This window comes from Paenibacillus lautus (assembly GCF_050482385.1).
GTDB classification, from domain to species: Bacteria; Bacillota; Bacilli; order Paenibacillales; family Paenibacillaceae; genus Paenibacillus_AQ; species Paenibacillus_AQ lautus_B.
The window spans coordinates 115,343-230,685 of sequence record NZ_JBCNHV010000013.1 but is presented as its reverse complement, the minus strand read 5'-3'; the positions used below and the strand labels follow the sequence as shown (position 1 = coordinate 230,685).

At 50.5% G+C, this 115,343-nt stretch carries 104 protein-coding genes, 2 pseudogenes and 1 other annotated feature (2 of these 107 running past the window's edge); of the genes and pseudogenes, 37 read left to right on the top strand and 69 right to left on the bottom strand.

What is annotated here, in order from left to right; all coding sequences use genetic code 11:
* The 12 genes from ABEW73_RS17640 to uxaC form a co-directional block, all read right to left on the bottom strand.
* A protein-coding gene (locus tag ABEW73_RS17640) for a nitrite reductase (RefSeq protein WP_430166647.1) crosses the window boundary here: on the bottom strand, nucleotides 1-360 show its 5' portion. The gene continues 282 nt to the left of window position 1, outside the view; only the first 360 of its 642 coding nucleotides appear in the window; its start codon is at nucleotides 358-360; the stop codon falls past the left edge of the window.
* Between the two features lie 87 nt (nucleotides 361-447).
* A complete protein-coding gene (locus tag ABEW73_RS17635; protein WP_430166646.1) occupies nucleotides 448-2,880 on the bottom strand; it encodes a heavy metal translocating P-type ATPase in 2,433 nt (810 codons plus the stop codon).
* A 36-nt stretch (nucleotides 2,881-2,916) separates the two neighbouring features.
* Nucleotides 2,917-3,117: a cation transporter gene (locus tag ABEW73_RS17630; protein ID WP_430166644.1), complete on the bottom strand. Its 201-nt coding sequence runs from the start codon at nucleotides 3,115-3,117 to the stop codon at nucleotides 2,917-2,919.
* Nucleotides 3,118-3,404: 287 nt separating this feature from the next.
* Nucleotides 3,405-3,728: a metal-sensitive transcriptional regulator gene (locus ABEW73_RS17625; protein WP_326094932.1), complete on the bottom strand. Its 324-nt coding sequence runs from the start codon at nucleotides 3,726-3,728 to the stop codon at nucleotides 3,405-3,407.
* 248 nt (nucleotides 3,729-3,976) lie between these two features.
* Nucleotides 3,977-6,064: an alpha-glucuronidase family glycosyl hydrolase gene (locus ABEW73_RS17620; protein WP_430166642.1), complete on the bottom strand. Its 2,088-nt coding sequence runs from the start codon at nucleotides 6,062-6,064 to the stop codon at nucleotides 3,977-3,979.
* Nucleotides 6,065-6,262: 198 nt separating this feature from the next.
* Complete coding sequence (locus tag ABEW73_RS17615) at nucleotides 6,263-7,279, bottom strand: endo-1,4-beta-xylanase (RefSeq protein ID WP_430166641.1); 1,017 nt, start codon at nucleotides 7,277-7,279, stop codon at nucleotides 6,263-6,265.
* Between the two features lie 164 nt (nucleotides 7,280-7,443).
* Nucleotides 7,444-8,379 carry a carbohydrate ABC transporter permease gene (locus ABEW73_RS17610; RefSeq protein ID WP_430166639.1) on the bottom strand — a complete coding sequence of 312 codons (936 nt, stop codon included), beginning with the start codon at nucleotides 8,377-8,379 and terminating at the stop codon, nucleotides 7,444-7,446.
* Nucleotides 8,380-8,431: 52 nt separating this feature from the next.
* Nucleotides 8,432-9,295 carry an ABC transporter permease gene (locus tag ABEW73_RS17605; RefSeq protein ID WP_430166902.1) on the bottom strand — a complete coding sequence of 288 codons (864 nt, stop codon included), beginning with the start codon at nucleotides 9,293-9,295 and terminating at the stop codon, nucleotides 8,432-8,434.
* Nucleotides 9,296-9,580: 285 nt separating this feature from the next.
* Complete coding sequence (locus tag ABEW73_RS17600; protein WP_430166637.1) at nucleotides 9,581-11,269, bottom strand: ABC transporter substrate-binding protein; 1,689 nt, start codon at nucleotides 11,267-11,269, stop codon at nucleotides 9,581-9,583.
* A 234-nt stretch (nucleotides 11,270-11,503) separates the two neighbouring features.
* A complete protein-coding gene (locus ABEW73_RS17595) occupies nucleotides 11,504-13,246 on the bottom strand; it encodes a sensor histidine kinase (RefSeq protein WP_430166635.1) in 1,743 nt (580 codons plus the stop codon).
* Nucleotides 13,243-14,859, bottom strand: coding sequence for a response regulator transcription factor (locus tag ABEW73_RS17590; protein WP_430166633.1), 1,617 nt, complete (start codon nucleotides 14,857-14,859; stop codon nucleotides 13,243-13,245). Before ABEW73_RS17590 ends, ABEW73_RS17595 begins: the two co-directional genes overlap by 4 nt.
* A gap of 113 nt (nucleotides 14,860-14,972) precedes the next feature.
* Nucleotides 14,973-16,376, bottom strand: a complete 1,404-nt coding sequence (uxaC, locus tag ABEW73_RS17585; protein WP_430166631.1) for a glucuronate isomerase — start codon at nucleotides 16,374-16,376, stop codon at nucleotides 14,973-14,975.
* 86 nt (nucleotides 16,377-16,462) lie between these two features.
* On the opposite strand from uxaC, the gene ABEW73_RS17580 reads away from it, so the two are divergent.
* From ABEW73_RS17580 to ABEW73_RS17570, 3 genes are all read left to right on the top strand, one after another.
* The gene (locus tag ABEW73_RS17580) at nucleotides 16,463-17,140 is read left to right on the top strand and encodes a GntR family transcriptional regulator (RefSeq protein ID WP_098749386.1); all 678 of its coding nucleotides are present in this window, start codon (nucleotides 16,463-16,465) and stop codon (nucleotides 17,138-17,140) included.
* Between the two features lie 123 nt (nucleotides 17,141-17,263).
* Entirely contained in the window at nucleotides 17,264-18,361 is a 1,098-nt protein-coding gene (gene uxuA, locus ABEW73_RS17575; protein WP_430166629.1) for a mannonate dehydratase, read from the top strand.
* Nucleotides 18,358-19,293 carry an SDR family oxidoreductase gene (locus ABEW73_RS17570; protein ID WP_430166627.1) on the top strand — a complete coding sequence of 312 codons (936 nt, stop codon included), beginning with the start codon at nucleotides 18,358-18,360 and terminating at the stop codon, nucleotides 19,291-19,293. Before uxuA ends, ABEW73_RS17570 begins: the two co-directional genes overlap by 4 nt.
* 78 nt (nucleotides 19,294-19,371) lie before the next feature.
* Here the strand turns inward: ABEW73_RS17570 and sigJ are convergent, their stop codons facing one another.
* The 6 genes from sigJ to ABEW73_RS17540 form a co-directional block, all read right to left on the bottom strand.
* Nucleotides 19,372-20,244, bottom strand: coding sequence for an RNA polymerase sigma factor SigJ (sigJ, locus tag ABEW73_RS17565; RefSeq protein ID WP_430166625.1), 873 nt, complete (start codon nucleotides 20,242-20,244; stop codon nucleotides 19,372-19,374).
* Entirely contained in the window at nucleotides 20,222-21,523 is a 1,302-nt protein-coding gene (locus ABEW73_RS17560; protein ID WP_430166623.1) for a phytoene desaturase family protein, read from the bottom strand. The genes sigJ and ABEW73_RS17560 overlap by 23 nt, the downstream gene beginning before the upstream one ends.
* Before the next feature lie 190 nt (nucleotides 21,524-21,713).
* Nucleotides 21,714-23,030, bottom strand: coding sequence for a 6-phospho-beta-glucosidase (locus tag ABEW73_RS17555; RefSeq protein ID WP_430166621.1), 1,317 nt, complete (start codon nucleotides 23,028-23,030; stop codon nucleotides 21,714-21,716).
* Nucleotides 23,031-23,095: 65 nt separating this feature from the next.
* Nucleotides 23,096-24,079, bottom strand: a complete 984-nt coding sequence (locus ABEW73_RS17550; protein WP_430166619.1) for an N-acetylglucosamine kinase — start codon at nucleotides 24,077-24,079, stop codon at nucleotides 23,096-23,098.
* Nucleotides 24,080-24,188: 109 nt separating this feature from the next.
* Nucleotides 24,189-25,085, bottom strand: coding sequence for a helix-turn-helix domain-containing protein (locus tag ABEW73_RS17545; protein WP_430166617.1), 897 nt, complete (start codon nucleotides 25,083-25,085; stop codon nucleotides 24,189-24,191).
* Between the two features lie 238 nt (nucleotides 25,086-25,323).
* The gene (locus tag ABEW73_RS17540) at nucleotides 25,324-26,400 is read right to left on the bottom strand and encodes a branched-chain amino acid aminotransferase (RefSeq protein WP_430166615.1); all 1,077 of its coding nucleotides are present in this window, start codon (nucleotides 26,398-26,400) and stop codon (nucleotides 25,324-25,326) included.
* A 122-nt stretch (nucleotides 26,401-26,522) separates the two neighbouring features.
* Between ABEW73_RS17540 and ABEW73_RS17535 the strand changes: the two genes are divergently transcribed.
* Nucleotides 26,523-27,413, top strand: coding sequence for a LysR family transcriptional regulator (locus tag ABEW73_RS17535; protein WP_076323798.1), 891 nt, complete (start codon nucleotides 26,523-26,525; stop codon nucleotides 27,411-27,413).
* 61 nt (nucleotides 27,414-27,474) lie between these two features.
* Here ABEW73_RS17535 and ABEW73_RS17530 read toward each other — a convergent pair whose 3' ends face one another.
* The 7 genes and pseudogenes from ABEW73_RS17530 to ABEW73_RS17500 all read right to left on the bottom strand — a co-directional run bounded on the left by ABEW73_RS17530 (nucleotide 27,475) and on the right by ABEW73_RS17500 (nucleotide 34,280).
* Nucleotides 27,475-28,293: a GNAT family N-acetyltransferase gene (locus ABEW73_RS17530; RefSeq protein ID WP_215161275.1), complete on the bottom strand. Its 819-nt coding sequence runs from the start codon at nucleotides 28,291-28,293 to the stop codon at nucleotides 27,475-27,477.
* 379 nt (nucleotides 28,294-28,672) lie between these two features.
* Nucleotides 28,673-29,209, bottom strand: coding sequence for a GNAT family N-acetyltransferase (locus ABEW73_RS17525; protein WP_076323796.1), 537 nt, complete (start codon nucleotides 29,207-29,209; stop codon nucleotides 28,673-28,675).
* 317 nt (nucleotides 29,210-29,526) lie between these two features.
* Nucleotides 29,527-30,440 (bottom strand): annotated as a pseudogene (gene mphI / locus ABEW73_RS17520) (macrolide 2'-phosphotransferase MphI).
* Between the two features lie 508 nt (nucleotides 30,441-30,948).
* Nucleotides 30,949-31,239, bottom strand: coding sequence for a DUF6509 family protein (locus ABEW73_RS17515; RefSeq protein ID WP_076323794.1), 291 nt, complete (start codon nucleotides 31,237-31,239; stop codon nucleotides 30,949-30,951).
* 101 nt (nucleotides 31,240-31,340) lie between these two features.
* Entirely contained in the window at nucleotides 31,341-31,811 is a 471-nt protein-coding gene (locus tag ABEW73_RS17510; RefSeq protein ID WP_430166613.1) for a DUF3052 domain-containing protein, read from the bottom strand.
* Between the two features lie 148 nt (nucleotides 31,812-31,959).
* A complete protein-coding gene (gene rlmN, locus ABEW73_RS17505; protein WP_430166611.1) occupies nucleotides 31,960-33,021 on the bottom strand; it encodes a 23S rRNA (adenine(2503)-C(2))-methyltransferase RlmN in 1,062 nt (353 codons plus the stop codon).
* A 299-nt stretch (nucleotides 33,022-33,320) separates the two neighbouring features.
* Nucleotides 33,321-34,280, bottom strand: coding sequence for a metallophosphoesterase family protein (locus ABEW73_RS17500; RefSeq protein WP_430166900.1), 960 nt, complete (start codon nucleotides 34,278-34,280; stop codon nucleotides 33,321-33,323).
* 191 nt (nucleotides 34,281-34,471) lie between these two features.
* Between ABEW73_RS17500 and ABEW73_RS17495 the strand changes: the two genes are divergently transcribed.
* The 3 genes from ABEW73_RS17495 to ABEW73_RS17485 all read left to right on the top strand — a co-directional run bounded on the left by ABEW73_RS17495 (nucleotide 34,472) and on the right by ABEW73_RS17485 (nucleotide 37,005).
* The gene (locus tag ABEW73_RS17495; protein WP_430166609.1) at nucleotides 34,472-35,245 is read left to right on the top strand and encodes a DeoR/GlpR family DNA-binding transcription regulator; all 774 of its coding nucleotides are present in this window, start codon (nucleotides 34,472-34,474) and stop codon (nucleotides 35,243-35,245) included.
* Nucleotides 35,245-36,096: an SMR family transporter gene (locus tag ABEW73_RS17490; protein ID WP_430166607.1), complete on the top strand. Its 852-nt coding sequence runs from the start codon at nucleotides 35,245-35,247 to the stop codon at nucleotides 36,094-36,096. The genes ABEW73_RS17495 and ABEW73_RS17490 overlap by 1 nt, the downstream gene beginning before the upstream one ends.
* Before the next feature lie 105 nt (nucleotides 36,097-36,201).
* Nucleotides 36,202-37,005 (top strand): alkaline phosphatase family protein, encoded by an 804-nt coding sequence (locus ABEW73_RS17485; protein ID WP_430166605.1) that lies wholly within the window; start codon nucleotides 36,202-36,204, stop codon nucleotides 37,003-37,005.
* Between the two features lie 40 nt (nucleotides 37,006-37,045).
* Here the strand turns inward: ABEW73_RS17485 and ABEW73_RS17480 are convergent, their stop codons facing one another.
* The 4 genes from ABEW73_RS17480 to ABEW73_RS17465 all read right to left on the bottom strand — a co-directional run bounded on the left by ABEW73_RS17480 (nucleotide 37,046) and on the right by ABEW73_RS17465 (nucleotide 41,037).
* Nucleotides 37,046-37,576: a cysteine hydrolase family protein gene (locus ABEW73_RS17480; protein ID WP_430166603.1), complete on the bottom strand. Its 531-nt coding sequence runs from the start codon at nucleotides 37,574-37,576 to the stop codon at nucleotides 37,046-37,048.
* 239 nt (nucleotides 37,577-37,815) lie between these two features.
* Nucleotides 37,816-38,769 carry an L-lactate dehydrogenase gene (locus tag ABEW73_RS17475; protein ID WP_430166601.1) on the bottom strand — a complete coding sequence of 318 codons (954 nt, stop codon included), beginning with the start codon at nucleotides 38,767-38,769 and terminating at the stop codon, nucleotides 37,816-37,818.
* Between the two features lie 8 nt (nucleotides 38,770-38,777).
* Complete coding sequence (locus ABEW73_RS17470) at nucleotides 38,778-40,331, bottom strand: L-lactate permease (protein ID WP_430166599.1); 1,554 nt, start codon at nucleotides 40,329-40,331, stop codon at nucleotides 38,778-38,780.
* A gap of 226 nt (nucleotides 40,332-40,557) precedes the next feature.
* Nucleotides 40,558-41,037 carry a MarR family winged helix-turn-helix transcriptional regulator gene (locus ABEW73_RS17465; protein WP_430166597.1) on the bottom strand — a complete coding sequence of 160 codons (480 nt, stop codon included), beginning with the start codon at nucleotides 41,035-41,037 and terminating at the stop codon, nucleotides 40,558-40,560.
* Between the two features lie 354 nt (nucleotides 41,038-41,391).
* Here ABEW73_RS17465 and ABEW73_RS17460 point away from each other — a divergent pair, with 354 nt between their 5' ends.
* Together ABEW73_RS17460 and ABEW73_RS17455 are read left to right on the top strand one after the other, a co-directional pair.
* Entirely contained in the window at nucleotides 41,392-42,486 is a 1,095-nt protein-coding gene (locus tag ABEW73_RS17460; RefSeq protein ID WP_430166595.1) for a GntR family transcriptional regulator, read from the top strand.
* 34 nt (nucleotides 42,487-42,520) lie between these two features.
* Nucleotides 42,521-44,713 carry a GH92 family glycosyl hydrolase gene (locus ABEW73_RS17455; protein ID WP_430166593.1) on the top strand — a complete coding sequence of 731 codons (2,193 nt, stop codon included), beginning with the start codon at nucleotides 42,521-42,523 and terminating at the stop codon, nucleotides 44,711-44,713.
* Nucleotides 44,714-44,878: 165 nt separating this feature from the next.
* On the opposite strand, the gene ABEW73_RS17450 is transcribed toward ABEW73_RS17455, so the two are convergent.
* On the bottom strand, nucleotides 44,879-46,294 hold the full coding sequence (locus tag ABEW73_RS17450; protein ID WP_430166591.1) for a hypothetical protein: 1,416 nt from the start codon (nucleotides 46,292-46,294) through the stop codon (nucleotides 44,879-44,881).
* 189 nt (nucleotides 46,295-46,483) lie between these two features.
* On the opposite strand from ABEW73_RS17450, the gene ABEW73_RS17445 reads away from it, so the two are divergent.
* From ABEW73_RS17445 to ABEW73_RS17420, 6 genes are all read left to right on the top strand, one after another.
* Nucleotides 46,484-47,026, top strand: a complete 543-nt coding sequence (locus ABEW73_RS17445) for a hypothetical protein (RefSeq protein WP_430166589.1) — start codon at nucleotides 46,484-46,486, stop codon at nucleotides 47,024-47,026.
* A gap of 40 nt (nucleotides 47,027-47,066) precedes the next feature.
* On the top strand, nucleotides 47,067-47,768 hold the full coding sequence (locus ABEW73_RS17440; RefSeq protein WP_430166588.1) for a response regulator transcription factor: 702 nt from the start codon (nucleotides 47,067-47,069) through the stop codon (nucleotides 47,766-47,768).
* Nucleotides 47,765-48,775, top strand: a complete 1,011-nt coding sequence (locus ABEW73_RS17435; protein ID WP_430166586.1) for a sensor histidine kinase — start codon at nucleotides 47,765-47,767, stop codon at nucleotides 48,773-48,775. The genes ABEW73_RS17440 and ABEW73_RS17435 overlap by 4 nt, the downstream gene beginning before the upstream one ends.
* 372 nt (nucleotides 48,776-49,147) lie before the next feature.
* Entirely contained in the window at nucleotides 49,148-49,918 is a 771-nt protein-coding gene (locus ABEW73_RS17430; RefSeq protein ID WP_430166584.1) for an ABC transporter ATP-binding protein, read from the top strand.
* Complete coding sequence (locus tag ABEW73_RS17425) at nucleotides 49,893-51,821, top strand: FtsX-like permease family protein (protein WP_430166582.1); 1,929 nt, start codon at nucleotides 49,893-49,895, stop codon at nucleotides 51,819-51,821. The genes ABEW73_RS17430 and ABEW73_RS17425 overlap by 26 nt, the downstream gene beginning before the upstream one ends.
* A 2-nt stretch (nucleotides 51,822-51,823) precedes the next feature.
* Nucleotides 51,824-52,912 (top strand): DUF418 domain-containing protein, encoded by a 1,089-nt coding sequence (locus ABEW73_RS17420; RefSeq protein ID WP_430166580.1) that lies wholly within the window; start codon nucleotides 51,824-51,826, stop codon nucleotides 52,910-52,912.
* 157 nt (nucleotides 52,913-53,069) lie between these two features.
* On the opposite strand, the gene ABEW73_RS17415 is transcribed toward ABEW73_RS17420, so the two are convergent.
* Complete coding sequence (locus tag ABEW73_RS17415; RefSeq protein ID WP_430166578.1) at nucleotides 53,070-54,425, bottom strand: PLP-dependent aminotransferase family protein; 1,356 nt, start codon at nucleotides 54,423-54,425, stop codon at nucleotides 53,070-53,072.
* Nucleotides 54,426-54,554: 129 nt separating this feature from the next.
* Here ABEW73_RS17415 and ABEW73_RS17410 point away from each other — a divergent pair, with 129 nt between their 5' ends.
* Nucleotides 54,555-55,796 (top strand): MFS transporter, encoded by a 1,242-nt coding sequence (locus tag ABEW73_RS17410; RefSeq protein WP_430166576.1) that lies wholly within the window; start codon nucleotides 54,555-54,557, stop codon nucleotides 55,794-55,796.
* Nucleotides 55,797-55,909: 113 nt separating this feature from the next.
* Here the strand turns inward: ABEW73_RS17410 and ABEW73_RS17405 are convergent, their stop codons facing one another.
* The gene (locus ABEW73_RS17405; protein WP_430166574.1) at nucleotides 55,910-56,716 is read right to left on the bottom strand and encodes a phosphotransferase family protein; all 807 of its coding nucleotides are present in this window, start codon (nucleotides 56,714-56,716) and stop codon (nucleotides 55,910-55,912) included.
* A gap of 406 nt (nucleotides 56,717-57,122) precedes the next feature.
* Between ABEW73_RS17405 and ABEW73_RS17400 the strand changes: the two genes are divergently transcribed.
* Entirely contained in the window at nucleotides 57,123-57,953 is an 831-nt protein-coding gene (locus ABEW73_RS17400; RefSeq protein WP_430166572.1) for a MerR family transcriptional regulator, read from the top strand.
* Nucleotides 57,954-58,144: 191 nt separating this feature from the next.
* Entirely contained in the window at nucleotides 58,145-58,909 is a 765-nt protein-coding gene (locus ABEW73_RS17395; RefSeq protein ID WP_430166570.1) for an SDR family oxidoreductase, read from the top strand.
* Nucleotides 58,910-59,139: 230 nt separating this feature from the next.
* On the opposite strand, the gene ABEW73_RS17390 is transcribed toward ABEW73_RS17395, so the two are convergent.
* Nucleotides 59,140-60,720: a sigma-70 family RNA polymerase sigma factor gene (locus ABEW73_RS17390; RefSeq protein WP_430166568.1), complete on the bottom strand. Its 1,581-nt coding sequence runs from the start codon at nucleotides 60,718-60,720 to the stop codon at nucleotides 59,140-59,142.
* A gap of 175 nt (nucleotides 60,721-60,895) precedes the next feature.
* Nucleotides 60,896-61,173: a binding site (T-box leader), on the top strand.
* 48 nt (nucleotides 61,174-61,221) lie between these two features.
* On the opposite strand from ABEW73_RS17390, the gene trpS reads away from it, so the two are divergent.
* The gene (gene trpS / locus ABEW73_RS17385) at nucleotides 61,222-62,205 is read left to right on the top strand and encodes a tryptophan--tRNA ligase (RefSeq protein WP_430166566.1); all 984 of its coding nucleotides are present in this window, start codon (nucleotides 61,222-61,224) and stop codon (nucleotides 62,203-62,205) included.
* Nucleotides 62,206-62,415: 210 nt separating this feature from the next.
* On the opposite strand, the gene ABEW73_RS17380 is transcribed toward trpS, so the two are convergent.
* The 8 genes from ABEW73_RS17380 to ABEW73_RS17345 form a co-directional block, all read right to left on the bottom strand.
* The gene (locus ABEW73_RS17380) at nucleotides 62,416-62,658 is read right to left on the bottom strand and encodes a hypothetical protein (RefSeq protein WP_430166564.1); all 243 of its coding nucleotides are present in this window, start codon (nucleotides 62,656-62,658) and stop codon (nucleotides 62,416-62,418) included.
* Nucleotides 62,636-63,127, bottom strand: a complete 492-nt coding sequence (locus ABEW73_RS17375; RefSeq protein WP_430166563.1) for an MFS transporter — start codon at nucleotides 63,125-63,127, stop codon at nucleotides 62,636-62,638. Before ABEW73_RS17375 ends, ABEW73_RS17380 begins: the two co-directional genes overlap by 23 nt.
* Before the next feature lie 231 nt (nucleotides 63,128-63,358).
* Nucleotides 63,359-64,510 (bottom strand): ABC transporter permease, encoded by a 1,152-nt coding sequence (locus tag ABEW73_RS17370; RefSeq protein WP_430166561.1) that lies wholly within the window; start codon nucleotides 64,508-64,510, stop codon nucleotides 63,359-63,361.
* A complete protein-coding gene (locus ABEW73_RS17365; protein WP_430166559.1) occupies nucleotides 64,510-65,634 on the bottom strand; it encodes an ABC transporter permease in 1,125 nt (374 codons plus the stop codon). Before ABEW73_RS17365 ends, ABEW73_RS17370 begins: the two co-directional genes overlap by 1 nt.
* Before the next feature lie 28 nt (nucleotides 65,635-65,662).
* The gene (locus ABEW73_RS17360) at nucleotides 65,663-66,598 is read right to left on the bottom strand and encodes an ATP-binding cassette domain-containing protein (RefSeq protein ID WP_430166557.1); all 936 of its coding nucleotides are present in this window, start codon (nucleotides 66,596-66,598) and stop codon (nucleotides 65,663-65,665) included.
* 212 nt (nucleotides 66,599-66,810) lie between these two features.
* The gene (locus ABEW73_RS17355; RefSeq protein WP_430166555.1) at nucleotides 66,811-67,935 is read right to left on the bottom strand and encodes a sensor histidine kinase; all 1,125 of its coding nucleotides are present in this window, start codon (nucleotides 67,933-67,935) and stop codon (nucleotides 66,811-66,813) included.
* Nucleotides 67,932-68,576: a response regulator gene (locus ABEW73_RS17350; protein ID WP_430166553.1), complete on the bottom strand. Its 645-nt coding sequence runs from the start codon at nucleotides 68,574-68,576 to the stop codon at nucleotides 67,932-67,934. Before ABEW73_RS17350 ends, ABEW73_RS17355 begins: the two co-directional genes overlap by 4 nt.
* A gap of 195 nt (nucleotides 68,577-68,771) precedes the next feature.
* Nucleotides 68,772-69,116 (bottom strand): hypothetical protein, encoded by a 345-nt coding sequence (locus ABEW73_RS17345; RefSeq protein WP_430166551.1) that lies wholly within the window; start codon nucleotides 69,114-69,116, stop codon nucleotides 68,772-68,774.
* A 96-nt stretch (nucleotides 69,117-69,212) separates the two neighbouring features.
* Between ABEW73_RS17345 and ABEW73_RS17340 the strand changes: the two genes are divergently transcribed.
* Nucleotides 69,213-69,566 carry a TetR-like C-terminal domain-containing protein gene (locus ABEW73_RS17340; protein ID WP_430166549.1) on the top strand — a complete coding sequence of 118 codons (354 nt, stop codon included), beginning with the start codon at nucleotides 69,213-69,215 and terminating at the stop codon, nucleotides 69,564-69,566.
* A 79-nt stretch (nucleotides 69,567-69,645) separates the two neighbouring features.
* Here the strand turns inward: ABEW73_RS17340 and ABEW73_RS17335 are convergent, their stop codons facing one another.
* Nucleotides 69,646-70,695, bottom strand: coding sequence for an NAD(P)/FAD-dependent oxidoreductase (locus tag ABEW73_RS17335; RefSeq protein WP_430166547.1), 1,050 nt, complete (start codon nucleotides 70,693-70,695; stop codon nucleotides 69,646-69,648).
* 323 nt (nucleotides 70,696-71,018) lie between these two features.
* Between ABEW73_RS17335 and ABEW73_RS17330 the strand changes: the two genes are divergently transcribed.
* From ABEW73_RS17330 to ABEW73_RS17315, 4 genes are all read left to right on the top strand, one after another.
* A complete protein-coding gene (locus ABEW73_RS17330) occupies nucleotides 71,019-71,891 on the top strand; it encodes an ABC transporter ATP-binding protein (RefSeq protein ID WP_430166546.1) in 873 nt (290 codons plus the stop codon).
* Nucleotides 71,815-72,792 carry an iron-hydroxamate ABC transporter substrate-binding protein gene (locus ABEW73_RS17325; protein WP_430166545.1) on the top strand — a complete coding sequence of 326 codons (978 nt, stop codon included), beginning with the start codon at nucleotides 71,815-71,817 and terminating at the stop codon, nucleotides 72,790-72,792. Before ABEW73_RS17330 ends, ABEW73_RS17325 begins: the two co-directional genes overlap by 77 nt.
* 68 nt (nucleotides 72,793-72,860) lie before the next feature.
* Nucleotides 72,861-73,871, top strand: coding sequence for a FecCD family ABC transporter permease (locus ABEW73_RS17320; protein WP_430166544.1), 1,011 nt, complete (start codon nucleotides 72,861-72,863; stop codon nucleotides 73,869-73,871).
* Nucleotides 73,868-74,878, top strand: coding sequence for a FecCD family ABC transporter permease (locus ABEW73_RS17315; RefSeq protein ID WP_339268837.1), 1,011 nt, complete (start codon nucleotides 73,868-73,870; stop codon nucleotides 74,876-74,878). The genes ABEW73_RS17320 and ABEW73_RS17315 overlap by 4 nt, the downstream gene beginning before the upstream one ends.
* Nucleotides 74,879-75,077: 199 nt before the next feature.
* Here ABEW73_RS17315 and ABEW73_RS17310 read toward each other — a convergent pair whose 3' ends face one another.
* The 6 genes from ABEW73_RS17310 to ABEW73_RS17285 form a co-directional block, all read right to left on the bottom strand.
* Nucleotides 75,078-76,628, bottom strand: coding sequence for a BCCT family transporter (locus ABEW73_RS17310; RefSeq protein ID WP_430166541.1), 1,551 nt, complete (start codon nucleotides 76,626-76,628; stop codon nucleotides 75,078-75,080).
* A 221-nt stretch (nucleotides 76,629-76,849) separates the two neighbouring features.
* Complete coding sequence (locus ABEW73_RS17305) at nucleotides 76,850-77,827, bottom strand: ring-cleaving dioxygenase (RefSeq protein WP_430166539.1); 978 nt, start codon at nucleotides 77,825-77,827, stop codon at nucleotides 76,850-76,852.
* A 229-nt stretch (nucleotides 77,828-78,056) separates the two neighbouring features.
* The gene (gene def, locus ABEW73_RS17300) at nucleotides 78,057-78,575 is read right to left on the bottom strand and encodes a peptide deformylase (RefSeq protein WP_430166538.1); all 519 of its coding nucleotides are present in this window, start codon (nucleotides 78,573-78,575) and stop codon (nucleotides 78,057-78,059) included.
* 4 nt (nucleotides 78,576-78,579) lie between these two features.
* A complete protein-coding gene (locus tag ABEW73_RS17295; RefSeq protein WP_430166536.1) occupies nucleotides 78,580-78,822 on the bottom strand; it encodes a helix-turn-helix domain-containing protein in 243 nt (80 codons plus the stop codon).
* Between the two features lie 119 nt (nucleotides 78,823-78,941).
* The gene (locus tag ABEW73_RS17290) at nucleotides 78,942-79,895 is read right to left on the bottom strand and encodes a DMT family transporter (protein WP_430166534.1); all 954 of its coding nucleotides are present in this window, start codon (nucleotides 79,893-79,895) and stop codon (nucleotides 78,942-78,944) included.
* Nucleotides 79,896-80,163: 268 nt separating this feature from the next.
* Complete coding sequence (locus ABEW73_RS17285; RefSeq protein ID WP_430166533.1) at nucleotides 80,164-81,675, bottom strand: copper amine oxidase N-terminal domain-containing protein; 1,512 nt, start codon at nucleotides 81,673-81,675, stop codon at nucleotides 80,164-80,166.
* Between the two features lie 257 nt (nucleotides 81,676-81,932).
* Here ABEW73_RS17285 and ABEW73_RS17280 point away from each other — a divergent pair, with 257 nt between their 5' ends.
* The 4 genes from ABEW73_RS17280 to ABEW73_RS17265 all read left to right on the top strand — a co-directional run bounded on the left by ABEW73_RS17280 (nucleotide 81,933) and on the right by ABEW73_RS17265 (nucleotide 86,423).
* On the top strand, nucleotides 81,933-82,622 hold the full coding sequence (locus tag ABEW73_RS17280) for a response regulator (protein WP_430166531.1): 690 nt from the start codon (nucleotides 81,933-81,935) through the stop codon (nucleotides 82,620-82,622).
* Complete coding sequence (locus ABEW73_RS17275) at nucleotides 82,619-83,623, top strand: sensor histidine kinase (protein ID WP_430166529.1); 1,005 nt, start codon at nucleotides 82,619-82,621, stop codon at nucleotides 83,621-83,623. Before ABEW73_RS17280 ends, ABEW73_RS17275 begins: the two co-directional genes overlap by 4 nt.
* Nucleotides 83,624-83,722: 99 nt before the next feature.
* Complete coding sequence (locus ABEW73_RS17270) at nucleotides 83,723-84,484, top strand: ABC transporter ATP-binding protein (RefSeq protein WP_009591195.1); 762 nt, start codon at nucleotides 83,723-83,725, stop codon at nucleotides 84,482-84,484.
* On the top strand, nucleotides 84,474-86,423 hold the full coding sequence (locus ABEW73_RS17265) for an FtsX-like permease family protein (RefSeq protein WP_430166527.1): 1,950 nt from the start codon (nucleotides 84,474-84,476) through the stop codon (nucleotides 86,421-86,423). The genes ABEW73_RS17270 and ABEW73_RS17265 overlap by 11 nt, the downstream gene beginning before the upstream one ends.
* Nucleotides 86,424-86,565: 142 nt before the next feature.
* Here ABEW73_RS17265 and ABEW73_RS17260 read toward each other — a convergent pair whose 3' ends face one another.
* The 6 genes and pseudogenes from ABEW73_RS17260 to ABEW73_RS17235 all read right to left on the bottom strand — a co-directional run bounded on the left by ABEW73_RS17260 (nucleotide 86,566) and on the right by ABEW73_RS17235 (nucleotide 92,661).
* Nucleotides 86,566-87,051, bottom strand: a complete 486-nt coding sequence (locus ABEW73_RS17260; protein WP_430166525.1) for a DinB family protein — start codon at nucleotides 87,049-87,051, stop codon at nucleotides 86,566-86,568.
* Nucleotides 87,052-87,188: 137 nt separating this feature from the next.
* Nucleotides 87,189-87,590, bottom strand: coding sequence for a hypothetical protein (locus ABEW73_RS17255; protein ID WP_430166523.1), 402 nt, complete (start codon nucleotides 87,588-87,590; stop codon nucleotides 87,189-87,191).
* Nucleotides 87,591-87,753: 163 nt separating this feature from the next.
* Nucleotides 87,754-89,126, bottom strand: a pseudogene (locus ABEW73_RS17250) (UDP-N-acetylmuramoyl-tripeptide--D-alanyl-D-alanine ligase).
* A 26-nt stretch (nucleotides 89,127-89,152) separates the two neighbouring features.
* On the bottom strand, nucleotides 89,153-90,484 hold the full coding sequence (locus tag ABEW73_RS17245; RefSeq protein WP_430166521.1) for a D-arabinono-1,4-lactone oxidase: 1,332 nt from the start codon (nucleotides 90,482-90,484) through the stop codon (nucleotides 89,153-89,155).
* Nucleotides 90,481-91,668, bottom strand: coding sequence for an amino acid deaminase/aldolase (locus tag ABEW73_RS17240; protein ID WP_430166519.1), 1,188 nt, complete (start codon nucleotides 91,666-91,668; stop codon nucleotides 90,481-90,483). Before ABEW73_RS17240 ends, ABEW73_RS17245 begins: the two co-directional genes overlap by 4 nt.
* Before the next feature lie 219 nt (nucleotides 91,669-91,887).
* The gene (locus tag ABEW73_RS17235) at nucleotides 91,888-92,661 is read right to left on the bottom strand and encodes an HAD-IIB family hydrolase (protein WP_430166517.1); all 774 of its coding nucleotides are present in this window, start codon (nucleotides 92,659-92,661) and stop codon (nucleotides 91,888-91,890) included.
* A 101-nt stretch (nucleotides 92,662-92,762) separates the two neighbouring features.
* Here ABEW73_RS17235 and ABEW73_RS17230 point away from each other — a divergent pair, with 101 nt between their 5' ends.
* From ABEW73_RS17230 to ABEW73_RS17220, 3 genes are all read left to right on the top strand, one after another.
* The gene (locus tag ABEW73_RS17230) at nucleotides 92,763-93,461 is read left to right on the top strand and encodes a Crp/Fnr family transcriptional regulator (protein ID WP_430166515.1); all 699 of its coding nucleotides are present in this window, start codon (nucleotides 92,763-92,765) and stop codon (nucleotides 93,459-93,461) included.
* Nucleotides 93,462-93,541: 80 nt separating this feature from the next.
* Nucleotides 93,542-94,030 carry an RNA polymerase sigma factor gene (locus ABEW73_RS17225; RefSeq protein ID WP_430166513.1) on the top strand — a complete coding sequence of 163 codons (489 nt, stop codon included), beginning with the start codon at nucleotides 93,542-93,544 and terminating at the stop codon, nucleotides 94,028-94,030.
* A complete protein-coding gene (locus ABEW73_RS17220) occupies nucleotides 94,027-94,770 on the top strand; it encodes a zf-HC2 domain-containing protein (RefSeq protein WP_430166511.1) in 744 nt (247 codons plus the stop codon). Before ABEW73_RS17225 ends, ABEW73_RS17220 begins: the two co-directional genes overlap by 4 nt.
* A gap of 19 nt (nucleotides 94,771-94,789) precedes the next feature.
* Here ABEW73_RS17220 and ABEW73_RS17215 read toward each other — a convergent pair whose 3' ends face one another.
* The 5 genes from ABEW73_RS17215 to ABEW73_RS17195 all read right to left on the bottom strand — a co-directional run bounded on the left by ABEW73_RS17215 (nucleotide 94,790) and on the right by ABEW73_RS17195 (nucleotide 98,150).
* Nucleotides 94,790-95,224, bottom strand: a complete 435-nt coding sequence (locus ABEW73_RS17215; protein WP_430166509.1) for a hypothetical protein — start codon at nucleotides 95,222-95,224, stop codon at nucleotides 94,790-94,792.
* A gap of 105 nt (nucleotides 95,225-95,329) precedes the next feature.
* Nucleotides 95,330-96,391, bottom strand: a complete 1,062-nt coding sequence (locus ABEW73_RS17210) for an LLM class flavin-dependent oxidoreductase (protein ID WP_379413332.1) — start codon at nucleotides 96,389-96,391, stop codon at nucleotides 95,330-95,332.
* Between the two features lie 265 nt (nucleotides 96,392-96,656).
* Entirely contained in the window at nucleotides 96,657-97,166 is a 510-nt protein-coding gene (locus ABEW73_RS17205) for an SRPBCC domain-containing protein (protein ID WP_430166507.1), read from the bottom strand.
* A gap of 25 nt (nucleotides 97,167-97,191) precedes the next feature.
* A complete protein-coding gene (locus ABEW73_RS17200) occupies nucleotides 97,192-97,527 on the bottom strand; it encodes an ArsR/SmtB family transcription factor (protein WP_430166505.1) in 336 nt (111 codons plus the stop codon).
* 266 nt (nucleotides 97,528-97,793) lie between these two features.
* Entirely contained in the window at nucleotides 97,794-98,150 is a 357-nt protein-coding gene (locus tag ABEW73_RS17195) for a nucleotide excision repair endonuclease (RefSeq protein WP_430166503.1), read from the bottom strand.
* Nucleotides 98,151-98,311: 161 nt separating this feature from the next.
* Between ABEW73_RS17195 and ABEW73_RS17190 the strand changes: the two genes are divergently transcribed.
* Together ABEW73_RS17190 and ABEW73_RS17185 are read left to right on the top strand one after the other, a co-directional pair.
* Nucleotides 98,312-98,623 (top strand): hypothetical protein, encoded by a 312-nt coding sequence (locus tag ABEW73_RS17190; RefSeq protein WP_430166501.1) that lies wholly within the window; start codon nucleotides 98,312-98,314, stop codon nucleotides 98,621-98,623.
* Nucleotides 98,624-99,290: 667 nt separating this feature from the next.
* On the top strand, nucleotides 99,291-100,496 hold the full coding sequence (locus ABEW73_RS17185) for an MFS transporter (protein WP_076323725.1): 1,206 nt from the start codon (nucleotides 99,291-99,293) through the stop codon (nucleotides 100,494-100,496).
* A 126-nt stretch (nucleotides 100,497-100,622) separates the two neighbouring features.
* Here the strand turns inward: ABEW73_RS17185 and greA are convergent, their stop codons facing one another.
* The 6 genes from greA to ABEW73_RS17155 form a co-directional block, all read right to left on the bottom strand.
* On the bottom strand, nucleotides 100,623-101,099 hold the full coding sequence (gene greA, locus ABEW73_RS17180) for a transcription elongation factor GreA (protein ID WP_076323724.1): 477 nt from the start codon (nucleotides 101,097-101,099) through the stop codon (nucleotides 100,623-100,625).
* A gap of 419 nt (nucleotides 101,100-101,518) precedes the next feature.
* Nucleotides 101,519-102,688 carry a mannitol-1-phosphate 5-dehydrogenase gene (locus ABEW73_RS17175; RefSeq protein ID WP_430166499.1) on the bottom strand — a complete coding sequence of 390 codons (1,170 nt, stop codon included), beginning with the start codon at nucleotides 102,686-102,688 and terminating at the stop codon, nucleotides 101,519-101,521.
* Nucleotides 102,685-103,125 (bottom strand): PTS sugar transporter subunit IIA, encoded by a 441-nt coding sequence (locus ABEW73_RS17170; RefSeq protein WP_071220559.1) that lies wholly within the window; start codon nucleotides 103,123-103,125, stop codon nucleotides 102,685-102,687. Before ABEW73_RS17170 ends, ABEW73_RS17175 begins: the two co-directional genes overlap by 4 nt.
* A 16-nt stretch (nucleotides 103,126-103,141) precedes the next feature.
* Entirely contained in the window at nucleotides 103,142-105,211 is a 2,070-nt protein-coding gene (locus tag ABEW73_RS17165; RefSeq protein WP_430166497.1) for a BglG family transcription antiterminator, read from the bottom strand.
* 74 nt (nucleotides 105,212-105,285) lie between these two features.
* Nucleotides 105,286-106,719 (bottom strand): PTS mannitol transporter subunit IICB, encoded by a 1,434-nt coding sequence (locus ABEW73_RS17160; protein ID WP_430166495.1) that lies wholly within the window; start codon nucleotides 106,717-106,719, stop codon nucleotides 105,286-105,288.
* A gap of 365 nt (nucleotides 106,720-107,084) precedes the next feature.
* Complete coding sequence (locus ABEW73_RS17155; protein WP_076323719.1) at nucleotides 107,085-107,774, bottom strand: FHA domain-containing protein; 690 nt, start codon at nucleotides 107,772-107,774, stop codon at nucleotides 107,085-107,087.
* Nucleotides 107,775-107,976: 202 nt separating this feature from the next.
* Between ABEW73_RS17155 and ABEW73_RS17150 the strand changes: the two genes are divergently transcribed.
* From ABEW73_RS17150 to ABEW73_RS17135, 4 genes are all read left to right on the top strand, one after another.
* On the top strand, nucleotides 107,977-108,963 hold the full coding sequence (locus ABEW73_RS17150) for a glycerophosphodiester phosphodiesterase family protein (protein WP_430166493.1): 987 nt from the start codon (nucleotides 107,977-107,979) through the stop codon (nucleotides 108,961-108,963).
* A gap of 224 nt (nucleotides 108,964-109,187) precedes the next feature.
* Nucleotides 109,188-109,928, top strand: coding sequence for a hypothetical protein (locus tag ABEW73_RS17145; RefSeq protein ID WP_430166491.1), 741 nt, complete (start codon nucleotides 109,188-109,190; stop codon nucleotides 109,926-109,928).
* 37 nt (nucleotides 109,929-109,965) lie between these two features.
* Entirely contained in the window at nucleotides 109,966-111,246 is a 1,281-nt protein-coding gene (locus ABEW73_RS17140; protein WP_430166489.1) for a polysaccharide deacetylase family protein, read from the top strand.
* A gap of 274 nt (nucleotides 111,247-111,520) precedes the next feature.
* Nucleotides 111,521-112,633 carry a glycosyl hydrolase family 8 gene (locus tag ABEW73_RS17135; RefSeq protein WP_430166487.1) on the top strand — a complete coding sequence of 371 codons (1,113 nt, stop codon included), beginning with the start codon at nucleotides 111,521-111,523 and terminating at the stop codon, nucleotides 112,631-112,633.
* A 28-nt stretch (nucleotides 112,634-112,661) separates the two neighbouring features.
* Here the strand turns inward: ABEW73_RS17135 and ABEW73_RS17130 are convergent, their stop codons facing one another.
* The 4 genes from ABEW73_RS17130 to ABEW73_RS17115 form a co-directional block, all read right to left on the bottom strand.
* The gene (locus ABEW73_RS17130) at nucleotides 112,662-113,375 is read right to left on the bottom strand and encodes a sulfite exporter TauE/SafE family protein (protein WP_430166485.1); all 714 of its coding nucleotides are present in this window, start codon (nucleotides 113,373-113,375) and stop codon (nucleotides 112,662-112,664) included.
* Nucleotides 113,376-113,599: 224 nt separating this feature from the next.
* A complete protein-coding gene (locus ABEW73_RS17125; protein ID WP_430166483.1) occupies nucleotides 113,600-113,941 on the bottom strand; it encodes a zinc ribbon domain-containing protein YjdM in 342 nt (113 codons plus the stop codon).
* A 327-nt stretch (nucleotides 113,942-114,268) separates the two neighbouring features.
* Entirely contained in the window at nucleotides 114,269-114,769 is a 501-nt protein-coding gene (locus ABEW73_RS17120) for a cupin domain-containing protein (protein WP_430166481.1), read from the bottom strand.
* Between the two features lie 100 nt (nucleotides 114,770-114,869).
* A protein-coding gene (locus ABEW73_RS17115) for an EVE domain-containing protein (RefSeq protein WP_430166898.1) crosses the window boundary here: on the bottom strand, nucleotides 114,870-115,343 show its 3' portion. 33 nt of this gene lie beyond the right edge of the window; only the last 474 of its 507 coding nucleotides appear in the window; its start codon lies beyond the right edge, outside the window; its stop codon occupies nucleotides 114,870-114,872.

Sequence of the window (115,343 nt, the reverse complement as noted above, 5' to 3'; positions counted from 1 at the left end):
GAGCGCGCAGCCTGCGTAACCGATCTTTAGCGGATTGGGTACAGGATGATCGGCGATCGCTTCATCCAGCATCTTCGCAACGTCCAGTCCCGAATCTTCCGCCCCCCGGCAAAAGTTGCAGGTGATCAGGCTCTTGGAGACAAAGCCGGCAGGATGAACCTGAAGTCCGGCGGCTTCCAGCTTCGCCTTTGCTTCTTCCACCCGCTCTGCATCCATCTCCACGTAGAGCTGTTTAAAGGTAGTCATCTCAATGCGGGCATCCTCGCCCACGATAGAGCCCAATACGGATAGCTGATCCGGGCGGAACAGCGTTCCGCCCACTTCAAAACCGGGTGTCACTGCGAATTTTTGCGTTGCCAATGTCTGCACCCCCATCAAGTCGCCCTAATCATCTTTTCCTTATCAGGTTGATCCATACTCTATATATGAACGGTCAGTCTGCTTTCGTTATACCTTCATCCGCTGCAAGCGAAGGGCATTCAGCACGACTGATACGGAGCTCAGTGCCATGGCGGCCCCGGCCACCCAAGGTGCCAGGAGCCCGATGGCGGCAATCGGAATGCCGAGCGAGTTATAACCCAGCGCCCAGAACAGGTTTTGACGAATGTTGCTCATCGTCTTGCGGCTCATGTAGATGGCATCCGGAATGCTGTTCAGGTCGCCCTTCATCAGCGTTACGTCAGCGGCTTCCATGGCCACATCCGTACCTGTGCCGATGGCCATGCCGATATCGGCAACCGCAAGGGCTGGTGCATCGTTAATACCGTCACCAACCATGGCGACCTTCTTGCCCTGCTGCTGGAGCTTCTTCACTTCATCCGCTTTGCCTTCGGGCAGTACCTCGGCACGTACATGGTCGATGCCAACCTGCTTCGCGATGGCCTGTGCCGTGCGTTCATTGTCACCGGTAATCATAATGACCTCGATGCCCATTTCTTTCAATCTCGCTACGGCAGCACGGGACGTCTCCTTGATCGTATCCGCCACAGCCACAAGACCCGCATATTGACCGTCTACCGCTGTAAGCATGGCAGTCTTGCCTTCGGTTTCAAGTTCCGACATTCTGCCGAGGATCGAATCAATCGATACGCTATGCTGTGCCATCAGCTTGCGTGTGCCTACCAGCACCTCATGTCCTTCCACGCTGGCACGGATGCCGTAGCCTGGAATGGCTTCAAAATGCTCCGTGGCCGGAAGCTGTGTTCCTTTTGCCTCAATCCCGGCCACAATCGCTTCAGCAAGCGGATGCTCGGAACTCTTCTCAGCAGATCCGACCAGACGAAGGAACAGCTCTTGATCAAAGTTATGAACTTCCACATCGGTCAACTCGGGTTTACCTTTCGTGACTGTGCCTGTTTTATCCAGAATAATTGTATTGATTTTATGGGTAGACTCCAGATGCTCTCCGCCCTTGAACAGAACGCCCAGTTCTGCAGCGCGGCCCGAACCCGCCATGATCGAGGTCGGTGTAGCCAGACCCAGCGCACACGGACAAGCAATAACCAGAATCGCAATGGCAATTTCTAGTGATTGGGAAAAATTACCTGGTTCTACCCAGAAGTACCATACGAGGAAGGCAACAATCGCAATGCCGACCACGATCGGAACGAAAATGCCGGAGATAACATCAGCTACCCGCTGAATCGGAGCCTTGGAGCCTTGTGCTTCCTCAACCACCTTGATAATTTGGGCTAGAGCGGTCTCTTTACCCACTTTCGTCGCTTCAAGCATCAAGCGTCCGTTTTTGTTTATGGTGGCACCGATCACAGCATCGCCCGCTTTTTTCTCAACCGGAATACTCTCACCTGTCAGCATCGACTCATCTACTGCCGACGTGCCTTCGACTACTTTACCGTCCACCGGGATTTTCTCACCCGGCTTTACCAATACGAGATCACCCACCAGGACCTGTTCCACCGGGATGGTCATCTCCTGACCGTCACGAACGACCAGCGCCGTTTTGGCTTGAAGACCCATCAGGGTTTTGATGGCCTCTGAGGTACGGCCTTTGGCCAGGGATTCAAACAGTTTCCCCATAATGACCAGCGTGATCAGCACCGCACTTGTTTCATAGTACATTTCGGGCCCATGGTGTACATTTGCTCCGGCAACGGCCCAATCGATCGTTAAATACAGGCTGTAGAAATAAGCTGCCGACGTACCGAGTGCGACCAGAACGTCCATATTGGCGCTTTTGTTGCGGAGAGCCTTATAGGCTCCCACATAGAACTGTTTTCCGATAAAAAACTGTACCGGCGTTGCCAGGATCAGCTGGAACCAAGGGTTCATGAACAGATCCGGCATCCAGATCCAGGAGGTGAAGGAGAAATGGCTCACCATGGCCCAGAGCAGCGGCAGCGACAGAATCGCCGACAGGAGCAGCTTCCGCTTTTGCTTGGTGATGGCCTCCTTGCGGTGACCTTCCTGATCAAGCGTCTCCTGTTTGGAAACCGCCTGATACCCAAGCTTCTCCACACGCTGTTGAATATCGCTAAGGCTTACCTCTGCGGGATTGAATTCCACCCGGGCCGTTTCCAGTGCAAAATTGACGTTGGCCTGATTAACACCTGGCATCTTGCTTACCACTTTCTCGATTTTCGAAGCACAGGCTGCGCAGTACATGCCAATCAGCTGCAGGTCCACGGTTTCCTTTGCTGTTCCGTAACCCAGCTTTTCAATTTTCTCTTCCATCTGCTGGACGGAAACCACATTCGGATCAAATGTAACCGACGCTTTTTCCAGCGCAAAATTCACATTCGCTTCCTGGACGCCCTCCATTTTGCTAAGACCCTTCTCAATCCGATTCGCACAGGCGGCACATGTCATACCCGTTAACTGCAGCGATGTTTTCTTCTGTTCCATTGTTGCTTCTGCTCCCATCTTCTCCTCACCCCTCTTCATCCTCGTGCCGTTTGATTAAACTACGTTATATCCTTGTTCCTCGATAATTTCTTTGATTTTATCCAAGTTGACTTTGCCTGCGTCATATTTGACGGAGACCGTGCCTGCCTTCAAATCCACATGTCCCTCGATGCTCTCATTCTTTAAAGCTCCCTCAATGGAATTCACGCAATGCATGCAAGACATACCTTCTACTTTTATTGTTACCTGTTCCATGTTCAATCTCTCCTTTGGTTTATGAATGATTTGAGCAGCCCTTCTAAAAGCATGCCCGGCATAAGTTTAAACTTGTTGTTCCTGTTTCTTGATGTTAGTATACCCCCCTACCCTATATTTAGTCAATGGGTATTCTCACTTTTTTTAAAAAAATATGTTCTCGCTATGATTTAACCGCATAACCGTGCGGTATTCTTCACCCTGAATAAATACTTACTGCCACCTTTAGAAGGTGGCAGCTCCATGGATACTCGTCATAACCAGACCGTCTCCAGCCCGGAATTCCATTATTTCATTAACTTGTTCATGGTTGTTAGCAACTCGGTGATAACCTCGTCATCGCCCTCCTGCAGGCGCTCCACCACACAGCTCTTCATATGATGCTCAAGCAGCAATTTGCTGACGCCGTTCAAGGCCGACTGAATTGAGGAGATCTGGTTTAATACATCGTCACAGTACGTATCCTTCTCAATTAAGCCCTTCACGCCGCGAATCTGTCCTTCAATCCGGTTCAACCGGCTCACGAGGTTGCTTTTCGTTTTGTCGGAATGATGGCTCTTCCGTTCACTAGTTACTGCGCATGCATCATGTACATGTTTTTCGATTGTCATATCCATTCCCCCCTTGATCACGTTACTTCATCTTATTCTAACCCTATTCTTAGTATATCATATAGCCCCCCACCCTATAAAGCCCAGCTTATGGAATGAAATTTTCTGACCCAGCCGGAGTGTCATCAAAAGTACTTCCTCACAATAAGGCTCAGCCATTGTAAGCATCCAGCTATAAAAAAGATGCCCATCAGATTCACAGCCTGATGGGGCACCCCTCTATATTTAGCATTCCGTTATAAATGAACTTAATAAATCGTCCGCCCCTGTTCATCCGGCACGCCGGATTTACGGTAAAAGTACGTATTGATCACATCCCGCCAATGCTTCGCATGCGCAGCCTGATCAGTCAGCCGCTCCTTCACTTGAATGAAACGCTCCGGATCGACCATCCCTGCCAGCGAGGTCCAGGCCTCAAGCAGTCCAGCCGCTGCTTGCGCCCCGTCAAAATGTGCATCATAGATATGCTGAATCACTGTTTTACCGGATTTCAGCACATAGGAATACGGCACATGATGGAAGAACAGCAGCAACTCGTCAGGACAATCTCCCAGCGAATCATATCGAGCCCTATTCGGCCCGAAATACTGCGCGGTATAGCCTGTGCCCGTCGCTACCGTGCGGTCGACGCCCATCCCGTCCCGATCGGCGAAATGGTACGTGCCCCACCTTGAATATTCATAGCCGTCCACATCCGGACCGTAATGCGTATGCGGCGTAATCATCCAGCCCACCCCGAGCGGGGCAGTGTAGCTTTCATAGATCGGCCACGATTGCATAAGCATGCCGCACACCGTGTTGACCACCATATCATCATTGCCGAAGGTTAGCCTCGTCCATTCTTCCGCAATCCCCTCGGAGGACAATTCCGGATCCCAGCTCAGGCGTCCGAAGCCATACAGATTCGCCTGTGCCAAGGTGTGGCCCGTCCAGTTCTCATCGCTTCCGATGTTGGAAACGGCGGCGATCCCGCTGTATTTCATGCCGTGCAGGGAACCATTCACGATCTTCTTCACCTCGGACCCCGACCCATTCGCATAGGTATCGAAATCCAGCACCTCTTTCCACTGCGGCACCAAATAGCATACGTGACGCTGCTGTCCGGTATATTCCTGGGCGACCTGGAACTCGAGCACTTGATTGGTCTCTTTCATGCTGCCGAACAGCGGTGACACCGGCTCCCGCACTTGAAAATCCATCGGCCCATTCTTAATCTGCAGCAGCACATTGTCCTTAAACCTGCCGTCCAGCAGGGTGAAATGATCATAGGCTGCCCGTGCCCGGTCTGTGCTGCGGTCGCGCCAATCCTGCATGCAGTTGTAGACGAAGCAGCGCCAGATGACGAGCCCGCCATGCGGCTCCAAGGCTTCAGCCAGCATATTAGCGCCATCGGCATGGTCCCTGCCATAGGCAAACGGGCCGGGACGATGCTCCGAATCCGCCTTTACCAGGAAGCCGCCGAAGTCCGGAATATGATCGTAAATCTCATTCGCCGTGCTCTTCCACCACTGCCGAACCTCTTCGTTCAGCGGATCGGAGGTCGATACGCCCCCGATATGCAGCGGAGCCGCAAAGTTAATGCTCAAGTACAATGTAATGCCATATTCCCGGAAAATATCGGCGATCTTCGCAATCGTCGGCAAATATTCCGCAGTAATGAACTTCGTCTCGATCTCGTGCACATTGACATTATTAATGGAGATGGCATTCATGCCCACGGAAGCCAACAGGCGGGCGTAATCTCTCACGCGATCCAGATTTTCGGCAAACCGTCCATTTTCGTAAAAAATCGAGTTGCCCGAGTACCCGCGTTCCACCGAGCCGTCGGCATTATCCCATTGATTGATCATCCGAAGTCCGTTCACTGGCTGCTCGGTCACGTTCAGTCCGGTTAACGGTTGGTGGGAGGCCAGCAATCTCAATAAATGAAACACCCCATATAATATGCCTTTACCGGATCCACCAATCAGTACCAGCTTTTCCTGCTGCCCTTGGATTGAATGCTCCAGCTGAAAGCCTTCTGCGCCTAGCTGGGCCACCATCCGGCCCCTATCCCCGCCTGAGCCGACCCCATCCAAATCCCCCATGCCAGTTTCGACTGATGACGAAATGCGCACCTCAAAATAGGATGAAGCCCGCACCTCGGACGTGATGACCGGTACAATACCCAGCATGGATTGGCACGCCCGCTTCAGTTCCTCAATGGCGGTGTTCGCAGCCCGCGACTGCTGCAGGTCCGCTACAATCGTGCCGAGCAGCCTGCTGTATCCGGAGGCAAGCTCGCGGTCCTTAATGGGCGCATACTGCAGCCACGCTTTATATAAAGTGCTCTTCAATGTCAGTTCCTCCTTCTTTGGCCAAAAGTCAGTGCCATCTCTTCGGATTGCCGTTGTCTAAACCCCGGCTTCCCGTCAGGATCAAAATACAAGTTGCCGGCCACAAGGACCGGCTACATGACAAGCTGATGACTGCCTTAACCGCTTATATTGCTTCGTATTTGATTGGGATGGAGGCTTGATCCGCGCCATGACGGATTACACTTTGACCGCACGCTCCACCAACCGGTGAAACGCCGGTTTCGGCTGATGCCGTTCATCGAACAGAAAGGGCCAATTCTTACGCCCCCGTACCGGGAAATCATCCAGCCAAGTGTAATCGTCGGCTGCGCCCCAGAAGGTAACGGACGTAATATGATCCCGGTACTCCTTCAGAATGCCGAACATCGCCTCGTACCGCTTGGCTTGAGCCTCCAGAAGTTCTTCCGGCGCTTCGGTCAGATCCTTCCGCTTGTCGTCAAACCGGAACAGCGACACATCGAGCTCCGTGAGCTGAAGCTGCAGGCCGAGCGATGCATACTTCTCGATCGCGGCGCGGATATCGTCAAGACCCGGATCGTACAGATTCCAGTGCGCCTGCAATCCTACGCCGTGGATCGGCGTTCCTTGATCCAGCAACGACTTGACCAGCGTATGGATTTTGTCCCGCTTGTTCGGATGGGACTCATTGTAATCGTTATAGAACAACAGCGCGGACGAATCGGCTTCATGAGCATACTCGAATGCCTTGGAGATAAACTCCGGACCGGCAATGTCCAGCCACTTGGATGGACGAAGCAGTTCCGCGCCTTCATCCGCGATCACCTCGTTGACGACGTCCCAGGCGTAAATGTCGTCCTTGTACCGCTTTAAGACCGTATCCGTATGCGATTTCAACCGAGCGTACAGCGTAGATTTATCCACCAGGCCCCCGTTCTTGTCCTCGAACAGCCAATCGGTTGTTTGGTTATGCCACACCAGCGTATGGCCGCGCATCTTCATCCCATGCTTGCGGGCGAAGGTGACGAGCCGGTCCGCATCCTCGAACGTATATGTATCCTCCGCCGGATGCACACTGACAAACTTCATTTCATTTTCCGCCGTGATGCTGTTGAAATGATAGGATAGCAATTCCTCCTGTGTTTCGATCGTCTGCGGGTTTACGGCCGCTCCAATGAGAAAGTCATCCGCGAACATTTCCTTCAGCCTGGGTTCACTTCGTTGCGTGTTGTGCACATCCAATTCCTCCTTGAATTAGAGATACTAATAAGATTGATGGTTTATGATCGTGATGCAACCTGCATCTCGGTTGGTCGACAGTCATCCAGCATGCCGCGGACCATGCACCGTGCGCACAGGGAGCAGTGCGCACGGTGCACATCTTTAGCGGCTCCCGCAGCTTAACCTTTCACCCCGCCAAGGGTCATCCCTTGCACGAAATATTTTTGCAGGAAGGGGTACACCAGAATGATCGGCACGCTGGCCACAATGGTCATCGTTGCCCGAATGGAGGTCGGCGTGACCTGATTTGCGCCACTCTCGGAGCTTGCAAACTGGCTTGCGTAATCGTTGGCCGAGTTCAGCGAGGAATTCGAATTCTGGAGTATTTTCATCAGTTCATACTGCAGGGTGCTAAGCTCGCTGTATGAAGAGTTGTACAAGAATACGTCAAACCAGGAGTTCCACTGGGATACCGCCGTAAACAGCGATACCGTAGCAAGCACGGGCACGCATAGCGGAAGCACGATTTTCATGAAAGTCGTGAATTCACCGGCGCCGTCGATCCGGGCCGATTCCAGAATTCCCTCAGGCAGTCCTTCAATAAAGGAACGGATGACGATCACGTTAAACACGCCGATCAGGCCCGGAATAATGTACACCGAGAAGGTGCCCAGCATGCCCAATTCGCGAATCAGCAGGAAGTTCGGAATCAAACCGCCGCTGAAATACATGGTTAAGATGAAAGCAATCGATACTAATTTGCGCAGCACATATTCCGGACGGCTGATCGTATAGGCAACCATGGCACAGCAGAATACCGAGGTAATCGTACCGATCAACGTACGCAGAACCGAGATGAAGGTAGCGTGAAATATCGTGGCTTCGTTAAATACATATTTATAATTCTCCCACGTGAAATCCCGCGGCCATAAATAAATGCCGCCTTTCACCGAATCCGTCGCATTGTTGAAGGATACCGCGAGCGTATTGATGAACGGGTATAGCGTGATAATCATGAGACAGATCATAAACACCATGTTAAAGGTATCGAATAACCGGTCCGCGGGAGACTTGAACCGGGCATGAGCCCGTGGTGAATCTGAAATCTTCGCCATATGAATCCTCCTGTACGTTTTCTGATAGAGAACGGTCCTCGCCAGCTTTCGCTTAGAACAATCGATCTTCGCCCAGTCTCTTCGCGATATGGTTGGCCGCGAACAAGAGTATGAAGCTGACGACCGTCTTGAACATACCGGCTGCAATCGAGAGCGAGAAGTTGCCCATCTGAATACCGTATTTCAGCACGAAAATATCCAGGTTCTCGGAATAATCCACGTTCATGCCGTTGCCAAGCAAATATTGCGGTTCAAAACCGGATTCGAGCAGGTTGCCGATATTCATAATCAACAGGATGATGAATACCGGTTTCAGACCCGGCAAGGTGATGTTCCAGATCCGTTGAAAGCGTCCGGCGCCATCGATTTCCGCCGCCTCGTACTGCGAGGGATCGATCATCGTCATGGCAGCCAAATATATAATGGTGTTCCAGCCGACATTCTTCCATACTTCCGAAACACCGAGTATTCCCCAGAAATATTCCCCTTCTCCAAGCCATAGAATCGGTTCCTTAATGATCCCGAACCACATGAGGAGTTCATTGATAATCCCGCCGTCTGCGGACAGGGCTGTCGAAATAATACTCGCAGCCACAACCCAAGAGATGAAGTGGGGCAAATAACTGATCGTCTGCACGACTCGTTTAAACATCAAATTACGCAGCTCATTGAGCAGAATCGCTAACACAATTGCCGTCACAAAACCTAAGACGAGGTTGATAAAACTCATGGCGAGCGTGTTGCGCATGACCCGGAGGAAGTGTTCGTCCTGAAACAGGAAGGTAAAATGCTGCAAACCTACCCATTCCTGATCGAAAATCTTCTTGGCCGGTTTAAAATCCTGGAACGCGATGGTCCAGCCCCATAAAGGCATGTACTTAAAGACAAACAACCATATCAAAAAAGGAATCGACATGAAGACCAGCGCCTTCTGTTGCAGCAGCTTCTGGAAGAAGCCTTTTTCGCCTGTTGGCGGTTTATTGTTTAATCCAGTATCGTTTTTCCGTTGTTTATTGAAGAAACCTTTCGATACCGTTGGCGTTTCGCGCAACGCCTTAGTCTCTGCAGGTCCAATCGGGTTCGCCTTATCCACGGTTTCTTCTCCTTCCTATCCAGCCCATACAATTATGCTGTTATAGAAGAGTAGGGACGGATACAACCATTTTGTGTGGTCCGCCCCTGATCGCCTCTCCTTCATCTATTATTGTCCCTGGGCATTTGCGATTTTCTTAGCTACTTCCTCGGTGATCAGATCCTCATATCCCTTCACATCCAGCTTGCTGAACTCGCCCACGTATTCATTCCAGATGCCGTCAAACTGCGCAGGGTTTGCAAGAACCAGTTTCGGGAAGTATTTACGCTGCAAATCGCTTTTCTTCTGCGTGAAGATTTGAGCCGGTGAGCCTTGGTCAATCGGAATGCTCCAAGCCGGGTACCATGGACGGTCATCCGGTGCAGCAAACAATTGCGAGAAGGAATCGATGTCGTATGCCTCCAGCAGTTTCTTGTCCGGTTCGGAGTAGGACATTTTGGCAACCTCAGGCTGGCGTCCTGCACCCACGGAATTACCGTCAGGAAGCGTAGAACCGTTGCCGTAACGAGGCCAGTTGTATTCAAAGTACTTGAAGCCGAACGACTCGCGGAAGGCTTCCGTATTGGTCTGTGCAATCTGCTCTTCCGTACGGTAGAAGCGGCCATTCTCATCGACGGAATACGTCTCGTCCTTAATGCCCCAGTTCGATAGAATCTGGTTCTCGTCCGTAAGCAGGTTGTTGAAATACTTCACAATGCGCTCCGGATCCTTCGCGCTGACGGAGATCCCTACACCGCGGTTGTTAACAAAGGATGGTGGATCCAGATATTGATCCTTGGTATTCTCATCGTATACAATCGGCAGCGCCATATATTCGAGATCGTCGTTACCCGATTTATTGGCTGTTTCGCGCAGGTTGTTCATCGCTTGGCCTACCTGCCATCTATAGTCGAAGAAGCCGAGCACCTTACCGGAAGTCAGTTTGGCAAGGTATTGATCATAGTTGTCCACGAAAGAGGATTTATCGAACAGGCCTTCCGCATTCAGTTTGTTCAGCTCCTGCAGGTAACGTTTCGTAATGTCATCGTCCGCGTAATCGTTCGCTACGTGGGTTTCCATGTCGATGATGATCCCGCCATCGTTCGGATAGCCGGCCAAGTGCATCGGGGCATTGGTCAAGGCAAAAAATTTATCCTGCGTCGTCAGTGCCAGGTATCCGGTCAAGCCTTCCTCCGGATGTTTCTTCACGTAGTCGCGAATGAGGCCCAGGTACTCGTCGAACGTCTTGATCTTCGGGTAACCCGCTTCCTTCAGGACGCGGCGTTGAACCCAGAATGCTCCTTGCTCGATATTGGGAGCCGACGTGTACTCGCCTACAACCGCGCTCAGCGGCAGGAAGTAAATGTTGCCGTCCTCGGCCTTCATGAGGTTGTAATACGGCTCGTACACGCGCTTGATGTTGGGGCCGTACTTATCGATCAGGTCATTGAGCGGAATGAAGGCACCAGCCCCGACCAGCTTATCGATTGAGCTCCCCGGTACAATCACATCGGGATAATCATTACTGGCAATGAAAGTTCCCACCTTGGTGTTCTCGTCTCCTACCAAATGCTCCATTTTAAAGTTCACGCCGGTTTGGTCCTCGAAAATTTTACCGATGGTGGTCTCGTTCGTATTTTTGTCTTTACCTGCTGAGGAATTAAAATAGGTGAAGGTGACCTTCTCTTCTTTCTTCTCGCCTTCGCCGCTAGCAGCCGGCGTGGTATCCGCCGCATTATCTTTTTTGCCGCCGCAAGCTGCTAGAAGAGATACCATCATGACCACGGTCAGACAGCTCAGCCAAAATTTCTTGTTCATGCTCTTGACCTACCCCTTTCGGTCTCGTTAATTTGTAAGCACTTTCATTATAAGAGAGCCCATAAGCGATTTTCACCCGTCAATCTTTAGGTGATACTTAAAAAACTATAGAACTGTATCCTTCGACATAAAAAATGGCTGCTCGGCAGCAATCGCCCCACCTCTTCTACCGATAAACAAACAAATCCTGCTATAGCCACTCCGAACCGGAATGCCAAGCAGGATTTGCCGCCGTTAGGTTTCGATGGGGATGGACAGCCTTACCCGGGTGCCTTGTCCAGGCGAGCTGTCGATTTCAAACTGGAACCGGCTTCCGTAGTACAGCTTCAACCGGTAGATCACGTTCTGGATGCCGATTCGCTCGCCCATCTCGTCCTCGGTATCCAGATAGCGATAGATGCGTTCTACCTGCTCTGCGGACATGCCCGCCCCGTTATCTTGAATGTTGCAGATAAGGGCTTGTCCCTCGCGTGCAATATGAACCTCAATGCGCCCCCCATGCTTGAGCGGCTCAATGCCATGAATGCTGGCATTCTCCACAAAAGTGACGATGGCCATCTTCGGTATTTGCAAATGGCCCTCTTCTGCGGGGGCGTGAACCGAGTAATCAATTTTGTCGCCAAACCGGTATCTCTGAATTTCAAGAAAACAATGAATAAACTCCACTTCCTCCTTGAGCGTCACCATGTCTTTTTTCCAAACTAAGGAGTTGCGGAAGATCTTGGCCATATTATGAATGATTTTTGCCGTCTCATCCTCATCCTTCATCAGGCTGCGCATGCGGATCGTCTCCAGGGCATTAAAGAGGAAGTGCGGATTAATCTGGCTCTGAAGCGCATTCAATTGCGCGTGCCGCCGCTGCAGCTCCAAATTCTTCTTCTGGATATCCGCCACGTACACGTCATTGATCAGACTCTTGAGCTGCAAGGTCATTCGGTTGAATTCACCCGTCAGCTGACCGATCTCGTCACGTGCCTCAGCCTCTTGGATGGTGTCGTAATTCTGGTTCTTAACCTTCTTCATATGTTTGAGAATCCGTACAAGTCGTACGTTAAGGGAACGGCTGATCCAAACAATCACCAGGGTCGGGAGCAGGAAGTTCAAGCAGGTCAGTACAATGACAAACCGCAAGGACTGATGCACGTCGCGGAGCACCACATCCTCCGGCGTCACCGCCATGATCGTCCAGGGATTTAGATTGTTGGTTGTGAACGTATCGGTGTGAAACTCCAGAAACTTGTCACCATGCGCAACGCTGCTGTATGGCACGGAACCCTGTATGACATCAACCTTCGGATCCGTGGTGTATTCGATATTTCCGGCGCCGCTCAGCAGGTACACTTTGCCCTGCACATTCAGATTGCTCATGATCTGCCGAATCGAGGGCATCCGCATATCAATCTTGAGATACTTGGTATGGTCATCCTGGGAGCTGAAATAATTCATGCTCCGGATGATGCTGAAGCTGTCCAATTGACCGTTCTTGCCCGTACGCATCACAATCGGCTGGGTTACGTTCTTGCCCGCAATTGCCTTGTACCAAGCCTCTTCCTTCACCTGGTCATCGATATAATTGATGCCCCCGGAATACAGCAGGGTCGGATTGTCCACATACACCGTAATCTCGCTAACCGAATTGTATACGGCACTGCCCGAATTCAAAATGCGACGGAGATAGGTATCATAGGCCTCGATATAATCGGCCGGATGATCGTACACCTTCTCCACGATCTCGTTCAATTGAATATCCGTGTAGAAGACGGAGGATATCTCCAGCGCGTCCTCGACTTCACGGCGGAATTCATTCTTCATCTGCTCAAGCGCCACCGTTATATCCTGGATCCGCTGCTCCCTCACGCTGCCGGATGTCACGTTGTAGAAGATGAGGTTGGTGACCAGGATGGGCAAAAATACGGCCAGAAAATACATCAACAGCATCTTGTCCCGCAGACGGACATTATTTAGGCTTGGCTTCATCGATCCGCCCTTTCGGACGCGGCCTCCTTCATCAAGCGGCTCCGGTACTCGCTTGGCGTCATTCGCTCCGTCTTCTCGAATTGCGTGACGAAATAGTCCGGGTTGCCGAAGCCGACCCGTTCCGCCACCTCATAGATGCGCAGATCCGTCTGGCGCAGCAATCGCTTCGCTTCGTTCACGCGCAGCTGGAGCAAGAAATCATTAAAGTACATGCCATACGCTTTTTTGAACAGCTGTCCCAGATAAACCGGGTTCATATAGAACTTCCCTGCGATGCCCTTCAGGCTGATATTTTCATGATAATGTGCCTCGATGTAAGCCCGGATCTTCTGAATTCCGCCCTTGTGCTGCTCCTTGCGAAGCTGCCCGATATAGTTCGCGCTCTCCATCGCGAATTCCGTGAACAGCCGCTTCAGACCCTGAAGCGACAAGTTGCGGTCATGCCATTCGGTCATCGGCTCCAGACTGGATAGCCGGCTCTGATCTCCGTCCATGCTTCCGAGCACCCGAACCACACCCAGCACGCACTGGTTGATCGCCGTCTTCACGGCCTCGGGAGCATACAGCTTCTCCCGGAAGGATTCGAACAGCAAACGAATCGTCACTTCCAGCTTCTCAAAATGCAGCTCCTCGATCTGCTCCAGAAGCTGTTGGTAAAGACCTTCTTCCAGCCCAATGTAGTGAAGGGCATGCTGGGAGGCCTCCTCATGGATCACAATGCCGCTCTCATCATAAATGTACTTGTACAGGAGTGATTCTTTGGCCGTTTCGTAAGCCTCCTGAATGTGGGACAGCTGCAAAACCGGTTGACCAAAGTAAACAAAGACTCGTTCGTCGCCCGAATCGGCAAGCGATTGCTGAATGCGTCTGGCAAATCCCCGCTGACACCCTTGGAACGAGTGCAGGATGCTGTCCGGGACGATAATGCCGATTCGATTGCGGTGCTCATGCAGGTAGAAGGAGAAGGACTCTTCTCCATTCGAGATCGCAAGGAGAGCCGCTTCCACCCTGTCCTTGAATGCTGCTCTGCCACCGTCATTGTCGTTCGCCGCCGAAGCCAGCGGGTGGTCATTCCGCTCGACAAAGACGTAGAACAGACGCTCCTCCGGCTGGAGCTCAAGGCGTTGCTCCCATTCCTGAAGCAGCGCCTCATCGGCTTCCCCGATAATAAGCGATTCCATCAAGGCTCCGGACAACAGCCTATCTTCTCTCAAGCGAGCCTTACGGTCTGACGCCAGCCGTTCACTGACCCGAACGAGCGCATGGCTGAATTCCGTCTCGTCAATCGGTTTCAGAATGAAATCATGCACGCCATAGCGGACAGCCTGCTGTGCATAATTGAAATCATCGTATCCGCTTACAATAATGAAATACGGCTTCACGATGCCCTTCGTGACGACATGCCTGATCAGTTCGATTCCATCCAGCACCGGCATTCGGATATCGGTGATGACCACATCCGGCCGAAGCCGTTCTATCAGTTCCAGCGCATCTTCCCCGTTGTCCGCCTCATCCACAATTTGAAAGCCGCAGGCTTCCCAATCAATCAGCTTCAGGAGCCCTTTGCGCGTAAACACCTCGTCATCCACCAATATCGCCCGGTTCCATTGCACGGTATGTCTCCCCTCGCCTGTTCATGCACATCTTCCTGTTACAGATCTTCCTTCCGTTCATTAGCAAACGCTTTCATATAGTAAGTCTATTGTTCATGCTCCGCACGGAATTGTCAATGGATTTGGAAATAGCGCTCTGCATTACGGTAGCAAATGTCCTGGATAATGGCACCGATATATTCATAATCGGCGGGCAATTCCCCTTCCTTGATCCAATCGCCGAACAGGCGGCACAGTACTCTGCGGAAATATTCATGCCTCGGGAACGACATAAAGCTCCTGGAATCGGTCAGCATGCCCACAAAGGTGCTGATCAGCCCCATGGAAGACAACGCGGTGAGCTGCTTTAGCATCCCTTCCTTCTGATCGTGGAACCACCAAGCGGAACCAAGCTGAAGCTTTCCTTCGACGCCAGCCGACTGGAAATTCCCGATCGTGGTGGCAATCATCTCGTAATGGGAAGAGTACAGGCTGTATACGATGGTTTTCGGAAGCTGATCGTTCCTGTCCAGCCTGCTCAGAAAGCCGTTCAGGCTTTTCGCCAGATGGAAATCAAGAATCGAGTCATACCCGCTGTCCTTGCCGATCTTCGCGAACATGCGCGCATTATTGTTCCGAATCGCCCCAATATGCAGTTGCATGGTCCAGCCCTTGGCGTGATACATTTCCCCAAGCTTGAGCAGAGTGTAGGTGCGATATTTCCGTTCCTCAAGCGGTGTGATGCTGCCCCCGCTAGTCGCTTTGCCGTAAATGTCAGCAGCCTCTTGTTCATCGGCTTGCTCGTAAGGAAACGCGCCAAAGCCGTGATCTGACAGGCGGCAGCCATGATCGTGAAAATATTGAATCCGTTCTTGCAGTGCATTCAGCAGCCCTTGATAAGTATCCACAGCTAAACTGGCCGTCGTTCCCAGTGTCTGTGCATAGGAAGTAAAGTCGGGGTGCGTGAGATCGAGGACCCGATCGGGCCGGAATGCGGGGGCAACGAAGGTGGACAGCTCCCCATGATCGCGAATGGCGCGATGAAACTCCAGCGAATCAACGGGATCATCTGTCGTGCAGGCCACTTTGACCTTGAATTTCTCCAGAATTCCGCCTGCCCGTAAGGCAGGAGCCTTCAGTTGCTCATTGCAAGCATCCCAGATCTCCTTGGCATTATCCGCGGTCAATCGCTCTTGAATCCCGAAATAACGGGTCAGCTCCAGATGAGTCCAGTGATAGAGCGGATTGCCCACCAATCGCGGAACGCATTCCGCCCAAGCCGTAAACTTCGCTTCGGCACTTGCGCTGCCGGTAATCAGCTCTTCGTCCACGCCTAGCCACCGCATCGCCCTCCACTTGTAGTGATCCCCCTCGAGCCATAGCTCCGTCAGGTTATCAAACTGCCGGTTGATGGCAATATCCTCCGGACTTAAATGATTGTGGTAATCGAATATCGGCATCCCTTCCGCATAATCATAAAAGAGTTTCTTCGCGCTGTTGCTGTTTAGGAGCAGATTTTCCGTGTCCAAACGGCCCATGTGATCGCCTCCGATTCTTATTTCGATTTTCAGTTCCATACTACCATACAAGTATGGTAGTATGGAATACATTAGGAGGTGATGCCGTGGTAGAATCTTTGCGATTACAGCCAGGATCGGCCGGAAATATCGTGTACTCTCGGCTTAAGCAGCAGATTGTCAGTCTGGAGCTGCCGCCGGGAACGGCTCTATCCGAGAAGGAGGTTTCCCTTTCCTTCGAGGTCAGCCGGACGCCAGTACGGGAAAGCTTTGTCCGTTTGGCCCAGGAGGACCTTGTGGTTGTGCTTCCCCAGCGCGGTACACGCGTCTCGCTCATCGATTCGGAGCTGGTCGAGGAAGCGCGCTTCATGCGTGAACAGCTGGAGAAGGCCGTGGTCCGGCTTGCCTGCGAAAGCTTTCCCGAGGATAAACTCGCCGAGCTGGAGCAAAATCTGTCCGAGCAAAGCGAGAGCATCGAGAAGCATGACGGCAAGCACATGTTTGAGCTGGATGAGGCCTTTCACCGTATTTTGTTCGAAGGCTGCCGCAAGGTCGGCACATGGAATGTGCTGCAGCAGATGAACGCTCATCTAAACCGGAGCCGGATGTTATGGTTGTCCGCCGATCCGAATTGGACCAACCTGTACGAGCAGCATCGGGAGATCGCGGACGCGATTGCACGCCATGACGCCGATCATGCCGAACGAGAAATGCAGGCGCATCTGAGCCTGATCATCTCCAATCTGGCCGTGCTGAAAGAGAAGCATCCCGATTATTTTAAATAAGCCTATGCCAATGGATAGACTTTAACCGACTCGCAGGCTTCCATCTTGGCAGTGCACTCGTAACTTGCAAAATTCCCAGCAGCTTTGCGTTAACTCCTTAAACTTGTAAAGGCGGTGAAGAAAATGCGCATGGTATTCAGGTGGTTTGGTGAGGACAACGATACGGTCTCACTGGATCAGATTAGACAAATCCCCGGCGTGGAGGGCATCGTATGGGCACTTCACGATATTCCTGTCGGCGAGGAATGGCCGATGGAGCGGATTGAAGAAGTCGTGGGCCAGGCGAAAGCGTACGGCCTTCATATTGACGTCGTGGAAAGCGTGAATGTGCATGAAGATATCAAGCTTGGGCTCCCCTCGCGGGATCAGTACATAGCCAACTACATCCGGACGATTGAGAAATTGGGCCAGGTCGGCGTCAAAGTCATCTGCTACAATTTCATGCCGGTATTTGACTGGGCTAGAACCGATCTTCATAAGCAGTCTGCCGATGGATCGACGGCTCTCTTCTTTGAGAAAGCCAAAATCCACGGCACTGACCCGATGGAGCTGGTTCAGACGATCAACCGGAACAGCACGCTTACGATGCCTGGCTGGGAGCCGGAGCGTTTGGCCCATCTAACCTCCCTGTTCGAAGCATACCGCGGCGTTACCGAGGATGATCTGTGGCGCAACCTCGAATATTTCTTAAGCGCCGTCATCCCGGCTGCCGAGAAGAACGGCATTCGAATGGCCATTCACCCGGACGATCCGCCTTGGCCGATCTTCGGTCTGCCGCGGGTCATTACCAGTCAGGACAATCTGCGGAGATTCCTCAAGCTGTATGATAGCCCGGCGAACAGCTTGACCCTGTGCAGCGGCTCGCTTGGCGCCAATCCGGACAATGACATCGTCTCCATGATCCATGAGTTCCACGACCGGATTCCGTTCACGCATATCCGGAACGTACGCGTCTACGAGAACGGTGATTTCATCGAAACGTCCCACCGTACCGAGGACGGTACCGTCGATATTTCAGGCATCGTGCAAGCTTATCATGATAACGGTTTCACTGGATATGTAAGGCCCGATCACGGGCGGCATATTTGGGGTGAGCAGTGCCGTCCGGGTTACGGTCTGTATGACCGCGCCTTGGGCATTATGTATCTCTGGGGACTGTGGGACGCTTACAGTCGGGAGCGTGCAGGAAGCGCAGCTCAGCTGAAGGAGGCCTTTCAATGAGTGAGGCAAATATCTATGCAGCGAATTCATCTGAAACTGGACCAAGCGGAGCTTCTCATGAATCCACGCCGCAAGTGACGCCAGCCCTTCCTATCCATCCATCATTAAACGGGAAGACGGTTGTCATTACGGGCGGCTCCGGGGTGCTGTGCCGGGCAATGGCTCTGGAGTTGGGCCGGCAAGGTGCCAAGGTCGCCGTCTTGAATCGTACGGCCGAGAAAGGGCAGCAGGTGGCGGATGAGATTACGGCTGCCGGCGGTACAGCGATTGCCGTTTCCTGCGATGTAACGGATGTGGAAAGCGTCCGGCAAGCCGAGAAGGCTGTGCGCGAGTCTTACGGACCCTGCGATATCCTTATTAACGGAGCCGGCGGCAACCGGAAAGACGCGAATACAACTAATGAGATTTTCCGTCCGGAGGATGTGGGGCAGCCCGATCTGACAACCTTCTTCGGTCTAAGTGTGCCTGGCTTCCGCAGCGTATTCGATTTGAACTTCATCGGCACGCTCATACCGACGCAAATCTTTGCGGAAGGAATGCTGGGGCGTCCCGGGGCCGTCGTGCTGAATATCTCGTCCATGAGCGCACCGAGCCCGATGACCAAGGTTCCGGCTTATAGTGCAGCCAAAGCGGCCATCAACAACTTTACGCAGTGGCTGTCCGTGCATCTCGCGGAATCGGGCATCCGCGTGAACGCGATTGCGCCTGGCTTCTTCCTGACCGAGCAGAACCGTAATCTGCTAACCCATAGTGACGGTTCATTAACCGAGCGCTCTCATAAAATCATTTCCCATACCCCCATGAGACGGTTTGGCGTGCCGGAGGATCTGCTCGGCACCCTGCTCTGGCTTGTGGATGACCAGACCTCCGGGTTCGTCACCGGAACGGTGATTCCCGTAGACGGCGGCTTCATGGCTTATTCCGGCGTATAACGGATGGTTCCCTTAACCTGATACAGCAGCAGGGCCGACTTAAGATCCTCTGATCTTAGACCGGCCCTGCTTTTTGTATTACGGTAACTGTATATGTCTGAGCTTATCCGGATTACCCACGCTATAAATCGTTTCGATCCGCTCGTTCTTAAAAGCAAAAGAATAAATAAATTGGACACCGTGATCTAACTCGATCCGCATTCCCGGCAGACCATTGACGGTAAGATAAGAGTACACATATTTCCCTTCATACATTTTAAGCAGGTTCAAATGCAATTGGATCACTTTATGGACTCCAACCACAGGAATTTGCGCCGCTCTGACTTTACCGCCGCCATCCGAGTAGAACACAACATTCTCGTTTAACAGCAACAGCAGCTTATTCGTGTTCCCCTGTAAAAGGGAGTCTACAAATTCCTTGATTTGCTCCTCCGCCACCGAGATCGATGGACTCTGATCAGGAACAAAATGAATGCTGCCCTTAGCACGGCGGAAGATTTGACGACAATTGGCGCTGCTTTTTCCCAGAATTTCAGCTATTTCATCATAGGAATAATGGAAAATCTCACGAAGAAGGAACACGGCTCTTTCCACCGCGTTGAGCTGCTGAAGGAGCAGCAGGTACGCTGTAGAGATGGACTCTTGCTGCTCTACGATATGAGATGGGTCCGTCTCTGACGCCATATTTTCGATCAGGGGTTCTGGCAGCCAAGGGCCGACGTACAGTTCACGTTTTTTGGCAGAAGAGCGCAGCAGATCCAAACAACGATTCGTTACGATTTTGTACAGAAACGCTCTCTCATTGCGAATATCCTCCGGGTAGGGCAATTGGTTATAACTGATGAAAGCCTCCTGCACGATATCTTCCGCATCCATCACACTTCCCAGCATTCGGTAAGCTAACGAGAAAAGAGCGGATCGATAGGTTTTATACAATGACTCTGTGCTCATCATTCGGGATCCTTGCCTCACTTTCAAGCGAGAGTATATGCTGTACAGCCCGCTTGGCGCTTGCGGTTGCAGCATCAACCAAGAGTTCGCCATGCGCTGCCCATTCTCCCGCTACATATAACCCGATGATTTCCGGGACGGCTGGACCCGGGTTCTCTTGGCGGTTCACATGCATAAAATCGTGGCAGACCGTGATGTTAGGAAGGTATTGTTTCTCAACGAGCTCGTTGCGCCAACCCGGCTGCACCAAGTCTAAGGTTTCTTCTAATTCCTGCAAATCCCTTCTTGCATCCTTCTCCTTGCCCTGATACTTCAGCAAGGTTATGACTTGTGCGCCATCTTCACTGAGGTAAGCCGCCCGAGATTGATTCGAGAGAAAGACGGTTTGATCGAGGCCGTACACAAACTGCTGCTTCGGTTCCGGAAGACGACGCAGGGCTACATCCAAGCAAGCCGCTGTCACTTCGACCGCCTGCTCCTTCCAAGTATGAAGGGCAGTTTCTTCTGCATGAGGCACTAGTTCGTGAGCAACAGCTGGCGGTGTGGTAAGGATAATATGGTTTGCTTCTATTTTCATGCCATCTCCGCATAGGACATGCCGTACCCTTCCCTCGTGATGATCAACTGAAATCACTTTATTCTTCGTTACGATTTGAACTCCCTGCTCGAGAGCCTTTTGTTTTAATTCATCGACCATGGCTCCCCAGCCCCGATCCAGATACAGCACCCCCTTCAGCGCGTGCTTAAGCTGCTGCAGTACGGGACCGGCAGCCTGCAGGTCAGGGGCTACCACATAACTCGCTGTACGCAATAGCGAATAAAATAAATTTCGTACCATGGGATCCTGCACGTTACCTTCAATCCATTCGCGTAAACTCATGTTGTCGTACAGCTGCGTATCCAGTTTACCTAATTTCGCAAGCCAGGCACCGAGCTCCATCTTGCCCTTCCAGGTTAATAGTGGGGTAGTGAATAGGGATTTCACGCCCATGGGTAACGGACTTAGTTTCCCTTTCCATATCCCGTACCCGTCAATTGAAGGTTGGCCTCCCGCCAATTGGAGCCCTAATTCGCGAAAGGTTGAAAGGGCATCTCCATGGTATAAGGCATGCCCGCCCAGATTGAAGTAGGCTCCCTTCTTCTTATGGGTCATGGCCCGACCACCTAAACGTTCCTGCTTCTCAACAAGTATCGTTTGCTTCCCGGCTCTTGCCACATAGATTGCGGCTGTTAAACCGGCTACGCCTCCACCTACAACAGCTACGTCATATTTTAGCATCCGTCATCATCCCTTTCGGTTTTATACGGGTATGACGGGCGAGGATACCCAGATGTGACAGGAATGAAGATCTAATCCGAAAATTTATATCATCCATGATTTCGGAACTCCTACCATAAAGCCCCTCTTCAATACGAAGAGGGGCTTTATGGCTCTATATCATAATCGCACGTTTGAAATTCATGCCGGTTTACTGCACGGTCTCCGGCTTAAAAAAAGCAGGCAAGTACTTTTTGTTCGCTTCCAGCATTTCGTCGAGCAGCTGCTTCGCTACACTTACGGAAGGCACCAGCGGATGGTGAACCAGCGCTTGCAGCGCAATTCCGCGATCACCGGTAATGGCCGCTTCAATCGTCAATTGTTCATATACTTTCACCGCATGCATCAGTCCTTTTACATGGGAGGGAACGTTCTGCGGTGTAAGCGGAATCGGCCCTTGGCCTGTTACCACGCAGTTGATCTCGATGCTGGCATCCGCAGGCAGGAAATCATAGATATTGCCGTTTGCGACATTCAATGTCTGGATATCATGGCGGTCATTGTAGATGGACGTCATCAGGTTGACTGCCGCTTCGGAGTAATAAGCGCCGCCCCGCTGCTCAAGCTGCTTCGGCTTCACGGTCAAGTTCTCATCCTTGTAGAGCTCAAACAGCTCTTGCTCTACCCGGCTGACAACGTCCGCTCGGGTTCCGTCCTTCTCCATCGATGCCTTCATATCTGCAAACATCGTATCGGTCATGTAAAAATATTTAAGGTAATATGTCGGAATCGCTCCAAGCGAGCGGATAAAGTCCGCATCCCATCCGAAGGTTGGCACGTTCTTCGCCGTATACGACTTGCCGCCATCCAGCAGCTCCGGCATCTTCTCCTCCCCGTTGACGATCGCCGACGTCACCCAGTGAAGATGGTTAATTCCGACAAACTCGGCCAGAACATCCTTCTCCGACACGCCGTACTCGGCCGCCAGGAACTTCTGAAAGTTAATCGGCGAGTTGCACAGACCAACGGATTTCACCTTACTGTGCTTCGCAACCGCCTCGGTAACAATGCCCGCCGGATTCGTGAAGTTCAGCATCCACGCATTCGGTGCCAGTTCCTCGATATCACGGCAAATGTCCAGAATCACCGGAACCGTGCGCAGCGCCTTCAGCATGCCCCCCGGGCCCGTCGTCTCCTGACCGATAACGCCGTGCATAATCGGAATATGCTCGTCCTGTTTACGCGCCGCGAGCAAGCCGACACGCATCTGGGTCGTCACAAAATCGGCACCCGCAATCGCCTGTCTGCGATCCAGCGTCAGGTGAACCTCTATCGGCAGGCCGGACTCCTTGACCATGCGTTTGGCTAGATTGCCTACAATCTCCAGCTTATGCTTGCCCTCTTCAATATCAACAAACCATAGTTCTCGAATCGGCATTTGCTCATAATTGCGAATGAAACCTTCAACAATTTCCGGGGTATAGGAGGAACCTCCCCCGATGACCGCTATCTTCAATCCTGCTGCCACATTAATCGCCTCCAAGGTATGATATCAATCCGTATCTATCAGGTTCTATTCCAACGATAAACTGATCAGGCTGTAGTTACCTGCTCAAACGTAAATGCTTTTAGTTTGGCCTCCGCCTGTGCATCAATGGCATGACCGTCGGCATCCATCGCGCAGAGAAGCGCGCCGGAAACCGGATCGGATGTCAGTCTTACACAGCTCGCATGTGGTGCCCGGACCGCAACAATCCGTTCGATCGCATCCGTCAGGATCGAGCTGTTCGGCCTGTTCAGCACACTGCCGATATAAACAATGTCAAAGGCTTCATCCGTCATGTCCAGCCGCCGGATCAGCGTACATACCGCATTAGCCAGCTCTTCGCCTTCATTCTCAAGAATTCGGGTTGCCACCTCGTCACCTGCTTCAGCGGCCTGGAACAGCGTCTTCACCAGGCTTGGCGGAACCTTTGTCTTACCGTAGAGGACATCCTCATACATCGGTTCTACGGACGTGTATCCCATCTGCTCCAGTACGAGCGATGTCAATAAGGTTGCCTGTCCCCGCTCATCCCAGGCCCGAATAACTGCCCGGAAAGCCAGCGTGGCAAATCCCGAACCGCCCGCGTATCCATCTCCATACAAGAAACCGAATCCGCCATACTGCAGCTCTTCTCCCGTACGGTTGCGGGCTGCGCTGTTGAAGCCTGTACCGCAGATCAATGCGGCGCCATACGAACGGCTGGTTCCAGCCCTCATCCCGATAATGGTATCGCACGCGATATCATGCTTAGGATAACCGAGAGCCCCGATCATCGGACGAAGGATCTCGTAATCAGCTTCCCGATCCGCTCCGGCCAAGCCAAAATAAGCATAATTGATATTTTCTTTGGCAACTCCAGCCTCTTGAAGAGCCGCATTACAGGCTTCTTCAATATTACGGGCCGCATGTTCACGGTGAATCTGGTGATTGCCGTTCCCAGACGCTCCCTTGCCAAGAATGTTCCCTTGCTCATCGCAGATCACAGCGTGTGTCTTACTACCGCCGGCATCTACACCCAGATACAAACTCATGCACTTCACTCCTACCCGCCATACAGCGGCGTCATGTGGTGGTATATATTTAAGATACCGCTTCCACTGACATCCATCTACTGTTATACGATCGAGGAGTGATACTATCTTACTGTTTCTTGGTTTTTGTAGTGGAGGGGATTACAGGACTGCCTGCATAAGCACGCTCCCGAATTTCGCTTGGCGATGCGCCGACATGCTGCTTGAACAGACGATTGAAATTAGACAGATTCCGAAATCCGCAGGATTCCGCAATCTCGATAATCTTCTGGTCCGTCGTCTCTAGCAAGTGCACGGCATGCGTCAAGCGCAGCTGAATCAGATAATGGTGCGGTGAAGTGCCGACCGCCTGCTGGAACAGAGCGCTGAACCGGGAAGGGCTCAGATGCGTTAAATCCGACAGCTCCTGCAGCGTCCAGCTGTAGTCCAGATCAAGCTCCATCGTACGCAGGACTTCTTTTAAAGCATGCATTCCCCTACCCTTGATCGGCCTGTTCGCTTGAATCGGAGTCGACAGATGGCGGTTCGCCAAACTCAGGAAACGAATGAGATCCGAACGGATCAGGCTCATATAAGCGGTACCTCGGGCTTCATACTCTTCCATCATACGCCCCAGCAGCTGAGCCAATTCATCGTGCACGGGGGACTGCCTGTCCATGTTTCCGAGCGAACGGAAAGGAGCCATCAGATCCGGATCGAACTTGAGGTCGATGGATAGCAGCGAAGGCTCGAACATAATGACATCCATCACCAGGTTCTCGGTCTCATACGCTCGGTGAAGATCATTGCTGTTGATGAAAATAATATCCCCCTGCTGAAACTGGAGCTTCATCCCGTTGATTAGAATAAATCCGGTCCCGCTCTGAATATAGTTGAGCTCCAAAGCATGATGCCAATGCAGGCGCTGGGCTCCGGCGAATATGCCGTGCGTGGTCGACGCGGTAAAAGGAAAGGCCGCGTTCGTAAAATCTATAGCATCAGGAACAACACTCTGCGGACGATTCACTAAAAAAGCACCTCCATGCGTTCGTACATCAACGTGTCAACAACAATTTACCCTCATCGTAACATGAGCGCTTATCTTAAGAAAAACGTCTATTGATGTTTTTCTCAGAAGACAGATAGCATTAAGCGGAAGTTTTGCTTGCGAGATAAAGAGGATACACCTGAAGTCTATACTTTCTAATCTCTATAAAAAAAGGACCCTACCTCAGTATGCCTGAGGCAGGGTCCTTAAAGGTTCATTAAGATAATGCAAGCTCCACCGTCCAGCCGAACGGATCCTCAACCGTTCCGAGCTGGATGCCTGTGATGGCATCGTATACGCGTTTGGAGAGTTCGCCCGTTGCTCCCTCACCAATCTTCAATTGCTCATCCTGCCATTCCAGAGAACCAATCGGTGAAATTACCGCTGCCGTGCCGGTGCCAAAAGCTTCGGTCAACAAGCCGCTGCGGTGGGCCTCCACGATTTCATCAATGGAGATGGCCCGTTCTTCTAACGGGATATTCCAATGCTGAAGCAGCTGGATGACCGAGTTCCGGGTAACGCCATCCAGGATGCTGCCATTCAGCGCCGGGGTTACGACCGTATCGCCCAGCTTGAAGAACACGTTCATGCTGCCGACTTCCTCGATGTATTTGCGATGTACGCCATCGAGCCACAGCACCTGCGAGTATCCCTTAAGCGTTGCTTCATCCTGCGCCTTCAAACCTGCCGCGTAGTTGCCAGCCGTCTTGGCATTGCCCACGCCGCCGGCTACGGCACGCACGTATTTCGGCTCCACATAAATGCTGACCGGATTGATGCCTTCTGCATAATACGAACCGACCACCGACAGGATAATCATGAACTTGTATTGCAGTGAAGGAGCTACGCCAAGTACGGGCTCGGTTGCGATCACAAACGGACGGATATAGAGCGATGTGCCCGGCTCTGAAGGAATCCAGTCGCGGTCCACGAGCACCAGCTGCTTGAGCGCTTCCATAACAAGTTCCTCGTCCAATGCCGGAATGCTCAGGCGCTGGTTGGACAGGTTCAGCCGCTGAATATTTTTGCTCGGGCGGAACATGAGAATTCGCTCATCTTCCGTCAAGTAAGCCTTCAGGCCTTCAAATACGGTCTGCCCGTAGTGAAATACCTTGGCGGCAGGGTCCAGTTCGATCGACTGATACGGAACGACGCGCGGATCGTGCCAGCCTTGACTAGCATCATAATCGAGAATAAACATGTGGTCCGTAAATACCGTGCCGAAAGCCTGTTTGTAGTGGCTCGGCTTTGTCTTCGGGGTGGTCGTTAACTCCACGGGTATCGCGTAAGTCATGTGCACACATCTCCTTATTTTGTAAACGTTATTAGTTGAATCATATCAATCAATACCCTATATTAAAAATATCTGATTTATAGGGATACCATACCTTAAAGGTATGGAGAGGGGGTATGAAGATGGACATTCGACAGCTACGATATTTCCTGACGATTGCGCAGGAAGGACAGATCACGCGTGCAGCAAAACAGCTCAATATGGAGCAGCCTCCATTAAGCCGTCAGCTGAAACTGATGGAGGAAGAGCTCGGCGTTCTGCTGTTTGAACGCAGCGGCAAGCAGCTTCAGCTCACACACGCAGGCGAGCTGCTGCAGAACCGAGCCGCATCCCTGCTGAACCAGTTCAATGAAACGCTAACCGAGGTGAAGGAGATCCACGCTGGAATCCGCGGCATGCTCTCCATCGGCGCCGTCGTCTCCTGTATTTCGCTCTTGCCCCAGCGCATCCAGATCTTCCGGCAGCAATATCCCGAGGTCACCTTCAAGATTCGGGAAGGCGATCACTCCCTGCTGGCGGATCAACTCGACAAGCGTAATATTGAGCTGGCAGTGACCCGGCTCCCTTTCGAATCCAGCTTCGGGCCTGAGCGTTATGCCGTTCGGCCTCTGCCCTCCGACCCGTTCGTCGCGGTCCTTCCAAGCAGCTGGGAAAGTGTATCCTCCCATTCGGAAATCTCGATGCGCGAGCTGGCGGAATATCCGTTCTTGTCCTTAAAAACCGATCAGACGATCGGGATGCATGAGCGGGTCATCCAAGAATTTAAGCGCGGCGAACTTGAACCGCATGTCATTTGCGAATGCTCCAGCGTTGCCATTATCGTTGCTCTGGTAGCTGAAGGCATCGGTGCCACCATTTTACCCGAGTCGGTGATGTCCTCATTTGCGATTCCCAACATCCGGACACTGTCCATTACGAGCGCTGATTTCCAGTCCGACGTGGGCATTGTCTGGCTGAGGGATCATGTACTATCCAATCGGGCCCGGCATTTCTTAGCTACCTTTATAGAATAACATTTGTTGATGCCCCTCGTCTTCCCCGGCTTTGTCCAAGCCGTGCCACTTTATGGATTCACTATTCATTGTTAACAAACTTGAAGTCGCGAATCGTTCCGCACCGGATAAACCCGATATTTTGGTACAATCGATTGGAGTCCGGGTTGACCTGATCGGCATACAGCATGGGTACCAAACCGTCCTGCAGCAGACGAAGTCCAAGGTCTGCAACCAGGGCGCTGGCATACCCTTTTTTCCGTTCAGCCCTCGGCGTGTATACTGCGTTTATGCGACCGTGCCTTGGCGAACGGTGTGCAAGATTAGCCATCGAGACCGCTTTGTCGCCAGCTATCCATAAATACAACCCGCCCTGCTGAATGAGTCGCTGCGCTGTCTCGACTTGGCTTGCCGCATTCGCGCGGACCCCATAAGCATCCTCCGAAAATCCAACCAGAAACCGGGCCACCTGCTGCGTATCTTCTTCAGCGGCCTGCCTGATCGCGCCCTCGACAAAATGAGGAGGCTCCACAGCGGGGGCATGATAAGACTCCATCGTCATATGATGACGGTAGGTCCCTTGACGCTCCTCTGCATAACAACGTGCAAACTGCTCTGCCACACCCGGCTCCCCGGTCACCCCAGGCAGGGTCACCGCTTCAAGCTCGCTTACCAGCTCTTGGAGCAGGTGCTGCCGCTTATCCCCGGAAACCTCCCGGGAAATCCATAACCACGCGTTCCCCCGGGGAGACTGCGCAAAGATCATCCGTCCATCCGGCGATTTCAGCCCCATGTTCTGCGGTGACCCAGCAAGGAGATGAATCAGATTGTATGACACCTCATCCTGAATAAAATCTTCCTGGTACAGCACCTCGTCCTGAGGCATCAATTTCGCAAGCATACGTACACTCCTCTCTTTTCCATGGTCTAAATGAACACAAAAAAGCCCCGTCCCTTGTAGGGACGGAGCCTTGTCTCCGCGTTACCACCCTGATTCGCACCGGTCAAGCCGGTACGCACTCTCGTCATCATCCATCAATGATGCCCCATGGTAACGGCAGGGAATACCGGATACGCCTCAAGTTATAAACGATCGGCGGATCTGCTCCGAGGTGACGGCCATTCATCGCAGCTGACTGCTTCGCACCACCCAGCAGTTCTCTGATTCAGCTTCCACTTGCGACCCTGGCATCCTCATCCTAGCATTTTCGAAAAATTTAACTCAGTTTACTCCCGGCAGCATCCAGCTGTCAAGCCCGATTCCACACATGAAGAAATGCTTATTTGTTATTAAAACGGAAGACCAGCATATCCCCTTTTTCCGGATGGACGCCTTCATGCTCCGTATATCTTCCGCCCGTGTACGTGTTCAACGTCTTGCGCCAAAAAATCTGGGTACTCATATTGCGCTCGGTCGGATTCGTTTGTAGCTCCCATGCACCTTGGAACTGATCGAACACAAGCTCAGCCGCTCGTTGGGCTACACCTTGTCTTCGAAAAGTCCGAAGCACAAAAAAATCATTCAAGTAGTACTGAATATTCGGCGATGGAATGTACGGGGTGGTCGCCACCAGGGCCAACCCTGCCGCGATACCATCTACAGAGATCAGATAAGGAAAAAGAACCGATGGCTGCTCCCACCACATATCGAGCTGCTTGCTCTGCTCGCTTAAGGTCGGCACATCCTCTTTTTCAAATACACCGAACCGGTTAGGACGGACCCCCCATATCTCAGCAATGTCATGCAAGTACAGTGGATATATGTTATGCAGAATAAATGACTGTTCCTTCGGGCATAAACGTACCTCAATATTCACGGTCAATTCCCTCCCTAAATGAATGATGTATGTAAGTTTAGTATGTCTAGGATAACATATTTACCCTTCCAAGAGGTTTACAGGTATGTAAATTGCGTTACGAATGTAGTAAAAATCCGTTAACCTTACTTCTTATTTCACCATGATTTCATTATATGTCCTACAGCTCATCCAAAATAATGTTGAATTCTGTTAATTTATATCATGCAAAGAGCCAACCGAATGTATGCATCGGTTGGCTTATAGTTTTCTAAAGAGCTGTATTCAGTGGGTTTGCAGTCTCACCAAACAGCATAAAATTCCTTGCCGCCAATCTCCTAGTTCGAGGAAGCCTCCTCCGTCAATCCTAGGGCATTCCGCGCCATTGTCATATACTCTTCCTGACCTGTCAGGAGGGCGAACTGGGCAATCAGCACGGGATACGCGGCGTGCAGCTCGACAATATGATCGAACATGCGCGGCCACACCTTACCCCCGGCTTGTTCATACCGATCCAACAGGACGCGGAGATTATGCTCGCCATAAATGGCGTAGTATAACACGAAGTCTTTGGCGGGACTTGCTACCTCCGACTCCGTCCAGTCTAAGAGTCCGGTAACCTGCACGCGCTGATCAATCAGGATATGAGGAGGATGAAGATCGCATAGGAATCCTCCTCCAGCCATTTCTGCCATCTCTCCCACAGCGCATCGGAGACGCCCAGACGGCTCTTGACGTCTTCCATATTACGCGCCGTCTCTTCACGAACCTCTTGGGGACTCTTCACCCGCAGACCTGCTGCTCGCGCCGCATCATGATCAATGCCATGCAAGGAAACCAGCGTCTCAGCCAATGAGCGGACAAATCCGTCACCCGGATTCTCATGATCCATATTCCATGCATAGCCTTCAGAGCTGACGGATGCGGCAGGCTCCCCACTAAGCAGCGGGTAGGCGATGAGCTCCGGCGTATAAATCCGCCAATCTGGTACATCAACTGGAAGATAGGATGCGATCAGCTTCAGGACCCGGGCTTCGTTATCAGCCCTTTCCAGCACATCCGATCGTCTCGGTTTACGCAGAATCCACCGTGCTCCGGTCCCTGCTTCCTCTGCGAATCCAACAAGGAAATCCATGCCGGATTCATTCATTTCAATTCCCTCCGGATTCAAATTCACCCCGTGTTTTCCGGCAATCTCCAGCATCTCTTGTATAACTTGTATATATTCATCATTGTGTTTTGCTATTGTCATAAGGAATCAATCCCCTTCCATATTTCATTGCATCATGGCCATCATAACAACAAAAAAAGCACAGGCATCGAGCTGCCTGTGCTGGGTAACCGGAACGGGTCTTAGCTGTCCACCGTTCCTGGAATGCCTACTCGAAATACACATTCAAATAGAACAGGAAGGTGAAAACACCGTTATCCCGCAAATGAATAGACGTATATTTCTATAGACATATCATAAAAATGAGTTACGTAAAAAAGACGGACCCATCCCGATTACCCTGCATCTGTGCAGGTCTCTTTAGCGCTATTTCATTAGCCGCGAAAAGATCTCAATCGGGAATAATCCAACATACGTAACCCTCCGTTCGTTATAAGTTGTGTTTAACTTTATCAAAGCCATCCGTACTTTGCAAGACCTGTTTCGGCAATATTTCCACTTTCCATTGAAGAAGCTGCGATCCTTAATGGCTCAGCACAGCATGACCAAGTCGCCCCACAAGTGCCTGTTTCACATCGTCCGACTCTGTTTACGCTTCCTGCAAATGCTCTTTGCAAAAAGCCATGAGTTCTTCCTCTTCCTCGGGCTCCATATCGAAGTCCAGGTACTGGTCCGTTGTCCGCTCATAAAAGTCGTACTTTACAATGCGCGAACGCTCCTCATCATCCAGATAAATCACTCTCAAATAGACGCCATGCTCCGAATAAAGCTCATCATCCTCCGGCACGTCCAAATCACATACAAACTCAAAGCGTTTGCCTGTCAGGATTCCAAAAGGATCCTTCACCAATTCAACGCTGTATTCTTTGATTGTCAGCATATTCCCATCCTTCCTATCACTCTACTCATTATACACAACAGTGCATTTTGGGGCCGGGCAGCCCATATCAAATACCCGATCTACCGTATGAACGCCTACCTTTATTTATCGTCCTCTTGACCGGTCCGATCCTTCCCCTTCGCGGTTGCTGCGAACGTTCTGGTCATAGACTTGATCAACTCTACTTTACGGTAGCGCATGGCCGACCAATCCTCATCGATAGCGATTTGCCGAACGGGCTCATAGCCTTCTTCAGCAAGAATGCCCGTAATGCTCTCCCGGCTGCAATCGGAGTTCCTGTAGGTCTTGGACGACTTCTTGGGGTAACACAGCCACAGCAGACCGTTGTCAGCCACGGAGCTGGCTGCGATCTTGGCTAACTGCTGCAATTCGTCATTGCTTGTCCCGAAGGCTTGCACAAAATCGTACGGTACTTGCTTAGGCTCCGTATGGACATCCCCTTGCAGGGAGTTGATGACCTCATGATAGGCCTGTGGTGCGTTTAGCATCAGAACCGGCTGGCCGAGGTCTTTGAATTGAAGCTTTTTGACGGTTGGATGTGTCTCCAGCATGTTTAAGTTCATTCCTCTCGATTCGATTGTAATATAAAGCACTTCGGACACCTTATTAAGAAGAGCATACCCATATGAGTGGGTACGCTCTTTCAACTGGCCAATCCATACGGTGGAAAAATCCCCCTGAGATTGCGCGTTATTCTTGTTACTGCGCTTTCTTAATCTGCTTGCTGCGCAGCTGTCCGCAGGCCGCATCGATGTCGGTTCCATGCTCCAGACGAACGCTGCAACTGATGCCTTGTTTTTTCAAGGTATCGTAAAAAGAGGTGATCGATTCTTTCGTGCTGCGCTGATACTGGCTGTGCTCATCCACTGGGTTGTACGGAATGAGGTTCACATTCGCCAGATTGCGTCGCTCGCCAACAAGCTCTGCCAGCTCGAGCGCATGCTCCGGCTGATCGTTTACATCTTTCAACAGAATGTACTCCAGCGTGATGCGACGATTCGTTTTTTCCAGATAATAATCAATCGCTGCCATTAGCTTATCGATCGGAATCGCTTTGTTAATCTTCATAATGCGGGTCCGGATCTCATCATTCGGCGCATGCAGGGAGATGGCCAGATTCACACCTAGATCGCTGTCCGCGAACTCGACGATTTTGTTAGCCAGCCCGCTGGTTGATACCGTAATATGACGGGGACCGATGGCAAGCCCCTTATGATCCTTGATCACGCGAATGAAATCCGACATGTTCTCATAATTATCAAACGGCTCCCCGATCCCCATCACTACGAGATGGCTGACCCGCTCGCTTTTACCTTTTTGATCCAAGTGAAGCTGAACCTGCATGACCTGCTCCACAATTTCCGCTGCGGACAAATCCCGGCTTTTCTTCAGCAATCCGCTGGCGCAGAAGCTGCAGCCGATGTTGCAGCCGACCTGCGTGGTCACACAGACCGACAAACCGAATTTATGCCGCATCAATACGGTCTCAATCAGGTTGCCATCCACCAGCTTGAACAGGAACTTAACCGTTCCGTCCAGAGATTCCTGCTTGGTATGCTCCTCCAAGGTCAGAATCGTATAATGCTCCGCGAGCAGCTGCAAGCACTCCGGATGCACATCCGTCATATCGGAAAAAGCGGTGACCCGCTTCCGATACAGCCACTCCCATACCTGTGTTGCCCGAAACTTTTTATGTCCACGCTCGCCAAGCCAAGCTATCAACTGATCTAATGTTAATCCATAAATGGATGGTTTATTCATTGATTGGTCCTCTTTCTATTCATAGTCCACTCCTTATTGTCCCAAAATTCTGAAGCGAACACAAGGGGAGTTATAGGCAATTCATGCTTCTTGTACGTAAATAGTATTGAAATATCCAATAAATACCTTTACTTTATCATTGACTGACTAAATCAATACGCTCCCCAAGGCGGAGCTGCTGCTTCGGATGCTTACGAACGGATAAGGATAATAATACAAACCAAACACGCCTCCCATGAAACCACCCGGATCACGTCCGTACATTTCATAAGAGGTGTGTTTTTTACTATTGTCGTATATCAGAGGGGTACCCCGGGTTCATGCTTCTCCTGCTCCCGTATTTGCGAGCCGTCGCTCAGCGTAATCCAAGTATCGAACTGCCGCTGTCCTTCATGCAGGCGAATAACCCTCGCACCACGGAGCATGCCTTCCCGGCCATATGTACCATAACCGGTAGCTCTGCCGTAACAGAGACGGATGCCGTGCAATTCACCCCAGTAATCATTGATATGATCATGTCCGGCGAACGTGCCCATCACATCGCCCCGCTCCAGCATGGCCGCGAACAGTCCGGTATTCACTTCGGGACAGCACACTCTCTCGAACTTGCTCCCGTAGCACGTTTTCCGCTCCCAGACCTCTTGGTACTCCGGTAAAGGAATATGGAAAAAAGCCAATGCGGGCAGCGGATTTCCTTGATGCTTGGCGCTGTAAGCCAAGGACGCCATCTCATACCAGCGGATCTGATCGCGCCGAATCCAATCGTACCCCGGAACAGCAGGATGTTCCGACTCTCTCCCTGAATCGAAGAAATACAGAACGGTCGCCGTGTCTTTCCCATGACTGTCGAATAAAGGAATCGTATAATTACCAACGCCGTGAACTTCCGGCGAGCCGTGCTCTGCACAGTTGTAGGTGTGCTGCAGGGCTACATTCATAAGCTCTTCACGCGTGACATCTCCCTCCGTATCATGATTACCAAATACGAAGGCCCAGCGGATTCCACGTGACTCCACCGTCTTGACAACATCCTTGAATGCCTGCACCGGATCTTGGCACTTTTTGCATCCGGGATCGGCTTCCCCCGAATAAATGAGATCGCCCGTAAATACCACCAGATCAGGCTGCTCCAGGTCTAATACCGTTTCCATGCAGCGCCGGCTCATCTGATCCTCCGGCTCCCCATTCTTCCAATGAATATCTGTGAACTGCACAATCTTAAAGGTATGATCGTCTCCGAATCGAAGAGTTGACTTCAACATAACCGTCTCCTTTACATGGACATGTGGTTTTTTAATGAATTGTTGTGGTTTTATGTGTATATTAGTGGAGGGAACGGCGAAAAGTCAATGATTTTTCGTTGACAATCTCGTTTTACCAGCCTAATATAGGATCGAATCCACATCTTCGGTCAACATCAGTCATATACAACATTGAGGTGAATGAATTTATGTCTGTAACCTATGAGGAACGCAGGGGGAAGATCTTAAATCAATTAGAGCTTGAGGGAAAAGTGAAAGTCCACGCTCTTGCGGAGCAGCTGGAGGTATCCGCGGAAACGATCCGAAGGGATTTGGATCGTTTAGAGAAAGAAGGCCAGTTGCGCAAAGTTTACGGCGGCGCCGTCAAATCGCGTTCCGGACATATTGAGCCGTCCTTCACCAGCCGTTCCCAGACATGCGCAGAGGAAAAGGCCGCGATCGGTAAACTCGCCGCCTCCCTAGTCAAGGAAGGGGAGACCATTCTGCTGGATAACGGAACAACCACGATTGAAGTCATCCGTTATCTTAAGGACCGGTCCGATGTGACGGTCATCACCCATTCGCTGCCTGTCCTGAATCTGGCGATGGAGATTTTTCAGGGAAAGATTATTTATATCGGCGGGGATATGGATCGGACCAAACAGGCGGCAACAGGTCCTCTGACCGAAATGCTGCTGGAACAGTTTAAGGTCAATAAAGCATTTATCTCGGTCGGCGGCATCTCATTAACCGATGGCATTACCGATTATGATCTGGATGAAGCCTACATATCACGAAAAATGCTGGAACGTTCGGAGGAAGGTATCGTTCTTGCAGATCATACGAAGCTCGGGGTCACCACGTTCTCGAAGCTCGCCAAACTGGAGGACATCTCCATGGTTATCACGGATCCGGGCTGTTCACAGGAATGGGTGGATAATCTGTCCGCCCGCAGCATTGAAGTCCTTATCGGACATTTCTGATGGAGCTGCTATCACTGCTGCTGGTGCTGTCTTCCGGTTTAACCCATGCCCTTTGGAATCTGTTCACGAAGCGAAGCATTCATAAATCGGTGTTTCTGTGGTGCATCCATTCGGTCACCTTAATCCTCTTGATGCCTTATTTTCTCATGGAGATGTCAGGGCTGAAGTTGGAACCGTACATTTACGGACTTATGCTTCTGTCCATGACCATCCAAGGCTTCTATATCACGCTGCTCTCCAAAGCCTATACTCATGGCGATATGTCCCAGGTATACCCGTTTATGCGAGGGCTTGGCGCCATGCTGACTTCGCTGTGCAGCCTCGTGTTGTTCCATGAGCATCTAAGTGCAGCGGGTTATATGGGCCTGAGTATCATTATCTTTTCATTGTTTGCTTTATCGGGTTTGAGATTCAAAGGCCCTTCCAGCCTGAACCCCAAAGCCTTAAGCTATGCTTGCCTGGTCGGGCTTTGCATTTCCGGATATACTCTGACCGACAAGGCCATTCTGGATGCGGGGGTGTCCCCTATCGCGCTAATCCAGTTATCCAACATCAGTTATTTCATCGCTCTGATCGTTCCCGTGATGCTATCCAGAGGGCTGAAACAGGAATGGTCGGTGAACTGGCGCACGATCCTGCTGGGCTCCATCCTGGCACCGGGATCTTACCTGCTGTTCCTGTTCGCCATGCGGCTCACCCCGCTTGCGCACATCGCGCCGGTCCGTGAAATGAGCACGGTATTTGGCACCATACTCGGCATCATCGTTCTGCGTGAGCAGCAAGGCTGGCGGCGAATCATTACGTCCGTGCTCATCACGCTTGGTATCATTACCATTGCCTTATGGGGGTAGCAACCGTCATTGCCTGTAAGCAGTCCTGTACACATTTTGCATAACTTCTTACTCAGCTTCAATAAAGATCAAATTTAAATGGTTCTTACCGAGGAGGATTTATCAATGGCTAAACGTGTCGTTATTCTTGGAATAGATGGAGCAGGCAGGTTCGTTCAAGAAGCGGACGCACCGCATCTTCACGCCCTGCTGCAAGCAGGAGCATACTCGTACGATGCTCAGACCGTGTTTCCCAGCATCAGCGCTGAATGTTGGGGCTCGCTGTTATATGGCGTAAGCCCGGACCAACACGGTCTTGATAATGACCGGGCGATCCACCAGCAAATTCCGGGGAGCTTCCCCTATGCATCACTATTCAAGCTGGCCCGCCAGCAATGGCCGGATGCTCCTCTGTCTGCATTCAGCTGCTGGGAACCGATCAACACAGGAATCATTGAGAATACGATCAACGTTCATATGGAATCCAAACCGGACCCCGAGCTGACGGAAGCCATTGTCGATTATATTCATCAGCAGCCCGATTTCAAACTGATGTTCATTCAGTTGGATCACCCCGACGGTGCGGGCCACAAGTACGGATTCGGTACCGATAAGCAGTTGGAGCAGATTGCCGTTACGGATAAGTACGTAGACATGATAGTCAAGGCACTGAATGATCAGCAGCTGCTGGAAGACACCTGGATCATCACGGTCACGGATCACGGCGGCGGAGGCGCTCATCCTAATGACCACGGCAGTGACCACCCGATGGATATGACCATCAGCTGGGGGATTACGGGGCCGGGCGTAAAACCCGGCCTTCTCGATGCACCGATCAGCATCATGGACACGGCCGCCGTCATCGGTCATGTGCTGGGGCTTCACGCACCGGATTGCTGGGAAGGAAAGGTACCTGAAGGAATATTCTAATCCAGAAAATTCGAGTTATGGGGATGTAAAAAGCCGGCGATTACACGCCGGCTTCTGTCGTTAAGACGATCTCTTCTGTTGTTTTTAAGTCCGCAAACCATTTCAGGGTAGCGTTCACATGATCTATGATCTGCTGCGCGGTTAACACCGAATTGTTCCAGGTGCTGTGAGCATCTGATACCAGCGTGACATCATAGCCCAAACTGGATGCTCTCCTGCATGTGGTATCTACACATAACTCACTCTGCATACCCGCAAGAATGACATGTTGGACACCCTTTCGTTTCAGTTCTTCTTCAAGCGTCGTGTTATAGAATGAATCCGGTCTAGTCTTCTGAATGATCGTATCCGTCATCGCAGGCGCAATCTCGGGGTTAATCTTCCACGGCTCCGACCCTGCCTTCAAACTTTCGTCATTATGTTGTATGTAAAAGACAGGAACACCGCCGCTTCTAGCTATTGCGATCAGCTGCTTGAGATTGTGGAGCAATCGATCCCCTTCAAATACCGGATCATTCACTTGAAACATCTCATTCTGCACATCAATGACCAATAGCGCACTCTTCTTCAACTACAACACCCTCCTGTACGATCATTTACTCATCGACTTTATTATAGAACGAACGTTCCTGCTATGTATATGAGGATTTTGCAGTAACCTGAGCCCTTGTTACACAAGGAGTTCCAAGCATAAAAAAGGGACTTCGCCCTAACTTAGAATAGAGGAAGTCACCTTGTATATTCTCCAAGAAAGTCTATTTTCCTTTGAGGAGTTGTTAAAAATCCAATCGAAAGATCGATTATTGTTGCTCATTTATTAAGTCCATGGATCGTTTCTCTCATAACAGCTGCTGATTTTTCAAGCATCTCTCTTTCGGTTTCATTCAAATCAATTTCAATAACTTCCTTAATTCCAGTACGATTTACTACAGCAGGTGTACTTAAGTACAAATCGCTCTGCCCATATTGTCCCTCCATCAAACATGACACCGGGAGAATACTATTTTCATCTGCGAATATTGCTTTAGTGATCCGTGCCAAACACATCCCTATGCCATAATAGGTAGCACCTTTTCGATCAATGATGTGGTACGCGGCATCTCGTGTATTTTCGAAAATACTCAGTAATGCAGCTTTATCTCCTGAGTTGTTGCGTCTAGCCAATACTTTCTCTAAACCCTCGATCCCAATAGCTGCTTGAGACCAAACCGGAACTTCGCTATCTCCATGCTCCCCAATAATTGCAGCATGAACATTACGCGGATCGACTCCAAGATATTCACCCAACATGAAACGAAAGCGAGCACTATCTAAAGTCGTTCCTGATCCGATTACACGCTCTTTTGATAAACCACTTTCTTTCCAAGCAACATAAGTCATAATATCAACAGGGTTACTTGCAACTAAGAGGATACCATTAAATCCGCTCGCCATAATATCTCTGGTAATACTTCGAATAATCTCCGCATTCTTACCAACCAACTCAAGACGTGTTTCATTTTTGTCCTTTTGGGGAGCACCTGCGGTAATAACCACCAGATCGGCATTCTCGCAGGCGGCATACGTACCAGAAGTCACACGAGTAGTGGTTGAAGCAAATGCCATACCGTGTTGTAAATCCATTGCTTCCCCTTCTGCTCGCTTTTCATTAATGTCAATTAGTGTTAATTCTTCAACAACACCTTGATTGATCAAGGCGTAGGCATAACTACAACCTACCGCTCCTGTGCCCACTAATACCACTCGGCTAATTTTGTTCTTCATAAATCCTCCTAGTATAGTAATAGGTTTATTATCCCAATGGCAACAAGGAATATTAGACTTATTTTGATAGTAAATTTAAACAATTGATTTTCCTGTCCACTTAAACCCACTGATGCTGCCGCTACGGCTATCGATTGTGGGCTGATCATTTTAGCCATGTCGCCACCAATAACGTTGGCTGCAACCATGGACCCGGGATCAATTCCGATTTGGCTAGACGTTACGGCTTGAAGTGGTGCAAATAATGACCCACTGTTGACCACTGATCCAGTTAGGAATACACCTATCCAACCCAACACTGGAGAGAATAATGGAAATAACCCTCCTGTCGAAGCGAATGCTAACCCTAACGTAGACGACATTCCGGAATAATTACAAATATAAGCAAAGGCTAAAACACTGCATATCGTTATGATTGGGAATAGCAGTTCTTTAAAAGTATCTTTTATTGAACTTTTTACTGTTGACCATTTAATACGGTAAATCAAAATAGTCAATAACCCTGCTAGTACGATCGCGGTAACGGTTGAAGATAACAGATCCACGTTGAGAATCGCCGCATACGGACTAGGTTCGGTTGTTATTGGTGGATGCTTGATAATTTCATTATGAACACCTTGGATTGGTATCTTTAAAATGAGATTGTTAAATGTAACTCGTGAAAACAAAATTACAAATACGGTGAGCATGATGAATGGTAGCCATGCGACTGTAACTTGTTTAAAATCACTTTTGTATTTGGTTTTTTCACGCCACAAAGTAAATATCGTGAGAGCGATCAAACTCAAACTTGCAGCCAAAATATCAACGAGAACTGCACCAATCGTATTGAGTACTACAAATTGTACTAAGGCGAAGGATCCTCCACAAACAACGATCGATAACCAAGTCTCGCGAATGCCTTTCATTCCATCAACCAGAAATACAACTAAGAATGCAACAATGAAGCTGACAATCGGAATAATATAAGATGTATAGCTTGCTACATCTAATGGAGATAAATCAGTCAATTGGGCAGGAGTCGTTACCGGTATGCCCATTGCACCGTATGATCCTCCAGCAATGTTAGCAACTAAACATATACCGGCCGCATTGATTGGTTTGAACCCTAATCCAACGAGGATGATCGCTGTTATTGCGACTGGGGCTCCAAATCCGGCAGCACCTTCTAAAAATGCCCCAAAGCAATAGGCAATCAGCAATACTTGAATGCGTTTGTCCGGAGTTATTGAGATTATACTTTCTTTGATGATTTCAAATTTCCCGGTTTTCACCGTTAACTTATAAAGAAATATTGCAGCTAATACAATTGCCGCCACTGGCCAAACTCCTGCTAAAGCCCCGTAAATTCCAGTTCCCAATACTTTAGAAAAAGGCATTCTGTAAGCAACCATTGCAATCAAGGCCGCAACAATAACACTCAAAACTCCTGCTATGTAGCCTTTAACTTTGAATACTGACAAAACGATAACAAAAAATAATATGGGTATTGTAGCAACAATTGCCGATAACCAGATATTATTTAAGGGGTCATAATGTTGGTTCCATTCCACTAAACACACCTCACCATATATGCCGTCCCAAAGATCGAGTACGGCATTAGTATGATGGGGTCATTTAGTTTTTATTCATCGGATGTCCTCCTGTTCCAAACGCTAATTTCCGTTTTTTACATATGTGCATTTACATCCACATAAAAAAAAGGAATCCCCTAAAGGGACTCCTCCTCGTTTTCAGTAATCCATCCGATTTCCTGCAAGAAAGCAAGGCAGCCATCGTGATCTTCAGCTACGCCTCCTCGACAATACCCCCCGGGTTTGCCGACTTTTTCTTTACATTATACTGATGAAGCTTCCTCATGGTCTTGTAAAGCTGCTGCAACTCCTGTTCATCCAGAATGTCGAACATAGAAGTTTGGAAATCCGACAGCAGCGGGATAATCTCTTCCAGTAGGGCCTGTCCCTTATGCGTCAGCGAGATATACTTTACCTTCCAATCCTGCTTGCGGACAATCAGGCCCAGCTTCTCCAGTCGTTTCACCATATGAGAAACACCGCCGCCGCTAATGGAAAGATATTCGGCCAGCTCCTGTTGTGATAAAGGTTGGTGTGCAAAGACCTGGATCAAGACATCGAATTGGGCAACCGTGATGCAGAACGGCTGTAAGAACTCATTCGAGAGGTGGTTGCCAATCTGTTGAAAACGGGTGATCCGAATCCAAGACAGCATGGCTAATCGGTTCTCCTGATGAAATCCCAATTGTTTCATTGATTCCTTCACCTCCCCTCCCTTAATCACAGTCAATTTATCACTCAAGTGATAAACTGTCAAATCAACGCCCGCCCCCCCTCTTGAATATTTGATATATCAACTAATAGTAGTATTCGTTTATAATATATACCAATTAAATCCTCCAATTTATTGGTGCTGAGTGCGCCTAATCTTGAAATATAACTGCGGAAACGATACTATGAACATAGAATCTTTGAACTACATGCACAATGAGCAGTGTATTTCTTTGTATATTCAAACATAATAACTGTAACTTTTTATCAAAAGTATCATTAGTCTTTGACATAAACGCCACAAAATGATATATCAAATTCAGGGAGGAGATCCGCTTTGGAACAAATTCCACTATATCAACATATCGTAAATGCTCTAACAGCCCAGATTGAATCCGGAAAGCTTCAGGCTGGAGATCAGCTTCCGACCGAAGCTGAGATTTCGAAAGAATACAACGTCAGCCGGATCACCTCGAAGAGAGCGCTGACCGAGCTGGAGAATGCCAAGCTGATCTACCGGATCCAAGGCAAGGGAAGTTTCGTGAGCACAGACAGGGCCCATCACAGGCCCCTGGGCAAGACGAACAAGGAGATCCTGCTGATTCTGCCGTTCACTCATAACCCGGGGCTTGGAGATTATGAAAAAGGCATCAACGAATTTCTCGCAACGACCGACTATACCCTGAACATTCAGTCCAATACGATTGTCGGACAGCGGAAGCTGCTGGAAGCCGCGCTTCAAAGCGCCAATTCGGGATTGATTCTCTACCCGATAAGCAGCATCTCGGATCTTGGCATTCTGTATCAGTATCACCTAGCTAAGTACCCGCTTGTGACGATGGATAAATGCATTGAAGGCATTCCATTCCAGTCCGTTGTCTCCGACAACTTCGGCGGCGGATACCTGGCCTCCAAACATCTGATCGAGAATCATCATAAGAAAATCGCCTTTATCTCCTCCTTGAAGGTAGAAAACTCTTCCTCGATCCGAGAGCGGTATTTCGGTTATTTGAAGGCTCTGTATGATTACAGCCTGATCGATTACAGCGTCAGTGACTTGACCGACCGGTACTTGTCCCATGACAACGACAACGGCAGAGAATATTATATTCAGTTTATTCAATCCGTTATGACGCAGGGAATTACGGGGATTGTTGCCGAGAATGACCTAATTGCGATCGAGATCATTCAGATTGCCAAAGAGCTGGGTCTGTCGGTACCGGATGATTTCTCCATCGTGGGCTTTGACAACATTCATCTCGCAAGCTTCGTTGAACCCAAGCTGACCACCATATCCCAGGACTTTGGACAGATGGGATATCAAGCTGCACGAAGCCTTATCACCTTGATCGAGAATTCCCTGGATCAACCGAATGAGAATGTCGTAGTTCCCGTTCGTCTCATTGAACGTCAGACCGTAAAGAAGCTGTAACACGCCTATTTCTAAAATCAAAGGAGACTTTTGCATGCTAAACTATATCGATACAAGGCAAGGCACCAACAATCAGTACACTTATTCCAACGGGAATGCGCTCCCTTATACGGGTGTACCTTTCGGTATGAACCACTTTGTTGTCCAAACCAAAAATGAAGGAAGCTGGTTCTTCAACCCCAATGACCGCGTCTTCCAAGGCATTCGCCTGACACACCAGCCAAGTCCATGGATGGGCGACTTCGCCCACTTCCTGATGACGCCGATTGCGGACGACAAAATCAGAGGGTCCGTCTTCACCTGTCAAAGCTCCTACCGGCCAGAAGAAGCGATATTCAAGCCCCACTATCTCAAAGTGAAGCAGCAGCGTTATAACATCACCACGGAGCTGGTTCCCAGCACCTACGGTGCAGCAATGCGCATGAAATACAATTCCGGGCAGCAGGCAGGCTTTGTCCTAAACGTTAATAACATAAGCGAATTCCGACTGGATGCAGCCCAGCGCAGACTAACGGGCTATGTCAGCAACTTCGCAGGCTGTCACGATGACGGGTTCCGTATGTACGTAGCCATGAGCTTCAGCAAGGACATAGATCTCGCAACAACAGGTTATTACAACGAGGAAGGCCATTTCTTCCCTGAGGTTGCTTTTGGCGGTGTCGACCAGCATGTCGTCATTCGTTTCAAAGACTGTGAAAGGGATGTGCTGGAGGTTAAACTGGCAACATCGTTTATTAGCCTGGAGCAAGCAGGGCTTAACCTTGCGCGCGAGCTGAACCCATCCCTGGATGAGCAGAAGGAATTGGCTGCGCAAGCTTGGAATCATTACCTGACCAAAATCCGTGTCACTCACCCGAACGAAGAATATATGCGGACCTTCTATACTTGCCTTTACCGCATGTTCCTGTTCCCGCAGAAGTTCTATGAGCTTGATGCCAACATGGAGCCGGTACATTACGATACAACGGCCCGATCTGTCAAGAAAGGGATTCTCTATACCAACAACGGCTTCTGGGATACTTACAGAACCGTATATCCGCTCTATTCCATCATCGCTCCGAAAGAATATGAAGAAATGCTGGAAGGTTTCCTGAATTCCTACCGCGAAACCGGCTTCCTGCCGAAATGGCTGTCTCCGGATGAGCGCGGACTGATGCCAGGTACGCTTATTGACGCCGTCATTGCGGATGCTGCGGCCAAAGGATTGGCTCCGCACCTGATGCCGGAGCTGCTGGAAGCCATGCTGACTGCCGCTACCACGCAGAGCGGAAAGGACTGTTATGGACGTCAGGGAACAATGGACTACATACAGTACGGTTACGTGCCAAACACCTATCACGAGAGCGTGAACCATACGCTGGATTACGCATACAGCGACTACTGCATCAGCCGCGTGGCCGATGTCTTGGGCCGATCAGATGTAGCGGACCAATATAGACAGAGCGCGCTCAACTACAAGAATATCTTCGATACGGAAACCGGGTTCATGCGAGCAAAGGACCCACACGGCCAGTTCCGTCCGGATTTCAGCGATACGAGCTGGGGGCTCGATTATGCCGAAGGAAGCGCCTGGCAGACCAGCTTTGCGGTGTTCCAGGATTTCCAGGGTTTAATTGAGGCGTACGGTTCGAAGGAACGCTTTTTCGACAAAATCACTGAATTGTGCAACAAAGCACCGGACTTCGACGTGCGGGGCTACGGCTTTGAAATTCATGAGATGAGTGAGATGGCTGCCATCGACTATGGCCAGCTGGCGATTTCCAACCAGCCAAGCTTCCATATTCCTTATCTGTTCAACTATGTAGGGCAGCCTGCTTCTTCCCAGGTTGTCATCAAGCAGCTGATGTCGAACCTGTTCAACAGCGGCTTTAACGGCTTCCCGGGTGACGAGGACAATGGAAGCATGTCCGGATGGTATGTATTCAGCTCCATGGGCTTCTACCCGGTATGTCCAGGCAGCAATGAATATGTCCTCGGTATCCCGTTATTCGACAGCGTGAGCATTGAGCTGCCAAACGGGAAGCAGATGTTGATTCATACCGACAACAATAATCCGCAGTCCAATTTCGTTGCGAACGTTCAATTAGAGGGACAGGATTATACCAAATTGTACATTACGCATGAGGATATACTGGCAGGCAAGTCCCTTGATTTCCGTCTCGGACTGGCTCCAAGCTATCGTTCTTACAGCTCAGATGAGCTGCCGTTCTCGATATCGAAGAAGTAACCGTTACAGCTTTGCTCATATAAGTAAGGGGCATCCCCATTTAGGTTAGCAGCCTGGGGATGCCCCTTATGTTTGAGGTAAACATGGTTATGACCAACTTCGGTACCTCCATAGATGAAACGAGCGCTGACGTATACGGTCAGCGCTATTTATGTTTGCCATAGCTTATACCAGGAACATGGCCACGACGGTAGTCACGGCCAGACCCAGCAGCACCGGCTTCAAATTCCGCCTTGCCAGCTCGAACGGGCTGACTCCACAGATGGCTGCAGCCGGGATCAATGCCCAAGGAATGAGCGTGCCGCCGCCTACCCAGATTGCCGCAACCTGCCCAAGCGCTGTCAGCGTAGCCGCACCTGAGCCAATGGCCGTAGCGAACAGCTGCGCGATCGAGCCAGCAAGGGATATACCCGAGAAGCCCGAACCGTCAAGCCCTGTAATGGTGCCCGTGATCGTCAATGTCACTGAACCTACCGCACCGTTCAGTGGCACCCCATTCGCGAGGGCAACCCCCAGGTCGTTCACGATCCCATGGGATGCTTCCGGAAGCACTTTACCGAACAATTCGGTAAACGCCGCATCCCCCAAATAGAAGAACGCCGCGATAGGAATGACGGGACCGAATACCTTGAAGCCAAACATGAATCCCTCGATCAAATACGAGGTGACCTTCTCTAATCCCCGGTTGCGGTGAGCCAGCAAGGCAATGACACTGAGGATAAGGACGGCTGTGCCGCCGACCAAGGCCGTTGCATCTCCGCCCTGCAGCTTTAGGATGAACATGGTGACAACGTCTGCCGCGAACAACAGCAAAATGACGATAGCCAACCATTTTTTCATAACCGGGGATATCGCCGAAACAGCATCATCCTCTTCGGTACGCGTGGTAAGCGCGTCTCCCGTGCTTTTAATGGTTACCAGTCCATCTCTCCAGCTGCCGTTCCGCTGATCTCTGCGCATCATCCAGAATGCCGTTACGGTTGTCACAAGTCCCATGACGATCACGAGCGGCACACTGGCAGCCATAACGCTGGATACAGGCAATCCGGCTGCATCCGCTGTTAATTTAGGCGCCCCTTGAATAATATAATCTCCCGATAGCGCAATGCCGTGCCCGAACAGATTCATCGCCACTGCCGCACCGAGGGCCGGCAAACCCACACGGATGGCCACAGGGAGCAGGACCGCACCAATCAACGCCACTGCCGGTGACGGCCAGAAGAAAAAGGACGTGACCATCATAATGATTCCAATGCCCCAGTAAGCCATCGCGGGAGTACGTAGAAACCGGGTTAGCGGGGCCACCATCGTCTCGTTGATCCCCGTCTTGATCAAGACTCGGCTCATCGCCACGATAATGGATATAATCATGATGGTGCCCATCAGCTCTTTGGTCGCATAGATGAAAGAATGAAACACGCCGGAGACCGAGCCGCTTAACGTTTCCGTAGCCAGAAGGCCAAGCGCAAATATTCCGGTAATACAAACAAGCGACGTATCGCGCCGCCGAATCAACAGCGTCATGATCAAGACGATAAACGCCAGGTACACCCAGTGAATCGCGGTTAAATGAATCCCCATATGAAGTCACGCCCTTTCCCAGGCAGCAGGTTTTATGTGACTACATCTTATGCATGGGCCTGGGCAAAGGTTAATTCGGGATCGTACCATGATTCACAACTCGATTGGGCATCTCATATACTTGGTATGTTATGACCTATTTCATCTAGATTATGGTAAAATGAACAAAACATAAAAGAGGTGTACAGCATGCCAAATCGGGAACAACGCTTCATCGCTATAGCCTCGATCATTCAGGTGATCATCGTTGCTATTTTGGGGTATAACCGTGTTCGGGATTCTATCCGATTTACCAATGAGACATTTGATCCTTCGTTCTGGTCTCAAGGAGCATACATTCTATTATCTCTGGTTATTTTTATCCTGTTTATTGCCGCTTCGATAGGGGCATGGGCACAAAAGACATGGGGATGGTCGGCAACCGTCGGACTATATGTCACATTCATATTTTCTATCTTCATGTCAACAGGTGTTGCCATACGAGTGTCCGACATTGATATCAACGCGCAATTCTTTTGGAAACCTATACTCTTGATTATGATCTCCATTGCTGCGCTATGGTTCTGGTTTCGAGCGGCCATCCGCAGCAGATTCCATCTACAGCTTAAATCAGCGATATTGCTTACTTTGGTTGCCAGCATCGGATTCATTCTCCTCGCAGTTCTCATAGATTACCTCCAATTCAGAATCCTGGACCACTGGATTTCCAACGTCATCTCCAATTCGGTATAGTAATACATGATATAGCTTAGGAGTTAAAGGAGCTGGAACCGTGTACACCATCCTGATTGTGGAAGACGATGAACGAATCGCGGATAAATTAAGATCGGCTATTTCCAAGTATGATTTTAACGTACGGATCACCGAAGACTTCAGCCGCGTCATGGGCATTTTTACGGATTCGAAACCGGATCTGGTTCTGCTGGACGTCAATCTGCCGAAATACGACGGGTTCTATTGGTGCAGGCAAATCCGCACCCAATCGCACGTTCCGATCATCTTCATCTCGGCGCGAGACAGCGGCATGGATCAGATTATGGCGCTGGAAAACGGGGCGGATGATTATATTACGAAGCCGTTTGATATGGAGCTTGTTCTGGCGAAGATCCGCAGCCACCTGCGCCGTGCAGTCGGTGCCTATGCCTCCGGTCAAGAGGATGAGCATACCGTCGAAAGCGCCGGTCTCATCATCTATCCGGAGCGATTCGTCGTGACTTATGGAGACGAGTCAGCCGAGCTTACCCAGAAGGAAGCAGCCCTGCTGACGATGCTGATGGAAAAAGACGGCCGTGTGGTCAGCCGCGAGCGGCTGCTGGACCTGATGTGGGAAGATCAGCATTTCATTGATGACAATACGCTAAATGTCTATATTACAAGGGTTCGTCGCAAGCTTCGTGAGCTGGGCGTCGGAGATCTTATCGAAACCGTCCGGGGAGCAGGCTACCGGTTTATTACAGGCAGGGAGCCTCAATGAGACTCTTCCTGCGGGAGCATCTCCCGCTCATACTGTTTTTTACCGTTCAAATGCTGCTCATCCCCCTGCTGTACTGGCTTACCGGTGAAGGCAGACCTTTTACTGTCGTGCTATATGGGGTGTTATTGAGCAGTGTCGTGCTGCTCCTCTATCTTGCATACCGGTACCTTTCTCATCGCACGATGTATCAAGAGCTTTCTTCCGAGGAGCTTTCGGAGGAGGAATTCTTAAGCCCTCCCCTGGGTGAAGCGCCACTGCCGGAAGCGATACACGAGCGGATCGGCCATTATGAACGCTTATACCGCGAACAGCTGCATCGACATCAGAGTCAAACCGACCAGCATCTGGCTTTCGTCAACCGCTGGGTACATCAGATGAAAACCCCGCTATCAGTGATTCAGTTAACGCTCGATGAAGTCGAGGAGACATCCGCCGAACATATTCGGGAAGAGCTTGAGCGCATTCGCAAAGGCCTCGAAATGGTGCTGTATACCGCACGCCTGGACCGGTTCGAGCAGGATTTCGCGGTAGAAGCCACCCTGCTCCGTGCCGCGGTCAGCGAATCCGTCGTCGAGAACCGCAAGCTGTTCATTCGTAAGGGGATTACGCCGGTGTTTCAAATCGATGATCGGATCTCCGTCTATACAGATGCCAAATGGTTTCGATTTATGCTGGGTCAGATTCTGACGAACGCTGTGAACTACTCCGACAGCCCCGGCAAGAAGATTCAATTAACCGCAGAAGAAGCAGGGAAACACATCAAACTTCATATACGCGATGAGGGTATCGGTATTGCCCCGGAGGACATCAACCGGGTGTTCCATCCCTACTTCACGGGAGAGCGCGGTCGGCAATATCATGAATCCACCGGTATGGGCCTGTACCTTGTCCGTGAAATCGCCCATAAGCTTGATCACACCGTCCAACTGGAATCCATGCTGGGTGAAGGAACCACCGTTACCTTGACGCTGCGTCAAGCAGTAAACCAAGACACATCTCAAATTTAGATGTGTCTTCTTTGCATGGACAGAGGCTAATTTCATATCGATCATCTCGGAATACGAACAAAAAATGCGAACATAACCTTATGGGAGATGTAAGCTCCGTTTCACCTAAATCCATAGCAGGGTCAGGTCAGTATACGATAGAGTTAGGTTACACTAATGAGGTTATTCAAAAAGTCGTCTTTTGACCACGAAGGGAGTCAAGAAGAAACTCGGCATCGAATCTTGAATTCAGCCGGGCCTTCCGGTGCTCACGTACCCAAAACGTACGCTCCGCTCCTCAGTCCCTATCTTCATCCAACCTTCTCGGTGCTGAAAATCCGACTTTTTGAACTCGCACACTAATGAGGTATACAGAAAGGAGCTTCTCGGTTTATGGATATTCTTGAAGTAAAAGCATTAAACAAAGTATATGCGGGCAAAGTGGCGACACAAGCTCTTACCGATATTCATCTCACCATCCAAGAAGGAGAATTCGTCGGCATCATGGGCCCTTCAGGCAGCGGCAAAACCACCCTGCTGAACATGGTGTCAACCATCGATCGTCCAAGCTCGGGCGAGGTCAAGATCGGGGGCAAAAATCCTTATACTATGAAAAAAAGCGAGCTTGCCCACTTCCGCCGCAGACAGCTCGGCTTTGTGTTTCAAGATTTCAATCTGCTTGATACGTTAACGGTTGCCGAGAATATCGTGCTTCCGCTTACGCTGGACCGCCGTCCGCTCAAGGACATGGAGTCACTGCTGCAGCAAACCGCTTCGCGGCTTGGCATCCGCGAAATTCTGAATAAACGCGTGTACGAGATTTCGGGAGGGCAACGACAGCGCACTGCGATTGCCAGGGCTATCATCGGCGCGCCTCTGTTATTGCTTGCGGATGAGCCTACAGGAGCGCTCGATTCCAACTCTTCACGCATCGTGATGGAGTCGTTAGCCGAGATTAACGAGCGGGATCATACCACATTAATGCTGGTTACGCATGATCCTTTGGCCGCAAGCTATTGCAACCGCATCGTCTTTATTAAAGACGGCAAGCTTGCCGCCGAAATTCACCGCGGAGAGAACCGGCAGGCCTTTTTCCAAAAAATCATCGATACGCTATCGTTCTGGGGAGGGAATACAAGTGAGCTTTCCTCAATTCGCGTTTAACAATGTCCGGCGTAACGCACGTCAATATTTCGCTTACCTGCTTAGCAGCTCGTTCATGGTCATGATCTTCTTTACGTATGCGGTGTTCATCTATCATCCGGATATCGAGAATTCGCCTATGGGCACCATGACGCGTACGGGAATGACAATTGCCACGGTCATCGTCTACGTGTTTGCGTTCTTGTTCGTGCTGTATTCAATCAGCGTCTTCCTGAAGTCGCGGAACCGGGAGTTCGGTATTCTTACAATTCTCGGAGCCGAAGCCAAACAGATCAATTGGCTGATCTTCCTGGAGAACATTCTGATTGGCGCCATTGCCATCGTAACAGGCATCGCCAGCGGAATGCTGTTATCCAAGGTATTCCTGCTCATCAGCACCAAAGTCATTGATATGGACGAGCTGCCGTTCTATTGGCCGGTCAAAGCGATGCTGCTGACCGCCAGTGCGTTCGCCGCGCTGTTTCTCGTCATTTCGCTCTTTACCTTGTTATTTATCCGGAAGAACCAAGTCCTGGAGCTTCTCAAAGGCACCAGCAAACCGAAAACCGAACCGAAAACCAATCTGTTCCTGGCCCTCTTGGGCGTGGTGCTGCTTACCATCGGCTTTACCGTCCTTCGCGCCAAAGAGTTAGACCCTACGGGACTGATAATCGCCGCGGTAACCGGAATTATGGGCACGTATTTCTTCTACTCCCAACTATCGGTGTGGGTTGTCCGGATGCTGCAGAGAAGCCGTACGACCACATGGAAAGGGACCAACCTGCTGTGGATTTCCGAAATGAGTTACAAGATCAAAGACAATGCCCGCATGCTATTTTTGGTCACGGTCGTGGTGGCCCTGGCTTCTATGAGCACCGGTTTCGTGCTGGCTATGCAGCAATCGGTCAAATCGGTCTATTGGGATAACCCGTATGCGCTGAGTTACAGCTACTACGGCAATACTGCCGATAAGAAAGTTCAGGAAGAATTGGCTCTGATTGAACAGCGGCTGCAGTCTGAAGGGTTGGCATACAAACAGGCGGATGTTGAGTCTATCTACTATAGCATGTTACCGAAGGGGGAGTACTCCTTATCCATCATGCCGCAATCCCAATACAACCTTTTGGCTGCCATGATGAATGCGAAGCCATCCGGGACATTCGGCGAGAATGAAGCTTTATTGGCGGAAACCCCGATCGCAGCGAAGAAGAGCAAGGGAGCGCTAACGGAATTGGATATCGAATTATCCGGTCAGCCCTACTCTTTCAGCTTGGAGAACCGCACAGACCGGATTGCGGCTGTGGTATATAGCGGCAGGCTGCTGGTCGTCACGGACAACATGTTCGAGGAGCTGCGGGAGCAAATAGATAACAAATACGGAGTAAATCGAATGAGGCAATTTATTCTCCCAGCTTCTGAGGGGCTTCCCGAGAAAGATGATCTCGAAACCAAGCTCGGCCTTGAACTGTCAGAATGGAACCGGGATGTCTTTAGCGAAGGGTATATTCAATCCAGGGCCGAGAATTATTACACCAACAAGCAAGGGTTTGCATTATTCAGCTTTATCGGCGTATTTGTCGCCTTGATTTTCTCAATTTCATCGGCAAGCTTCTTGTATTTCAAACTGCATACGGAGCTTTCAGCTGACCAAGCGATGTATCGTTCCCTGTCCAAGATCGGACTCAGCGCACGGGAGATGAACGTCTCCGCCACCATTCAGATTGCCGTACTGTTCTTTATCCCGATTCTGGTTGCAGCCCTGCAGTCCTTGGTTGTGCTCGGCCCGATTCTCGGATACCTGGATGTTCCGTACGTAAGTGGTCCTGTATTGGTTGCCTCATCAGCATTCCTGGCCGCCCAAGCGATCTATTTCCTGATCGCCAGAGCCCGTTATATTAAATCTGTGAATGGAATGATGGTGTGAATATGCATATAGAACAAAAAGACGCAGCGACTCAGCATCAGCCTGCCATCGGAAAGGGGCGATTACATTTTTTAGACCAGTTCAGGGGGTTTGCCCTGCTTGGTCTGCCGTTTGTTAACGTGTTGGCACTCTGGCTCATCGCCACGCCGGAAACCTCAGCGGATTTTTGGCTGCAGCGAGGGCTTAACTTTTTCGTAGAAGCCCGATTCTACACCATCTTCACGTTCCTGTTCGGACTTGGGTTCTACATGTTTCTATCCCGAAGCGCCTCATCGGGAGGAAAGCCAAGACTTCGGCTGTATATTCGCCGATTAGTGATTTTGGTGCTGATCGGGTTCATACATCAGTTGTATCAATCGGGGGAGGCCTTGTTCCATTATGCGATTGTCGGTCTGCTTGCGGTCCCACTCTATTGGGCGCCGCGGAGGGTTAATCTTGGCATTGGATTGGTGGGGTTTGCAATTGCGGCAATGATGGGAGTCAAGCTGCTGACCATTCCATTCCTGATCCTGTTAGGGCTGGCCGCAGGCCAATATCGATTAATGGACACCATCAGCAAGGGATTACGATTAAGCACTTTACGTTGGGTTTGGATGCTGTCATTACTCGGAACCGTCATCGTTACCGGTATCATGTGGTGGGCAGCACCTTCCGAGCCGATGTCACCGTTTCTATTCAAGGTAGAAGGCGAATCGCCATCACCGACCATGGAAGCGGCCTTCACTCTGGCACATATCGGGATAGCGACTGGCCCTCTTGTGTCCGTATTTTATCTAAGCTCGCTCTTAATGCTTCTGCGTAACCGAATCGGTGCGAAGATGCTGTATCCGTTGCAGGCATATGGGCGAATGGCGCTTACCAACTACATTGGACAGACCGTCTTTCTGGTAGGGATTCAGCGCTTGATCCTAGACGCCTCACCCACCACGTATGTCGTATCGACGCTCGTTTCCCTGGGGATTGTGGCCTTCCAGATCATAGCCAGCAATCTGTGGTTACGTTGGTTCCAATTCGGACCTCTCGAATGGTTGTGGCGATGCGGTACCTATGGGTCCATCGTGCCGATTCGCAAAAAAGCAGGAGCCCTATAGGGTTCCTGCTTTTTTGGAAGGATACCCCCTTCTGCTTCGACGTCTATCTATCTTTATACTTCCCGTTCTATATTGAAACTAGAAGTTTGAGATATCTGGCGACTTCAGTGAAAGGTGTTCCTGCACAGCACTCTGCTTATCTCTCCTGTTCCCTCGGCTATCTCATCCTCCGCTCAAGGCGCCTAATCTCCTGCTCGATGACCGTCAATCCCGCCTCAATCCGGGGTTTCTCCACCCCGATTATACATAACCGGATCCGGTCATTTTGCTGATTCTCCGGCAGCAGGTGAATATCCACGTTCATCACCGAAACCCCTCTTTGCATCAGGCGGTCCTGCAGTACAGATGCCTTTACGTACTTCGGAAGGCGGAGGGTGATGAACACGCCGGAGGAAGGGCAAGTGTAGGGAATGCCGCTGCCGAAGACACGGGCACACACCTCGGTGGCATATCGCATCTTCTCCCGATAATGGGCCCGAATTCTGGCGGCATGGCGCCTGTACATTCCACTCTTGAGGTAAATTTCAAGAGCGCCTTGGGAGAGGATCGGAGATGAAACATCCGCAGCGTTCTTATACGTTATGAACAAATCCAGCAAGCGCTCGGGAAGAATAACGGCACCCATTCGCATGCCCGGCAGAATCGTTTTCGAGAAGCTTTTGACATAGATGACATGACTTGACTGATCCAGTGCGTACAAGGGGTCCGCCTTCGCATCCTCCTCCAGATCCGCCAGATAATCGTCTTCCACGATATAGACATCATACTGCCGGGCAAGCTCCGCGATACGCAGCTTCTGCTCCAGCGAATACGAGGTGCCTAGCGGGTTAAGGAATCTCGGTACCGTATAGAAGAATTTGATCTGTCCACTACGAAAATGAGACTCCAACACCTTCATGTCGATCCCCTGCTCATCGCGCTGGATTCCGATCACCAGACAACCTGCAACGCGCGCTGCCGCCAAGAAACCGAAATACGTCGGCTGTTCAACCAGCACCGCCTGCCCCTTACCCGGAAAAGGCAAACGCGTCAGGATCGAGAAGGCTTGCTGCGCTCCAGTGACCACAGTGATTTGATCGGGCTTCGCAAAGATCTGCTGCCCATAGAAGTACCTGCTCAGCTCGTTCCTTAACGAGAAGATCCCCTGCGAATCGGTGTAACCGAACAGCTCCTCCTTGTACACGGAAATCGCCTTACGCAGGCAATGCTCCATCTCCTGGAACGGCAAAAAATCGCCCCGGGGTGTCGTTGAGGCGAAATCAATCGGCTCGCTTTCCATTCGTGCCGACGAGGTGCGGTTCTTCCCTTCTACAAGGTAGTATCCGCTCTTGGCTACCGGGTAAATGACATCATCGCGCTCCAAGGTCTGATATGCACGAACGACCGTGTTGGGACTACAGGAGAACATTTTGGCCACGGCCCGGACCGAAGGCAGCTTATGGCCTGACCGAATATGCCCCCCTTCCACTTCCCGGATCATATACGCAACAATTTGCTCGTGCTTCGTGTCCATCCCGCTCATCCCCCTGTATTGATACAGTTGATCTAAATTGTCCTGTTCATTTTCTGCCCCATGATTAAAATTAGCTTATTCCATGACATAGCGGAAGTAAAGACTTAGGAAGGAGCTGGGATAGTAACGATGGAGAAAGATCGGGGTTATGCGTGGATCATACTACTGTATCTATGGACACTTGGTTTTGCAGCGGCAATCAGCCGGTTTGTCATGTCTTATTACCAGCACGAAATGGCACGGGATTTGGACGTGGACCTGACCTTTATTAGCTTCACATGGTCCTTCAACATTGCCGTCGCCGCTATCTGTTCTCCCCTCGGCGGATGGTTAACCGATAAATACGGTCCCAAAAAAATGATGCTCCTGAACGCTCTGTTTGGCGTACTGTCCATGCTGACCGTGCTTACGCTTCATCATCCGGCGGGATTTTTCATAGGGCTCGGGCTGCTCTCCGGCCTCTCCGGCATGGCCGCGAGTACAGGATATGTCGTGGTTACAAGCTGGTTCAGCCGGCATAAGGCGAAAGCGCTCATGATCATGACCAGCGCAAGCTCCCTCGGACTGGCCATTCTGACGCCTCTATTTGTCAGCAATCGGGATTGGCTTGACTGGACAACGGCATTCACCATCACCTTGTGGATTACGCTCATATCCATACCGCTCACTTTCCTTATCATGAAGGAACGCCAACCGGGTCAGCACAGAGAGAAACCGGCTGTTTCGGATTCCCCCCCATCAACGGGACGGCTGCCGTTCCTCTCGATCGCTAGGGAGATGGTAACCAACCGGACGGTACTCCTGGTGGTCTTTGCCTTGTTCACTTGCGGCTTCAGCATGGGAACGGTTGAAATGCACCTGATGGCCATCCACCGGCATGATCATGTCGGCTCGGTCATGTTCACATCCTCACTGAGCATTCTCGGGCTGCTTGAGTTGGCAGGCGGGCTGCTGTTTGCCTTGCTCCTGGACCGGATGTCAAGAAGTTTAGCACTGTCCTTCCTGTATGCATTCCGAATTCTGGCCTTTACGATGCTCTTTCTGCACTTCAGCATCTCTCCGATCATCTTCTCGGTCATCTTCGGAGCCAGCTATTTAGGGGCCATCCCCGGTGGCATGTTGGTAGCTAGCGAAGCTATGGGCAATCGCTCCGTTGGATTGCAGACAGGAACGCTGCTTATTTTCCATCAAGCGGGAGCTGTTCTCGGTTCTTTCTCCGGCGGATTCCTGTTTGACCTCACGAACAGCTACCAATGGTTGATCGGCCTCAACCTGATGTTCAGCGCCTTGTCGGCTATAGGCTACTATCAAATTCATCGTACGTCGAATCGAAGACGTTCCGTCCCAGGTCAGTCGGCGGCCGAGGCTTAATAAAATCCCTATAGGCAGGTGTTGTTAATGAAAATGGCTTTTATTCTGTTCCATAGGATGACGTCCCTAGACCTTACCGGCTTCACCGAAGTGATGACCAGGCTCTCCTGTCGTCAAGCATATGCACGCAGCCGATCATCAATTAGACCCAGCAGCCATGCTCTTTCTCCAGGGACATCCTCTCTCAGCCTGGCTGCCGCTACCGGCAGCATCCAGCGGTCAATCTCCTCATACTTTGCATGAGATAATCGACAATATTCATTCAGGTATACTTTATTCCACAGGGTTCGGGCCATCCGAAGCGGAATCACCATAAGGCTCGACTGTTCGTGCGGATGAAACGGAGATTGAAGCATCAGGGATGTCCTCGCAACGTCGCATAGAGGGTCACCAATCGTGGCGTTATTCCAATCGATCGCCCGGCATCCGCTCTCCGTCACGATCACATTGTCCGGGTGGAAGTCGCCATGACAGATGGAGTCCCCTTCAGGCATAGAGTTCAGCACCTTGCATATGGCCTGCGCCTTTCCTTGCAGGATGCCGCTTGCATCGAGAATCGCATGCTCCAGCCTCTCTTTTTGCAGCGGCAGCAGGGTTGTTGTGCAGCCATGCATCGCATGCTGGAGCCGGGCCATCTCCCGGGCGCACTTCATTAGCTGGAGCGGTGACGATTGAACCTGATGCAGCATCGACGGTCCTGTAACCCGCTCATACACCACCCCAGTTCGTCCCTCGATATCCACCATGTCAAAGACGGCAGGGGCAGGTACGCCCGCTTCCGCAACGATGCGGCCCATCTCCGTCTCATATGTCACCCATTCCGGGCGATACCCCTCATAATACAGCTTTAATGCCTGAGACTCTCCCCACTCATACACCTCTGCACTCCTGCCTTTTCCTATCCGTGTACCCTTCTTCAAAGCACATCCTCCGCTTCCTTCGTCAGCTAGATTTTGATTTCGAACGCATCGTCAACCGCTGAATCCAGCCCGGTTTCTGAATCCGGCAATTGTGAAATGCGGATATCTTCCATTCTCCGTTCTGTTTGATGAGCACGTTGGTATTAATCGAGAATCGGCTGGTGGGCGCCCGTTCATCAACCTTATCTCCTTTCTTGCTCTTAAGCGGGATCACTGATTCTTCTTTGAACCCATTGTATGATAGTCCGGCCGGTTTTGAATTCCCACTCCAGGATGAAAACCGACTCGGCCTTGGGACCGAGTTGTTCCTTCAGAACCGGCGAGCTAAGTTCTTTACGTACGCAGGAGCGCGAGATATGATATCGTTATCCACGCAGACCGAATCGAAAAGGAGGTTGCCATCGGCATGATGAAGATCAGCGCTTTTGCCAAGGTCAGCGGCATTTCCATCAAGACATTGCGATATTATGATGAGCTGGGCCTATTGAAGCCGGCCCATGTTGATGAACAAAGCGGATACCGTTACTATTCCGAGGAGCAGCTTCTGACCGTCAAGCGGATTGCCGCTTACAAGGAACAGGGGTTTACCTTGGAACAGCTCAAGCCTTTTTTTGAAGAGGATATAGACACCGATGTCGTAAAGAACAAACTTGCGGATAAAATGACGGAGCTTCAGCATGCGATGCGGACCCTCCAGCTGCAGCTGGATGAGGTGAACAGCAGGATGTCGCGCTTGGAACCATCCGAAGCCGGTGATCCGGAAGGCCCTGTCCGTATCCGGGAAGTCCCATCCCAGCTCGCCGCTTTCATTCGCGACCAAGTCCCCCGCAGCCAGCTATGTCTCTTGCTTGATGAGATTACGAAATACGCGACCTCTTATGGAGAACCCGAGGTCTGTCAACTCATCATCCTTTGGCATGATGACGGCAGCGGGAATGCCGACGTTGCGGACATTGAAATCGCAATCCCCATAACTGGTGATATACCTGCTAATGGTCGGGTGCGTGTAGACTTCCTACCGGAGCTGCCATCTGCCGCATCTCTTGTCCATCGTTGTGATCCGTACGGCTATAGCTGTCCTGCCGTACCCGAGCTCAAAGCATGGATTTCGTCCCAAGGCCTCGTTCAATCGGACCGGGAGCCGATCCGCGAAATCTATCTCACTTCGGATAAAGATATCTATGGCAAGAAGCGCCCTGCGGAATTGCTCATCCCCTTACAAGGTAACGCGGAGTAACCCTTCCTTTGCTGTAATAGGCTACCGAAAACGAACTTCGACCCAGCCTCCATCCGTACTTGCAGCAGTAATCCGGCATGACTTTTATGTTCATGAAAAAACTCCAGAAAAATTCTAGACCACCCTCTTGACTCTCCCCTTAACAGGAGAGTGTACAGTAGCGTTAAATCGAACAAGAGGAGTGGGGTTTCATGAAACGATTAGAAGACAATATCGCATTGGTTACAGGCGGAAGCCGGGGAATCGGCCAAGGAATCGCGCTTCGGCTAGCGGAAGAAGGGGCTTTGGTCGCTGTGCATTACGGCACGCGCAGCGATGCAGCGGATGAGGTTATTCAGACCATTCAAGATCAGGGTGGACGAGCTATCGCCCTGGGTGCCCAACTGGAATCGGTAGCCGGAGCAAAAGGGCTTATTCATTCGCTGGAGGAGGAACTTCTCCGCGTAACGGGGGGCAACCGTTTCGATATTCTGGTGAATAACGCAGGCATTGGAACCTCCAAGACCTTTGAAGAGACGACCGAGGAAAGCTTCGACGAGCTGCTTGCCGTCAATGTAAAAGCACCGTTCTTCCTGGTCCAACAGGCCCTGCCACTCCTGCGTGACGGCGGACGCATCGTCAACATTTCCTCCGGTGTTACGCGTATCGCCTATCCGCATATTATGGCTTACAACATAACCAAGGGAGCCATCAATACGTTCACCCTGCATCTCGCCAAACTGCTTGGTCCACGTGGGATCACGGTGAATTCGGTTCTTCCAGGCATCGTGGATACGGATGTAAATGCTAATTGGCTGCATACACCGGAAGGGCAGCGGCATGCCGCGGAGATGTCCGCGCTTGGCCGAATCGGTCAGCCATCGGATATTGCGGATGTCGTTGCGTTTCTCGCATCCAGCGACGGGCGCTGGGTAACAGGACAAATGGTTGACGCAACCGGTGGTTCTCATCTGTAAGTATAAGAAAAACGTCTATCGACGTACTCTCAAAGAAGACAGACCGCGTTTAGCGGTAGTTTTTCTTGCGATATCAGGCAGCAGATCCTCCGAAGTTTATACTTTCTGATATCTTAAAAGAAGCGATCCGTGCCTGGCATTAACGCCAAGCAGGATCGCTTTAATGCTTTATCTGCTGTTAATCGGATTCGTCAATCTGCTCGATATCGTTCTTTTCCTATGTCTGTCGTTTAATCAGATTCGCCCATTCGCACAACCGACTTTCGCTCCGCGTCCCAGCGCCATGATGGTGCCTTCCCCCGCACCTGCAAGCCTCCTACCCATTTATCGATCGTTCCGGTGCAGGCATAGTCGAACTTCCCGGCTAATACCTCCCGCCCTAGACTCGTCACTTGCAGCATCCGATCTTGGAAATGGGGTACAGCCCGTTTGAAGTCCGGAAACGGTGCTGTACCATCGATAACAAGCAAGGAATCCGGCCCCTCCGTCATCTTCGCCAGGTAATACCAGAACTCCAGATCTCCCATTCCGAGTGTATGGAGCTGGTCACCTACCTTTCGGAATAATTCATGAGGCTTATGGATTCCGCCCGCTACAGCCTCTAACGTGGTCTGCTCGATGATCCCGAGTCCATGGTTCACGGAGGGCAGCCGTGCCAGATGAGCTTCGAATGCAGCCCTAGCAAAAGGCAGTGCCGAGGAATCAACCTCCAGCATGCGCTGATGTTTCTCCGGCAGATCCGAGGTATAGGCTTCCCACAACATGCTGCCCAGCATGAGCTCTTCTTCTCCAATCGTGTGCCATGTGCCCGATAAAGTCTCAAGCTGCTCCGTGCTAAGCTGACCCAGCCCACGAAAAAGCTCGATGCCCGGATATGCGCCAATGCACAGCAGACTCAGCTTCGTATTTCCCAGTGACTGCTCCTTAAACCAATGCAGCAAATAAGACAGCATCGTCTGGTCAAACAGATCATGCTCAAACCAGAGCACGATTTCATCATATTGCTGAAAGTCCTGAAGCTTCCTCTCCTGCGACTCGCAGGTCCCCATATATTCCTTCTGCGGAATCCCCAGCGTTTGCTCCAGATACTGAGCTCTTGTTCTACGATGATCCGGCTCGTCCATCTTCGTGAAGACCGGACCGAACGAATAAAGTTCCCTCCACACCAGGATATCTCCTTGGATATTCCCCTGGTTCAGCTTATCCCCTACCGAATCCCCGTTAACGATATGCAGCATGCGTTTTCCTCCTTCATACAGATCGGCGAACACCGATACAAAGTCGGCTACATGAAGCGTGTTCTTCAGCTTCCGCCGGGCATCAAAGAGCCTCTTCTTCAAAGCCGGCAGGGATATGTCCAAATATTCCGAGATCTCCCGCAGGCTGTAGCCTTGAAAATAATAGAGCTGGACCGCTATCCGCATGCCGGGTGGCAGATCGGCGACAGTGGCATGCAGCTGGCGTACCATGTCTCTCCTCTCCACAACCGACTCCAAGCCTCGCTGATCTCCAGCCGGCAGCTCCACCTCATGCAGCGGAAACGTCTGCAATTGCTTGCGGCGCAAGTCTCTGTAACACTGCCGCTCAACGATCACTTTGAACCATCCGGGGAAACGCCGGGGATCCTGCAGCTTATGCAGATTCGCAAAGGCCTCCGTAAATGCCTCCTGCACGACATCTTCCGCTAAATGGGGATCCTGCAATTTATCGTAGGCCACGGTCAGAGCCATGCCGGTAAAATGCCGGACCAAGCTTTCCTGAGCCTCCGCACTGCCCCGCCGGGCTTCCTCAATCCACTGGAACACGTTCACTAAAGCCTCCCTTCTTGGTGTCTCTATCTCTAAGTGCCGATTCCTATAAAAAAGGTTACCTCAGATTAAAATATTGACATTCACCTAACACCTGTGTGATGATTCTCATCATATTCATCTTGTTCTCTCTTCACATTTGAAAAGAGCAGCGCTGATGAATTTAAGAACAACATACCACACGGCTATGAGAAGAAATAGTAGCTTATCTCTCGAGGTCCAAGCGAACCGGCGAATGGTGCGAGGCCCGGTACCCCGGAATAAGTGAATGGATCTTCTGGCTTCAACCCGAACCTCCGCTCTGTGCCGGAGCAGTAGGCCTTGACGGCTCTCCACCGTTATTTGGGGAGATATGGCAGGAATAATGGTGCGTTTTTCCCCATTTCCACGTCATGCTAAAGAGCGACCGTACAGTCGAATTCGGGTGGTACCGCGGAGTTACACTTCGTCCCATAGAGGGATGAGGTGTTTTTGTGTTGTTCGCAAACAATCAGGAGGTGTGTTATGAAACGATTATTGTCAGGTATCAAGCCGAGTGGAGATTTGAATATTGGCGGATATGGAGGTGCTCTCCGTCAGTATGTGAAGCTGCAGCATGAGTATGAGTCCTATTTCTTTGTGCCGGATCTGCATGCGATAACGGTCTATCAGGATCCCATGGAACTGCACCAGCGCACGCGGGACATTGCCGCTCTGTACATCGCATCGGGCATCGACCCCGATAAAGCGACGATCTTTCTGCAATCACAGGTCCCTGCGCATGCCGAGCTCGGATGGTTGCTGGAGACGCAAGCGCATTTCGGGGAATTAAGAAGGATGACCCAGTTCAAGGAGAAATCCGAAGGACAGGAAGCGGTAAGCTCCGCGTTGTTCACGTATCCCGTCCTGATGGCTGCTGATGTGCTGCTCTACCAGGCAACGCATGTGCCTGTCGGTGACGACCAGAAGCAGCATCTGGAGCTGACCCGTGATGTAGCCGAGCGCTTCAATAACCGGTATGGACGCACATTTACGCTTCCCGAGCCGATCATTCAGGATATTGGCTCCCGCATCATGGGCCTTGACGATCCGTCCAAGAAAATGAGCAAGAGCAATCCGAACAAGAACAGCTGCGTCCACATGATGGATACGCCGGAGGAGATCCGCAAAAAATTCTCCAAGGCCGTCACCGATTCCGAAGGCGAGGTCCGGCACGACTGGGAGCAGAAGCCGGCGGTCAGCAATCTGATCGAGATTTATTCCGTATTCTCCGAGGAAGCCATCCCTGTGATTGAGAAGCGGTATGAAGGCCAAGGATACGGCACGTTCAAGAAAGAATTGGCCGAGGTGGTCATCGAAAAACTTCAGCCGATCCAGGAGAAGTTCCATCAAATCGTGAATTCCTCCGAGCTTGATCGCATTTTGATGGACGGAGCGAAGCGGGCTTCCGAAACCGCAGTCCCAACACTGCTTGCCGCCAAAAAAGCGATGGGATTGGTCACGTTCTGAAAGAACCGAGAGGGCGTCCCCTTGATGACTGTTTCCTTATCGGGAATCAGAACAAGGGACGCCCTGCTTATTTTTGTTGGCTTGCCTTTTTACATTGTACACAAGCGCTACGCCGCTCTAGTCTGTCCCGCCTCGCCTTAACCTCATGGTTCTTCTTATTGCCGACTTATTTATTGAAATGCCTGCCATGTCGTTGCGGCCCCCTTGACATCATCTCCCTATCGTAACCGTAATCGTATTCCCTTGATCAGGAACGGTGATCGCCAAGATGCCGCTCTTCGAATCCGGGAAAGGACGCAGCTCGATTTGATAGGCGTCCGTACCGGCAACCGCCACGCCGCCCTTGGATATCGATTCCAGATGGGGATGGTAAATCAATGTCTCACCAACGGATGAAACGAAATCTATACTTAAACTGCCGTTATCATGATCATAACGGTATGCTAAGAGCACGCCGGCTGTCGCTTGCGGATAACGATTGATAGGCTATACTGTAAGCGGTTGCAGCTGTGTCGTAAATAAATAACAACCCGGTATACAGCAGAAAGATTAACCACTGATCCCATGCGGGATTAGACAGCATCATGAGGAAGGAGGCAACGATCATGAACGGCACCGTCACCCTCATGATATAGACATATTTCCCACGGTGCGCGCGATGCCTCATTCTGTCGATCCATACGCCCAGCACCGGGTCGTTAATCGCGTTCCAGATGTTATAGATAATGTACACCCAAGCGACATACTTCGGACTGAGACCGATGATATCCGTGTAATACTTCAAGAACACATTGTGGATGAGCACTCCTCCGACTGACAGGATCGGACCAGGAAGAGCCAGACGCCATTTCTTCCCTAAAGTCAGTCCGGTAGCAGTGAAGCGAAAGGCTTGGCGCAAGGCACTTCGCGCTTTACTCAACATTTTCCATCCCCCGATCGTTCAACGTTTCAACCAGATCCTGTATCCTGAACTCATTGTAAACCATGGAGTAACTCCAGATGAAATAGCTTTGTTCATTTTTTTCCAATAGATTTTTCGCCGGAAGAACGGGTTTTAGACTAATGAAAAAAGGAGCTGTGCTGGTTAAGCAAGCCCCTGATCGCTTATAGTCGGCCATCCTATGTGCAGTACAAGGTGACCTCACCATTAAATTTAAATATAGCTCTGTGTATCTCTATTTCTCCCAAACTTGTAGGTAGCAGTCAGCGATAAGGCCAAAGCAAAAGCCAGCAGAATCGCCACATTTAGCATGATGTCATTCAGCTTGCTTCCTTGCTGAAGCTTGCCAAACGTATCGAGCAGCCAATACTGCGGCAGGAAATCGGCGATTCGCTGAATCGCTTCCGGCATCACGGAGAGCGGGAATACGCACCCTGCCAGCAGCGAAGTCGGCATGATTACCATCGTCTGGATTCCGTTAGCCATCATGGTGCTGTCCGAGAACGCGACAATGACCTGCGATAAACTAACCGCGACCAGAGCGAACAGCGACAGGATCAGGAACATCTGCCACAACGGAATGCCTGGCTCGATGTGAAAGAATCGGGTCATAACAAACAAGGTGGCGGCAATCTGGATCATCATCAGAACGATGTTCACGATAGCATTCGAGAAGACGTAACTGCGGGCCGTAATAGGCGACGATAAGAGTCTATAGTACGTACGGTTCTCACGATCGCGGATTGTCAATGCCGATAGATTCACGGCAGAAAATAACATGAACACAACCAAGTATCCAATCGTCCGGTTGGTCATATCATGATTGGCCGATTGATCCGCAATCGTAGCCGTAGATAATTGAAACGTTGAACTGTGATAACCGCTGTATAAGTCGTTAAACGCGGCGGTATCGCCACCCGTTATAACCCCCATGGATGAAATATTCTGGACGTACGCGTTCAGATACGATTTGACATACCCCGTAACCTGAGCTCCCTTAATCGATTCGAGCCGGACCGGCTCGGGTGCCCCCTGAATTACACTTTGGGCAAACCCCTCGGGGAAGATCAGCACCGCGTCCAGCTCACCCGACACAATCAAGTCATCGGCTTCCGATTCCTTAATGACCGATGTTTCGGTATGTTCCAGGCGAGCGATAAAATCAATCGTATCCTGCGTGACCTTCTGTCCGACGTCGTGATTCACGATGCCAATGGTAACGGAAGTCTCTCCGGCACCCTTGTAGATTAAGGTGGATAGCAGAATACCGACAATGGGAAGCGCAATAACGAGCAGCAGATTTTTATAATCCTTCGACAAGGTCAATATGGTCTTACGAATGAGCCAGAGCATATCCTTCAACATTACAGCCCCTCCCTTCTTCGCATCGAAATCATGGCTATGGCCAACAGCAGGACGGAAAAACCGACATTCAGCATCATCGCCTGCATGGCGGCCGACCCATTGCTTGAATAGATGAGTTGCAGCAGCGCTTCATTGGACCAATGCAGGGGAGAGTATGTTGCAGCCTCCCTCATGAATCCCGTTGTGCTTGCAACCGGCGTATATCCTCCCCCAAAGAACGCAGCCAGTTGAATAATGACCATGATGACAGCCCCGGCTGCATTTCCTTTCAGCACATAACTGATGCCGAGTCCGAGGCTGAGCGCAAACAGGATCTCGGTAAACAACACCAGGAATACCATGATGGGGTTCTCACCCCAATACGCATTGAACATATACTTGCTGATCAGCACAACGATGATGACAAATACGGCATTGATCGCGAGTGTGCCCAATATTTTCCCGGCAAAAATTTCGGCTTTCGTCACCGGTGAGGCCAATAGGCGCTGCGCGGTGTTACGCTTTCGCTCACTATCGATTAATCCGCCTGCCGTCAAGGCGCTGTACAGAATGATCATCGTGGTGACCGCAATGGAAAAATAATCGAGTGAACCCGGCTGCCTCGCTCCCTGAATGGAAGCCTCAAGCACATAGCCCCTCCCTCCATCTTCCGCAATAAACGGCTTGCTCTCATATTCCGGATCGATTTTCGCTGCTGCGGCTGACAGCCGGTACCGGTCGGTGAATGCAGACAACATCCCCTGCACAATCCCGTTCTCTATGCTGTTGCGGCTGTTACCCTCGTAGTTGATACCATTACCGTCTATTTCCACGTAACCGGTGTATCGATTGTTTCTCACTTCCTGCTGTCCGTTCATGCCTTCCTTGGCCTGCTCAAAGAGCATGCCCGATGAACGTTGTGCCTCCTGCGTGAATGCCTGCCATTGCTCCGTAAGCGCGGGTTCCGTTCCGCTGTCATGGTATAACACCTTGATGTCTCCAATCGCAGTACTGCCGTTAAAAGCGCTCGATAGCGCCGTCCCTAGGATCAGAATGAGCAGCACGGGCGTTGCCAGCATGAATACCAGCATCCGTACCTCCCGGACGATCTTCATCTCCTTTAGTGCGATTCTCAGTACGTTCATATCCTTCCACCCCCTCTTCCCTGGTCTGTTAATCCCGGAGGCTCCTGCCGGTCAGCGTCAGGAACACCGTTTCCAAATTCGGCTCAGAGGCTTGAACGGAACGAATCTCGATGCCTTGCGCCGTGAATTGTTGAATGATTTTATTCAAGTTATTGACCTCTGCATCGGAGCTGATGTGCACGATATTTCCCTTCACTTCAACCGCTTTGACGCCTGCAATCTCCTCCAACTTGCTCACTTCGAGATGGGCGGCCGATTGTACTTCAATTCCGATATCCTTCTGGTCCGTGATGATGGCCTTCAGCTGTGCCTTCGTGCCCTCTGCTATGATCTTGCCGTGGTCGATAATGGCAATCCTGGTGCAGAGCTCCTCCACTTCCTCCATATAATGGCTCGTGTACAGGATCGTGCTGCCCATCTCGTTCAGCTTCCTGACCGAATTCAGGATATAATTCCTCGATTGGGGATCGATGCCGACGGTCGGCTCATCCATGATGATCAGCTTTGGTCTGTGGGCAATTGCGCAGGCGATATTCAGTCGTCTCTTCATGCCCCCGGAGAAACTCTTCGGGTACATCTTATGTTTGTCGCTGAGTCCGACGAAGGCGAGGGCCTCCTCTGCCCTGCTCTTCAACTCCGATCCTCTCAATCCATACAATCCGGCAAAAAAATGAACATTCTCATAGGCGGTCAGATCCTCATATATCGCGACCTCTTGCGGAACCATGCCGATCTGCTGCTTCGCGAACTTTCGATGTTTCAACAGATTCTTGCCCAGAATATGAACCTCTCCTTTGGTCATGGGCATCAGCGACGATATGATGTTGATGGTCGTACTTTTCCCTGCTCCGTTCGCGCCGAGGAAGCCGAAGATCTCGCCTTCCCGTATATTCAACGACAACTGGTCTACCGCTATGAAATCCCCAAACTTCTTCGTGAGCCCTTTGATCTCCAGCACGTTCATACGTTTTTCGCCTCCATATTTATCCACGCATCAACCGGTGGACTTGATCTGTATGTATCGTACGAAAAAAGGATGCCCTTGCGATAGTGCACAAGTTCATCCTTATCCATGAGAATCTTCATGTTGTTGAGGACCCAAATCCTCACCCTTTTGGGGAGAGGAAATTCCCTCGGTCCAATCTCCATAGTCCGCCAAATCAAGCTTACCGAGTGTTAGCTGTAAGGAATCAAAGTGGTCACCGAGAAGCCGCTGGAGCCATCTACGATCACGGTTCCATTCACGACCGCTGCGCGCTCCTCCATGCCTACGATCCCAAGACCCTTGATGACCTTCTGCATGCCCTTGCCATTGTCGCTGACCTTGGCCTTGATCATGGTGCCCAGAACCTCAATATGTAACGAGACTGCCGTTGCATTAGCATATTTCATCGTGTTGGTTAACGCTTCCTGGGTGTTATCCTGAATGATTTTCCACTGCAGCGGCGTGATTCGATCCACATTGCCCTCATGCGTCAATACGGTCTTGATCGAATGCTGAGCGGAGAACTCCTCCAGAAATAAACGCATCCGGTTGATGCCGAGCTGTTCCGTAGGCGGCTTCACATTCTTCAGGACCAGCCTGATGCTCTCAATGCCTTCTTTGGAGATCGATATGGCATTCTGCAGCAGCTCGGCGGACTTGTCCGGATTCGCTGCCATCAAGCGCTTGGCCGCTTCCATCTGAATCAATGCACCCGTCATGGAATGCCCGATCTTATCATGAATCTCCTGAGACAGCCGGTTTCGCTCTTCCAGCTTGAACATGTATTCAAACTGCCGGATGTACTCATTATTTTCGCTTAGCCGCTCGGTCAGCCGATCCAGTTCAAGATGCATATGCTCATTCTGCTCCTGATAGGATGCGACTCGGCTTACAAAAGTTCTTAGCATCGTGAGATAGATATAGGATAGAACGGATATAAAGACATAGGTAATGACAAGTTCGTGAGGCACCATCAGCGCTGGAACCATCAGGGGGATCAGGATCATCCAGCTCCTGCGAAGACATAAAGACAGCAGCTCATACAGGTTCGCGGGAAGCAGCATGAACAACAGCGGATGGATGTAGAATGAGGAAGCCGCGACAACAAGAACAGCCAGTACCATGAAGAACGGCTGTACATTCCGGCTCTTGAAAATATAGACGGATACATTCACGGACAGGTAGAGCAGAATGACAAGGATATACCACGGTGTTATCGCAAGATCAGAGGCATAAGATTGGCCGATCACATACAGGAACAGAATCGTTTTAAAGCCGATGATCCACGATTCGGCATAATTTCGGCGTTCGCTCACTTATTCACTTCCCCCGTCAGATAAAAAATCGCAATCTGGGTTCGATGCTCAAGACCTGTCTTGCTGAGAACCGAAGTGATGTGATTGGCAATCGTGCCTTCGGAAATAAACAGCTTCTTCGAGATTTCCTTGTTGGCCAGCCCTTTGGCGATAAGCGCCATAATATCCAGTTCCCGTTCGGTGAACAGACTCCGGTCGAACTTGGTACCGCTGTCTTCCTTGTCCGGCTTTAGCCCGGATTTGATTTTATCCAGCACGACGTCCTGCAGCACATGATGGCCGTGGTACACGGTTTTGATCGCATCGCGAATCCGTTCCGGATCGTTATTCTTCAGCAGATAACCCTTGGCGCCGTTTAGGATCGCGTCGGTAATGTATTCATCGTCGTCGAAGGTCGTCAAGATCAGCGTTTTGGTCTTGGTACGCTCCGTGAGCTGTTTCGTGGCCTCAACGCCGTTTAGATTCGGCATCCGGACGTCCATCAGCGCCACGTCCACTTCATGCGCTTCACAATAGGCGACCGCTTCCTGGCCGTCTTCAACCGTTGCTACCACGTCGAACTCATCAAACGTGGCCAGAATGATTTTCATGCCTTCCCTGATAAAAGAGTTATCGTCCGCTATGATCACTTTAATCCTCAACTTACGCTCACACTCCCTTATTCAGGATTATACAGGCTGTCATCATGAAGAACGATAGTATTTTATTCACCTGAAGAAAAGGGTGACTGTCACGATGCTGAGCACCTCTGCCATGTTCCCGGCCACATGGTCCAACCTGCTTAAGCAGAGCAAAAAGCAGTGCGGGTACACACCCCACACTGCCCATTCGCCAGCCTATTCGATTAGTGCGTGTTCAAAAAGTCGGATTTTCAGCACCGAGGCAAGCAGCAGAACAAGGAAACCTCCGGCGACAGACCACAGTACGGCAGCATTCGCGGAAGATGCGGAAACTCTGTCAAAATACATTACATCTCTTAGAGCCGAAGCAGCAAAGCGCAGCGGCGTCCATGAGTACAGCCAATTCTGCGTTGCCTGCGGCAGAAACTCCGGTGCCATATTGAGAAGCGGCATCGAGAAGAACATCAGGACAAGATGCCCATAGCGGGGATTCCCATCCAGTTGAGCAGGGTCGACTGAAGGAGGAAAAAAGCAGAGCCGGCAAGCCACAACATCAGCCAAACTCGGTCCCCGTTAGCAAGCTCCATGCCATACCAGGAAACCGGAGGCTAGGCCAGCCAGCAGTAAACCAGCAGCCTGGATAAGATCAAAGAAGAGGTGCTTCAGAAGATTGAAAACATCGTGGTCCATATCGATCCCAGGGATTCCAGAGACTATGCAGAAAAGGGTGAGCCTTATCCAGCGTCAGAACAAATATTCGAGGAGCTCATCTTGCATGCCGCCTTCTTCCGAGCCATTATCGGCCCGAATGGGGACATATCCTTCGTTCGACAATTCGGGGAGTTCATGAAGGAGCATATGTTTGCTAAACATGCGTTTAGAATGCCCGCAGGTGATAATCAAATTATTCCGAGCGATTACCTGATTGCGTATATGACCTCCGCCAATATCGGCCTGGTCATACACTGGATCGAGTCCGGCATGAACAAATCCGCAAGAGAAACACAATAAAGAAACAAACAAAAAAGAGAAGCGGGGATTCCCTCGCTTCTCTTCTATACTTAATAACATAGGCACATTGCCTGCTTCGCTAATTGATCAATTGTTTCACTAATTCGCGATTGCGCTCCTTGAACACATCATTGTGCGAAGAGACCATCGCGTACTTTTTGGCATCCGGCTCGATGTACTGCTTCGCGCTGTTCACTGCGTTCGCGGCATCCTGGAAGGCGCCGGCAATGAGGTGCAGCTTTCCGTCAAAATGCAGGATGTCGCCCGCGGCATACAATCCCGGTATGGAGGAGTTACAGCTTGCGTTGCCCGCGATATAGTAATCATCCACCCGATGAATATCGAGTTTGCTGTTCTCCAGCAGCGACATATCCCGTTCATAGCCATGGTTAATAATCACTTCGTCCACGGCCAGACAGGAAACTTCCCCCGTCGCATTGTTGGTCAATTCTACCCGTTCAATCACCTCATGATTGTCTGAAGCAATGAGCTTCGTAATCGATGTATTGAGATGGCAAGTGGCCCTGCTGTTCATCAGCTGCTCGACCTGCGCTTCATGGCCTGACAATTCGTCCTTGCGGTAGGCCAGGTACACCTTCTTCGCCACAGGCTCCAGCTCGTTCGCCCAATCCACGGCCGAGTTTCCTCCGCCGGACACGATCACCGTTTTGCCCTTGAAGTGCTGCAGGGACTTCACCGTATAGTTCAGATTTGCCACCTCAAACCGCTCGGCTCCTTCAATCTCCAGCTTCTGCGGATTCAGGATGCCCCCTCCAACCGCCACAATAACCGTTTTGGACAAATGCACGCCGGAATTCGCCGTATGTAATTCGAACAACCCTTCCTCATTGCGGGCAATCGATTCAACCTTCTCGTTTAACAGCACTTCGGGATTAAACGTCAAGCCTTGCTGGACCATCTGTTCGATCAGCTTCGCACCCGGAACGGGTGTCAGCCCGCCGACGTCCCATATCATTTTTTCCGGATAGACGTGAACCTTCCCGCCAAGCATGGGTTGATATTCTATAATCTTGGTCTTCATGCCGCGCAGTCCACTATAAAAAGCAGAATATAATCCTGCTGGTCCTCCACCAATAACCGTTACATCAAATATCTCTTTCCCACTCATGCATTTCACTCCCGGTCTATAGATTAAAAGGCTGTTTGTGATCACCTTATAACGTAAATGATTATCATTATCAATTAGTATACGTTGCCTTTCTTCGTTTTACAATCAAACATTTAGAAAAAATTCATTTTGTCACAATTTCGCCTATATATAGGTATGTAACACCCTACCAATCTATATATGGATATTATTCGGATGAACATGAATATTATTTAAAATTTCCATTAAGATATTTATTGACAACGACGCGGCCCCCCATTATATTTATGGATGAAATTGAGAATCATTATCGTTTGATAGCCAACTACTCTGGAGGTGAAATGATGATTCGCCTAAGTACAGATCAAATAAGCGTCGGTTACGGCGAGAATCTGATATTGAATCGTCTTAATGTAGATATTCCCGATAAAAGAATCACAACCATTATTGGGCCTAACGGCTGCGGCAAATCCACTCTTTTGAAGGCTGTTACCCGCATTATTCCTTACCAGTCCGGTGCTGCCATTCTGGATGGAGAAGAAATCGCCAAGATGAACACCAAGCTGCTGGCGAAAAAGCTGGCCATTCTGCCCCAGACTCCAGAAGGACCGGGCGGGTTGACGGTGGGCGAGCTTGTCTCCTACGGCCGATATCCTCATCAGCGCGGTTTTGGCCGCTTGACCAAGCAGGATATGGAAGTGATTGACTGGGCGCTGGAGGTTACCGGAACCCAGGATTACAAATATCGCTCGGTGGATGCTCTGTCTGGCGGACAAAGACAGCGGGTGTGGATTGCGATGGCACTTGCTCAGGAGACCGAAATGATCTTTCTCGACGAGCCGACCACGTATCTGGACATGGCGCATCAGCTTGAAATCCTGGAACTACTGGAGAGGCTAAATATCGAGCAGGAGCGGACCATTGTTATGGTTCTGCATGATTTAAATCAAGCCGCCAGATTCGCTGACTACATTATCGCGATGAAGGACGGAGACATCATTCAGGCCGGAGATCCGGAAGCCGTCATCTCACACGACGTGTTGAAGAAAGTATTCCATATCGACGCCGAGATCGGCCGCGATCCGCGCACGGCAAAACCGATCTGCATCACATACAATCTATTAAAAGGAGAAAAAGAGGATGTACTCAAAACGGAGCAAAACGACAACTACGAAGAAACTACTCATCCCGTTTATAGCGCTGCTGCTCATTCTTAGTGCTTGCAGCAGCAAGCCTGCAGAGACAAACAGCAACAATACAGGAACGGCCGAAACACCTAAAACAGAACAAAGCGAAACTCCATCCGGGACCATTACATATGAGTCCGAGAACGGACCCGTCGAAGTACCTGCCAATCCACAGCGCGTGGTTGTGCTGTCCTCCTACGTAGGCGACCTGCTTGCATTGGGCGTTAATGTGGTGGGCGTTGACTCCTGGTCCAAAGCCAATCCTGCATTTGCGGACAAAATCAAGGATGCCGAAGAAGTTACGGATGAAAGCCTGGAGAAAATCATCGAGCTGGATCCCGACCTCATCATCGGCCTGTCCAATATCAAGAACGTGGATAAGCTGAAAGAAATTGCTCCAACGGTGACCTTCACCTACGGAAAAGTCGATTATCTAACGCAGCATCTTGAAATCGGCAAGCTTGTGAACAAAGAAAAAGAAGCCCAGGCCTGGATCGACGATTTCAAACAACGGGCGCAAAAAGCCGGCGAGGACATCCGTGCCAAAATCGGAGAAGATGCAACCGTATCCGTGATCGAGAGCTTTAATAAGCAGCTTTATGTATACGGCGATAACTGGGGCCGCGGTACCGAAATCCTGTATCAGGAAATGAAGCTGAAAATGCCGGAAAAAGTGAAAGAGATGGCATTGAAGGATGGCTATTATGCCCTTTCCGCGGAAGTGCTGCCGGAGTATGCCGGCGACTATGTCATTTTCAGCAAATTTGCGGATGCCGATACGTCCTTCCAGCAAACCGAGACGTATAAGCAAATCCCGGCGGTGAAGAATGGCCGCGTATTCGAAGCAGACGGAAACCGGATTTATTTTAATGATGCAACCACGCTGGAGTACCAGTTGGAGTTCATTACGGAACATTTTCTGGGCAAATAGGATATAGGCTGCCCTTGCTAGACTTATTTAGATTGAATATTACAACTTTAAGATGAAAAGATGATTCCATGACAATGCCTACGAAACGGTCCATTCCTTTTTCCATCCAATTGATTGCGGGCATCATCGTATTTATAGGCATGTTTGTCGTTGCGATGGTGTTCGGCGCAGCTGAAACCAGCATCAAGGATGTATGGTTTGCCCTTACCACCTCAATGGAGGGCGAGAAATTATCCCTCCTGCGCGAAATTCGCCTGCCCCGTGAGGTTGCCGCCATTCTGGTCGGAGCCGCGCTCGCGGTCTCCGGTGCCATCATGCAGGGCATTACCCGCAATCCGCTGGCGGACCCCGGCCTGCTCGGCCTTACCAGCGGGGCGAATGCGGCGCTGGCATTTACGCTGGCTTTCCTGCCGGCTGCCAATTATTTTGGCATTATGGTGGCCTGCTTCATCGGAGCAGCAGTCGGTGCCGTGATGGTCTTCGGTATCGGAGCCATGCGAAAAGGCGGCTTCTCTCCCTTGCAGATGGTGCTGGCTGGATCAGCCGTATCCGCATTCCTGTACGCCATCGCTGAAGGAATCGGCATTTATTTTAAAATATCCAAGGATGTGTCCATGTGGACAGCAGGCGGTGTGATCGGCACATCATGGGGGCAGCTGCAGACGATATTTCCGTTTATTCTCATTGGAATTATGATTGCCATCATGTTATCAAGACAGCTGACCATCCTTAGCCTGAGTGAAGAAGTCGCCGTCGGTTTGGGACAGAACATAACTGCTATCAAAGGCGTCCTGTTTGTCGTGATTGTCCTCCTGGCAGGAACCTCTGTGGCGTTGGTGGGGAATTTGGCCTTCCTCGGCCTGATGATACCCCATATCGTCCGCGGTATCGTCGGAACCGACTACCGCCATGTCATTCCGATGTCCGCCCTGGTGGGAGCTATCTTCATGCTGTTTGCCGACACGGTCGGACGAACGCTGCACGCTCCCTACGAAACACCCGTAGCCGCTCTGATCGCCATCATGGGATTGCCCTTCTTCCTGTTTATCGTACGCAAAGGAGGGCGGGGAATGTCATGATTCATCCATCGTTATTAAGAAAACAACGCATTACGTTTCTGGTCTTGTTGATCCTTACAGTGGTTACTGTCCTCGTTGGTTTGGGTCTCGGTTATTCGTCCGTTAGCTATGACCGAATTATTCCAACCCTGCTGGGCCAAGGCAGCTTCAAAGAGAAATTCATTATCTTCGATGTACGCCTGCCACGCATGCTCATTACTTTGCTGGCCGGAATGGCGCTGGCCTTATCGGGTGCCATTCTGCAGAGTATCACCCGAAATGATCTCGCGGATCCCGGCATTATCGGAATTAACTCGGGTGCCGGGGTTGGCGTGGCCGTATTTTTCCTGTTCTTCCCGATCGAAGCCGGCTCCTTCATTTACATGCTGCCCTTGGCGGCATTTATCGGAGCTGTGCTAACGGCCGTGGGCATCTACCTGTTCTCTTTCCGAAAAGGCGAAGGCCTGCAGCCCGTTAAATTGGTGCTTACCGGTGTCGGGTTCTCCATGGCACTCTCGGGCGTCATGATTGTGCTCACATCATCTGCCGAGCGGACCAAGGTCGATTTTATCGCCAAGTGGCTGGCTGGAGGGATATGGGGAACGGATTGGCCTTTCATTGTGGCGCTGCTGCCCTGGCTGATTATCCTGATTCCATTCACCCTGTACAAAGCGCAGCGCATGAATCTGCTGGGATTAAGCGATCCCGTGGGCATCGGCGTCGGCGTATCCATTGAGAAGGAGCGCATCGTGCTGCTTCTGGCCGCCGTAGCGCTTGCAGCATCCGCGGTGTCGGTCACAGGCGGCATCACGTTCATCGGACTCATGGGCCCACATATTGCCAAAGCGTTGGTTGGCCCGCGGAATCAGATGTACATTCCGATTGCCATATTGATCGGGGGCTGGCTGCTGCTGCTCGCAGACACGATCGGACGCAACATCGTGGATCCTGACGGCATCGCCGCTGGCATTATGGTTGCTATCATCGGTGCGCCGTATTTTGTATATTTGCTGCTTAAGAAAAAATAACCGTTATTCTCTTTCAACGGAACGCCTAATAGCCCCTATTGCACTCTTTCAGAGGTGTAATAAGGGCTGTTTTGTATGCGGTCACTCGCTTTTTTTCATACATAAAATCCATAAACAAGGTAATATAAGGAAATAAAGAGGGCCCCGCATGGATGCCCTCTTTATCGCGCAGGTAATAAACTCCTCGCGCCATTTGCCTTCACTTCTTCCCCCGGTTGGCCGCCTCCTCCAGACGGCGGAACCGTTTCAGATCAGCCTTCCGAATGGGAATCGGCTCGCGGCGCAGCAGCTTCACCACGGCAATGATCAACAACAGCAGCAGCACCGTAAACGGCAATGCCGCTATCAATGAAGCTGTCTGCAAGGCTTCCAGCCCGCCTGCATACAGCAGCACACCTGCTATCGCTGCCATGAGCGTGCCCCATACGATTTTTGCAATGTGAGGAGGGTTCAGGCTGCCATAGGTAGTCATGCTGGATAAGATGTAGGTTGCTGAGTCCGCTGATGTCACCAGGAACGTCAGAATAAGTAAAATCGCCAGCACATTCATGACCATAGAGAGAGGCAATTGGTTAAAGAGCTGAAACAGGGCCGATGTCACATCCGCATTAACGGCTGCGGCAATCCCGGTGCTCTTGTGCAGATCAAACCAGATCGCCGTCCCGCCGAATACCGCGATCCACAGACAGGCAATGACCGGCGGTACGACCATCACGCCCACAATGAATTCACGAATCGTTCTTCCCTTGGACACCCTCGCCACGAAAGCTCCGACATACGGGGACCAAGCAATCGCCCAAGCCCAGTAAAAGATCGTCCATTCCCGTACCCACGTGCCCTCTGCGTAGGGTTGAAGCCGCAGGCTGTACGATACGAAATTCGTAATGTAATCGCCCAGCGCCAATGTAAAGGTCTCCAAGATGAACACGGTGGGACCACTAACAAACACAAACAATAAAAAAATGAGCGCCATAGCGAGGTTCAGGTTGCTTAGGTATTTAATCCCTTTATCCAGCCCCGTTGTCGACGAGATCATATAAGCGACAAAAATAAGCCCCAACATCATTAACTGCAACCCTACACCATTGTTCACTCCCATCATCGTGTTCAAACCACCACTCATCTGCAGAACGCCAAGTCCAATGGAAGTCGCGATGCCCATGACCGTTGCAATCACCGCGAGGATATCAATCGTATTCTTCACACCACGCTTTGAGCCGGTGACAGGCTCCAGCGCTGTAGAAACCAGCCCATCCTTCTGCTTACGGAACTGAAGAAAGGCAATGACAAGTCCGACAAGGGCAAACACGGACCACTGACTAATCCCCCAATGAAAAAAAGAATAACCCATAGCCACACGTGCCGCGTCCACACCTAGTGCTTCGACGCCTCCGAACGGTGTCTTAAAAAAATGGCTCATGGGTTCAGCCACGCCCCAAAACACCAGCCCTACACCAAATCCCGCAGAGAACAGCATTCCGATCCAGGTGAAGAACGGATACTCGGGCTTCTCCTTATCTCCTCCAAGACGAATCGTGCCGTATTTACTGGTTGCCACCCAGATCAGAAATATAATAATCACAAAGATCGAGAGCAGATAGAACCAGCCGAACGTATTCGTCGTGAATCTGTACAAATACCCTGCCACTTCCCCGAAAGCTCCGGGCATAGCAGCCCCGAGAATAGCAAGAATGGCAATGATGACGGCCGAAACCGTAAACACGATGTTCTTGAATAAACTCCCTTTCATATGCTCCACCTCAGGCTATTAAGTCATCCATTCCTATACAGTATTTGTATTTAAACCAGAATTGATGTACTTAATCGGTGAATGTGTGCATTAAAGGATAATTCTTCTGATCGATTTTGGTTCGAATGTTATGGAATGAAGGTAATCATGCTTTTCGCTGTACAAAAAAAGCAATCCGGCTATGTCCTAAACAGCCGGATTGCGTCTTAAAATTCGTTACATTATTCCTTCACGAATTCCTTCGTGCTGCGCACGGTGTCAATTGGACGAACCATACTCTCGATCTGTTCGCGCTTTGGCTCCAGAAACGGAGGCAGGGACAACTTCTCGCCCAGCGTTTCATATGGCTCATCCCCCATGAAACCCGGACCGTCGGTTGCGAACTCAAACAGAATTTGCGGTGCCACTCGTGCATACAGGGACTGGAAGAAATAGCGGTCTACAAAGCCCGACGTATGGAACTGGAAGTCGTCCAGACGCTTGATCCAATGTTCCAGCACCGAGCGGTCCTCTACCCGGAAGGCCGCGTGGTGTACGGTACCGAAGCCCTGCTGAGCTCTTGGAAGCACGGCGTTGTACTCGACAACCACCTGTGCGCCATTGCCACCTTCACCAACCTCAAACAGATGAAGCGAACCTTCCTTGCCGATTTCCTCGAATTCGAGCACTTTCTCCATCATTTCCTTGAAATGATCGAAGTTGGACACCCGTACAAACACCGGGCCGAGTCCTGTAATCGCATGCTCCAGCGGAATCGGTCCCTTCTGCCAAGGAGTTCCTGAAGCCACACCCTCGTTGTTCTCATCGGAGATGAGCTGATACTGCTGATCGTCAAAATCAACAAAGGCGAGAATCTTTTTGCCAAACAACTCTTGAATGCCTTGATGCTTCACATCCATCCGGTCAAATCGCTTAACCCAATATTCGAGCGCTGCATCGTTAGGAACACGGAACGAAGTTTTGTAAATCTCGTCTGTGCCATGTCTGCCCTGCGGAATCCCCGGAAAATCGAAGAAGGTCATATCTGTGCCGGCACTTCCCTTGTCATCCGCAAAGAACAGGTGGTATGTCTGAATATCGTCCTGATTAACTGTTTTCTTCACGAGCCGCATGCCGAGCACATAGGTGAAAAACTCGTAGTTCTTCTCGGCACTGCTCGTAATGGCTGTTACGTGGTGAATTCCTTTTAATCCGTTCATGATTAATTCCTCCGTCTCTTATATTTAGAAAGTGTTTGCCCAACCTTCTCAAATTATTATTTCGATTTAAAACATCTTTAATTTAAGATAATAATATCACGGGAATTCTGTTCCGTCAACCTTCTACATTCAAAATCTTATTTAAGCCATGAACGATATACAAAAAACGGCCGGACATAAGAAATCCGGCCGTTCTATTTCTTTTCTTATAAGAGACTCTCCATGCCCGTTATGCGCCTGTATTGGATAACCCAATGACAGGAAACAGCTCGATGCGTTGATGGGTCTCCTCATGATACAACCATCTATCCCGAACATGATCCACAAACAATATGCCGTTCAGGTGATCAATCTCGTGCTGCATACATCTGGCCAGATAATCTTCGCCTTCCAAAACCACCGTCTCGCCTTGACGATTCAATGTCTTGACCTTAACCTTATTGGCTCTCTTCACATATCCGTAATACCCCGGATAAGAGAGGCAAGCCTCAGGGCCCATCTGTTCCCCGTCCATCTCTACGATTTCTGGATTAATCAGCTCGATCAATCCTTCTCCGCAGTCCATGACAATAAGCCTTCGTAATATACCGATTTGTGGTGCGGCAAGACCAGCTCGCCCTTCACCGTCATACAGCGTCTCCGCCATATCATCCAAAATCTTCAATACTCTGGCATTTACGGAATCGACTGGCCGGGCGGTCTTTCGCAAGATCGAATCGCCGAATGGGACAATAGCTTTTACCGTCATTCACTTAAGCCCCCTTAGTTCTAGAAGGAGGCGTATGCATCCATAAGTCACCTGGAGTACACTCTAAGGTTGTGCAAAGGGCATCTAACGTCTCTGCCTTCATCTGCCTGGGCTGGTTCGTCAGCAATGCACTAATGGAAGCAGCTGATAAGCTGTAATTCGCCTTCTCTTTCATCAGCCGCGCCAAAGCCGCTCCCGACCATATCCCTCTCTCCGCCATTACATTACGTAGCATCCATTCGAGCAAAGGGTACCCCTCCCGTTCCATTCAAATATTAGCTCACACCTTATTTTATTAGGTAATGCCTAATATCTCAAGCCCATTTCTTCTGGGGTCTAACCGAAGGAGTTCTTTACTACACTTAATTAAGCAGGTTTGGATTCGTTCCGCCTGCGCGGTTTCCGCTTAGAACTCGCAGACCTCCCTGCAAGGCTGGTCCCGATCACGCCGATTATGACAAGCGCTGCCCCGATGACATGATAGTAAGCCAGCTGTTCATTCAAGAAGGCAACACCTCCAAAAATGGTGACCACGGTAGCCAGATTGTTAAAGATGCCCATCCGGGACGCCTCGATCTGGGACAAGGCAAAGTTGGACAGCAGCGATGTTCCCAGGGAGGACAAGACTCCGAGATACAGAACCGCCCACACGAAGGACGGATGCAGGAACGGGTCAAAATAATGGGCAAGCGTCCCTTGCGCTGCATGCTGAACGACCGACATCAGGTTAAACAGCACGAATCCAATCAGCGACATAATGAACGTTATATCAAGTACCGGCTGCTTCTGCGTCAGCTTACGGGCCATAACGCTGTAAATCGCGTTGGACAGCGCCGACAGCAGAATTAGCACAATCCCGAGCGTACTCGATGTCTCGAAGGAAACGCCCTTCAGCACGAATATAGAAATGATCCCTGTCACCGACAACACGGTAAACAGCTTCTGTGTCCAACTGGAGCGTTCCTTCAATAGCAGCGAAGCCAGGACCATCGTAAAGATCGGTACCGTTGCGTGGATGATCCCCGCCTCGGCCGAAGAGGTGTAGACCAAACCAAAGGTTTGCAGCGTAAAGAACAGGAACGGGTAGAATATCGCCAACGGCACGATGGTCAGCAGCCGTCTCAGATCCAACGGAACCTTTCTACGGGCGATGAGGAGTGCAAGCGATGCGGCAATGAACGAAATAGTGAACCGGTGGGCCAATGTGTCCAGCGGGTTAGAGACGATCAGCGCCAGCTTCACAAACATAAACGAAAAACCAATGATGAATGTATATCCCAACGCGGCGGCATAAGCACGGCTTGTATTCGGCGTATTCATAATAAGTATATCTCCTTCATCTTCTCTATTTGAGTCCAACCAGGAGGTTGGTGCATTTGCTACTTATCTTACGGTAGGAAGGACTTCCTGACGATTTGAAATAACGCCAATTGTACCGGTACAGTTGGCGCGATGAAGGAAGTAATGACAAAAGGGCTGTTTCCCATCATCCCAAGATGATAGGAAACAGCCCCGCTCTACTTTCAATCCTATATGTTTCATAACAGGGATAGGCCTAGGCCTGCTCCGTTATCAATAACAATACTCGTTAATCACGTTTAACCATAATCCAGCCGTCGCCCTCCAGATGAAGCGTTGCGCCGAGCGCTTCTGCCATAAACCGGAGTGGGACGTAGGTAGATCCGTTGCTATGAACGAATGGAGCTTCCTGCAGCGTCACGTTTTTACCGCCGACACTGGCTGTTTTGGAGCCTACGGTCAACACGATTTCTTCCCCTGTCAGATCATTGATGACTTTAATTTTCTTCGAGCCTTTGGTCCACTTCACTTCGGCATCCAACTGGTCTGTAAGGTAACGAAGCGGAACGAAGCTCTGATTGTTCTTCTTCATTACACCATATCCATAATCATCGATTACGGGACTAAGAAACATCGATTTGTGCGTGATCTTCAGATCATCCTTCAACACGTTATAGATAAGGGAATCCTTCTCAAAGTTCCGCAGCACTTGGCCTGGCGTCACCGTCCCGTTCAGGACGTCGAGCACGCCCTTGGACGTGTCTACCTGATTGGCTTTGACCGCGCCACCGATGTTCCATACTTCACTCTCAGAATAAACCTTAAAGGACTTCAGCGGCAGTTCCTCCGAAGCAGGAAGTGCGACGTTCAATTCCAGCGCACTCTTGCGTGTATTCAGCTGCTCATCGAAGAAATAGTCCAGCTTGAGTATTGTATCCTTGCCGAAGACCGTTTCGGATCCAGGAATCTCCTCTAATAATTGTTTCTTCTGTTCATCGTAATTCACCATCAGCTCGCTCAATCCGCCATGAACCATTTCGTAAAGCGAAGCGACGGCTTCTTCCTTAGACTCTTGCGGCAGGAGCTCCACATCTTCGCCGTAGGTCTCGCCGATGCTGGTCATCATCGGATAAATAGCATCGTAAGCATCGCCTATCAACTGCTTCAAACCGGCTTCGTCCTTAAGCAAACTCTCTGCGAAGGGTTTGAACATATTCAGAATTTCCTCACCCGTCAGCTCCATATGAAGATGCGTCAGGTTCAAGCTTTCCCCGTTCACCTTCTCCTGAGCGGACTTCACCGCAATTGTCGATGGATTCGGGAAATGCTTCAGCACAAGCCCTGCCGCCTTCTTCACGACATCTTGAATCGCCTGCTCATACTGACTGGTATCCGGTAATCCGGGAACGGTTGTATCCATCGATAGATAGAACGGCTGCTTGGCGCCTTCCAATTGAATCGCCATTCCTTTGGAATCCATCGATATATGAAGCGGAATCTTCTTGTCCGAATATTGGACACTGCCCTGAATGGATACCGTTTTGCTATCCTGCACGATGGCATGGTCCATATTCAAGGATAATGAATTAATGAGATCAATCGCTTGTTTATCTTCAGTCGATAGGGCCTTGTTTGATGGCACCACCTCGAATCGAATACTTGCCTTGGATTCGCTGGATTTAACATCGAGACTGGTAAGCAACGCCTTGTTGATATCCAGTCCCCCGACAGCCTGACATCCTGTCATAACGACCAGCACTGCTGCAACGAGTACAGTCAACCATTTGAACTTCTTATACATAACGATAGTTTTCCCCTCCCAAGTCATAGGCTCATTTCTATTATGGGGATGTGAGGAAATGTTTGTAAATAGGTATTTTAGCCTCGTCACATGCGCACACGCAGAATGACTGCCCACAGATGGCACATATCGACATTTTGCTATACACTGGGAATGAAATATGGATAGTAAAGTGCAAGTTCAACAGTCAACTTTTTTAGCACCGGGATGGTTTGCAAAGGGGCTTTTGAACAACCCTATAAAGCGTGGTGAATCTCTTGTTTAAAATTATGTTAATCGAAGACGACGTGACCCTATTCCATGAAGTGCAAGAGCGCCTTTCGCAATGGTCATATGACGTTTATGGCGTCCACGACTTCAGCGCCGTACTTCAGGAATTTACAGCGGTTCAACCCGACCTGGTCATTATCGACATTCAGCTGCCGAAGTTTGACGGGTTCCATTGGTGCCGAATGATTCGGTCCCACTCGAACGTGCCGATTATCTTCTTGTCTTCCCGCGATCATCCGACCGATATGGTGATGTCCATGCAGCTTGGAGCGGACGATTTCATTCAGAAGCCGTTCCACTTTGATGTCCTGGTTGCCAAAATCCAGGCCACTCTGCGCCGGGTATACAATTACAACACCGAACGGACCGAGCTGAGAACATGGCGCGGAGCCACCATCGAATTCGGTAAAAATACCATTAGCAGCCCCCAGGGCACCGCGGAACTGACAAAGAATGAAATGTTCATTCTGAAAATCCTCATGGAGCGGAAGAATCAGATCGTCAGCCGGGAGGATCTGATCAAGAGCTTATGGGACAACGAGCATTTTGTCAGCGATAATACCTTAACGGTCAACGTCAATCGGCTGCGCAAGAAGCTGGAGCCCCTAGGCCTTGACCCTTACATCGAAACCAAGGTGGGACAAGGTTATATCGCCACGGAAGAGGCCCATGCATGATGATGGCCTATATTCGGGAACGACTAAGCTGGATTCTATTCTTCCTGTTTCTGCAGCTGCTGTTTCTATTTATAGCCGCCGTGGACTCCCAGATCCCTTTCTTGCCCATCCTTTATATCGTGTTTCTGTCGACGCTGTTCTTCATGGTGTTTCTGTTTGTGAGGTACAATCGGGAAACCAAGTTCTACAAAAGCCTCCAGGCTTGGGATGACACCTACGATTTAGCCGCCATCGGCGAGCCGGAGCACCCCTTTGAAGCGATTGCCATGGACATCCTCTCCCTCCAGACCGAGCGCTTCAAGAAGGAATCCTCCATGCGTCTAATGGAGATACAAGGGGAGAGGGACGAGCTGTTATCCTGGATTCACGAGGTGAAAACGCCGCTCACCACCATGCAGCTGATGATCGAGCGCATGGAAGACGAGACGTTAAAAGCTCAGCTCCAGTATGAGTGGCTCCGCATCCACCTGCTGCTTGACCAGCAGCTGCACCAGAAGCGCATCCCCTTTATCCAGAATGATCTGCTGATCGAGGTATCCGCGCTTGAGCCGATCATCTTCCAGGAAATACGTGCGCTCAAGTCCTGGTGCATGCAGAAAGGCATCGGATTTGATGTTTCCCTTGAAGTAACGGAAGTGCTCAGTGATGCGAAATGGCTGGGCTTTATCATCCGCCAGCTACTGACCAACGCGGTCAAATACAGCAGCGCTTCGGACATCATCATCGAGAGCAATCTTATAGATGATCATGTCAGACTTACCATCCAGGATTCCGGACGCGGTATTGATCCGAAGGACATGCCCCGGATTTTCGACAAAGGCTTCACCTCAACCACCTCGCATCAGGACAGTGCGGCAACCGGCATGGGGCTCTATCTGACGCAAAAAGTAACCGATGCCCTGTTGATCCGCATTCAGGTGGAATCGAAGCCGGGCATCGGCACCACCTTTACCTTGATCTTTCCGAAACGGAATGATTTTGTGAGCATGACCGGCATGTGACAACAATGTCACATGCTTTTGCGCTTTGTTCGGTGAATCGAAGGAAAAGGCGCTGCAACTCCTTTATGATAGGGACAGATAACGAAGGAGTGAGTGAAATTGGCAATTCTTGAAGCAAACCAAATTCATAAAAGCTACGGTAACAAATTCAATAAACAGGAAGTGCTGAAGGGCATCGATATCCGCGTGGATAAAGGCGAGTTCGTCAGCATCATGGGCGCTTCAGGCTCAGGGAAAACCACCCTGCTGAACGTGCTGTCCTCGATCGATAAAGTAAGCCTCGGCAGTATCAAAATCGAGGGTAAAGAATTTACGGGCCTTAAGGAGAAGGAGCTGGCAGAGTTCCGGAAGCATCATCTGGGATTTATTTTTCAGGAGTACAATCTGCTGGATACATTGACCGTCAAAGAAAACGTGCTGCTGCCGCTCTCCATTAAGAAGGTATCCAAAAAGGAAGCCGATCAGAAGTTCCAAAGAATCGCGACCGAGCTTGGCATCTACGAACTCAAGGATAAATATCCGAACCAAATATCCGGAGGACAAAAGCAGCGGACCTCTGCCGCCCGGGCGTTCATCCACGATCCGAGCATTATTTTTGCCGATGAGCCGACAGGGGCGCTGGACTCGAAGTCCGCTTCCGATCTGTTGAACAAGCTAAGCGAATTAAATCAGAAGATCGACTCCACGATCATCATGGTTACCCATGATCCCGTGGCCGCCAGCTATTGCACCCGGGTCGTCTTCATTAAGGATGGACAGATCTATACCCAGCTGAACAAGGGTGAGCAGTCCCGTCAGGCCTTCTTCAATGACATCATCAAAACTCAGGGCGTGCTAGGCGGTGTTCAGAATGAACATTAATTATCTGATCTACCGGAATCTGAAGAAGAATATCAAGAATTATTATCTGTATGTATTTGCGCTCATCTTCAGCGTGGGTCTGTACTTCGCGTTTGTCACGCTGCAATATGATCCGGCCATGGATGAAGTGAAGGGTTCGGTGAAAGGGGCTGCCGGACTCGGTGCCGCCTCGGTGCTGCTCGTGGCAATCGTAGCCATCTTCCTGCTCTACGCCAACACGATTTTCATAAAACGGCGCAGCAAGGAAATCGGTCTGTTTCAGCTCATTGGATTAACCAAGGGCAAGATATTCCGGATCCTTAGCGCGGAGAACCTGATTCTGTATTTTGGCTCGATGGTTATCGGCATCTTTGCCGGATTCGCTGGTTCGCGCTTGATCTTGATGATTCTGTTTAAGGTCACCGGCGTTGATACCGAAGCGGCTCTAACCTTCTCCACCGAGGCAATGATCCAGACCGTGATTGTGTTTGCCGCCATCTATGTGCTGATCATGATCATGAATTATACGTTCATCAAGAGACAAAGCATTCTGTCCCTCTTCCACGCGGTATCAACAACCGAGAACCGGGTGAAGAAAATGTCCTTCGCCGAGATGTTGTTTGGCCTGCTTGGCATCGGACTCACTCTTCTTGGTTATTATGTGTCGACCAAGCTGTTCAGCGGAGATTTTACCACCATGAACGAGCTGTTCATGGCCATGATCCTGATCTTGGGATCGGTTATCATCGGGACCTATCTATTCTATAAAGGGTCGGTCAGCTTTCTGTTCAACGCCATCCGAAAGAGTAAGGGCGGTTATTTGTCCCTGAATGAGGTACTGTCCCTCTCCTCCATCATGTTCCGCATGAAATCGAATGCGCTGCTGCTGACCATCATTACGACCGTGTCCGCACTCGCCATCGGGCTATTGTCTCTCAGCTATATCTCATACTATTCTGCGGAGAAATCAGCCGAGCAGAGCGTGCCCAACCATTTTGCGGTTGCGGACCAGAAGGATTACTCCGCCTTTATCCAGGCACTTACGGATGAAGATATCGAATTTAAGCAGACCGAACGGGACGTAATTCAGGTAAATGCAGACTTAGCCGACATTATCGGGGCCAGCCTGGAGGTATCTGGGCAAGTGGATTCCAGTTCCATGATCATTCCGGTCATCAGTGATGCCAGCGTGGAGGGCATTGATGTTTCCCCCGAGGAGACGCTGTTCACGGGATACAGTGACGCGATCCAGCAATTTATGGCGATTCAGACCACAGGGGAAATTGAATTCAAAAGCCCTAAACAAAGTATTAAGCAGGAGCTAATCGGCTTGGACAAAGAAGCCTACGTATCCTATTATTTTGCAAGCGGCGGCCTGCCGACGGCGATTGTGGACCAAACCGTATTTGATAAGCTGGTTCAGGATCTGGATCCGAAGATCCAGAAGAAGGCCAATGTCTATCACGGCATCGATATTGTAGATCCGATCGCCATTGATCAAGCCAATCAAATCTTTAAGAGCCTCGGCATTAGCGAGCGAACAGGGAACCTCTCTCAAACGGAAATGGTCTTCAACCAGAAGAGCAACATGGGCTTAATCATGTTCATCGTGGGATTCCTGGGCCTTACCTTCTTGATTACTTCAGGATGCATCCTGTACTTTAAGCAGATGGATGAAGCTGAAGAGGAGAAACCGAATTATACCATTCTTCGGAAGCTGGGCTTTACTCAAGGAAACCTGCTGAAGGGGATTCAGATCAAGCAGCTGTTCAACTTCGGCATTCCGCTGATCGTCGGGTTGTCTCACAGTTACTTTGCCGTTAAATCCGGCTGGTTCTTCTTCGGAACCGAGCTGTGGCTGCCCATGGTCATGGTTATGCTGCTGTATACTGCGCTGTATTCCATATTCGGGTTGTTATCGGTTATGTTCTATAAACGGGTAATTAAAGAAGCGTTGTAATCGAGGTGCATGGTTGGGCCCAGGAATGATTCGGGTTCCATCCATGCATTTTTCTTTTTTAGTAGGGAGATCTCTGGAGACCTGGGAGAAGTAACTTCGAAACATTCCAATCGTGGTCACTTTTTGGCGTGAAAACTGCGGATTACCATTCCAGCGCTCTGCAGCTCTTCTGCAGCTTCCGAATATACACAATCTGGCCGATATGATAGGCATTGTGCATGGTGGCATTGCTTATGATCTCCCACCACTTGGCCGGCTCCGGAAATCCGTTCACTTCCTGCTCAAGCTTGGCCTCTGAGAGCAGTTCTTGCCACTGCAATAAGACCGCTATCAATCGGTCTCTCAACTCTGCAAAGGTCGCGTGATCCGGAATGATGAAACTTAAATGATTGTCTCCAATAGAGGACACGGCATCTATCCGCGATTCACGGTACCTGGACTGCCACGTTTCATTCCAATACAGCAGATGCTGTATGATCTCAACAATGCTGTGACTATCGTTGGCAGGTGTCCAGAACGCTTCATCCTCGGTCAAATGCTCCACAGATTGCTGGAACGGGATATGCCAGCTGGGATCATTCGCATTCGCCAACAGTTGATTCATTAGAACATCATTTGCATGCGCCATGGGTCATTCACTCCTTCATGTGCCCGGTAATGAGCAGCATCACAAATCATGACTAATTTTACTATAGGATGAAGTCCTGTGATTCGCAGAAAATGATTAAAATTATTCTTTCTCGGCCAGTCATGCCCGCATAGGATCTACCTTACATGGAACAAGTCCAAATAATACTGCGCCGTTGGCGTATCATTCTTGAAACGCAGCTCGATTTTCTCCCCGCTTTCCTTGCACAACCCCACCGTGATCTCAAAATAGCTTGCTCCATGCATTGCATCAACTGGACTTGCATGATGGTCTTCCTCCGTCATCGTTGTCCGCTCGTTGATCGATAGAATCCGTTCGCAGCCAAAAGAAGGATAAGTCTCATGATATATATCCTGAAGTGACGATCGGATAACCGGGTATAGCTGCTGCAGCATGGCCTTCTCGAGCTGCTGCTCTCTAGACTTGTCTTGTGGCCGTGCGTAGGCTGCGCTTCCTATCGGGCCGAAGATGAGGAGGCCGCTTAGAAGCAGCAGACAGAAGAAGAATCGTGACTTCATGCGAGTTCACCTTTTTCGTTTTCTACTTAGGATTTCCTTTCTCATCTTATTTAGTCGGCGGCCGTGAAGGTCTCCACAGAATGACCACAATAACATAGACAGCAAAGAAAGAACACCCAGTACCACGGTTGACAGGGCAATTGAGATATGGATATAGGTTGAGCTATAGTAATGCGTTGATTACAGTCTCCAACAGTAGACCTCTTGAACCTTTGAACAAGATTGCATCACCTGGCTTCAACTTCAGCTGCAATATGTGGAGCAGTTTTTCCTTATCAAAAATGCCTGCACGTGCCCTTCTGGGAACCTATGCTCTGCCTCAGCTGCAATGTGCTGACCAAGCGCTCCAATCGTATAAACATACTCTATTTTATCAGGGTTAATAATCTTTCCCACGGCCTTATGATAGTCCACTTCATACTCACCCAACTCCAACATATCGCCCAAGACAGCATACTTGTGTGTATAACCCGATAAGTTCTCGAACGTTTGAATGGCAGCATTCATGGAGACCGGACTCGCATTCCACGCATCATTAATGATGGTAACTCCATTAGGAGTCAGTATCTTCTCCATTCTCATGCCTGTTAGATGTAAGGCTCGGAAGCCATCGTTTATGGTACCGGGATCTAACCCTACATGTACTGCAGCAGCAATCGTGGCCAGTGCATTGGTAATGTTATGAACCCCGATGAGAGGAATGTAAAACTTGTAATCATGAACTGTAAAAAAAGTACCGTCAGAACTGCTGCCTTCAATAGAAGCTGCATAATAGTCATTCGTTTTGCCATCTCCAAAACTAACCATTGTTATCGACTTTAATGATGATAGTTCCTTTAATTCGGCAGTTAGAAGCGGTTCGTCTCCGTTATAAACGAGCGTCCCACCATCGGGTATACCGCTTATGATTTCGAGTTTGGCTTCTGCAATGGCCTCACGGGATCCCAAGCTCGACATATGAGACACACCAATCATCGTAATGATCGCGATGTCCGGCTTGGCTATATGAGATAAACGCTCGATCTGGCCGCGTTCACTCATACCCATCTCGATCACCGCAATTTCCATGCTCTCATCCATATCCAATATAGTCAAAGGGACACCAATCTGACTATTCAAATTCCCGAATGTCTTATGGACTTGATATGTGGTGCCCAGCACGGCATTTAACATGTCCTTGGTCGTTGTCTTCCCATTACTGCCTGTAACCCCGATGACTTTAACAGCGAGTTCGCTACGATAGGCAGATGCGAGATGTTGCAAAGCCAGCAGGCAATCATCTACATAGATGATGGGAACATCGCTAGGCGGATGGGGGTGATCCTTTTGCCAAAGCGCTGCAGACGCTCCCTTGGCAAAGGCCTCATCAACATAGTAGTGGCCATCTAGGTTACGAATGATCGGAATAAACAGATTCCCTGGTTGTATGGTTCTCGAATCAATAGACACGCCTTCCATCTCACGTTCCTCAAACCGAGCCTCCAGCCCGCTTCCTCCGGTCATTCGCTCGATATCTCTTAACAACCTACAAATCATCAACTCACCTCACTTTGATCGCAATCTTATCCTCTAGCCAACGAATCGGCGACGGGCCCGGATACATCGAACAGCCTGCCCATATAATCACTCAGCAGGATGCCATCCGGGTCCAGCTCTTCCCGAACCGCACGGAATGCTTCCCACATCGGATACAGCTCCTTCAATTGAGCAGCCTCGAGATTATGCATTTTTCCCCAATGCGGCCGGCCGCCATACCGGAGGAAGATGTGCTCCATCGCATGGAAGTAATCTTCATACGGCATGCCTTTGTACATATGAATTGCAATGTAAGCGGAATCTCGGCCATAAGCGGGGCTTAGCCATATATCATCGCCCTTGGCATAGCGGCATTCCACGGGGAAATGCACATGATACTTACCGCGGGACAGCTCTGCCCGCATGTCTTCAATAACCGCATTCATCGACTCCACCGGAATGTTATACTCCATTTCGTTGAAACGTACGAGCCGCTGGGTCGCAAACAGACGATGGCTGTAATTCACTTTACGCCCCAGCGGAACCTGCGACGCCGAGAAACGGCTGACATACGGACTTGCCTTTGGCACCTTGCGGCACAGCTCCGAGATGAGACCGAAAAGGGTATTCTCCACCAACACTTCACTGACATAATCCCTGATCCGATGTGCTGTCACTTCTTGATCCGTCTTATTCATCAGCTTGATCTGGCACGGCTCCGCATAAGGGAACCAATAAAATTCGAAATGACGGTTCTCTTCCGCTAATTGAGCCTGCTGCTTCAAGCATTCGTCGAGTGGTACTCTCCTGCTTTCATATTCGATTTTGTACGCTGGCTCCAGCCTCAACGTCACTTGCACGATAATGCCGAGTGTACCCAAGGAAACCTGCAACGCCTTGAACCCATCGGGGTGCGATTCCCTACTGCATTCCAGCACCTCGCCTGTGCCGGTCACCACCGTCAATCCAACAACTTGTGTTGATATATTCCCGAATGCCCGGCCCGTGCCATGCGTCCCCGTACTAATGGCTCCCGCAATGGATTGCACATCAATATCCCCTAAATTCTCCTGTGCTAACCCATGCTGGAACAGCAGCTCACCGAGCAGCTTCAGCTTCGTCCCCGCCCACACAGTAGCTGTTTTGGCTGCTGCGTTAACATGGACCAGTCCCTGCATGGCGTCCAGGGAGATCAGGCAGTCCTCAGATGCCGCAATGGGAGTAAAAGAATGTCCTGAGCCAACCACCCGCAGTCGTCTGCCCTCCTGCCTGCACATCTGAACCATCTTCACCACTTCCGGTATGGATGCAGGATACAGCACCGTTCTTGGATTCGCTCGTACTGATCCCGACCAATTGGACCATTGGACCTGCTTCATAGAAAACACTCCCCCATTCCACGGTAGGTGGCATATTCGCCCACGATACGGCCCTGCGACACTGCATACAGCACCTTGAACCGTTCGCACAGCTCCCCGGCCTTTGCATGACGGAAGAATACCGGATCTCCCAGGTCGAGCTGGACATGAGCAGGCAAGCGCAGCGGCGTTTGCACCTCACCGGCGCCCTCCAGCGAGAACAGCTCCAGTCCTTCAGGCAAATAGGGCTTCGCCAGCTTATCCTTATCCGCTGTTCCCGATGCCGTATATCCCCCACCCATGCAGGTCACGATCCCTGCCTTCGGTATGCGCACCACCTCTATGGCATAAGCTGCTGCCGGCTTATAACGGAACGAGGCGTAATGATCGAACAAACCCGGTGCATAGAAACCTGATCCGGCGGTGATCTCGGTTACCCACGCCTCCTTCCGGGAGCTGTCCAAACTTCCGGTTCCTCCTGCATTGACGAAGCGTAGCCGGATTTCCAGAGCGTTAAGCCGCTCCACAACTTCCTGCCTCCGTTTGGCAGCTTCGATGATGGAGCGGCTCTTCAGCCACCGGACCAAGGTATTCTTTACATATTTTCGGGCTGCATGATCACCCACGCCTGCCACCTGCGCCTCGTAACCCATGATGCCATCCAAGCGAAGCCAAGGGGAGCCGATAATCCGTTCTACAATGGGATACATGCCCTCCCAAGAATGGACGGGCGATCGCCATACACCAAAGTGGAGGCCGGGATAATGCACCGACATATCCAGATCAATGCATAACGGCATTACGGTACTCTGTTGTTTGGCGAACTGTTCGATGTGCTCGACATGCTCCACGCTGTCCACCATTAAGGTAATCGAGCGGCCTTCGCTAACCAGATTCACGATGGACCGAACCGCTTCCGACTGCCACTGCGGATAGCCAAGCAGCAAATCATCGAAGCCCTGTTCTGCCAGAAATACGGCTTCTGTTGCGGTATAACACATGATCCCTTGAAACATGGGATCCGAATCCAGGATACGATGCAGCACATCCACGGAGCGAATCGACTTGCTAGCCAGCCGTACCTTCTTGCCTCCTGCAGCCCGCGAAATCGCTCGTGCATTGTCATCCAGCATGTCCAGATCCACCAAGGCAAACGGCCTCGGGATTTCCGCGAACATCTCTTTATAGTACTCGTATGTCGACATCCCTTTATCAACACCTTCCCGTTTCCCCTCACGCCTATGCCACATGATATTCTCGAAGCCTGCGGATTATCCTTCTGCACACACCCATCCACACAAATAAAAAAAACCAGCCGGTGGTTGGCTGGACGAATTTATCGTATAGGAAATATCGTGCGTCTTACGTTTCTTGATCCGTGAAGTATGTTGAAACTCTATATATCCCGAAAGAGCCTATCGAACCTACACACTTGTCGCAGCATACTGACGCCCGAGCGCCTGCAGCCGTTCCGCAATCGCATGCTCAATATCGCGATCCAGCGGCAGTTGTTCCGAGGCGTAGGGTGCCAGCAGCGGATGATCACCAATCATTACCGCGTGCAGCGCATGCTGGAACATCGTGATATCATTGGCATCGTTGCCAAAGGCAACATACTCGCCCTCCTTCACGCCCAACTGCTGAAGCCCGCTCCATTTATGTATCCCCTTAGGGCTGATATCCAGCACATTTTCCCCACCATGCACGTGAACAACGACATCCAGCTGTCTCAGCCTCTCCTCTACTTCCGCCATATGGTCCGAGGTCAGCATCAATATTTTCACAACCGAAGTCAGCTCCTGGAGCGCCACGTTCTTAGCCAGCTTGTGCGGATCCAAATTTAGCAGAATCGGATGGTCCCCAGGACCGGTATAGGCATAGTCCCATTCTCCATCAATCAAATAGCTCACGTTATACGTTGTTAACAGCTGAAGAAGGCTCGGAAGCACCTCGCGGTCAAAGCCCGCCGTGCAGACCCGCTTTCCCTCTGCCGCTACCATCGAGCCGTTGCCTCCGATCATCGGGTAGTGATGAACACACTCATGAAGGACGGGAAGCAAGTCGCGAATCGGCCGGGCGGAAGCAAAAATAACCTCATGCCCTTGCGCCACCAGCTCCTCCAATGCCTTCAACAACTCGTTCGAAACCGGCTGCCCTTTAAAACAGATCGTTCCGTCCAGATCGAATACAAATTTCATGCCCTTGCCCTCCTGTATCTTCTCATTGCTCTTATCATAGCAGTTGATCGTATAATGAGAAGGACATTTGTCCAGGAGAGAAAGGAGCAACCCAAAGACCCATGAAACTACTTCATGATGCACTCTTGCTAAGAGCCAAGCTGGAGCAATTTCAATTCGAGAGCATGCTGGATCTGAGCAAGCCTGTGCCTTTTACATTGCAGCAATACGAGCCTGGCGAGATCATTCTGCATGAAGGCTTCGCCATGAATTCCCTTTTGTTCCTCGTGCAAGGAAAGATCAAGGTGACCTCCAGCATCGAAACCGGTAAATCGCTTCTTCTGCGCTTTGGCCATCCATTTTCCATCATCGGGGATATTGAATTGATTCGATGCGTCCCGGTCCAATCCCAGATTGAAGCCGTTAACGAATGCCTGTTCATCGGGCTGTCCTTTGACTATATTAAGCAACATGAAATGACGAACGCTCGCTTTACATCCACCTTGCTGGATCACCTGAGCTACAAGCTTCAGACGTGCACGACCGCTTCCCGCGTCAATCTGTTGGCATCCGTCGAGAACCGGTTTGCCAGCTACCTTATGTCCACCCTGTCGCCGGGGTCCAATCCTTCCTTCGGGATGGAGCTGAAGACCGACCATATCGGGGAGATTGCCAGCTTGCTTGGCACCACGCACCGACATTTAAACCGGGTGATGTTTGCCTTCGCCCAAAAGGGGATCCTGGATCGAAACGGCCAGACCATCCGCATTCTGGACTGGGATGCCATGGAGGCGGCATCGAATGGGATCCGCTATGAGTAGATCATCCGGCCGAAACTTTTTTCTCAAGTTCTTGTAACGAATCGGCTACGGCCCGGTCATATAGACAAGGAGGTGAATAGGTGACGGATTTGCACCAGATCTACCATCAGCACTTTCAAGACGTGTATCGGTTCCTGCTGTCGCTTAGCAGAGATGAGCATGTTGCGGAAGAACTCACACAGGAGACGTTCTTCAAAGCGCTGAAGCATATCGATTCGTTTCAAGGTACATGCAAACTAAGCGTTTGGCTCTGCCAAATCGCTAAACATACATACTTCTCTTATCTTGATAAGCAAAAGCGATATGAGCCGGCCTCGCAGGTCGAGCACAACAGCGGTCTGGATATCGCATGGCAAACCGTCGATAAAGCAGAGGCTTTCCGAATCCACCAGATTCTGCACTTGATGGACGAGCCGTATAAAGAGGTGTTCACGCTGCGGGTGTTCGGGGAGTTGTCTTTTGGCCAAATCAGCCAGCTGTTCGGGAAAACCGAGAGCTGGGCAAGAGTCACATTCTTTCGAGCCAAGCAAAAAATTCAAAGCCTGTACGAGGAGGAGAATCGACCGTGAGCCGTGTTTCATGTGATATTATTCAGGATTTGCTGCCCTTGTACTATGATGATGTGTGCAGCGCAGACACCAAGGCCCTGGTGGAAGAGCACCTATCGAATTGCCCGGATTGCCGGGAGGTGCTGAGCCATATGAACTCCCCTATGTCCTTGCCTGCCCAGGCAATCGAGCAAAATATGCAGGAGGGAGCCGGTTTGCAGCAAGTTGCCGCCCATTGGTCGCGGACCAAACGGATCTCGTTTATCAAAGGTTTATGGATCACTTGCCTAGCGGTTGGACTCCTGTTCCTGGTGTATGTGGGCCTGTTCAAATGGAACATCACCAGTGTGCCTACCCGTGTTATACAAGTATCCGATATCAGCCAACTGAGGGATGGGCGCATTGTCTATCATGTGAAGATGACCGACGGCTACAACGTTAACCAAGCTAGCATCGACTCGGATGCTGACGGAAATTTGTATATGACACCTAAGCGCCCCGTTATCAAATCCAAAAAGTTTGCGGATATGGGATTATCCAACATGTACTACTTCAATGATATTAAAGAGCGAAATGCCTATGAGAAGAGCTTTGGTGAAGGCGTTCAGATCAAGGCCCTTTATCTGGGGACGCCGGATGACCGGATTCTCATCTGGGAACAAGGCATGGATCTGCCTGCGGCAAGCGAGTCCGTCGAGTTGCAGTTTAAGAGTGATGAGGATGAAAACAAGAGACCGCCAGGGCAGCCATCCAGGCCCTGAAGCGGTCTCTTGTTGAACCTCAAACCGTCGTAACGGGTCTATGCAATAATCTCCTCTCGATCCAAGCATAGACCAAGCCGACCACCCCGAACAGAATAATCGCGGTGCTGACCTGGAGCTCATATTCCTGTATGAATCGAACCTCATAGGATTCATAGAACAGGAAAGCCCCAGCCCCGGCCCACATCACGGCATACAGCAGAGCATACAGGATGAGGGAAGCTCTAACCCGTCGAATCATGCCGATTAGCCACGATAACGGGAGCACGATCACCGGATATAGGATCGAGGATAGGAAGATCGGGATGATCACCAACACCAGACCCATATTACGAAGGCCATAATATTCCGTCGTTGCAATCTTATAGCCTTCGATATACTCCAAACCTACGATCGCACCGGTAAACATCAATATAAATACGAACCACAGCACAAAATATTTAGCAACCCGCAAGATGTACCCCACCTTGTCCGTTTATGTCATAAACGGTAGGGTCCGGAAAAAGGTTACATTTAATTTAATTTAATTTAATTTCATCTCAATAAAAGTGCTGCCAGCTTACTCCGCAGGTTCACCAGCCGCTTCCCAGCGGTCGATTTCCTTGCGCACCCGAGGGGCGACTTCGGTTCCCAGCAGTTCAATGGCTCGCATGACTTCATCATGAGGCATCGTTCCCACCGGCACATGCAGCATGAAGCGGGTAATGCCCACATGCTTGCGCAGGTGAATGATTTTTTGGGCGACCGTCTCCGGGTCTCCCACATAGAGCGCACCTTCGAAGCTCCGAGCCGCATCGAATCTTGCGCGGTCATAGTATCCCCAACCCCGCTCCCGTCCCAATACATTCATGCTGGCTTGGGTGGATGGGAAGAACTTGTCCGCTGCCATCTCCGTATCTTCCGCAATAAATCCATGGGAATGGGAGCCGATTGGCAGCTTCGATACATCATGACCCGCATGCGCGGCCGCTTCTTTATACAGCTTAACCAGCGGTGCGAACTGCAGGGGACTCCCGCCGATAATCGCCAATACTAGCGGCAGACCGAGCAGGCCTGCGCGCACGACCGATTCCGAATTGCCTCCGCTGCCAATCCATACCGGCAGCGGGTTCTGAACCGGGCGCGGATAGACGCCTAAGTTATGAATCGCCGGACGATGCCCGCCTTGCCAGGTCACTTTTTCCGACTCGCGGATTTTGAGCAGCAGCTCCAGCTTCTCCTCGAACAGCTCATCATAATGGCTCAGATCATAGCCGAATAACGGGAACGATTCAATGAACGAACCTCTGCCCGCCATAATCTCGGCACGCCCGTTCGAGATGGCATCCAAGGTGGCGAAATCCTGAAACACCCGCACCGGATCAGCGGAGGACAGTACCGTAACCGCACTCGTCAGCCGAATCCACTTTGTCTGCGACGCAGCCGCAGCGAGCACGACCGCCGGCGAAGATGCCGCATAATCCTTACGGTGATGCTCGCCTACCCCGTACACATCCAATCCCACCTGATCAGCCAGGACGATTTCCTCAACAACCTCGCGCAGTCGCTGCGCATGGCTCATCACTTCGCCTGTGGTCACATCCGGCCAAGTCTCGACGAACGAGCTAACTCCAATCTCCATCATGATTTCCTCCTATTATGCTTTGCCGCAGGGCAGAACCGTAGGCAAAAGGTTGTCGTTGTTTCATGCCTTAGGGCAGTCAACATCGTTATCTATCATTCAATTATCTTTATATTGAACTTTTAGTTTGGATTTTTCAAGTTACAAGTTAACTGATAACGTAAATCCTGCGGATCAATGGAGATAAGGAATTCAAAAATAGCCGGAATCCATAGGGATTCCAGCCATTCATGATATCGTTTAACGCTGATTATACAAAGGAGGCTTATTGCTTTGCTGCCAAGTATTCCTCCAGGCGATCCCAAGTTTGGGTAATGCCTTCTTCCATTCCCATATCCAGCACGGTTTTGAGAGCCTCCGGAGAATCGTACACTGCCCGGCTGATCAGCTTGGTCTTTCCATCCTGCTCCTCGAATGACATTGTAACCGTTGTTGCGGGCATTCCCTTCGCAATATTGCCTTCTGCATCCGAGAAATAGTCGATGTAGACAATTTTCTCAGGCTCCTCAATTTCTTGGTAGACCGATTTACCCCAGGATTCCATGCCGTAGAAATCCCCCTGATTCTTATCCAAACACTTCATGCAGTAATGCCACGAGCCGCCCGGACGGAAATCCATCTTGGATACAGTAACCTCCCATCCGCGAGGCCCCCACCACTGCTTCAAATGCTCTCCATCCGTAAACACCTTGTATACCAGCTCCCTAGGTGCGTTAAACACACGTTCCAATACAAGTACTTCCCCTTCAACCCGCGTAATCATTTGGTTTGTCATGATCTGTTCCTCCTCATATTAGGTGTTAATCCTGCTTCTTATCTTTTCCTTCCAATTGCAGTTTCTCCAAGTAGTTATCCAAGTTGTCGAAGCGCTCGTTCCATATGCTTCGGTAATTATGGAGCCAATGGTCCAGTTCTACAAACGGCTCCGACCGCAACATGTAGTTCCGCCGGTTCGCCTCCGCCCTTACCTCTACCAGCCCGGCTTCCAGAAGCACCTTCAGATGCTTGGAGGCTTGTGGCTGCCGAATGTCAAGACGTTCAGCGATTTCCCCTACCGTTAAAGGCCCCTTCAGCAGGAGATCCACAATACGAAAACGGTTCGGTTCGGCTAAAGCGTTAAATGTTGTTAGTTCCATCTTGTTGTGATGACTGGTACAGACCCGCTGCTATTGCGTGTACGGTATTGTCTGTTCTCTCTGTCCATGCCACCATCATCACCTCTTTTTTGCTGATTTAATGGTGTGCCGTACTTCATGATTACAATATACCACGACAGGAATATTCCTGTAAAGGAATATTTAAATTTATTTTGATTTTTTATCACAATACCAAAAAAGCAATAAACGCGGGTCTTTACTCCGGCCACGTCTATTGCTTCTTGTCATTTGATCCTTCGTATTCCTTACTTAAAGAACACCTTGTCTACATTATATTTAGACTTGAATTCATTAATGATGTAAGTCTCATAGATCTCTCTATGAACAGCGTCTTCAATGACGCAGACCTCGATTCTTGTAACCTCATTCCGATGCTCCTTGATCGGAGAGACGCTATCTTCAAAATGCTTCTTGATCCGAGGTCTTAGCTTTCTTGCTTTACCAACAAACAGGAGTTCCTCCTTGCTGTTGTAGAACATGAAGATCCCGCCCCGATCTCTTGGAATCAGGTGAAAATCCGTAAATCCGTAAATGTGGCTCAACTCCGGAGCAGCCTGCTTGGTAATGGTAACGTCCACCTTGGGTATGGTTATATTGATCACGACTAACGCTCACTTCCTCAATTCATATATTGATCTAAATCGTATCACTAAACTGCTTATTTGCCCATGCGGGAATTCATGAGCACCCCTCAGCACCCTTCTCTAGGCATCTGCATAGGATGGAACTAGGTATGACTAATAACGATGGGGGTCTTTTTTATATGAGCATTCAATATCCCGGACACCAGGAACAAACCTTATATCAAGCTGAACCCAGCATGAGGCACAGCATCAAATCGGTTCGCGATCATATTCACCATCTATGCAAGCAGCATGCGAATCAACTGGTTCGCGTCGAAACGCTCGACGGCGATGTTTTTGAAGGGACCATCATGCATTGCGAGAAAGGGATTCTGTACTTGAGCATGCCCGGATACGGAAACCAGCGCGGCTTCGGTCCCAGTTACTATAACAATGTCATCCTGCCACTTGTCCTCTTCGAATTGCTTGTCATCACCTTGCTTTACATCTAGAAGAAGGGCTCTGCTCACATTGTTATTCGGCAGCCTCCCGCGCACTTCCAAACCTAATAACCCGATTAAGGAGTGAATCCATTATGGCATTTATGCCGCCGCAAGGACCCCAGGGACCGCAGCAAGGGCCCTCATCCCCGCCTCCAACATCTGTCCCCCAACAGCCTGTGACCAGTACCTTCGCAGTTGATCCTGGGGCGATCAGGGGCTGTTTGTTCAGAAATACCTATATTTGGCCGACACATGGACCCGGCTTCTGGTTTTACCCGACTTTTGTTGGCCGCACCTCGGTTGCCGGCTTCCGATGGACGGGAAGAATGTGGGTATATTCAGGGCTTGACTTAAGAAGCATCGAGTCGTTCACCTGTTTCTGAACCCCTTAACTCGAAAGGATGGATCCACAAGGGGCCGATAGATGCCCCCCAAAATCCTCCCGGTCGTGAGGAGAGTGCCCTCAGGGCGCTCTCAAGCCGTTACATAGCGGGCAAGCTCCCGTACTCCTAGTAGAATCATTACCTTATCAGCGTGTCCATTTTTCCAAAAAATAAAGTTCTTGATTATCAACCGTCAACGATAAATAATATGTAACAGTCCCTCTTTTAAAACCGATAATGGAGATTGGGATTATATCTTTAACTTACACAGCAGAAAGGTTGACTTGAACACCATGGATATATCGCAACACGCCACTGGGAAAAAGGGCGCCAAAGAGCCCTTTCCTATCTCTATACTGTCCCTCACCGTTGGTGCTTTTGCTATTGGCATGACGGAATTCGTCATCATGGGAATACTCCCCAATGTTGCGGATGATCTGAATGTCAGCATTGCCTCGGCCGGGCAGCTCATTACGATGTACGCCCTCGGGGTAGCTGTAGGAGCCCCTATTCTAACCGTTCTAACCCACCAAATACCGCAGAAAAAGCTGCTCCTGCTGCTTATGGGCCTGTTTATTCTGGGTAACGGCATTTCGGTCTTCGCTCCGAGCTATGCCGTTCTGATGGGTGCCCGAATGCTGACCGCGCTGACGCACGGGACTTTCTTCGGTGTAGGAGCCGTCATCGCTTCGAACCTGGTGCGACCGGACAAGCGTGCCGGGGCGGTGTCCATCATGATGGCCGGATTAACGATAGCCAATATCATCGGGGTTCCGATTGGCACCTTCATCGGCCAGACGATGGGCTGGCGTGCTTCATTTGCCGCGATTGCCGTTATGGGGGTATTGGCATTGATTGGCATCCTGATTTTCATTCCGAAGCTACGGCAGGAACAAGCTTCAAGCATCGTTCAGCAAATTACAGCACTCATTAGACCACAACTCCTTCTATTCCTGCTGATCGGGGCGCTTGGCAACGCTGGCCTGTTCGCCGTCTTCACTTATATTGCGCCGCTGCTGATTGAGATCACCGGCTTTGCCGAACCAAGCGTCACCTGGATTCTGATCCTGTTCGGTATCGGCGTAACCGCCGGTAATATCGTGGGCGGAAGGCTGGCCGACTGGAAGCTGCTGCCCTCCATTCTGGGCGTTTACTTTGCGACGGCCGTCATTCTTACTATTCTCACCGTGACCATCCATAACCCGGTCACGGCCGTGCTGACCATCGTGCTGTGGGGAGCTGCCTCTTTCGCCGTCATGCCGGGCATGCAGGTGCGCGTAATGAGTCTTGCCCAATCCGCTCCAGCGCTAGCCTCCACGGCAACCCACTCTGCGGGCAATCTCGGAAATGCAGCGGGGGCCTTTATCGGAGGTTTGGTCATTACGCATCTAAGCTTAACCGCCCTGCCTTGGGTGGGCGCTGGACTGGTGGGACTAGCCTTCATTCTGGGTGCAGCCTGCTATATGTATGAGCGCAAGGCCGTAACGGCTAATGCTTGATCTGCTCCATTAGATATGAAACTCTCGCCTGCCATATAAGAGGCACGAACCATGTTGAAAAGGCGTAACCGGACATCGTGCTTCCGGTTACGCCTTTGATTTATATATTCGTTGATCTCTCTGCGATTACAGGGCTTTGATCTCCAGCAGCTCATACTTGACGATACCCATCGGCGCTTCCACGTTGACTTGATCGCCAACCGCTTTGCCCATCAATGCTTTGCCAAGCGGACTCTCATAGGAGACTTTATTGTTCAATACGTCGGCTTCTGCCGGTCCTACGACCTGATATTCAAGCTTCTCTGCAAACTCGATGTCGTTCAGGACGACATTCGAACCAACATTCACCGTTTTCGAGCTTACATGCTTGGCGTCGACAATCCGGGCATTGTTGAGTGTTTTTTCCAGGATGATGATGCGCGTTTCCATAAACGCTTGGTCGTTCTTGGCCGAGTGGTACTCGCTGTTCTCCTTCAAGTCACCATAGCTGATCGCGAGCTTGATCCGTTCCGCTAACTCTTTGCGTTTTACATACTTGAGGTCATCAAGTTCTTCCTGGAGTTTATCATAGCCCTCCTGGGTCAAGATCAGTTCTTCTGCCATGTTCATCACATCCACTTTTTAATTTCTTACTTCTAGTGTACTCTTTATTTCGAAAATAAGCGAAAACTTTCTGAAAATCGATGGATGGAATATTTGGAATTTAAATCCAATGGCAGGATTGCCACTACCAAGATTGAACCACTTGGACAGCTATACATGAAGGATTATTTTGAACAAATGAGGATCGTTGTATCCCCCGTAGAACACGCCGAAAAGAAAATGTACATTGCAGCCCCGGCAACCCCCTAAAGGAAGCGAACCGTATTCTGAAGTACGCGAGATAAGAGAGCACGGTCTCCTCCTTATGCATATAGCCCCTGATTTCTCCGCAAGGAGAACCAGGGGCTATATAAAATAGATGGAATGCCGTGGCCTATCGGAACCTCCATCCGCCTGCTATTGGATTCATTTCCAATACCTTACGAACTCGCTTCGATATCAGCCTTCAATGCTTCATACTGCTCCATCAGCTCGCCCATAATCGGATGCTCACCGGCAATGCCGGTATATTGGGAGGCCGTGTCGCTTGCACCGATATCCCGAACGGATGCTTGCAGCTCCACGCTTTCCGGATCTTCCGGAACATCGAACATCAGGGCCGCTGCCATGGATTTCGCCAAGCTCTTATACGCAAGCCCTCTTTCGAATGCCAGCATGGCTGGCGACACCAGGCGGTCGCCCGGGGACAGTTTCCGGATCGGGGAGCGGCCTACGCGGGACACCTCATCGGTCAGCGCCGGGTTACGGAACCGCTCCAGGATGGTATCGATATAGGCTCCATGCTCGGAAGGATTGAAGCCGTGTTTATGCACGAGCGCAGCCCCCGTCTCCTCGAGTACAGCGCGGACATGACTCGCTACCTCTTCATCCTTCATGGCATCCTGAATGGTCTCGTAGCCTTTCAGAAAGCCTACATATGCTGCCGAGCAGTGTCCGGTATTCACCGTGAACAGCTTGCGTTCAATATACGGCTCCAGGCGATCCACATAGTGAATGCCTTCCACAGGGACATAGTCCTTAAACATCTGGGAGCGGTCCACCGCCCACTCATAGAACGGCTCCACCACGACCTTCAGACGGTCCTCATGCTGCTGCAGCGGCACAATCCGGTCTACGGCCGCATCCGGGAATGCCACGCGCTGATCGGCCTTCTGCTTCGTCTCGTCATCAAGCTTCCCGTAGACATGCTCTTTCAGCTGCGTGCTGCCACCGATAGCATTCTCGCATGCAATAATATGAAGAGGTGCAGCAGACTCCACTTGCAGCCGAAGCTTCAGCCCCTCGGCAATGGTGCCGGCGATGAACTTCAGAATGTTCACACCTACCGCTGTTGTCACGAGATCCGCTTCCGCTACTGCACGTGCGGCAGCTTCAGGCTCCAAGGCGCTGCTCAGTGCCGTGATGCCTTTAACGATCGTGGTCTCCTGTCCTTCGCTGGCCAAGGTTACGGGATACTCCCCGCGTGCTTTCAGCTCCGATACCAACTCTTCGTTCACGTCGATAAAACAAACCTCATAACCGGCTTGTGACAGCAAGAGCCCTATAAAACCGCGCCCGATGTTGCCTGCTCCGAAATGGACTGCTTTCATGCGCCCATTCCTCCTTCGAAGATCGCCAGAATCTCCTCTTCACTGGAAGCGTTCATGACCTTCTCAATGCTCTCGTCATCCGTGAAGATCATGGCCACATTCGTCAGAATCTCCATGTGGTCACCACCGGCAGCCGCGATACCAATGACAATAAACGCCGGCTCATCTCCTCCGAAATCTACGCCTTCCGGGAAGCGGACGATGGACAAGCCCGTGGAAATCACCATGCCTTTAGCCTCTTTGGTGCCGTGGGGAATCGCGAGTCCTCCGCCCATATAAGTGGACGCAATCTCTTCGCGTTCCAGCATTTTATCCACGTAATCCTCGGATACATGGCCTGCCTGCACAAGCAGATTCCCCGCCATGCGGATGGCTTCGCTCTTGCTGTCAGCCTTTGCGTTCAGTACGACTTTATCTTTGGACAGTATGTTACTCATGTTGGTCTCCCTCTTTCTATGGTCTGTGATTGAAAAAATGCTGAAGCTCTTCCGCCAAATAGGAGCGGATTTCTTCCTCGCTGCCCCGCTCCATCAGCTCAATCAGCTCGGAGTGAAGCAGCATGGCGCTGATTTCACTGAGCACCTCCAAGCTCTCCTTCGGAAGCTGCTTCGGCGCCAGCATCAGCAGTATGACACCCGCCTCCGCCCCGTCCTCCAGCGGCGCTGCATGCGCCAGCCGGAACAAGGTTAGAGACGGCCAGGTAATATAGCGGCTGCGCGTATGGAACAAGGCCAGCGTCGTGTCTGGAATGAGCTGGGTGCCCATTCGTTCGCGCTCAAGCAAACGCTCCTTCACCTTCTCCGCATCACGGACAGCCCCGCGCTCAACCACCCTAACCAAGGCTTCGCTCAAGGTGCCCTGCAAATCATCCTGCCGATTATCCAGGTGGTACACATGAAAGCCATCCAGAAGCGATACAATCTCGTTCATCAGGGCAGCCTGCATGCGCAGACGCTCGAATGATGCGACCTTACGCTCTTCCTCGATTCGCTTATCGCCAGCCATGCCTGCGGCCGGCTTCAATGATGTGCTCTGGATAAATTGCAGCAAGGCCTCTTTATCATCCGCCGTGAGCAGCGGACTTAATCTCACATACCGATCCTTCGACAGCGGAAGATCAATGGTCGATATGATGAGATCATATTGCTCCTTCGGTATCCGGGCCGCTTCATACCACGAGACGTTGCCGAGCACCTCAATCTGCGGCATCTCCTTATTCAGTCGTGTCCCGAGAAGCCTCGAGGAGCTAAGGCCGCTGGAACATACCAGAATGGCTTTCAGATGATGTCCCAGCTGGTTCAGCCGTTCGCTGGATGCACCGAAATGCATAACCAGAAACCCGATTTCTTCATCCGGGACGGTTATGTCCAGCTTCATTTCATCGACCGAACGACGGACGATTCCGAACAGCTCCTCATAATCCTTCCGAATCGGGCTCAGCAAGGGATTACGGATCCGGGTCCCTTCCCGAATCCGTTTCATGGCAGCCCCGATGTGCTCCACCAGACCTGCCCGCAGCGTGCGGTCTTCCTGGAACGGAATGCCGGTACGCCCCTGAACCCGTTCGATCAGACGCTGGGCGATCTCCACCATCTCCACGTCCGTGTGAGCCAGTTCGCTGACCTCGGACATGTCTTTCGCTGATTCGAATAACTGAGCTATATATTTCATTTCAGGATCGTGAAAATCAATCTTTAAGGTTTGGCCTAGGCGACTCGCGAAATCCTTTGCCTCCTCCTCTGACGCCGAGGATTGACCATATCCCGTCATATCCGCTGTCTCTATGCTCCGTCCCTGCTTGATCCTGTTTACGGAAACCGATAACGCTATGAGCATCGCAGTATATGCACCTTCGCTAAGGCTCTCCGTCCAATCCCAGTTCATATCCCATAAACATTTCTCTACATCCAGCAGCACCGGTTTATCGATCATGGACAGTAAACGGGCGGTCACCGGCTCGCTTTGATCACGATATCCATCCCCGACAAGATCTGAATAATCCAGATATTCCTCGACAAGCCGACAAATCGCCGATCGCCTTACGCCTTCCGAGCCTTCAATCTCGATACCGTAACCTCTGCGGCGGATAAGGTTAAGCTTGAACCTCTTCATTAAGGGCTCCAACTCATCCAGATCATTGCTGACGGTAGGCACTGTCACCTTCAGACTGTGAGCCAGGGCAAACAGTTTGATGGGTTCATCAGCCTCAAGCAAAGCACATAACATGAGGATTTTGCGCTCTTCCACGGAATAATCGGCCGGCTTACCCTCAAGCAGGCGTTTCCGCAGCTGGGCGATACCCTCAGTCGTCTCTCCTTCCAGCCGGATGCCCGTTCCCGACTTTTTATGAAGAAGAACGCCCGTACCCTGCAGTTCCTTCTCAATCTCCTCCAATTCCCGGTGAACCGTCCTGACGCTGACCCCGACCTCAGCGGCTATTTCTGCAGCCGTCATGCCCTCGTTCCTGCTCAACAGGAGCAGAAGGATTTGTCGCTGGCGGGCAGTGATGTGTCCCAGACGCATGGCCCCCTTCTTCATGAAATGAAAGACAACGCCGGCGTTACTACGCCAGCGTGTCATATGGTTTTAGGCTTATGTTAGTCTTTGAGTCGTTCCACCAGCTCATCATATCTCGGACTCTTCAAGAAGTTGTCGATGGAGATATGCTCCGCATTCGGATTCTTGGCGATGGCCCGCTCGGTGAGTGTCTTCTGGGTGATGACGATATCCGCGTCATCCGGTATTTCACTTACAGCCGAGTTCACAACGGTAATGTTGACACCCGCTTGCTGCAGTTTCTTTCTAAGCACTGAAGCGCCCATTGCGCTGGAGCCCATGCCGGCATCGCAAGCAAACACGATTTTGTTCACATTGTCTTTGTCCAGATTGGCAACAGCCGCAGAAGCAGGAGCCACTTGGTCGTTCATGCCGCCGGTTTTCATTTCCTTCATTTTGGCGGATGCTTCTTCGAGATTCGGCTCTTCTTCTGTTTGCTTACCCGTTTTGAGCAGCAATGCCGCTACCGCAAAGGATACAACCGCTGCGGCAAGAACACCAGCCAGCACAGGAATCAGGCCGCCCTTAGGCGCCATAGCGATGAAAGCAAAGATACTGCCCGGGGACGCGGGGCCTACCAATCCGGCTCCAAAGATCTGGAAGGTGAAGGTTCCGGCAACACCGCCAGCAATCGCGGCCAGAATCAGAACTGGCTTCATCAGAATGTATGGGAAGTAAATCTCATGAATACCGCCCAGGAAGTGAATCACAACCGCGCCCGGCGCGGAAGATTTGGCAGAGCCGCGTCCGAAGATCCAGTAGGCAAGCAGAATCCCGAGACCAGGACCCGGATTGGATTCCAGCATATACAGAACAGATTGACCGATACGTGCCGATTCCTCTGTTGCGATTGGACTGAAAATCCCGTGGTTGATTGCATTGTTAAGGAACAGCACCTTCGCCGGCTCAATGATAATGTTAACGAGCGGCAGCAGGTTGGCATTGACCAGTACGTCAACACCGGCTGACAGTGCGTGGGTAATACCCTGTACCAGCGGCCCGATTCCGGTGTAAGCCACCAGGGTCAGCGCGCCCCCGATAATACCGAGCGAGAAGTTGTTGACCAGCATTTCGAAGCCGGATTTGATTTTGCCGTCAATCAGCTTGTCGAATTGCTTCAATACCCAAGCTGCAATCGGACCGACAATCATGGCGCCGAGGAACATCGGGATATCCGCTCCGACAATGACGCCGACCGTAGCAACCGCACCGATAACCGCACCGCGTTTGCCATGAATCATCTGTCCGCCCGTGTAACCGATCAAGAGCGGGAGCAGATACGTGATCATCGGGCCAACCAATTCCCCGAGCTTCTCGTTAGGGAACCAGCCGGTCGGGATGAACAGAGCCGTAATCAGACCCCAAGCGATGAACGCCCCGATATTCGGCATCACCATGCCGCTAAGGAGACGGCCGAGCTGCTGTACCCTTACGCGAATGCCTTTGGAAGCGTTTGTATTTGTCTCGTTGGACATCGTATAGACCTCCTAGTCATATTTGAAAATAAAACGGAATGTTGTTGTGTCGCTTTCATCTGACATCTCTATGTTAAGTCAGCCCGGCAAAAGGCTCAACGAAAGGAAAAGCGGGTTTCGTCAAGAATATTGTTGACAACTTTTAAAAGGATCATGTCATTATTTTGAAAACGCAGTCCTGACGCGGTTTCTTTCGTAGAGCAAGCCGTCCCGCATTAGATAAAATAAAGCGCTTTCAATAAAGCTCCGTATGTATCCTCGTATTCAGCAACCGCTATTCCATGCTCATCCCTTTCTGATTGTCGATTCGCTATCTTAACAAAACAAGCCCTCCCGGGCTTTCGGAAGTGCTTGTTCATTCATCCTTATTCTTCTTGTGTCTGCAAAATATAACCTTTTCCCCGGATGCTTTCAATGTCCAGGATGCCTCGCGTCTTCTTGCGCACCCGGTAAATCAGCGCATTCAGCTCCTCGGAGCTCACATCGGGCACTTCATCCGTTCCATAGCTCCGCTCGGGCCAAATGTATACCTTGAGCTGATCCTTGGACACAAACTGGCCTTGGTGGTTGACTAGCAGTTCCATGCATTTGTACTCTTTTTCCGAAAAAGCGCACACATCCTCGCCGTATACCAGCTCCTGCTTGAAAGGATTCAGCCTAAGTCCGCCTGAGGCCTCGACCGCTGCCAGCTGTTTGATGAGCGGTGTAATGTCCATCGTCTCATCCATGCTGAGGATGGAGAAGGACAGCACGATCAGATCTCCAGCGAGTACTATGGTATCTCCATGCTGAAGGGAAATCTCATCGTGGGGAGCCAGCCGTTCCTGATTGACGAAAGTTCCATGTTTGCTGTTCAAATCCTTAATGCTGAACTTTCCGTTTCGATACAGCAGCGCTGCATGCTGCCGGGACACAAATATGTTATCAAACGCGATGTCCGGATCAAAATGCTGGCCCTTGCGGCCAAGCACCGTTATGGGTTTGGTCAAAGCTATAACGTCTCCACGCTCATAGGGGTTCCCCCGCTCCACCATCAAAAAGGAGGATTTGTCCATCATGCTCCCTCCCGTTCATATTATGCTGCTCAATGTGTTTATCAGTTCGCTATTATGCAATTGTTATGGTCCAGCTATTGAGTATGCGCCCAAAATCACTAAGATGTATGAAAGAAGGATTCTTAAAAAGAGAACTTAGATAGAGATAGAGATAAATATAATCTACTACTGCATATTGTATACGATTTTGGGGGATTGGATCATGCGAAAACTAAAAAGATGGAAGAACATCATACTGTTTGTTCTCGTGTTGTTTGTGTTTCTGTTTGTAAATAATACATCCCTGTTCACCAAAGACCGTGACATAGAGCCACTGCTGCTGGCGCATCGCGGGCTTGGCCAGACCTTCTCGATGGAAGGCATTCAAGCCGATACTTGCACCGCCTCCCGCATCTATGTGCCGGAGCATGCTTACCTGGAGAACACCATTCCGTCCATGAAAGCCGCATTCGAAGCAGGCGCCGATATCGTGGAACTGGATATCAAACCAACCAAGGACGGCCAGTTTGCCGTGTTCCATGACTGGACCCTGGAATGCCGTACTAACGTGGAGGGCTCGGTCAAGGATTATACCATGGAGCAGCTAAAAAACATAGACATCGGATATGGCTATACGGCCGATCAGGGAGCGACTTATCCTTTTCGGGGAAAGGGAGTCGGGCTGATTCCGTCGTTAGCCGAGGTACTCGAGGCATTCCCTGACGGCTCATTCCTGATCCATATCAAAAGCACCGACCCTGAAGAGGGGAAACTACTGGCAGAGTACCTGTCCGGACTGCCGGTGAAGCGTCTCAGCCAGCTGACCGTTTACGGAGACGATGAGCCGATCCGGGCATTAAAATCGCAGCTTCCATCCCTGCGTGTTATGTCGAAGGATACGCTGAAGAGCTGTCTCGTATCCTACGCCGGAGCCGGCTGGAGCGGCTACCTTCCATCGGTTTGCCGCAACACCCAGCTGCATATACCGGAAAAATACGCCCGCTACTTGTGGGGATGGCCGGATAAATTCCTGAACCGGATGGACAGCATTAATACGCGCGTCATCCTCGTCGCCGGGGACGGCGGCTGGTCGGAGGGCTTTGACTCCGTAGCGGATTTGGAAAGACTGCCAGACGACTACAGCGGCGGGATTTGGACGAATCGGGTCGACGTGATCGCCCCGGAGTTGACCTTGAAGAAGAATGAATGAGTTGAAGCATCATGTTCGTTTCAATTCATGAATATAGGCGAGTTGAAAACCCGTATAAACCGGAAAATTAGCCCGCTAAAAAGCCCCTGCCCCACCGCGGGGGCTTTTTTTTATTTTCACGGGGTGAAGGGCAAAGTTTTTGGGACGATTTTACCGATTACTATTAATAGGGGTCTTTTAGCCTAATTCATACTAGAATCATTGAATATATAGGAGTTGATATTTTGGCCAGGGAAACAGAGAAAAAAGGAATGGCGTGGTTTAAGAGTGCCCGCTCGAATCAGAACCAGCCCGAGAAGAACAGTGCCGAACAAGAGGATCTTGCCGTAACGGCAGAAGAAGATGCAGCTTATTCCGCGGAGCCTGAACTGCCCGCTGCAGAAGGAAACAAACATCTATTCTCGAAGGATAACCAGGACAAGATCGGCCTCGATGTCATTGTTTCGATCGAGAACATGCTGAAGGAACGGCAGCTTCTGACCTATAAGAATAGGGGCCTGGAGGATCAGCTCTTTACCGCCAACGAGACGATTAACCGCTATAAGCATGAGCAGATCAAGAGAGATCAACTGGTTCAGGAGAAGAACAAGGAAATCCGAGAACTCGAGAACGTGCTAACTAACAAACAGATGACCTACGACCAGCTGCTCGAGGATTACAAGGAATACCAGCTAACATCGAACCTGGCGTACGAGAAGCTCTCCAACCAGTTGGAAACCGAAACCGCCAAGTACAACAAGCTCTATGAGGAGTCTAACAATACGCAATATCAGAGCATGCTCAAGATCAACTCGCTTGAAGAGAAGGTTCGGGAGCTGGAGATTGCCAATCAGAAGTACGCAGAGCAATACCAGAATATCCTGGATGATAAAGCCAAGCTGATGCAGACCATCAATGATTTTACCGAGAAGATGTCCTTCTCCTTCTCACCGAAAACCACGGCTTCCAATACACCATCGGAATAATCATACCCGCATAACAGCTAGAGAAAGGGGGGCCATCATGTCAGAATCTTATGGGAAAATCATAGAGCTGCTGGCGATCGAGAGGGATACCGAAGCATTCGGTCTACGAATCAAGCTATCCCTTATAGAATCGGCGGAGCTAATATGGTTAACCGATAACGAGACCATAGCGAATATAGCAACCGTGGCGGCGTTCGACGGGGTTCATAAATACCGATTATCCTTACATACCGCATGGGATGCCAACAAACAGCAATACATAGGTTCCATTACGCGTACATATCGTGATCATAGTGAGCGGTTTTCATTTGCCTGCTCCGTTCCTTTCAGGAACGAATTAGAGTCCATCAAGAAGATCCGACTTGTAGATGACTTGCATACGCTGCCCTTCCTGTCCACACATCGATCCGAAGCAGATCAACCCGAGGGGTTGCAAGCCGAAGAGGACATCAAGACCAATCATTTCGCAAGGAAACGGCGCCATCTTCCGCTTAAGCTGGTAAGCGCCATCATGATGAGCTTGGTTTTTGTTGTATTATTAAGTTCATTTAATTACTCGTATCCCGGTTACATTCGGCCACAACCTGCAGCAACGGCCACGGCGGAAGCAGAGACCGTCATCCAATTGCTTGCCGAGAACCGAAGCGCACTCATCGGGAAAACCTTGGCAGTCTCAGCGGAGAACACAGCGGAGGGCAAACCGAAGGATATCGAACCCTCTTCTGCTTCCATTCCACAGCTGGAGCTGGAGGAGTTCATCTCGTTCGGTCTGCCCAAAGGTTATGTAGCCCTTACATTCGATGATGGGCCATCCAAGCACTCCATCGATATTATGAACGTCTTGAAAAAACACGAGGTTGGCGGAACGTTCTTCTTTGTTGGCACCAATGTGAAAAAACATCCTGACTATGTCAGGGCCATTTATGCGAACGGATACTCCGTCGGCAGTCATTCCATGACCCATAGCCAGTTGACAAGCCTTACCTATGAACAGCAGCAGGTTGAGTTGACCCGCGTGGCCGACCTTATCGAGCCTATTACAAACGATAAGCTGGTACTCTTCCGTCCGCCCTACGGTGCCTTTGACGATCGGACCAAGGCGTTAAGCCAACAGCAAGGCAGTAAAATGGTGCTCTGGAACCGGGATCCCGAGGATTGGCTGACCCGCGACGAGGATAAAATCCTCGATTATGTCCAGCACATCGAAGCTTCCGGCTCCATCATCCTCCTGCATGAATCTCAAGCAGTTGTGGATGCCTTGCCAAAGATTATTAAGCACCTGCAGGATCAAGGGCTCACTATCGTCAGTTTGCACTAGCCAGATTATAGCTTTAAGAAAGACGACGTCTATCGACGTACTTTCTCAAGAGACAGGCCGTATTTAGCGGGAGTGTTTTGGTGAGATAAGGATGATAGGTCTCTAAAGGTTTAAGAAAAGGCCGTCCTTCGTTGTTCTGTAACTTCAGACATCGGAGTACGGCCTTTTTAATGGATAAACGAACGATGGATCCGAGAAGCTATATTTATTCGTCCCCGGGACTTCTTAAAGGCTTTAGGAACGCAAGCGTAGAATAGTATGTTCGAGGTGACCTATGACAAACTGGATTGCCACTCGCAAGAAAACCATTCTTGCTATCATCGTCGCTCTTGCTCTAACCGGCATCGTCTTCATAGCCTACTCTATCATCCAAAGCAAGGAGAACCCCGACGTGACAGCAGCGTTCATTGAAGAACATATGACCAACGATAATGGTACCATTGCTACCTATCTCAAACCCGCTTCCTCCAAACACCCGGACATCGTTGCCGGAAGAGAGGCGTTATCCGAGTCACTTGGGCTTTGGATGCAGTACGCCGTTTTATCCGACAATCGATCGCGGTTCGACGATAGCGTCCAGCTTCTCACCACCTATTTTCTCCATCAGGAGCAGGAACCCTATATCCGTTGGAAACTCAGACCGGACGGTGAATCCGAGGTAACCACCAATGCGCTGGGTGATGATCTTCGAATTCTCGATGCCCTGTTGAAGGCGTTCAAGCGCTGGGGCGACGATAAATACCTTCGATTGGCGAAGGAGATCGGCACCACATTGCAAGCCTCGGCTCAAACTCAAGGATATTTCGCGAATTATCATGATTTTGAACGGAATGAATCGGCAGCCGTGTTAAGCCTGGTCTACGCGGACATTTCGGCACTGTACGAAATGCAGAATAACGGAATCCTGTCCCGCCAGGAGTATGAACAGTATCAGGATCTGCTCTCCCAAATGCCTTCTGACGGCGTCTTCTATCCCAAAACCTATCAGATCGGCTCCGGTCAATATAAGTACGACGCATCGGTTAATCTGATCGATCAGCTGATCGTTGGCATCCATCTGGCGGAGATGGATCAGCCGCCGAAGGAGCTCATACAATTCCTCAAGGGAGAATTCCAGCAGAATCAGCAGCTGGCAGGCCGCTACAACCGGAAGACACGAAAGCCCAACGCGGCGTATGAGTCACCTGCCGTCTACGGCCTGGCTATTATCCTGGCGTTGAAAACGAATGACCTCCCTTGGGCCCGGCAGCTGCATGATCGAATGATCCAATTCCGAGGCCAAGATCCCGCTTATCCGGGAGGGTATGTGTTTGATGGGAATACGCATGCTTTTGATAATCTGTTTCCTCTGCTCGCGGAGACGCTGTTGGAACCAACCGGGAAATAATCCGTCGCCGCTTAGCTCTTTGGCGTCTTTACAGACTCTCGATGAGCATATACACACCCGTAAAGATTAAAATAATATAAGTGAATATCTGGAATACGCGCTGGTTAATGACGTTGAATAGACGCTGGCCGATCAACAGCCCGACAAATACCAAGGGAAGTGCAATTCCACTCGATACCCAGACCGTCTTGCTCGTTCCCGCCACGATGACCTGAATGATCAAACTCAGGGAATAGATGAACAAATAGAAGGCGAGGGTCGTCCCTCTGAGCTTTGCCTTCTGCGTGTCGGTCCCCGAGAAATATAACAACAGGGGCGGACCCGGCATTCCAATGCTGGTCGTTAGAGAGCCTGCTAGCCCCCCTACCGTTAAATCCCTGCCATGGCTCTGGCGGATTCTGAATTTTAGCATCAGCATGACGGTTAGTGCCAGAATGATCAGACTAACGCCTAACTTCAGATAACCGATATCGATAAGCGAAAAAATAACGATACCGACAGGGAGACCTGCCGCACTTCCGATCACCAATCGCTTGAGGATGCCATAGTCGATATCCTTGCGTATCCTCGCAATCAGAGCAGCCGAGATGACAAGAGATAGAATCAAATTAATCTGAATGGCCTCGTTAGGCTGGAATAAGAGCAGCAGAAACGGCGTAGCCAGGATAGAGAACCCAAATCCGGTGCTGGTCTGTAGGATGGACGCTACGAAAATAATGACGACAAACAGTATAATATCCACGCTGCACCTGCTTTCATCACGTATTGCGGGAAGCTCCTGTTCGAAGCAACTCCATCCTATCATTGTAACATATTGGAATCATGGGAACGGGTCCGTTGGCGCGATTCATTTGTGCATATTGCGCACCAGATGCTATCGGCGTGCCATGGTTAAATGAGAAAAACCCTCCGCTAATGGAGGGTTTTTGTTACCGTGTATCCACCATGAAATGGGATAAACACATCTTATATCTTTTTAACAAATTCCGATTTCAATTTCATAGCCCCGAATCCGTCGATTTTGCAATCGATATCGTGATCGCCATCGACCAAACGTATATTTTTCACTTTCGTGCCTATTTTCAATACAGAGGAGCTGCCTTTTACTTTAAGATCTTTAATTACCGTTACGGAATCGCCGTCGGCCAAAACATTCCCGTTCGCGTCTTTGATGACCTTCGTATCTTCATCATGCTCCGCTTCGGACTTCAGGGTCCATTCATGAGCGCATTCCGGGCAAATCAAGAGGTTCCCATCCTCATATGTATATTCAGAATTACATTTCGGGCAATTCGGCAAAGTAGACATCGTTTCGTATTCTCCATTCGTTTTATATTAACTATACCCTATATTAGAAACCTATGCTGGCCAATACTTATGTTACTTAGAATTAAGCCTTTCCGCAGACACCGTAGAAGATTTGCCATCTCCAGCGTCTGTTTTCTCGTGTCCTCGCTGTGTAATGACGAGAAGAAGGCACGAAGCATTTCCGGGTTTATTTCGAAAACGCGATTTGCCGCTGTAATCAAGCATCTACCGATTTACCCCGTATTTGTTGTTTGCAACTCAAGAGGCTCCACCATCTGTTGTAGCAGACGGGGAGCTCTTGAGTTGCTTCTAATGGCTATCTTTATGTTATTTCACCCACTTATGCAGAAGTGGCCCTTCCTCTCCAAAGACAGGGTCCATATCCGGGACAGGCACGCTTCGGATTTCGTTGATCGCCTGCACCCGATCCGTCGGGTTCCGCTCCCTCATATTTGGCGTATTCCCTTCGGGATAGGCACCAATCACTTCAAAATCAGGGGTACTGGTGAGTTTCATATGCGCAGTGCCTGCCGGCAAAACAATCACATCACCGGTGGCAAGCTCCAGCCGTTCTCCTGCATCGCCGCCCACAAGAACGGTCGCGCTTCCGGATCGCACGCCCAGGACTTCGTGCGTATTGCTGTGATAATGATGGTAATCGTATACACCGCCTGACCAGCTGCCGCTCCAGTGATGCCGGTTAAAGGCTGTCTCCAGCCCGCTCGGGTCATCCGCGAACACCCCATTGTATACAATGACTGGCAGATCGGGATTATTGGGAACCTCTCCATCATCCTTCACGAAAAATGATCGGACATGTACCTCCACGGTCATCCGCTCCTTTCAACTCATTGTTCACTCGTGTACCAGTACCCGGGACGAGCCGTTTTCAAACGGAGTGTTCAAAAATAGGTATTTATGAGAACGGTCAAAGCGAGTTAACCGTTCTTGGTTGTATATGGTCCGAACCGCCGAGCATAGCCTCCGCAATCATTAGGAAATCCTCCCGTTTGATCTCCAAATGCCCATAACGGAAGGCATACCCCCAATTCCGATTCCCTCGCGTAAAGCTAAGCTGGTCCAACAGGCGGGCTATTTTGACTTCCTGACCGGGAACATACCGGATATCCCGCCGGAAGGGGACGAATGATGCGCTCATATGATACTCGTAAACTCGATCATTCACAACCTGGCCTATGGCTGTAAAAGCTTGGAGTGCCTCTCCAGACTTCAAGCCGGTGCGCGGGGAATAATAGATCAGCCAATCACCTTCGCGCATACGCCGCAGTGATGCCGATTTACCGTGACATAGCTGAGCAAATCCCCCTTCCACCCCCAATTTCACATGCGATTCGGAAACCACTCCAATCCAATAACGAGTCCGCTCTTCTAATTGCTCCAG

Bases quoted from the DNA above. Each gene is read 5' to 3' on its own strand.
- ABEW73_RS17275 (WP_430166529.1), top strand. From the start codon at position 82,619: ATGATGATGGCCTATATTCGGGAACGACTAAGCTGGATTCTATTCTTC.
- ABEW73_RS17330 (WP_430166546.1), top strand. From the start codon at position 71,019: ATGATTCGCCTAAGTACAGATCAAATAAGCGTCGGTTACGGCGAGAAT.
- ABEW73_RS17140 (WP_430166489.1), top strand. From the start codon at position 109,966: ATGTCAGAATCTTATGGGAAAATCATAGAGCTGCTGGCGATCGAGAGG.
- ABEW73_RS17490 (WP_430166607.1), top strand. From the start codon at position 35,245: ATGGAGCTGCTATCACTGCTGCTGGTGCTGTCTTCCGGTTTAACCCAT.
- rlmN (WP_430166611.1), bottom strand. From the start codon at position 33,021: ATGAATAAACCATCCATTTATGGATTAACATTAGATCAGTTGATAGCT.
- ABEW73_RS17185 (WP_076323725.1), top strand. From the start codon at position 99,291: ATGGATATATCGCAACACGCCACTGGGAAAAAGGGCGCCAAAGAGCCC.
- ABEW73_RS17595 (WP_430166635.1), bottom strand. From the start codon at position 13,246: ATGAAGCCAAGCCTAAATAATGTCCGTCTGCGGGACAAGATGCTGTTG.
- ABEW73_RS17235 (WP_430166517.1), bottom strand. From the start codon at position 92,661: ATGAAATTTGTATTCGATCTGGACGGAACGATCTGTTTTAAAGGGCAG.
- ABEW73_RS17260 (WP_430166525.1), bottom strand. From the start codon at position 87,051: ATGGCGCATGCAAATGATGTTCTAATGAATCAACTGTTGGCGAATGCG.
- ABEW73_RS17445 (WP_430166589.1), top strand. From the start codon at position 46,484: ATGCCAAATCGGGAACAACGCTTCATCGCTATAGCCTCGATCATTCAG.
- ABEW73_RS17395 (WP_430166570.1), top strand. From the start codon at position 58,145: ATGAAACGATTAGAAGACAATATCGCATTGGTTACAGGCGGAAGCCGG.
- ABEW73_RS17455 (WP_430166593.1), top strand. From the start codon at position 42,521: ATGCTAAACTATATCGATACAAGGCAAGGCACCAACAATCAGTACACT.
- ABEW73_RS17560 (WP_430166623.1), bottom strand. From the start codon at position 21,523: ATGCTAAAATATGACGTAGCTGTTGTAGGTGGAGGCGTAGCCGGTTTA.
- ABEW73_RS17240 (WP_430166519.1), bottom strand. From the start codon at position 91,668: ATGTCGACATACGAGTACTATAAAGAGATGTTCGCGGAAATCCCGAGG.
- ABEW73_RS17495 (WP_430166609.1), top strand. From the start codon at position 34,472: ATGTCTGTAACCTATGAGGAACGCAGGGGGAAGATCTTAAATCAATTA.
- ABEW73_RS17290 (WP_430166534.1), bottom strand. From the start codon at position 79,895: ATGAATACGCCGAATACAAGCCGTGCTTATGCCGCCGCGTTGGGATAT.
- ABEW73_RS17155 (WP_076323719.1), bottom strand. From the start codon at position 107,774: ATGGACAAATCCTCCTTTTTGATGGTGGAGCGGGGGAACCCCTATGAG.
- ABEW73_RS17230 (WP_430166515.1), top strand. From the start codon at position 92,763: ATGAAACTACTTCATGATGCACTCTTGCTAAGAGCCAAGCTGGAGCAA.
- ABEW73_RS17265 (WP_430166527.1), top strand. From the start codon at position 84,474: ATGAACATTAATTATCTGATCTACCGGAATCTGAAGAAGAATATCAAG.
- ABEW73_RS17635 (WP_430166646.1), bottom strand. From the start codon at position 2,880: ATGGGAGCAGAAGCAACAATGGAACAGAAGAAAACATCGCTGCAGTTA.
- ABEW73_RS17510 (WP_430166613.1), bottom strand. From the start codon at position 31,811: ATGCTGGAGACACATCCAACCGTCAAAAAGCTTCAATTCAAAGACCTC.
- ABEW73_RS17365 (WP_430166559.1), bottom strand. From the start codon at position 65,634: ATGAACGTACTGAGAATCGCACTAAAGGAGATGAAGATCGTCCGGGAG.
- ABEW73_RS17420 (WP_430166580.1), top strand. From the start codon at position 51,824: ATGCATATAGAACAAAAAGACGCAGCGACTCAGCATCAGCCTGCCATC.
- ABEW73_RS17190 (WP_430166501.1), top strand. From the start codon at position 98,312: ATGAGCATTCAATATCCCGGACACCAGGAACAAACCTTATATCAAGCT.
- ABEW73_RS17475 (WP_430166601.1), bottom strand. From the start codon at position 38,769: ATGAAGAACAAAATTAGCCGAGTGGTATTAGTGGGCACAGGAGCGGTA.
- greA (WP_076323724.1), bottom strand. From the start codon at position 101,099: ATGGCAGAAGAACTGATCTTGACCCAGGAGGGCTATGATAAACTCCAG.
- ABEW73_RS17370 (WP_430166561.1), bottom strand. From the start codon at position 64,510: ATGTTGAAGGATATGCTCTGGCTCATTCGTAAGACCATATTGACCTTG.
- ABEW73_RS17450 (WP_430166591.1), bottom strand. From the start codon at position 46,294: ATGGGGATTCATTTAACCGCGATTCACTGGGTGTACCTGGCGTTTATC.
- ABEW73_RS17605 (WP_430166902.1), bottom strand. From the start codon at position 9,295: ATGTCGATTCCTTTTTTGATATGGTTGTTTGTCTTTAAGTACATGCCT.
- ABEW73_RS17465 (WP_430166597.1), bottom strand. From the start codon at position 41,037: ATGAAACAATTGGGATTTCATCAGGAGAACCGATTAGCCATGCTGTCT.
- sigJ (WP_430166625.1), bottom strand. From the start codon at position 20,244: ATGAGCACAGAGTCATTGTATAAAACCTATCGATCCGCTCTTTTCTCG.
- ABEW73_RS17570 (WP_430166627.1), top strand. From the start codon at position 18,358: ATGAGTGAGGCAAATATCTATGCAGCGAATTCATCTGAAACTGGACCA.
- ABEW73_RS17410 (WP_430166576.1), top strand. From the start codon at position 54,555: ATGGAGAAAGATCGGGGTTATGCGTGGATCATACTACTGTATCTATGG.
- ABEW73_RS17435 (WP_430166586.1), top strand. From the start codon at position 47,765: ATGAGACTCTTCCTGCGGGAGCATCTCCCGCTCATACTGTTTTTTACC.
- ABEW73_RS17255 (WP_430166523.1), bottom strand. From the start codon at position 87,590: ATGAAGTCACGATTCTTCTTCTGTCTGCTGCTTCTAAGCGGCCTCCTC.
- ABEW73_RS17400 (WP_430166572.1), top strand. From the start codon at position 57,123: ATGATGAAGATCAGCGCTTTTGCCAAGGTCAGCGGCATTTCCATCAAG.
- ABEW73_RS17515 (WP_076323794.1), bottom strand. From the start codon at position 31,239: ATGCTGACAATCAAAGAATACAGCGTTGAATTGGTGAAGGATCCTTTT.
- ABEW73_RS17175 (WP_430166499.1), bottom strand. From the start codon at position 102,688: ATGAAAGCAGTCCATTTCGGAGCAGGCAACATCGGGCGCGGTTTTATA.
- ABEW73_RS17360 (WP_430166557.1), bottom strand. From the start codon at position 66,598: ATGAACGTGCTGGAGATCAAAGGGCTCACGAAGAAGTTTGGGGATTTC.
- trpS (WP_430166566.1), top strand. From the start codon at position 61,222: ATGAAACGATTATTGTCAGGTATCAAGCCGAGTGGAGATTTGAATATT.
- uxuA (WP_430166629.1), top strand. From the start codon at position 17,264: ATGCGCATGGTATTCAGGTGGTTTGGTGAGGACAACGATACGGTCTCA.
- ABEW73_RS17335 (WP_430166547.1), bottom strand. From the start codon at position 70,695: ATGAGTGGGAAAGAGATATTTGATGTAACGGTTATTGGTGGAGGACCA.
- ABEW73_RS17200 (WP_430166505.1), bottom strand. From the start codon at position 97,527: ATGGAACTAACAACATTTAACGCTTTAGCCGAACCGAACCGTTTTCGT.
- ABEW73_RS17610 (WP_430166639.1), bottom strand. From the start codon at position 8,379: ATGGCGAAGATTTCAGATTCACCACGGGCTCATGCCCGGTTCAAGTCT.
- ABEW73_RS17630 (WP_430166644.1), bottom strand. From the start codon at position 3,117: ATGGAACAGGTAACAATAAAAGTAGAAGGTATGTCTTGCATGCATTGC.
- ABEW73_RS17150 (WP_430166493.1), top strand. From the start codon at position 107,977: ATGCGAAAACTAAAAAGATGGAAGAACATCATACTGTTTGTTCTCGTG.
- ABEW73_RS17125 (WP_430166483.1), bottom strand. From the start codon at position 113,941: ATGTCTACTTTGCCGAATTGCCCGAAATGTAATTCTGAATATACATAT.
- ABEW73_RS17320 (WP_430166544.1), top strand. From the start codon at position 72,861: ATGACAATGCCTACGAAACGGTCCATTCCTTTTTCCATCCAATTGATT.
- uxaC (WP_430166631.1), bottom strand. From the start codon at position 16,376: ATGGGCCGTTTGGACACGGAAAATCTGCTCCTAAACAGCAACAGCGCG.
- ABEW73_RS17540 (WP_430166615.1), bottom strand. From the start codon at position 26,400: ATGACTTACGCGATACCCGTGGAGTTAACGACCACCCCGAAGACAAAG.
- ABEW73_RS17285 (WP_430166533.1), bottom strand. From the start codon at position 81,675: ATGTATAAGAAGTTCAAATGGTTGACTGTACTCGTTGCAGCAGTGCTG.
- ABEW73_RS17160 (WP_430166495.1), bottom strand. From the start codon at position 106,719: ATGTCCAACGAGACAAATACAAACGCTTCCAAAGGCATTCGCGTAAGG.
- ABEW73_RS17550 (WP_430166619.1), bottom strand. From the start codon at position 24,079: ATGAGTTTGTATCTGGGTGTAGATGCCGGCGGTAGTAAGACACACGCT.
- ABEW73_RS17210 (WP_379413332.1), bottom strand. From the start codon at position 96,391: ATGGAGATTGGAGTTAGCTCGTTCGTCGAGACTTGGCCGGATGTGACC.
- ABEW73_RS17310 (WP_430166541.1), bottom strand. From the start codon at position 76,628: ATGAAAGGGAGTTTATTCAAGAACATCGTGTTTACGGTTTCGGCCGTC.
- ABEW73_RS17535 (WP_076323798.1), top strand. From the start codon at position 26,523: ATGGACATTCGACAGCTACGATATTTCCTGACGATTGCGCAGGAAGGA.
- ABEW73_RS17430 (WP_430166584.1), top strand. From the start codon at position 49,148: ATGGATATTCTTGAAGTAAAAGCATTAAACAAAGTATATGCGGGCAAA.
- ABEW73_RS17530 (WP_215161275.1), bottom strand. From the start codon at position 28,293: ATGCTTGCGAAATTGATGCCTCAGGACGAGGTGCTGTACCAGGAAGAT.
- ABEW73_RS17375 (WP_430166563.1), bottom strand. From the start codon at position 63,127: ATGTTGAGTAAAGCGCGAAGTGCCTTGCGCCAAGCCTTTCGCTTCACT.
- ABEW73_RS17625 (WP_326094932.1), bottom strand. From the start codon at position 3,728: ATGACAATCGAAAAACATGTACATGATGCATGCGCAGTAACTAGTGAA.
- ABEW73_RS17245 (WP_430166521.1), bottom strand. From the start codon at position 90,484: ATGAAGCAGGTCCAATGGTCCAATTGGTCGGGATCAGTACGAGCGAAT.
- ABEW73_RS17165 (WP_430166497.1), bottom strand. From the start codon at position 105,211: ATGCGTCTGGGACACATCACTGCCCGCCAGCGACAAATCCTTCTGCTC.
- ABEW73_RS17600 (WP_430166637.1), bottom strand. From the start codon at position 11,269: ATGAACAAGAAATTTTGGCTGAGCTGTCTGACCGTGGTCATGATGGTA.
- ABEW73_RS17135 (WP_430166487.1), top strand. From the start codon at position 111,521: ATGACAAACTGGATTGCCACTCGCAAGAAAACCATTCTTGCTATCATC.
- ABEW73_RS17205 (WP_430166507.1), bottom strand. From the start codon at position 97,166: ATGACAAACCAAATGATTACGCGGGTTGAAGGGGAAGTACTTGTATTG.
- ABEW73_RS17170 (WP_071220559.1), bottom strand. From the start codon at position 103,125: ATGAGTAACATACTGTCCAAAGATAAAGTCGTACTGAACGCAAAGGCT.
- ABEW73_RS17315 (WP_339268837.1), top strand. From the start codon at position 73,868: ATGATTCATCCATCGTTATTAAGAAAACAACGCATTACGTTTCTGGTC.
- def (WP_430166538.1), bottom strand. From the start codon at position 78,575: ATGACGGTAAAAGCTATTGTCCCATTCGGCGATTCGATCTTGCGAAAG.
- ABEW73_RS17485 (WP_430166605.1), top strand. From the start codon at position 36,202: ATGGCTAAACGTGTCGTTATTCTTGGAATAGATGGAGCAGGCAGGTTC.
- ABEW73_RS17325 (WP_430166545.1), top strand. From the start codon at position 71,815: ATGTACTCAAAACGGAGCAAAACGACAACTACGAAGAAACTACTCATC.
- ABEW73_RS17415 (WP_430166578.1), bottom strand. From the start codon at position 54,425: ATGGACACGAAGCACGAGCAAATTGTTGCGTATATGATCCGGGAAGTG.
- ABEW73_RS17305 (WP_430166539.1), bottom strand. From the start codon at position 77,827: ATGAACGGATTAAAAGGAATTCACCACGTAACAGCCATTACGAGCAGT.